Annotated in this window: 111 protein-coding genes and 1 riboswitch (1 of these 112 only partly in view); of the genes, 57 read left to right on the forward strand and 54 right to left on the reverse strand. The window is 68.0% G+C overall.

Features of this window, described 5'->3' with window-relative positions; genetic code table 11:
- Positions 1 to 119: 119 nt before the first annotated feature.
- Entirely contained in the window at positions 120 to 632 is a 513-nt protein-coding gene (locus tag ACFQQC_RS17210) for an EF-hand domain-containing protein (protein WP_376863773.1), read from the reverse strand.
- A 125-nt stretch (positions 633 to 757) separates the two neighbouring features.
- Between ACFQQC_RS17210 and ACFQQC_RS17215 the strand changes: the two genes are divergently transcribed.
- The 6 genes from ACFQQC_RS17215 to ACFQQC_RS17240 are packed head-to-tail and all read left to right on the forward strand — an operon-like array spanning position 758 to position 7,334.
- Positions 758 to 1,720, forward strand: a complete 963-nt coding sequence (locus tag ACFQQC_RS17215; protein ID WP_376863774.1) for an ArsR/SmtB family transcription factor — start codon at positions 758 to 760, stop codon at positions 1,718 to 1,720.
- On the forward strand, positions 1,717 to 2,664 hold the full coding sequence (metF, locus tag ACFQQC_RS17220; protein ID WP_376863775.1) for a methylenetetrahydrofolate reductase [NAD(P)H]: 948 nt from the start codon (positions 1,717 to 1,719) through the stop codon (positions 2,662 to 2,664). The genes ACFQQC_RS17215 and metF overlap by 4 nt, the downstream gene beginning before the upstream one ends.
- Positions 2,661 to 3,740, forward strand: coding sequence for a homocysteine S-methyltransferase family protein (locus tag ACFQQC_RS17225; protein WP_376863776.1), 1,080 nt, complete (start codon positions 2,661 to 2,663; stop codon positions 3,738 to 3,740). The genes metF and ACFQQC_RS17225 overlap by 4 nt, the downstream gene beginning before the upstream one ends.
- Entirely contained in the window at positions 3,740 to 4,096 is a 357-nt protein-coding gene (locus ACFQQC_RS17230; protein WP_376863961.1) for a DUF6508 domain-containing protein, read from the forward strand. The genes ACFQQC_RS17225 and ACFQQC_RS17230 overlap by 1 nt, the downstream gene beginning before the upstream one ends.
- The gene (metH, locus tag ACFQQC_RS17235) at positions 4,096 to 6,762 is read left to right on the forward strand and encodes a methionine synthase (protein WP_376863777.1); all 2,667 of its coding nucleotides are present in this window, start codon (positions 4,096 to 4,098) and stop codon (positions 6,760 to 6,762) included. The genes ACFQQC_RS17230 and metH overlap by 1 nt, the downstream gene beginning before the upstream one ends.
- Complete coding sequence (locus ACFQQC_RS17240; RefSeq protein ID WP_376863778.1) at positions 6,759 to 7,334, forward strand: hypothetical protein; 576 nt, start codon at positions 6,759 to 6,761, stop codon at positions 7,332 to 7,334. Before metH ends, ACFQQC_RS17240 begins: the two co-directional genes overlap by 4 nt.
- Before the next feature lie 3 nt (positions 7,335 to 7,337).
- Here the strand turns inward: ACFQQC_RS17240 and ACFQQC_RS17245 are convergent, their stop codons facing one another.
- Positions 7,338 to 7,904, reverse strand: coding sequence for a hypothetical protein (locus ACFQQC_RS17245; protein ID WP_376863779.1), 567 nt, complete (start codon positions 7,902 to 7,904; stop codon positions 7,338 to 7,340).
- Positions 7,905 to 8,059: 155 nt separating this feature from the next.
- Positions 8,060 to 11,056 (reverse strand): TonB-dependent receptor plug domain-containing protein, encoded by a 2,997-nt coding sequence (locus ACFQQC_RS17250; protein ID WP_376863780.1) that lies wholly within the window; start codon positions 11,054 to 11,056, stop codon positions 8,060 to 8,062.
- Between the two features lie 288 nt (positions 11,057 to 11,344).
- Between ACFQQC_RS17250 and ACFQQC_RS17255 the strand changes: the two genes are divergently transcribed.
- Together ACFQQC_RS17255 and ACFQQC_RS17260 are read left to right on the forward strand one after the other, a co-directional pair.
- Positions 11,345 to 11,881: a hypothetical protein gene (locus ACFQQC_RS17255; RefSeq protein WP_376863781.1), complete on the forward strand. Its 537-nt coding sequence runs from the start codon at positions 11,345 to 11,347 to the stop codon at positions 11,879 to 11,881.
- Positions 11,882 to 11,883: 2 nt separating this feature from the next.
- On the forward strand, positions 11,884 to 12,276 hold the full coding sequence (locus ACFQQC_RS17260) for a TIGR01244 family sulfur transferase (RefSeq protein ID WP_376863782.1): 393 nt from the start codon (positions 11,884 to 11,886) through the stop codon (positions 12,274 to 12,276).
- On the opposite strand, the gene ACFQQC_RS17265 is transcribed toward ACFQQC_RS17260, so the two are convergent.
- Entirely contained in the window at positions 12,273 to 12,419 is a 147-nt protein-coding gene (locus ACFQQC_RS17265) for a hypothetical protein (protein ID WP_376863783.1), read from the reverse strand. The two genes, ACFQQC_RS17260 and ACFQQC_RS17265, sit on opposite strands and share 4 nt — an antisense overlap.
- A 65-nt stretch (positions 12,420 to 12,484) precedes the next feature.
- Here ACFQQC_RS17265 and ACFQQC_RS17270 point away from each other — a divergent pair, with 65 nt between their 5' ends.
- Entirely contained in the window at positions 12,485 to 13,390 is a 906-nt protein-coding gene (locus ACFQQC_RS17270) for an MBL fold metallo-hydrolase (protein WP_376863784.1), read from the forward strand.
- Here ACFQQC_RS17270 and ACFQQC_RS17275 read toward each other — a convergent pair.
- The 4 genes from ACFQQC_RS17275 to ACFQQC_RS17290 form a co-directional block, all read right to left on the reverse strand.
- Positions 13,292 to 14,443, reverse strand: coding sequence for a M48 family metallopeptidase (locus ACFQQC_RS17275; RefSeq protein ID WP_376863785.1), 1,152 nt, complete (start codon positions 14,441 to 14,443; stop codon positions 13,292 to 13,294). The genes ACFQQC_RS17270 and ACFQQC_RS17275 overlap by 99 nt on opposite strands.
- Position 14,444: 1 nt before the next feature.
- On the reverse strand, positions 14,445 to 15,563 hold the full coding sequence (locus ACFQQC_RS17280) for a YjgN family protein (protein ID WP_376863786.1): 1,119 nt from the start codon (positions 15,561 to 15,563) through the stop codon (positions 14,445 to 14,447).
- Positions 15,564 to 15,683: 120 nt separating this feature from the next.
- Positions 15,684 to 16,373, reverse strand: a complete 690-nt coding sequence (locus ACFQQC_RS17285) for a hypothetical protein (protein ID WP_376863787.1) — start codon at positions 16,371 to 16,373, stop codon at positions 15,684 to 15,686.
- Positions 16,374 to 16,377: 4 nt separating this feature from the next.
- The gene (locus tag ACFQQC_RS17290) at positions 16,378 to 18,012 is read right to left on the reverse strand and encodes a long-chain-fatty-acid--CoA ligase (protein ID WP_376863788.1); all 1,635 of its coding nucleotides are present in this window, start codon (positions 18,010 to 18,012) and stop codon (positions 16,378 to 16,380) included.
- Positions 18,013 to 18,183: 171 nt separating this feature from the next.
- Between ACFQQC_RS17290 and udk the strand changes: the two genes are divergently transcribed.
- On the forward strand, positions 18,184 to 18,840 hold the full coding sequence (gene udk / locus ACFQQC_RS17295; RefSeq protein ID WP_376863789.1) for a uridine kinase: 657 nt from the start codon (positions 18,184 to 18,186) through the stop codon (positions 18,838 to 18,840).
- A gap of 75 nt (positions 18,841 to 18,915) precedes the next feature.
- On the forward strand, positions 18,916 to 19,539 hold the full coding sequence (locus ACFQQC_RS17300) for a TetR/AcrR family transcriptional regulator C-terminal domain-containing protein (RefSeq protein ID WP_376863790.1): 624 nt from the start codon (positions 18,916 to 18,918) through the stop codon (positions 19,537 to 19,539).
- Positions 19,540 to 19,545: 6 nt separating this feature from the next.
- Here ACFQQC_RS17300 and pdxH read toward each other — a convergent pair whose 3' ends face one another.
- A complete protein-coding gene (gene pdxH, locus ACFQQC_RS17305; protein WP_376863791.1) occupies positions 19,546 to 20,220 on the reverse strand; it encodes a pyridoxamine 5'-phosphate oxidase in 675 nt (224 codons plus the stop codon).
- 86 nt (positions 20,221 to 20,306) lie between these two features.
- Between pdxH and ACFQQC_RS17310 the strand changes: the two genes are divergently transcribed.
- The 3 genes from ACFQQC_RS17310 to ACFQQC_RS17320 are packed head-to-tail and all read left to right on the forward strand — an operon-like array spanning position 20,307 to position 22,496.
- Positions 20,307 to 21,032, forward strand: a complete 726-nt coding sequence (locus ACFQQC_RS17310; RefSeq protein WP_376863792.1) for a DnaJ C-terminal domain-containing protein — start codon at positions 20,307 to 20,309, stop codon at positions 21,030 to 21,032.
- Between the two features lie 10 nt (positions 21,033 to 21,042).
- Positions 21,043 to 22,128: a chorismate synthase gene (aroC, locus tag ACFQQC_RS17315; RefSeq protein ID WP_376863793.1), complete on the forward strand. Its 1,086-nt coding sequence runs from the start codon at positions 21,043 to 21,045 to the stop codon at positions 22,126 to 22,128.
- Positions 22,129 to 22,136: 8 nt separating this feature from the next.
- The gene (locus ACFQQC_RS17320) at positions 22,137 to 22,496 is read left to right on the forward strand and encodes a hypothetical protein (RefSeq protein WP_376863794.1); all 360 of its coding nucleotides are present in this window, start codon (positions 22,137 to 22,139) and stop codon (positions 22,494 to 22,496) included.
- Positions 22,497 to 22,618: 122 nt separating this feature from the next.
- On the opposite strand, the gene lon is transcribed toward ACFQQC_RS17320, so the two are convergent.
- Positions 22,619 to 25,015, reverse strand: a complete 2,397-nt coding sequence (lon, locus tag ACFQQC_RS17325) for an endopeptidase La (protein WP_376863795.1) — start codon at positions 25,013 to 25,015, stop codon at positions 22,619 to 22,621.
- Positions 25,016 to 25,374: 359 nt separating this feature from the next.
- On the opposite strand from lon, the gene ACFQQC_RS17330 reads away from it, so the two are divergent.
- Positions 25,375 to 25,710 (forward strand): hypothetical protein, encoded by a 336-nt coding sequence (locus tag ACFQQC_RS17330; protein WP_376863796.1) that lies wholly within the window; start codon positions 25,375 to 25,377, stop codon positions 25,708 to 25,710.
- A 72-nt stretch (positions 25,711 to 25,782) separates the two neighbouring features.
- On the opposite strand, the gene clpX is transcribed toward ACFQQC_RS17330, so the two are convergent.
- On the reverse strand, positions 25,783 to 27,066 hold the full coding sequence (gene clpX / locus ACFQQC_RS17335; RefSeq protein WP_376863797.1) for an ATP-dependent Clp protease ATP-binding subunit ClpX: 1,284 nt from the start codon (positions 27,064 to 27,066) through the stop codon (positions 25,783 to 25,785).
- 189 nt (positions 27,067 to 27,255) lie between these two features.
- Between clpX and ACFQQC_RS17340 the strand changes: the two genes are divergently transcribed.
- Positions 27,256 to 27,915, forward strand: coding sequence for an HAD-IB family hydrolase (locus ACFQQC_RS17340; protein WP_376863798.1), 660 nt, complete (start codon positions 27,256 to 27,258; stop codon positions 27,913 to 27,915).
- Between the two features lie 6 nt (positions 27,916 to 27,921).
- Here the strand turns inward: ACFQQC_RS17340 and ACFQQC_RS17345 are convergent, their stop codons facing one another.
- From ACFQQC_RS17345 to tig, 5 genes are all read right to left on the reverse strand, one after another.
- The gene (locus ACFQQC_RS17345) at positions 27,922 to 28,239 is read right to left on the reverse strand and encodes a hypothetical protein (protein ID WP_376863799.1); all 318 of its coding nucleotides are present in this window, start codon (positions 28,237 to 28,239) and stop codon (positions 27,922 to 27,924) included.
- A 25-nt stretch (positions 28,240 to 28,264) separates the two neighbouring features.
- Positions 28,265 to 28,807: a cytochrome b gene (locus tag ACFQQC_RS17350; protein ID WP_376863800.1), complete on the reverse strand. Its 543-nt coding sequence runs from the start codon at positions 28,805 to 28,807 to the stop codon at positions 28,265 to 28,267.
- Between the two features lie 109 nt (positions 28,808 to 28,916).
- The gene (locus tag ACFQQC_RS17355) at positions 28,917 to 29,564 is read right to left on the reverse strand and encodes an ATP-dependent Clp protease proteolytic subunit (RefSeq protein ID WP_376863801.1); all 648 of its coding nucleotides are present in this window, start codon (positions 29,562 to 29,564) and stop codon (positions 28,917 to 28,919) included.
- A gap of 160 nt (positions 29,565 to 29,724) precedes the next feature.
- The gene (locus tag ACFQQC_RS17360) at positions 29,725 to 30,639 is read right to left on the reverse strand and encodes a hypothetical protein (RefSeq protein WP_376863802.1); all 915 of its coding nucleotides are present in this window, start codon (positions 30,637 to 30,639) and stop codon (positions 29,725 to 29,727) included.
- 164 nt (positions 30,640 to 30,803) lie between these two features.
- The gene (gene tig, locus ACFQQC_RS17365) at positions 30,804 to 32,147 is read right to left on the reverse strand and encodes a trigger factor (protein WP_376863803.1); all 1,344 of its coding nucleotides are present in this window, start codon (positions 32,145 to 32,147) and stop codon (positions 30,804 to 30,806) included.
- A 186-nt stretch (positions 32,148 to 32,333) separates the two neighbouring features.
- Here tig and ACFQQC_RS17370 point away from each other — a divergent pair, with 186 nt between their 5' ends.
- The gene (locus ACFQQC_RS17370; protein ID WP_376863804.1) at positions 32,334 to 33,035 is read left to right on the forward strand and encodes an MBL fold metallo-hydrolase; all 702 of its coding nucleotides are present in this window, start codon (positions 32,334 to 32,336) and stop codon (positions 33,033 to 33,035) included.
- Here ACFQQC_RS17370 and ACFQQC_RS17375 read toward each other — a convergent pair.
- Complete coding sequence (locus ACFQQC_RS17375; protein ID WP_376863805.1) at positions 33,032 to 33,322, reverse strand: hypothetical protein; 291 nt, start codon at positions 33,320 to 33,322, stop codon at positions 33,032 to 33,034. The genes ACFQQC_RS17370 and ACFQQC_RS17375 overlap by 4 nt on opposite strands.
- A gap of 508 nt (positions 33,323 to 33,830) precedes the next feature.
- Between ACFQQC_RS17375 and ACFQQC_RS17380 the strand changes: the two genes are divergently transcribed.
- The gene (locus ACFQQC_RS17380) at positions 33,831 to 34,052 is read left to right on the forward strand and encodes a general stress protein (protein ID WP_376863806.1); all 222 of its coding nucleotides are present in this window, start codon (positions 33,831 to 33,833) and stop codon (positions 34,050 to 34,052) included.
- A 69-nt stretch (positions 34,053 to 34,121) separates the two neighbouring features.
- Here ACFQQC_RS17380 and egtB read toward each other — a convergent pair whose 3' ends face one another.
- The 5 genes from egtB to ACFQQC_RS17405 form a co-directional block, all read right to left on the reverse strand.
- A complete protein-coding gene (egtB, locus tag ACFQQC_RS17385; RefSeq protein ID WP_376863807.1) occupies positions 34,122 to 36,278 on the reverse strand; it encodes an ergothioneine biosynthesis protein EgtB in 2,157 nt (718 codons plus the stop codon).
- A 113-nt stretch (positions 36,279 to 36,391) separates the two neighbouring features.
- The gene (locus ACFQQC_RS17390) at positions 36,392 to 37,405 is read right to left on the reverse strand and encodes a threonine aldolase family protein (protein ID WP_376863808.1); all 1,014 of its coding nucleotides are present in this window, start codon (positions 37,403 to 37,405) and stop codon (positions 36,392 to 36,394) included.
- 2 nt (positions 37,406 to 37,407) lie between these two features.
- Positions 37,408 to 38,361: a mechanosensitive ion channel family protein gene (locus tag ACFQQC_RS17395; RefSeq protein WP_376863809.1), complete on the reverse strand. Its 954-nt coding sequence runs from the start codon at positions 38,359 to 38,361 to the stop codon at positions 37,408 to 37,410.
- Positions 38,362 to 38,442: 81 nt separating this feature from the next.
- Positions 38,443 to 40,263: an ATP-binding protein gene (locus tag ACFQQC_RS17400; RefSeq protein WP_376863810.1), complete on the reverse strand. Its 1,821-nt coding sequence runs from the start codon at positions 40,261 to 40,263 to the stop codon at positions 38,443 to 38,445.
- Between the two features lie 114 nt (positions 40,264 to 40,377).
- Entirely contained in the window at positions 40,378 to 40,671 is a 294-nt protein-coding gene (locus tag ACFQQC_RS17405; RefSeq protein WP_376863811.1) for a BolA family protein, read from the reverse strand.
- Positions 40,672 to 40,716: 45 nt separating this feature from the next.
- Here ACFQQC_RS17405 and ACFQQC_RS17410 point away from each other — a divergent pair, with 45 nt between their 5' ends.
- The gene (locus ACFQQC_RS17410; RefSeq protein ID WP_376863812.1) at positions 40,717 to 41,391 is read left to right on the forward strand and encodes a J domain-containing protein; all 675 of its coding nucleotides are present in this window, start codon (positions 40,717 to 40,719) and stop codon (positions 41,389 to 41,391) included.
- Here the strand turns inward: ACFQQC_RS17410 and ACFQQC_RS17415 are convergent.
- Together ACFQQC_RS17415 and ACFQQC_RS17420 are read right to left on the reverse strand one after the other, a co-directional pair.
- Positions 41,388 to 42,473, reverse strand: coding sequence for a serine hydrolase domain-containing protein (locus tag ACFQQC_RS17415; RefSeq protein WP_376863813.1), 1,086 nt, complete (start codon positions 42,471 to 42,473; stop codon positions 41,388 to 41,390). The genes ACFQQC_RS17410 and ACFQQC_RS17415 overlap by 4 nt on opposite strands.
- 74 nt (positions 42,474 to 42,547) lie before the next feature.
- Positions 42,548 to 43,012, reverse strand: a complete 465-nt coding sequence (locus ACFQQC_RS17420) for a MarR family winged helix-turn-helix transcriptional regulator (protein ID WP_376863814.1) — start codon at positions 43,010 to 43,012, stop codon at positions 42,548 to 42,550.
- Between the two features lie 128 nt (positions 43,013 to 43,140).
- On the opposite strand from ACFQQC_RS17420, the gene ACFQQC_RS17425 reads away from it, so the two are divergent.
- The 3 genes from ACFQQC_RS17425 (at position 43,141) to ACFQQC_RS17435 (ending at position 46,486) form a co-directional block, all read left to right on the forward strand.
- A complete protein-coding gene (locus ACFQQC_RS17425) occupies positions 43,141 to 43,569 on the forward strand; it encodes an organic hydroperoxide resistance protein (RefSeq protein ID WP_376863815.1) in 429 nt (142 codons plus the stop codon).
- 81 nt (positions 43,570 to 43,650) lie between these two features.
- Positions 43,651 to 44,655, forward strand: a complete 1,005-nt coding sequence (gene cobS, locus ACFQQC_RS17430; protein WP_376863816.1) for a cobaltochelatase subunit CobS — start codon at positions 43,651 to 43,653, stop codon at positions 44,653 to 44,655.
- Between the two features lie 88 nt (positions 44,656 to 44,743).
- On the forward strand, positions 44,744 to 46,486 hold the full coding sequence (locus ACFQQC_RS17435) for a response regulator (RefSeq protein ID WP_376863817.1): 1,743 nt from the start codon (positions 44,744 to 44,746) through the stop codon (positions 46,484 to 46,486).
- A gap of 4 nt (positions 46,487 to 46,490) precedes the next feature.
- Here the strand turns inward: ACFQQC_RS17435 and ACFQQC_RS17440 are convergent, their stop codons facing one another.
- Entirely contained in the window at positions 46,491 to 47,078 is a 588-nt protein-coding gene (locus ACFQQC_RS17440) for a DUF2239 family protein (RefSeq protein ID WP_376863818.1), read from the reverse strand.
- 189 nt (positions 47,079 to 47,267) lie between these two features.
- Here ACFQQC_RS17440 and ACFQQC_RS17445 point away from each other — a divergent pair, with 189 nt between their 5' ends.
- A complete protein-coding gene (locus tag ACFQQC_RS17445) occupies positions 47,268 to 47,576 on the forward strand; it encodes a CsbD family protein (protein WP_376863820.1) in 309 nt (102 codons plus the stop codon).
- Between the two features lie 35 nt (positions 47,577 to 47,611).
- Here the strand turns inward: ACFQQC_RS17445 and ACFQQC_RS17450 are convergent, their stop codons facing one another.
- From ACFQQC_RS17450 to clpS, 5 genes are all read right to left on the reverse strand, one after another.
- Complete coding sequence (locus ACFQQC_RS17450; protein WP_376863821.1) at positions 47,612 to 48,352, reverse strand: hypothetical protein; 741 nt, start codon at positions 48,350 to 48,352, stop codon at positions 47,612 to 47,614.
- A 66-nt stretch (positions 48,353 to 48,418) separates the two neighbouring features.
- Positions 48,419 to 49,000, reverse strand: coding sequence for a DUF4287 domain-containing protein (locus ACFQQC_RS17455; RefSeq protein ID WP_376863822.1), 582 nt, complete (start codon positions 48,998 to 49,000; stop codon positions 48,419 to 48,421).
- A gap of 1 nt (position 49,001) precedes the next feature.
- A complete protein-coding gene (locus ACFQQC_RS17460) occupies positions 49,002 to 49,838 on the reverse strand; it encodes a hypothetical protein (RefSeq protein WP_376863823.1) in 837 nt (278 codons plus the stop codon).
- 187 nt (positions 49,839 to 50,025) lie between these two features.
- A complete protein-coding gene (gene clpA, locus ACFQQC_RS17465; protein WP_376863824.1) occupies positions 50,026 to 52,338 on the reverse strand; it encodes an ATP-dependent Clp protease ATP-binding subunit ClpA in 2,313 nt (770 codons plus the stop codon).
- 13 nt (positions 52,339 to 52,351) lie between these two features.
- Complete coding sequence (clpS, locus tag ACFQQC_RS17470) at positions 52,352 to 52,684, reverse strand: ATP-dependent Clp protease adapter ClpS (protein ID WP_291840144.1); 333 nt, start codon at positions 52,682 to 52,684, stop codon at positions 52,352 to 52,354.
- 635 nt (positions 52,685 to 53,319) lie between these two features.
- Between clpS and ACFQQC_RS17475 the strand changes: the two genes are divergently transcribed.
- Positions 53,320 to 53,808: a nuclear transport factor 2 family protein gene (locus ACFQQC_RS17475; RefSeq protein ID WP_376863825.1), complete on the forward strand. Its 489-nt coding sequence runs from the start codon at positions 53,320 to 53,322 to the stop codon at positions 53,806 to 53,808.
- Between the two features lie 93 nt (positions 53,809 to 53,901).
- On the opposite strand, the gene ACFQQC_RS17480 is transcribed toward ACFQQC_RS17475, so the two are convergent.
- Complete coding sequence (locus ACFQQC_RS17480) at positions 53,902 to 54,381, reverse strand: phasin family protein (RefSeq protein ID WP_376863826.1); 480 nt, start codon at positions 54,379 to 54,381, stop codon at positions 53,902 to 53,904.
- 314 nt (positions 54,382 to 54,695) lie between these two features.
- Between ACFQQC_RS17480 and ACFQQC_RS17485 the strand changes: the two genes are divergently transcribed.
- The 11 genes from ACFQQC_RS17485 (at position 54,696) to ACFQQC_RS17535 (ending at position 65,567) form a co-directional block, all read left to right on the forward strand.
- A complete protein-coding gene (locus ACFQQC_RS17485; protein ID WP_376863827.1) occupies positions 54,696 to 55,988 on the forward strand; it encodes a D-alanyl-D-alanine carboxypeptidase in 1,293 nt (430 codons plus the stop codon).
- Between the two features lie 219 nt (positions 55,989 to 56,207).
- Positions 56,208 to 56,591 (forward strand): 30S ribosomal protein S6, encoded by a 384-nt coding sequence (gene rpsF, locus ACFQQC_RS17490; protein ID WP_376863828.1) that lies wholly within the window; start codon positions 56,208 to 56,210, stop codon positions 56,589 to 56,591.
- Positions 56,592 to 56,603: 12 nt separating this feature from the next.
- A complete protein-coding gene (rpsR, locus tag ACFQQC_RS17495; protein ID WP_092311918.1) occupies positions 56,604 to 56,879 on the forward strand; it encodes a 30S ribosomal protein S18 in 276 nt (91 codons plus the stop codon).
- Position 56,880: 1 nt separating this feature from the next.
- Complete coding sequence (gene rplI, locus ACFQQC_RS17500) at positions 56,881 to 57,465, forward strand: 50S ribosomal protein L9 (protein WP_376863829.1); 585 nt, start codon at positions 56,881 to 56,883, stop codon at positions 57,463 to 57,465.
- A 109-nt stretch (positions 57,466 to 57,574) separates the two neighbouring features.
- Positions 57,575 to 57,685, forward strand: a riboswitch (SAM riboswitch).
- Positions 57,686 to 57,980: 295 nt separating this feature from the next.
- Positions 57,981 to 60,395 (forward strand): TonB-dependent receptor plug domain-containing protein, encoded by a 2,415-nt coding sequence (locus tag ACFQQC_RS17505; protein WP_376863830.1) that lies wholly within the window; start codon positions 57,981 to 57,983, stop codon positions 60,393 to 60,395.
- A 4-nt stretch (positions 60,396 to 60,399) separates the two neighbouring features.
- The gene (locus tag ACFQQC_RS17510) at positions 60,400 to 61,002 is read left to right on the forward strand and encodes a DOPA 4,5-dioxygenase family protein (RefSeq protein ID WP_376863831.1); all 603 of its coding nucleotides are present in this window, start codon (positions 60,400 to 60,402) and stop codon (positions 61,000 to 61,002) included.
- Between the two features lie 115 nt (positions 61,003 to 61,117).
- Positions 61,118 to 61,813, forward strand: coding sequence for a hypothetical protein (locus ACFQQC_RS17515; protein ID WP_376863832.1), 696 nt, complete (start codon positions 61,118 to 61,120; stop codon positions 61,811 to 61,813).
- A 151-nt stretch (positions 61,814 to 61,964) separates the two neighbouring features.
- The gene (locus ACFQQC_RS17520; protein WP_376863833.1) at positions 61,965 to 62,342 is read left to right on the forward strand and encodes a hypothetical protein; all 378 of its coding nucleotides are present in this window, start codon (positions 61,965 to 61,967) and stop codon (positions 62,340 to 62,342) included.
- A 117-nt stretch (positions 62,343 to 62,459) separates the two neighbouring features.
- A complete protein-coding gene (locus ACFQQC_RS17525) occupies positions 62,460 to 63,941 on the forward strand; it encodes a replicative DNA helicase (protein ID WP_376863962.1) in 1,482 nt (493 codons plus the stop codon).
- Positions 63,942 to 64,023: 82 nt separating this feature from the next.
- Positions 64,024 to 65,151: a hypothetical protein gene (locus tag ACFQQC_RS17530; RefSeq protein WP_376863834.1), complete on the forward strand. Its 1,128-nt coding sequence runs from the start codon at positions 64,024 to 64,026 to the stop codon at positions 65,149 to 65,151.
- Positions 65,148 to 65,567 (forward strand): hypothetical protein, encoded by a 420-nt coding sequence (locus tag ACFQQC_RS17535; protein ID WP_376863835.1) that lies wholly within the window; start codon positions 65,148 to 65,150, stop codon positions 65,565 to 65,567. The genes ACFQQC_RS17530 and ACFQQC_RS17535 overlap by 4 nt, the downstream gene beginning before the upstream one ends.
- Positions 65,568 to 65,623: 56 nt before the next feature.
- Here ACFQQC_RS17535 and ACFQQC_RS17540 read toward each other — a convergent pair whose 3' ends face one another.
- The 9 genes from ACFQQC_RS17540 to ACFQQC_RS17580 form a co-directional block, all read right to left on the reverse strand.
- On the reverse strand, positions 65,624 to 67,075 hold the full coding sequence (locus ACFQQC_RS17540) for a hypothetical protein (protein WP_376863836.1): 1,452 nt from the start codon (positions 67,073 to 67,075) through the stop codon (positions 65,624 to 65,626).
- Positions 67,076 to 67,156: 81 nt separating this feature from the next.
- Positions 67,157 to 70,369, reverse strand: coding sequence for a discoidin domain-containing protein (locus ACFQQC_RS17545; RefSeq protein ID WP_376863837.1), 3,213 nt, complete (start codon positions 70,367 to 70,369; stop codon positions 67,157 to 67,159).
- A 153-nt stretch (positions 70,370 to 70,522) separates the two neighbouring features.
- Positions 70,523 to 71,338, reverse strand: a complete 816-nt coding sequence (locus tag ACFQQC_RS17550) for a carbohydrate ABC transporter permease (protein WP_376863838.1) — start codon at positions 71,336 to 71,338, stop codon at positions 70,523 to 70,525.
- On the reverse strand, positions 71,335 to 72,240 hold the full coding sequence (locus tag ACFQQC_RS17555) for a carbohydrate ABC transporter permease (protein WP_376863839.1): 906 nt from the start codon (positions 72,238 to 72,240) through the stop codon (positions 71,335 to 71,337). Before ACFQQC_RS17555 ends, ACFQQC_RS17550 begins: the two co-directional genes overlap by 4 nt.
- Complete coding sequence (locus ACFQQC_RS17560; RefSeq protein WP_376863840.1) at positions 72,237 to 73,511, reverse strand: sugar ABC transporter substrate-binding protein; 1,275 nt, start codon at positions 73,509 to 73,511, stop codon at positions 72,237 to 72,239. Before ACFQQC_RS17560 ends, ACFQQC_RS17555 begins: the two co-directional genes overlap by 4 nt.
- On the reverse strand, positions 73,508 to 74,950 hold the full coding sequence (locus tag ACFQQC_RS17565) for a glucoamylase family protein (protein ID WP_376863841.1): 1,443 nt from the start codon (positions 74,948 to 74,950) through the stop codon (positions 73,508 to 73,510). Before ACFQQC_RS17565 ends, ACFQQC_RS17560 begins: the two co-directional genes overlap by 4 nt.
- 141 nt (positions 74,951 to 75,091) lie before the next feature.
- Positions 75,092 to 78,115, reverse strand: coding sequence for a TonB-dependent receptor domain-containing protein (locus ACFQQC_RS17570; RefSeq protein WP_376863842.1), 3,024 nt, complete (start codon positions 78,113 to 78,115; stop codon positions 75,092 to 75,094).
- Positions 78,115 to 79,185, reverse strand: coding sequence for a LacI family DNA-binding transcriptional regulator (locus tag ACFQQC_RS17575; RefSeq protein WP_376863843.1), 1,071 nt, complete (start codon positions 79,183 to 79,185; stop codon positions 78,115 to 78,117). The genes ACFQQC_RS17570 and ACFQQC_RS17575 overlap by 1 nt, the downstream gene beginning before the upstream one ends.
- A 223-nt stretch (positions 79,186 to 79,408) precedes the next feature.
- The gene (locus ACFQQC_RS17580) at positions 79,409 to 80,944 is read right to left on the reverse strand and encodes a carboxylesterase/lipase family protein (protein ID WP_376863844.1); all 1,536 of its coding nucleotides are present in this window, start codon (positions 80,942 to 80,944) and stop codon (positions 79,409 to 79,411) included.
- Between the two features lie 120 nt (positions 80,945 to 81,064).
- Between ACFQQC_RS17580 and ACFQQC_RS17585 the strand changes: the two genes are divergently transcribed.
- Together ACFQQC_RS17585 and ACFQQC_RS17590 are read left to right on the forward strand one after the other, a co-directional pair.
- Positions 81,065 to 82,573, forward strand: coding sequence for a sensor histidine kinase (locus ACFQQC_RS17585; protein WP_376863845.1), 1,509 nt, complete (start codon positions 81,065 to 81,067; stop codon positions 82,571 to 82,573).
- The gene (locus tag ACFQQC_RS17590; RefSeq protein ID WP_376863846.1) at positions 82,566 to 82,943 is read left to right on the forward strand and encodes a response regulator; all 378 of its coding nucleotides are present in this window, start codon (positions 82,566 to 82,568) and stop codon (positions 82,941 to 82,943) included. Before ACFQQC_RS17585 ends, ACFQQC_RS17590 begins: the two co-directional genes overlap by 8 nt.
- Positions 82,944 to 82,970: 27 nt before the next feature.
- Here ACFQQC_RS17590 and ACFQQC_RS17595 read toward each other — a convergent pair whose 3' ends face one another.
- A complete protein-coding gene (locus ACFQQC_RS17595; RefSeq protein WP_376863847.1) occupies positions 82,971 to 84,572 on the reverse strand; it encodes a phytoene desaturase family protein in 1,602 nt (533 codons plus the stop codon).
- Between the two features lie 137 nt (positions 84,573 to 84,709).
- Here ACFQQC_RS17595 and ACFQQC_RS17600 point away from each other — a divergent pair, with 137 nt between their 5' ends.
- On the forward strand, positions 84,710 to 86,383 hold the full coding sequence (locus ACFQQC_RS17600; protein WP_376863848.1) for an MHYT domain-containing protein: 1,674 nt from the start codon (positions 84,710 to 84,712) through the stop codon (positions 86,381 to 86,383).
- A gap of 10 nt (positions 86,384 to 86,393) precedes the next feature.
- Here ACFQQC_RS17600 and ACFQQC_RS17605 read toward each other — a convergent pair whose 3' ends face one another.
- Positions 86,394 to 87,290 (reverse strand): AraC family transcriptional regulator N-terminal domain-containing protein, encoded by an 897-nt coding sequence (locus tag ACFQQC_RS17605; protein WP_376863849.1) that lies wholly within the window; start codon positions 87,288 to 87,290, stop codon positions 86,394 to 86,396.
- 143 nt (positions 87,291 to 87,433) lie between these two features.
- Between ACFQQC_RS17605 and ACFQQC_RS17610 the strand changes: the two genes are divergently transcribed.
- A complete protein-coding gene (locus ACFQQC_RS17610) occupies positions 87,434 to 88,318 on the forward strand; it encodes an oxidoreductase (RefSeq protein WP_376863850.1) in 885 nt (294 codons plus the stop codon).
- A gap of 36 nt (positions 88,319 to 88,354) precedes the next feature.
- Here the strand turns inward: ACFQQC_RS17610 and ACFQQC_RS17615 are convergent, their stop codons facing one another.
- From ACFQQC_RS17615 to ACFQQC_RS17625, 3 genes are all read right to left on the reverse strand, one after another.
- Positions 88,355 to 89,221, reverse strand: coding sequence for a DUF817 domain-containing protein (locus ACFQQC_RS17615; RefSeq protein WP_376863852.1), 867 nt, complete (start codon positions 89,219 to 89,221; stop codon positions 88,355 to 88,357).
- A gap of 65 nt (positions 89,222 to 89,286) precedes the next feature.
- On the reverse strand, positions 89,287 to 89,748 hold the full coding sequence (gene queF / locus ACFQQC_RS17620) for a preQ(1) synthase (RefSeq protein ID WP_376863853.1): 462 nt from the start codon (positions 89,746 to 89,748) through the stop codon (positions 89,287 to 89,289).
- 31 nt (positions 89,749 to 89,779) lie between these two features.
- On the reverse strand, positions 89,780 to 90,931 hold the full coding sequence (locus ACFQQC_RS17625) for a M24 family metallopeptidase (protein ID WP_376863854.1): 1,152 nt from the start codon (positions 90,929 to 90,931) through the stop codon (positions 89,780 to 89,782).
- A 123-nt stretch (positions 90,932 to 91,054) separates the two neighbouring features.
- Here ACFQQC_RS17625 and ACFQQC_RS17630 point away from each other — a divergent pair, with 123 nt between their 5' ends.
- The 9 genes from ACFQQC_RS17630 (at position 91,055) to ACFQQC_RS17670 (ending at position 96,231) form a co-directional block, all read left to right on the forward strand.
- Complete coding sequence (locus ACFQQC_RS17630; RefSeq protein ID WP_376863855.1) at positions 91,055 to 91,813, forward strand: hypothetical protein; 759 nt, start codon at positions 91,055 to 91,057, stop codon at positions 91,811 to 91,813.
- Between the two features lie 65 nt (positions 91,814 to 91,878).
- Complete coding sequence (locus tag ACFQQC_RS17635) at positions 91,879 to 92,352, forward strand: hypothetical protein (RefSeq protein ID WP_376863856.1); 474 nt, start codon at positions 91,879 to 91,881, stop codon at positions 92,350 to 92,352.
- 78 nt (positions 92,353 to 92,430) lie between these two features.
- On the forward strand, positions 92,431 to 93,363 hold the full coding sequence (locus ACFQQC_RS17640; protein ID WP_376863857.1) for an NAD(P)H-dependent flavin oxidoreductase: 933 nt from the start codon (positions 92,431 to 92,433) through the stop codon (positions 93,361 to 93,363).
- A gap of 159 nt (positions 93,364 to 93,522) precedes the next feature.
- Positions 93,523 to 94,209: a TorF family putative porin gene (locus ACFQQC_RS17645; protein ID WP_376863858.1), complete on the forward strand. Its 687-nt coding sequence runs from the start codon at positions 93,523 to 93,525 to the stop codon at positions 94,207 to 94,209.
- Between the two features lie 31 nt (positions 94,210 to 94,240).
- Positions 94,241 to 94,453 (forward strand): hypothetical protein, encoded by a 213-nt coding sequence (locus ACFQQC_RS17650; RefSeq protein ID WP_376863859.1) that lies wholly within the window; start codon positions 94,241 to 94,243, stop codon positions 94,451 to 94,453.
- A gap of 162 nt (positions 94,454 to 94,615) precedes the next feature.
- On the forward strand, positions 94,616 to 94,828 hold the full coding sequence (locus ACFQQC_RS17655; protein ID WP_141626345.1) for a cold-shock protein: 213 nt from the start codon (positions 94,616 to 94,618) through the stop codon (positions 94,826 to 94,828).
- A gap of 251 nt (positions 94,829 to 95,079) precedes the next feature.
- Positions 95,080 to 95,292, forward strand: a complete 213-nt coding sequence (locus ACFQQC_RS17660) for a cold-shock protein (protein ID WP_376863860.1) — start codon at positions 95,080 to 95,082, stop codon at positions 95,290 to 95,292.
- Between the two features lie 73 nt (positions 95,293 to 95,365).
- The gene (locus ACFQQC_RS17665) at positions 95,366 to 95,626 is read left to right on the forward strand and encodes a hypothetical protein (protein WP_376863861.1); all 261 of its coding nucleotides are present in this window, start codon (positions 95,366 to 95,368) and stop codon (positions 95,624 to 95,626) included.
- A gap of 80 nt (positions 95,627 to 95,706) precedes the next feature.
- Positions 95,707 to 96,231, forward strand: a complete 525-nt coding sequence (locus ACFQQC_RS17670) for a hypothetical protein (protein WP_376863862.1) — start codon at positions 95,707 to 95,709, stop codon at positions 96,229 to 96,231.
- Positions 96,232 to 96,235: 4 nt separating this feature from the next.
- On the opposite strand, the gene ACFQQC_RS17675 is transcribed toward ACFQQC_RS17670, so the two are convergent.
- Positions 96,236 to 97,399, reverse strand: a complete 1,164-nt coding sequence (locus tag ACFQQC_RS17675) for a cystathionine gamma-synthase (RefSeq protein WP_376863863.1) — start codon at positions 97,397 to 97,399, stop codon at positions 96,236 to 96,238.
- Positions 97,400 to 97,403: 4 nt separating this feature from the next.
- A complete protein-coding gene (locus ACFQQC_RS17680; RefSeq protein ID WP_376863864.1) occupies positions 97,404 to 98,807 on the reverse strand; it encodes a pyridoxal-phosphate dependent enzyme in 1,404 nt (467 codons plus the stop codon).
- A gap of 226 nt (positions 98,808 to 99,033) precedes the next feature.
- On the opposite strand from ACFQQC_RS17680, the gene ACFQQC_RS17685 reads away from it, so the two are divergent.
- The 6 genes from ACFQQC_RS17685 to ACFQQC_RS17710 all read left to right on the forward strand — a co-directional run bounded on the left by ACFQQC_RS17685 (position 99,034) and on the right by ACFQQC_RS17710 (position 103,684).
- Positions 99,034 to 99,297 (forward strand): type II toxin-antitoxin system Phd/YefM family antitoxin, encoded by a 264-nt coding sequence (locus ACFQQC_RS17685; protein ID WP_376863865.1) that lies wholly within the window; start codon positions 99,034 to 99,036, stop codon positions 99,295 to 99,297.
- A complete protein-coding gene (locus ACFQQC_RS17690) occupies positions 99,294 to 99,749 on the forward strand; it encodes a type II toxin-antitoxin system VapC family toxin (protein ID WP_376863866.1) in 456 nt (151 codons plus the stop codon). The genes ACFQQC_RS17685 and ACFQQC_RS17690 overlap by 4 nt, the downstream gene beginning before the upstream one ends.
- Positions 99,750 to 102,062: a ribonuclease R gene (gene rnr / locus ACFQQC_RS17695; RefSeq protein WP_376863867.1), complete on the forward strand. Its 2,313-nt coding sequence runs from the start codon at positions 99,750 to 99,752 to the stop codon at positions 102,060 to 102,062.
- Positions 102,059 to 102,766, forward strand: coding sequence for an NUDIX domain-containing protein (locus ACFQQC_RS17700; protein WP_376863868.1), 708 nt, complete (start codon positions 102,059 to 102,061; stop codon positions 102,764 to 102,766). The genes rnr and ACFQQC_RS17700 overlap by 4 nt, the downstream gene beginning before the upstream one ends.
- A gap of 76 nt (positions 102,767 to 102,842) precedes the next feature.
- Positions 102,843 to 103,274 (forward strand): hypothetical protein, encoded by a 432-nt coding sequence (locus tag ACFQQC_RS17705; RefSeq protein WP_376863869.1) that lies wholly within the window; start codon positions 102,843 to 102,845, stop codon positions 103,272 to 103,274.
- The gene (locus tag ACFQQC_RS17710) at positions 103,274 to 103,684 is read left to right on the forward strand and encodes a DUF5990 family protein (protein ID WP_376863870.1); all 411 of its coding nucleotides are present in this window, start codon (positions 103,274 to 103,276) and stop codon (positions 103,682 to 103,684) included. Before ACFQQC_RS17705 ends, ACFQQC_RS17710 begins: the two co-directional genes overlap by 1 nt.
- Here the strand turns inward: ACFQQC_RS17710 and ACFQQC_RS17715 are convergent.
- Entirely contained in the window at positions 103,681 to 104,247 is a 567-nt protein-coding gene (locus ACFQQC_RS17715) for a hypothetical protein (RefSeq protein ID WP_376863871.1), read from the reverse strand. The two genes, ACFQQC_RS17710 and ACFQQC_RS17715, sit on opposite strands and share 4 nt — an antisense overlap.
- Before the next feature lie 130 nt (positions 104,248 to 104,377).
- Here ACFQQC_RS17715 and rpmG point away from each other — a divergent pair, with 130 nt between their 5' ends.
- The gene (rpmG, locus tag ACFQQC_RS17720; RefSeq protein ID WP_029417689.1) at positions 104,378 to 104,545 is read left to right on the forward strand and encodes a 50S ribosomal protein L33; all 168 of its coding nucleotides are present in this window, start codon (positions 104,378 to 104,380) and stop codon (positions 104,543 to 104,545) included.
- An 89-nt stretch (positions 104,546 to 104,634) separates the two neighbouring features.
- Positions 104,635 to 104,820, forward strand: a complete 186-nt coding sequence (locus ACFQQC_RS17725) for a hypothetical protein (protein ID WP_376863872.1) — start codon at positions 104,635 to 104,637, stop codon at positions 104,818 to 104,820.
- Between the two features lie 4 nt (positions 104,821 to 104,824).
- Here ACFQQC_RS17725 and ACFQQC_RS17730 read toward each other — a convergent pair whose 3' ends face one another.
- From ACFQQC_RS17730 to ACFQQC_RS17750, 5 genes are all read right to left on the reverse strand, one after another.
- On the reverse strand, positions 104,825 to 105,109 hold the full coding sequence (locus ACFQQC_RS17730) for a hypothetical protein (RefSeq protein WP_376863873.1): 285 nt from the start codon (positions 105,107 to 105,109) through the stop codon (positions 104,825 to 104,827).
- 138 nt (positions 105,110 to 105,247) lie between these two features.
- Positions 105,248 to 105,595 (reverse strand): hypothetical protein, encoded by a 348-nt coding sequence (locus ACFQQC_RS17735; protein ID WP_376863874.1) that lies wholly within the window; start codon positions 105,593 to 105,595, stop codon positions 105,248 to 105,250.
- The gene (locus tag ACFQQC_RS17740; RefSeq protein ID WP_376863875.1) at positions 105,592 to 105,861 is read right to left on the reverse strand and encodes a hypothetical protein; all 270 of its coding nucleotides are present in this window, start codon (positions 105,859 to 105,861) and stop codon (positions 105,592 to 105,594) included. The genes ACFQQC_RS17735 and ACFQQC_RS17740 overlap by 4 nt, the downstream gene beginning before the upstream one ends.
- 201 nt (positions 105,862 to 106,062) lie before the next feature.
- Positions 106,063 to 107,427, reverse strand: coding sequence for a PleD family two-component system response regulator (locus ACFQQC_RS17745; protein WP_376863876.1), 1,365 nt, complete (start codon positions 107,425 to 107,427; stop codon positions 106,063 to 106,065).
- A 7-nt stretch (positions 107,428 to 107,434) separates the two neighbouring features.
- The gene (locus ACFQQC_RS17750; RefSeq protein ID WP_141626327.1) at positions 107,435 to 107,800 is read right to left on the reverse strand and encodes a response regulator; all 366 of its coding nucleotides are present in this window, start codon (positions 107,798 to 107,800) and stop codon (positions 107,435 to 107,437) included.
- Positions 107,801 to 107,987: 187 nt separating this feature from the next.
- Here ACFQQC_RS17750 and ACFQQC_RS17755 point away from each other — a divergent pair, with 187 nt between their 5' ends.
- Positions 107,988 to 109,232, forward strand: coding sequence for a DNA polymerase IV (locus ACFQQC_RS17755; RefSeq protein ID WP_376863877.1), 1,245 nt, complete (start codon positions 107,988 to 107,990; stop codon positions 109,230 to 109,232).
- A 100-nt stretch (positions 109,233 to 109,332) separates the two neighbouring features.
- On the opposite strand, the gene ACFQQC_RS17760 is transcribed toward ACFQQC_RS17755, so the two are convergent.
- Positions 109,333 to 110,067 carry the 3' portion of a cytochrome c4 gene (locus ACFQQC_RS17760; RefSeq protein WP_376863878.1) on the reverse strand. 105 nt of this gene lie beyond the right edge of the window, so only the last 735 of its 840 coding nucleotides appear in the window; its start codon lies off the right edge, out of view; the stop codon is at positions 109,333 to 109,335.

Here is a 110,067-nt window from a genome sequence, read left to right on the forward strand (position 1 = left end):
CCACCGCTCCCAGATCGGCAAGGCCACCGACCACGACGTCTGGAACTGAGCCGGGGCCAGAAACGACAAGGCCGCCGCCGGGAAACCGACGGCGGCTTTTTCAGGCGCGGAACAAAGGGTCAGCCGCCGGCGCCGTCGGGCGGCGGCATGGTCATCGGCATCGGGTTGGGCGCGGTCGGCATCGGTACGGCGATCGGACCACTGGGCGCGGGCGCGCGCGGCAGTTCATCGTCCGACAGCTGGCCGTCGCCGTTCGCATCCATGCGATCAAAGGCGCGCAGGGCGCCGGCGCGGAACTCGTCCGGGGTGACCCGCGCGTCCCGGTTCGCGTCCGACTGGGACACCATCGCGCGCAGGCGACCTCCGCCCATCGAGGCGATGGGGCCGGAGCTCAGCACCGCCAGCTCGTCCCCGGTGATGGCGCCGTCGCTGTTGGCGTCCAGACGGGCGAACGCCCGGTCGGCCCAGGCCTCGACCTCGCCGCGTGTGCGGGGCAAGGCCATGCCCATGCTCCCCTGACGCACGACCGTCGGCTGCTGCGATCCCGGCGGCGGGGCCTGGGCGGAGACGGCCGACGCGGCGCTGCACAGGGCCAGCGCGGAGACGGCGAACAGGATCGGACGAGGACGCATGGCGGACTTCCGGAAAGCAACGATCAGACAGCCGAGAGTGTGCCTGTCCCGAGCGTCTGGCCAGCGCTTTTTCGCGCCCCGCTTTTTACTTGCCAAATCATATAAGGATATCCTTATATAAGGACATGTCATTGAGCGCTGATCAGACTGTCGAAGCCCTGCGCGCCGCGGGGGAGCCGACCCGGCTGCGGGTCCTGTCCCTGCTGGCCGGCGAGGAGCTGTCGGTGATGGAGCTGTCGCGCATCCTCGAACAGAGCCAGCCGCGCGTGTCCCGGCACCTGAAGCTGATGGCCGACGCCGGGCTGATCGAGCGCTTCCCGGACGGGGCGCGGGTCTTCTACCGCCTGTCGTCGGACCCGCTGGCGCACCGGCTGATCGATACGGTGCTGGATCTGCTGGAGGACAGCGCCGGCGCCGCCGACGACCGCCGTCTGGAAGAGGTGCGCCGCGACCGCGAGGCCGCCGCCAGCGCCTATTTCGAGCGGGTCGCGCCCCAGTGGGACCGCATCCGCTCCCTCTATGTCTGCGAGAGCGACGTCGAGGCCGCCATCCTGAAGGCCGCCGGCGACGGGCCGTTCGAGCGGGTCGTGGACCTGGGCACCGGTTCGGGCCGGATGCTGACCCTGCTGGGCAAGAACGCCCGCATGTCGGTGGGCCTCGACCTCAGCCACAACATGCTGAACATCGCCCGCGCCAATGTGGCCCGGGCCGGACTGGACAAGGTCGAGCTGCGCCACGGCGACATCTTCGCCACCCGCCTGCCGGAACAGAGCGCCGATCTGGTGCTGGTGCATCAGGTGCTGCACTACCTCGCCGACCCCGCCGCCGCCGTGACCGAGGCGGCGCGTCTGACAGCGCCGGGCGGGCGGTTGATCATCGTCGACTTCGCCCCGCACCAGCTGGAGCAGCTGCGCGAGGAGCATCAGCACCGCCGGCTGGGCTTCGCCGACGACGAGATGCGCCGCTGGCTGAAGGGCGCCGGCCTGAACGCCGGGGCCGCGACCACCCTGCCCCCGGACACCGACGGACTGACGGTGTCGATCTGGACCGCCGAACGTCCCGCCGGAACGAAGGCGAAAGCCGCATGAGACCCGCCATCAGCCTGTCCGAAGCCCGCGCCCTGCTGCTGTCGCCGCTGGGCCCTGTCGCCCGCGCGGGCCAGGACGCCTCGCGCCCCCGCGTCTCGTTCGAATTCTTCCCGCCCAAGACCGACGAGTCCGAGGCCAACCTGTGGAAGGCGATCCAGCGGCTGGCCCCGCTGAAGCCGGACTTCGTCTCGGTCACCTACGGCGCCGGGGGGTCGACCCGCGAACGGACCCACCGCACGGTCGAGCGCATCCTCAACGAGACGGACCTGCAGCCCGCCGCCCACCTGACCTGCGTCGAGGCCAGCCGGGACGAGGTCGATGGGGTGATCGAGGCCTACAAGGCCTCGGGCGTGAAGCACATCGTGGCCCTGCGCGGCGATCCCCCCGGCGGCAGCGGCATCGGCGGCGTCTATCAGCCGCGCGCGGACGGCTACGCCAACGCCACCGAACTGACCGCCGCCATCAGCCGGGTCGGCGGCTTTGACATCACCGTGGGCGCCTATCCGGAGAAGCATCCGGAAAGCCCGTCCATCGACCACGACATCGACGTGCTGAAGGCCAAGGTCGATGCGGGGGCGACCCGTGCGGTCAGCCAGTTCTTCTTCGACATGGACGCCTTCCTGCGCTTCCGTGACCGGGTGCGGGCGGCGGGCGTGACCATCCCCCTGATCCCCGGCATCATGCCGGTGTCCAATTTCGCCGGGCTGACGCGCATGTGCGGCGCCTGCGGGACCGCCATTCCCGACTGGCTGAAGGCCCATTTCGACGGGCTGGACGGCGATCCGGAGACCCGCAAGCTGCTGGCCGCCTCGGTCGCCGCCGAGACCTGCGCCCGGCTGCAGGAAGAGGGCTTCCGCGACTTCCACTTCTACACCCTGAACCGCGCCGATCTGGTCTACGCCATCTGCCGGGTGCTGGGCGTTCGCGAACAGGCGTCCGCATGACCTCCCCCCTGACCCGCCCCGAACGCATCGCCGCCCTGCACGCCGCCGCGAAGGACCGCATCCTCGTGCTCGACGGCAGCTGGGGCGTGATGATCCAGCGCCGCGGGTTGGACGAGGCCGACTTCCTCGGCGAGCGCTTCATCGGCCACCCGGGCCAGATGAAGGGCAACAACGACATCCTGTGCATCACCCGCCCGGACGTTATCGCCGACCTGCACGACCAGTATTTCGCGGCGGGCGCGGATATCTCCGAGACCAACACCTTCTCGGCCACGACCATCGCCCAGGAGGACTATCACCTCGACGCCCAGGCGGTGTGGGACATCAATCTGGAAGGCGCGAAACTGGCTCGCGCCTCGGCGGATCGCTGGACAGCGAAGGAGCCGCACAAGCCCCGTTTCGCCGCCGGCTCCATCGGGCCGCTGAACAAGATGCTGTCGATGTCGTCGGACGTGAACGACCCCGGCGCCCGCAGCGTGACCTTCGATCAGGTCTATGAGGCCTATCGCCATCAGGTGAAGGCGCTGAACGAGGGCGGGGTCGACCTGTATCTGATCGAGACCATCACCGACACGCTGAACTGCAAGGCCTGCATCAAGGCGATCAAGGACCTTGAGGACGAGGGCCTGCCGCCCCTGCCGATCTGGATTTCGGGCACCATCACCGACCGTTCGGGCCGCACCCTGTCGGGCCAGACGGCCGAGGGCTTCTGGAACAGCGTCCGCCACGCCAAGCCCTTCGCCATCGGCTTCAACTGCGCCCTGGGCGGCGAGCTGATGCGTCCGTTCATCGCCGAGCTGAGCCGCGTGGCCGACACCCTAGTCGCCGCCTACCCCAACGCCGGCCTGCCCAACGCCATGGGCCAGTACGACGAGCAGCCGCACGAGACCGCCCACTTCATCGAGGAATGGGCGCGCTCCGGGCTGGTCAACATCGTCGGCGGCTGCTGCGGCACGACGCCGGATCACATCAAGCACGTGGCCGAGGAGGTCGCAGACGTGACCCCGCGTGCGATCCCGGAACGACCGGTGGCGATGCGGCTGAGCGGACTGGAACCGTTTGAGCTCGCGTCGTGATGTCGTCGAGCGAACTGACCACGCTGGCCGCGGCCCTGGACGCCACGCCGTCCGACACCTTCATGCGCTGGGACGGGTCCCTTCCGGTCTATGCGCCGATCCTTGATCAGTGGACGTCCGCCCTGTCCGAGCGTGGCTACGGCGGGGCGTCGCCCTTCTATGACCGCCTGCTGTCCCGGGACGCGCCGCCGCTGAACCCCGAGAACATCGCGACCGCCGATGCTGATGCTCTTGTCGGCTATGCGACCTTCATCCTGCGGGGCGAGCGTTTCTGTTACGGCCACATCGGCGGCTGTCATGCGCAGGGCCTGCTGGCCGCGGTGGCCCGCCGCTTCGCAGAGATTGAGTCCGCCTGATGCGTCCCACCTTCATCAACGTCGGCGAACGGACCAACGTCACCGGCTCGGCCAAATTCCGGAAGCTGATCGTCGAGGGCGACTACACCGCCGCGCTGGACGTCGCGCGCCAGCAGGTCGAGGCGGGCGCCGCCATCATCGACATCAATATGGACGAGGGCCTGCTGGACGGCGCCGTCGCCATGCGGACCTTCCTCAACCTGATCGCGGCCGAACCCGACATCGCCCGCGTGCCGGTGATGATCGACAGCTCCAAATGGGAGGTGATCGAGGCGGGCCTGAAGTGCGTGCAGGGCAAGCCCATCGTGAACTCCATCTCGATGAAGGAAGGCGAGGCCATCTTCCGCGAGCACGCGGTGAAATGCCTGCGCTACGGCGCCGCCGTGGTGGTCATGGCCTTTGACGAAGTGGGTCAGGCCGACACCGCCGCGCGCAAGATCGAGATCTGCACCCGCGCCTACAACATCCTGGTCAACGAGGTCGGCTTCCCGCCCGAGGACATCATCTTCGACCCCAACATCTTCGCCGTGGCGACGGGGATCGAGGAGCACGACAACTACGCCGTCGACTTCATCGAGGCCACGAAGGTCATCAAGGCCACCCTGCCCTACGCCCGCGTGTCGGGCGGGGTGTCGAACGTCTCGTTCAGCTTCCGCGGCAACGAGCCGGTGCGCCGGGCGATCCACTCGGTCTTCCTGTACCACGCCATCAATGCGGGCATGGACATGGGCATCGTCAACGCCGGCGATCTGCCGGTCTATGACGATATCGACGCCAAGCTGCGTGAGGCGGTCGAGGACGTGATCCTGAACCGGCCGCAGCGGACGAACGTGTCCAACACCGAGCGACTGGTGGACATGGCGCCCGCCTACAAGGGCGAGAAGGGCGCGGCGCGCGTCGTGGACCTGAGCTGGCGCGAGGCGCCGGTTTCCAAGCGCATTGAACACGCCCTGGTCCACGGCATCACCGAGTTCATCGAGGCCGACACCGAGGAAGCGCGGCTGGGCGTCGAACGCCCGCTGCATGTCATCGAAGGGCCGCTGATGGACGGGATGAACGTGGTCGGCGACCTGTTCGGCTCGGGCAAGATGTTCCTGCCGCAGGTGGTGAAGTCCGCCCGCGTGATGAAACAGGCCGTGGCCTGGCTGGAGCCCTTCATGGAGGCCGAAAAGGAAGGTCAGGCGCGCTCTTCCAACGGCCGCATCCTGATGGCCACGGTGAAGGGCGACGTCCACGATATCGGCAAGAACATCGTCGGCGTCGTGCTGCAGTGTAACAACTACGAGGTCTTCGATCTGGGGGTCATGGTCCCGGCCGATCGCATCCTCGACGAGGCGATCGCCAACGACTGCGACATCATCGGCCTGTCCGGCCTGATCACCCCGTCGCTGGACGAGATGGTCTTTGTGGCGTCCGAGATGGAGCGGCGCGGGCTGGATATGCCCCTGCTGATCGGCGGGGCGACGACCAGCCGGACCCATACGGCGGTTAAGATCGAACCGGCCTATCGCCGGGGCTCGACCACCTATGTCATCGACGCCAGCCGCGCCGTCGGCGTGGTCGCGGGCCTGCTGTCCCCGACCGAGAAGGCGAAGAACGAGGCCGCCACCCGCGACGAATACATCCGCATCCGGGAGCAGTTCGCCCGCGGCCAGGAGGTCAAGGCGCGCGCCGCCCTGCCCGTCGCCCGCGCCAACCGCTTCAAACCCGACCCCGAAAAGCCCCTGCCCGCCAAGCCGTCCTTCCTCGGCGTGCGCGCTTTCGACAGCTGGGATCTGCAGGATCTGGCCGACCACATCGACTGGACGCCCTTCTTCGCCAGCTGGGAGCTGATCGGCCGCTATCCGCTGATCCTCGAGGACGAGATCGTCGGCGAGGCGGCGAAGGACCTGTTCCGCGACGCGCAGGCGATGCTGAAGCGGATCATCGACGAGCGCTGGTTCACCGCCAAGGGCGTGGTCGGCTTCTGGCCCGCGAATGCGCGCGGCGACGACATCGTGGTCTGGACCGACGAAAGCCGCACGGTCGAGGCCGCCCGCTTCCATGGCCTGCGCCAGCAGATCGCCAAGTCGAACGGCAAGCCGAACCTGTGCCTGTCGGACTTCGTGGCCGAGGACGGCGAGGACTACCTCGGCGCCTTCGCCGTCACCGCCGGCCATGGCGAGCTGGAGAAGGCCGCCGCGTTCAAGGCGCAGGGCGACGACTACTCCGCCATCATGGCGACGGCCCTGGCCGACCGTCTGGCCGAGGCCTTCGCCGAGCGGCTGCACAAGGAGGTGCGGACGCAGCTGTGGGGGTATGTCCCGGACGAGCAGACTTCTGTGCAGGACCTGATCGAGGAGAAATACCTCGGCATCCGCCCGGCTCCCGGCTACCCGGCCCAGCCCGATCACACCGAAAAGGCCACGCTGTTCAAGCTGTTGAACGCCGGAGCCAATGCGGGAATGGAACTGACCGAAAGCTACGCCATGACCCCGCCGGCGTCGGTGTCCGGCCTCTACTTCGGTCATGCGGACAGCCACTATTTCGGCGTCGGCAAGATCGACCGCGACCAGATCGAGGATTATGCGGCCCGGAAGAGCTGGGACGTGGCGACGGCGGAGCGCTGGCTGGCCCCGATCCTCAACTATGATCCGGCGAGCGTCGGGCGGACGCAGGCGGCGTGAGCGGCTGGCCCGGATGGCTCGCCGGGCCGGCGGCCGCCCTCACCTTCTTCGCCGTCATGGGCGTTATGGCCTGGGTCGGCGCCCGGGTCGCCGGTCGCATCGTTCCGCCTCGCCCCCGGGCGACCGTCCGGAGCACCGGCGCACAGGTGACGCTCGGCTGCATCCTGATCGCCGTGGCGGTCGTCTTTCTCGGGCTCGGCATCCTTTCAAAAGCGCCGGCGCGGCCCGGTCAGCTGTGGCCGCTGGTCGGACTGGTCGTCTTCTTCTCGGGCTCCGGTCTTCTGATGTGCATGGCCGGTTTCCGGGGAGCCGTGCGCTGGGACCGGAAGGGGCTGACGCAAACCCGGCTGATGCGCCGCCCCCGCACCTTCGCCTGGGCCGAAATCACCGCCTTCGAGGCGCGGGGGAGCAGGATCGCCTTGTGGCGAGACGGCCGCCGGACAGACCTGTGCGCGATCGACGCCGAAGGTATCGGCGGCCTGTTGCAGGCCGCCGAACGTGAGGGCGTAGCGGGTGTCGTCAAGCTGGGACGAAGCCTGCCCCGCGATCGCGGGAACAGGCCCCGTTCCTGAGCCCTACTCCAGCCCGACCTGTTGAGGCGTCGCCGGCGGGGTGGTGATGTTCTCGCGGATACGGCGCGCGGCATGCTCGCAACGGCCCGGCAACCCGAAGAACAGGCCGAAGGCCTGGCTGCGGGTAGCCTGATCCTGCCCCTGCAGCGGGGTCCATTTGGCGGTCGCCTCGGCGGCGGCGGCGGTGGCGGCGCTCAGGGTCGCGGCGTTCTGGCGCCCGCGGGCGCCCGCCAGCGCGGCCCGGAAATCGGACGCCTCCAGACGGCCCAGACGAATGATGTCGTTGTCCAGATCGTCGCGGTTCTCAAGCGTCTCGCCCAGCGCCACATGGCCATTCACCAGCGCCTCGCACCAGGCGACCAGCGGATAGTCGGCCTCCGGCGCGCCGCGCGGCATGGGGTTGGCGTAGGCCACGGCTTCACGCAGGCGCAGGGACTCGCCCGTCTCCGCGACATTGGCCGTCGCGATGGGGCCCTCGTCCTGATCGGCCCGCGGCGCGGTGGCGACGGGACCATCCTGCGCGACGGGGGCGGCGGACAGCAGAAGGACGGCGGCGAGGCTGGCGAACATGAAGGCTCCGGAACGGTGGGCGCGCGGCCCGACTGGACGCAGCAACGCTTGAATCGGCGAATGGTTTTTATGCGGCGGTCGAAAAACTCCGGCCAGCAAAAAGGGCGGCGGTCCCGAAGAACCGCCGCCCCAGTTTGTCTCTCTGGTTTCGAACCTTAGAAGTTCGCCGTCACGCCGAAGAAGACGTAGCGACCCAGGGCGTCATACAGCTGCGGGTAGGTGTTGTTGTTACCCGTGGTGCCGACGCTGTAGGACAGCGGCGGATCGCTATCCAGGACGTTGTTCACGCCGGCGCGGAACGTGACGTTGTCACGCAGCTGCCAGGTGCCGGCCAGGTCGAGGTAGTTCTGCGAGTCCAGAACCTTGTCCAGGCGAGCCGCGCTGTTGTTCAGGCTGCCGTCGGCGCCGAGGACGGCGATTTCCGCCTCCCCGTAGTGACGCCAGGTGGCCGAGACGTTCAGATCCCACGGCGACACCCAGGTCACGCGAGCGCGGTGACGCCATTCCGGGTTCGGAACGCCGCACTGGTTCGCGTAGAAGCCGGCGCAGTCATAGACGCTGTTGGCGAAGCCCAGACCGGTGTCGGTCTCGAGCGACTCCAGCCAGGTCCCGACGAACGAGAAGGCCAGCGAGCCGTAGGACGGCGCACCCCAGTCTTCCAGATCAACGTTGTAGTTCGCGTTGATGTCGACGCCGGAGGTCTTCATGCCACCGATGTTGGTGTTCAGGTCGACGACCGAACCACCGTCAGACCACAGGGCGCCGGTGCCGGGATCCCGGATGACCAGCGAACAGGCCTGGGCGTTGCCGGCGTTGTAGCAGGCGTCCAGGACGTTCAGGGCGCCGATGGAGCCGATCAGGTTCTCGACCTTGATGTTGTAGTAGTCGACCGAGAGGTTGAAGCGCGGCAGGAAGCTCGGCGTGACAACGAAACCGAAGGTGTAGGTGTCGGCTTCTTCCGGCGCCAGGTCAGGGTTGCCGCCTTGCAGGAAGTTATACTGACCGGCCTGGCTGGTCAGGATGCCGCCGTCGCGTTGCTCGGGCGTGACCTGCCAGGGGTTGGTGCCGACGCAGGAGGCCGGAACCGGGCCGTCCGCCGTCGGGCGCTCGGTCGAGTCGCAGGGATCGTAGTCCATGTCGAACAGGTTCAGGCCTTGGGCGGTGAACAGTTCGATGACGTTCGGAGCCCGCACGGCGCGCGAGTAGCTGGCGCGGAAGCGGACGTCCTCGACCGGGGCGTAGTCCAGGCCGACCTTGTAGGTGTCGGCGCCGAAGCTTTCGTACTCCGAACGACGGTAGGCGGCGTCGATCGAGGCCGAGTAGGCCCACGGCTGGTCGTCGGCCAGCGGGATCTGGATTTCGCCGAAGATTTCAGCGACGTCCGTATCACCGGTGAAGCCAATCGTCGGGCCGCCCTGACCAGCGCCGTCGCCGGTGGCGAAGGCGTTGTCGGTGACCGAACCCAGGTAGTCACGGCGATACTCGGCGCCGATGGCCAGCTGGACGGTGCGGGTGGTCGTCGGCAGGGCGAAGCCGGTGTCGCCGGTGACCGAGGCGGTCACGATCTGCTGGGTGGTTTCACCGGTCTGGATCAGCGGGATCTGGAGGTAGTCCAGGGCCGCCTGGGTCACGCCGCCCGGCGAGAAGATGTCGTAGGGCACGCAGCTCGGATCAGTGCCGTCCACCACCGATTGACAGGTCGGGGTGCCGCCAACGTCAACGACGTCCAGAGCCCGGCCGAGGCGGGTGTTCGAGAAGTCGTTCAGATAGGTGCGGGCGAGGCGAACGCGCGAGAACTGCGCGGCCACATCGTAGTTCCAGCTGTCGTTAAGCGCGCCGCGGATGCCGACGACGCCACGGTAGGACTCATAGTTGATCGAGTCCTGGCGACCGCCGCCTTCAGCGTTACGACGACCGATCAGCAGGTTGGCCGTATCACCCGGACCGGCACAGCCGATCGCGCCGCGTTGCTGGGCCGAGAGCAGCGGGTTGTCGCAGCTGATCTCGCGGATCGGGCCGAGGAAGGCGCCCGACGGCGCGATCTGGGCGACCGAGCTGTAGTCCGAGAACATCAGCTGGGCGAAGGCTTCGATCTTGTCGTTGACCTGGTACGACCCGAAGGCGCCCATGGTGTAACGCTCATCCGGGCGCTGGTAGTAGTTCAGCGGGCCGAAGTTGTAGGCGCCGGCGGCGGCGCTGTACGCGGTGAAGGTGCCGTTGCCGACGCCGCTGGCGCCACCGATGGTGAAGCCGGGGGTGCCGGCGACGTCCAGGGCGATGAACTGCCCCGGGAAGGCCGTGCCCGAACCACCGCAGGTGAACTCGGTGCCGGCGCCGTTCATGCCGCCCAGCGAGCAGGACGAGTAGTCACGACCGCCACCCAGAACCGGGTTGTTGTTCCGGTAGCCGGCGTAGGCCATCAGGTTGCCGCGACCGTCCGGCGACGACACACCCATGATGATGTTGACCGACTTGGACTCGCCGTCGATCACATCGTCGTCCGGCAGCTGGAACTGCGACGGGTTGGTGGCGGCGCGACCGGCGATGACGCTGCGCAGGTTGCCCGGGCCGTCATAGTCGTTGTGGTGCTGGTAGAAGCCGTACTGGGCATCGATCTGAATGCCCTCGAAATTCTTCTTCATGATGAAGTTCACGACGCCTGCGACGGCGTCCGAACCGTAGATGGCGGACGCGCCGCCGGTCAGGACTTCAACACGCTCGACCAGTTGTTCCGGGATCTGGTTCAGGTCGGCCGCGTCGTCGTTCGGCGAGCCGTAACCCATCCGGCGACCGTCGATCAGGACCAGGGTCCGCGAGGCGCCCAGGTTACGCAGCGACACGGTCGCGGTGCCCGAGGCGCCGTTCGACACGGTGGAGTTCTGCGCCGCGAAGGCTTGCGGGAGCTGGTTCACCAGGTCTTCGACGCGGGTCACGCCCGCGATGTCGATGTCCTCGCCGGTCACCTGGGTGACGGGGCTGGTGGTGGTGAGGTTGGCCTGCGGAATGCGCGAGCCGGTGACGACGACGTCGTCCAGCTGGCTTTCCTGCGGCGCCGCATCCTGGGCCATCGCCGGCGCGGCGAACGCGAGGGCGGCGAAACCGCCGATCATCGTCGTCGTCAGCAAGCGATTGCGGGTTTTCTGGTTTCTCAAAGGTCGTCTCCTGATGTTGACGCTGACTTTCGAACAGCGTCCGGCCTTGGATGGATAATAGTCCCTTCCCCCGCGGCCAGAATCCCGACCGCAGTTACAGGAGGGTAGGCGCCGCGCGAGAGGTTTCGCCAGCGTAATTACAAGGCTGTAATCAGGAGTAAGCGGGACTGTCGTATTTAGGCCACGATAGCGTCACACCGACCGTTGCATTCACACAGTTGACCCGGCGGACGTCCTGCGGGACTGAATGTGGCGGTCACCGCTCTCCGCCCAGCCAAAGGTTCAACAATGTCCGTGGTTTCAGCCCTAGCGGCGCTTTCTGTCGTGCTTCAGCCGACGCCCCAGGCAGCGGCCCAGGCCGCGCCGTCGCTGCAACAGCGCCCGGAAATGCTGGAGCGGCTGGCCGCGTGCCGCGCGGTCGCCGACAACACCGCCCGACTGGCCTGCTACGACGGCGCCGCCGCCGCGCTGGACACAGCGCAGCGGCAGGGCGAGCTGGTCATCATCGACCGCGCCGCGGTGAATGAGACCCGGCGGGAGCTGTTCGGCTTCAACATGCCCGCCCTGCCCCAGCTGTTCGGAAACGGCGGCGGCGAGGCGGCGGACCTGGATGCGATCGAAACCACCCTGCAACGCGCGTCGCGCAACAGCGAGGGACGCTGGGTGTTCACGCTCGCCAATGGCGCGACCTGGCGTCAGATCGACAGCGAAACCCTGCGCTTCAACAATCGTCCCGGAGAGGCTGTTCGCGTGCGCAAGGCCAGCCTGGGCAGCTTCATGATGACCATCGGCGACAGCCGCGCGGTCCGGGTCCGGAGGCAATAGTCATGCGCGCTCTTTCAGAGACCGTCTGGACCTCGCCCCAGCTGTCGCCGGAATCCCTCGCCGGGCTGGCGGCGGCGGGCATCGGGCGGGTGATCAACAACCGCCCCGACCAGGAAGAGCCCGGCCAGCCTTCGGCCGCGGACATGGAGGCGGCCGCACTGGCCGCGGGGCTGGATTATCTGTGGATCCCGATCTCCGGCATGCCCTCCCCCGCCCAGGCGGAGGCCGTCGGCGCGGCTCTGGAGGATGGAAAGCCCACGGTGCTGTTCTGTCGGTCAGGCATGCGCTCGTCGGCGGCCTGGGCCATGGCCGAGGCCGCGCGCGGCGCGGACGCCGATGCGGTCAGAGCCGCGGCGGCGGCGGCTGGTTACGACCTGAGCCGTCTTCCGCTCTAGCGGATGATCGGCACGCGCGCGGCGTAGGGAGCCGGTTCGGGGGTGCAGGACGCCACGACCAGTTGCGCCGCCATGAGACACAGGAAGGCTCCGGCGATCGGCAGGAACCGATTTGAGACAGCCAGGGCGATGGAAACGGCCATATCAGGCACTCCGGAGAAGGTTTACAAAACCCTAACGCAAAGACCGGGCCGCCCGGGAGAGACAGTTGATCCCCTTCGTTCGTGAGTTTGATTTCGAGTACGGCCGCAGCGACCGGGTCTCGCCGCTGATCCGGCGGGTGATCGCCAACAACCCCGGCCCGTTCACCTTCACCGGCACGGGCACCTACATCATCGGGCGCGACGCCCCAGGAGCGGGTGTGGCGGTGATTGATCCCGGCCCGCTCGACGAGGCCCATCTGGCGGCCCTGCTGGAGGCGGTGAAGGGTCAGACGGTCAGCCATGTGCTGGTCACCCACACCCACCGCGACCACGCCCCCCTCGCCCGCCCCTTCGCCGAAGCCGTCGGCGGCGCGCCGATCCTCGCCGCCCGCCCGCCGCTGCAGACCATCCACGCCTCGGGCGGACTGGACGAGGATGAGGACGAGGCCTTCGCTCCCGATGTCATCCTGACCGGCGGCGAGCGGATCGCGGGCGATGGCTGGACGGTCGAGGCGCTGGCCACGCCGGGCCATGCCTCCAACCACATGGCCTTCGTCCTGACCGATGAGAACGCCCTGTTCTGCGGCGATCACGTCATGGGCTGGGCCACCACGGTCGTCGCGCCGCCGGACGGCGACATGGCCGACTATATGGCCAGTCTCGACGCGGTGATCGCGCGGGACTTCGCCACCCTGTGGCCCACGCACGGCGCGCCGGTGACGGACCCCGCCCCCTTCCTGGCCGCCTATCGCGCCCATCGGCTGGAGCGCGAGGCGCAGGTGATGGCGCGACTGAAGGCGGGCGACCGGACCATCGCCGAGATGGTGCCGGTGCTCTATGCGGCAGTGGACAACCGGCTGTGGCCGGCGGCCTCACTGTCCGTCTGGGCGCACCTCAGGGCTCTTGTTCGGGCGGGCCTCGTTGTCGCCGAGCCCGAAGCGACGCCGCAGGCGCTCTACCGGGTTCTCTGAGTCCTCGACAGCGCAGGTCTGCCTGACCGTGCGCCACTCCTCGGCGGTCAGGGCGCTGCGACCGGGGCGGGCCGCCGCCCGCGCCACCCGCGCCCGACGGGCGGAATCGGGGTGGGAGTTCATGAACTCGGTGGCCTCGTCCACCCCGCTGCGCTCGCCCTTGCCGGCCAGCCGCTCGAAGAAGGGCGCCATGCCCTCGGAGGACAGGCCGCCGGCGTGGAGCAGCGCCTGCCCGCGCGCGTCGGCTTCCGTTTCGGCGGAGCGGCTGTAGCTGAGCTCGGACGCCTGTCCGGCGAGGATGACCGCCTGCTGGCCCGCGCCGGTCCCGCCGCCGACCACCAGATCCAGCAGCATGCCGATGCCGAAATTGCGCCAGACGGCCTGCATCACGTGACGCTGCTCGACGTGGGCGATTTCGTGGGCGATCACCGCCGCGAGCTCATCCGGAGACTCGGCCTCCTGGATCAGTTCGCCGGTGATCATGATCCGTCCGCCCGGCGTGGCGAAGGCGTTGACCATGGGCGCGTCCACGGCCCGGACGCGGATGTCGAAGGGCGTGTCCGCCCGCGCGGCGATGCGGTCGCCGAGTTGGTCCAGAATCCGTTGTCCCGCCGGGTTCTTGCAGGCCGGGAAGAGGGTGGACATCTGGGCGTTGATGTTGTCGCCCATCCGCTCCTCCATCGACACGGGCGTCGCCCGGGCCACGGGACCGGACAGGGCCGGGACGCCGACGGTGATGAACAGGACCACGCCCACAGCGGTGGCGGTCAGGCCGCCGATCAGCCACCACTCGCGGTGACGCCGCGCCTTGACCCTCTCGTTCAGCTGATCGCCGACCAGCGGCGTCCAGTCCCCGATCGGCAGGACCAGACGGGCGTCCGGCTGGCGCCGGTTGGAGACGCGGGCCTGATCGGCCTCGACCTCGACCGAGACGTCCTTGAGTGACCACAGAAATTCGCGCTCGTCGGCGACGATCCGCAGGGTCTCCCCGTCCACCTCGGCTTCCGCCGGATGGGAGCGGGCCGTGACGCCATCGTAGAAGCGGGCGTCCACCTCAGATCGCCGAGAAGCCGAAGGCGTCCGCCAGACCCTCGCCCGTGCCCGGACCGCGCTCGGCCTGCTGGGCCAGATTCAGGCGGGCCGTGCCTTCGGACTTGAGGCGGGTGATCAGGTAGCGGGCGGTGCGCGCCTGCACCCAAGGCATCAGGAAGCCGAGGGTGATCAGCAGCATGAACAGGTTGCTGATCATCAGCCACCACAGCGACAGGGCGCGAACCTCCAGCCGGAAGCTGGCGCCGTCCACGCTGACGCCCGCCGCGATCGAGCGCAGCAGGGCCGCGTGGTAGGGGGCCCAGATCAGAAGGGCGAACGGCGAAAGCAGCAGCATGACGCCGTAGATCACCACCATGGCGGCGACATCGGATTCCGGCGTGGACAGGCTGTTGGGGTCGCTGAAGTCACCGGTCGCCGCCACGATCGCGATGAAGATGAAGGTGACCAGCAGGAAGCCGACGCCGGTGCCGACCCAGCCGATCGCGAACGGACCATAGATGCCCTCGCGCTGCGAACGCGCCATGCGGAAGCGCAGGCGGCGATCGCCGAAGCGGACCTCGTCCCAGATGCGCTCGGCCAGCATCCGCTCGCCGGCGGGCCGGAACCAGCCCATGGTGATGCCGTCCAGGATGCCGATGCCGAGGAACAGCCAGCCGTAGTTCACGGCCGAGCCTTTCAGACTGAAGCGGATGCCGCGCCAGGTCGTGCGACTGGCCATGTAGCGGAAGGCGGTGAAGACCCCGAAGCCCCACAGCCACGGCAGGGCGATGTACATCGGGAGCAGGAACAGAATCATCCACTCGGCGCCGAACTGCACCGCGAACACAACCACGAGGAAGGGGACGCCCAGCACCACCGAGGCCAGCAGGAAGCCGATGAACAGTTCGACCCCGCGGCCGGTGTATTCAAAGGCCTCGCCGTTCAGGCGCACGCCCTTCCAGACCCGGTGACGAACCTCGGTCTTGCCCCAGAAGCGGTAGAGGGTCAGCGTGATCAGATTGAGCAGGCCATTCTTCAGGCTGAGGCCCAGGAAACCGGACGGACGCAGGGTCGTCGTGAAGGTCAGCGCCTCACCCTCGGCCGGAACTTCCGGCGTGGTTTCCGCAAAGATATCCGTCACGTCAGTCCCCCTCTGTACGCCTGACTACTGGCGTAGCCAGCAGCGCTTCCGGTGGCAACGGGGTTCCACAAGCTTGGGCGGAAAAGTGGCGCCGCGGCCACGAAATCCCGCAGGAGGCGATCAGGCGCCGGGTTGCAGCAGGGCGCTGATCTCGGTGACCAGACGGCAGGCCTCGCCGCCGTGCGGACGGCCCTCGCGGGCGGCGACGCGGATGTCGGTGCGACCCGGGCGAATGCGGATGACGACATCGTAGCGGAAGCCGAACCATGTCGACTGCCGACTGCCGTCCGCCCGCCCCACGCCGGCGCGTCCCGCTTCGAACCCGGCTTCCTGCAGGGCCCAGACGGCGTTCTCGGGCGCGACCTGGGTCGGGACCGGCACGGCGCCCGGACAGGCCTCGACGCCGACCGCCGGCTGCAGCCCGCTCATGCGGTCAGGCCGCGACTGGCCGAACCCGGGAACCTCGGTCAGGTCGGTGCTGACATTCTCGACCGGACCCGCCTCGAGCTGGCGCTTCTGCCAGACGAAGCCGCCGACCACCGCGAGCCCGACCACCGCGCCCAGCAGGCCGGGCAGCCACAGGCGGCGCAGGTCTCGCAGCGACAGGATGAGGCCGATCACGCCGGCGAAGGCGCCGACGAAGGAGAGGCGCCACAGCAGGTCCAGCGTCAGCAGATCATAGCCGACCTCGACCGACAGCAGACCGCTGCGCACGCCGACCACCGCCAGCAGAAGACCGACGGGCGCCACGAGGGTGAAGCTCGCCAGAGCCGTGACCAGGCCCCTGCCCTTCACCCCGTCCTTCGCCATGGTTTCAGCCTCCAGCCGTCGGCAGACGATAGTCCTTCATCTGCTCGCGCACGACCTTCTTGTCGATCTTGCCCGTGGGGCCAAGCGGAATGTCGGCCACGAAGACCACGTCGTCGGGCATCCACCATTTGGCGATCTTGCCCTGCAGGAAGTCGAGATGCTCCTGCTTGTCCTCGGCCTCGCCGGGCTTGAGCTTGATGACCAGCACCGGGCGCTCGTCCCACTTCGGGTGGGCCGCGCCGATGACGGCGGCCAGTTCGACCTTCGGATGGCCGACGGCGATGTTCTCGATCTCGATGGAGCTGATCCACTCGCCGCCGGACTTGATCACGTCCTTGGCGCGGTCGGTGATCTGCATGAAGCCGTGTTCGTCGATGGTCGAGACGTCGCCGGTGTCGAAGAAGCCCTCATTGTCCAGGATCTCTCCGCCCTCGCCCTTGAAGTAGGCGCCGGCGATGGTCGGTCCCTTGATCATCAGGCGGCCGTAGGTGTGCCCGTCGTGGGGCATGTCCTGACCGGCGTAGTTCTTCAGCTTCAGCTCGACGCCCAGCGGCGGCTGGCCCTGCTTCACCCGCCACTTCATCTGCTCGTCGTACGGCAGGGCGGCCAGTTCGGGCGTCATGTTCGACAGGGTGCCGATGGGCGAGGTCTCGGTCATGCCCCAGCCCTGCAGCACCTCGATCTGGAACTCGTCATGGAAGGCCCGGATCAGGCTTTCCGGCACGGCAGAGCCGCCGATCAGCACCTTCTTGACCGTCGGGATCTTCAGATTGTTCTCGCGCAGATGGGTCAGCAGCCCCTGCCAGACCGTCGGCACGGCGGCCGAGAAGGTCACGCCCTCGCTCTCGATCAGCTCATAGATGGCCGCGCCGTCCATGCGCGCGCCCGGCATCACCAGCTTGGTGCCGCCCGCCGGACCGGCGAAGGCGATGCCCCAAGCATTGGCGTGGAACATCGGCACCACCGGCAGGATCACCTCGCTCGGCGAGGCGCCCAGCACGGTCGACTGCATGCCCAGCAGCGTATGGATGAAGTTCGAGCGGTGCGAATACAGGACGCCCTTGGGGTTCCCGGTCGTGCCCGAGGTGTAGCAGAGGCCGCAGGCGGTCTGTTCCTCGAACCCGCCCCAGACGACATTCTCGGACGCCCCGGCCAGCAGGGCCTCATAGCATTCCGCGCCCGGCAGCTTGGTCGCCGGCATGGTCATCTCGTCGGTCAGCACCACCACCCGCTCGACCGTCGGGCAGTGCGGCAGGATGGCTTCCAGCAACGGGATGAAGGTCAGGTCGACGAAGATGACCTTATCTTCGGCGTGGTTGATGATGTAGGCCAGCTGCTCCGGGAACAGGCGTGGGTTCAGGGTGTGGCAGACCGCCCCCATGCCCATGATGCCGTACCAGACCTCCATGTGGCGGCCGGTGTTCCAGGCCAGGGTGGCGATCCGTTCGCCGACCTGGATGCCCCAGTCCTGCAGCACATGGGTCACGCGGCGGGCGCGCGAATGGATTTCGGCGTAGCTGGCCCGGACAATCGGCCCCTCGACCGATCGCGTCACGACCTCGCGCTGGCCATGCCAGTTCTTCGCGTGGTCCAGAATCTTGTCGACCGTCAGCGGCCAGTCCTGCATCAACCCAAGCATTACGATCCCTCGATTTGCATCCGCTGAACGGGACACTTGCCGTCACGCTATCCACGTGATCAGCGATAAGCAATCTGCCGCAAGGTCAACGTATGCGCGTAAATCACGCGCCTGCGGCATCCTGTCCCCAACAGACTGGCGGCGGGCGGCGGCTGTCCGTAGAAGGCGCGCATGACCATTCTGATCGCGATCACCGGCGGCTCGGGCTCGGGCAAGAGCACCCTGGCGGAGGCCCTCGTCAGCGCCCTGCCCACCGGCGCCGCCGTGCTGCTGCGCGAGGACTCCTACTATCTGGACGCCGCCGGGATGCCGGACTTCGACGCGGCGACCTTCGATTTCGACGATGTCGCCGCGCGGGATCACGACCTGCTGATCCGCGACCTGACAGAGCTCAAGGCCGGCCGGGCCATCACCGCGCCGATCTATTCGTTCCTGCACCACGGGCGCGAGGCGGGCGGCGAGGCCGTGGCGGCGTCCCAGGTGGTCATCGTCGAGGGCACCCACGTCCTGTGCACTCCGGCGCTGGTGGAGCTGTTCGACATCCGCGTTTTCGTCGACACCCCGGCGGACATCCGCTTCATCCGCCGCCTGCTGCGCGACCAGGCCGAGCGGGGCCGGACGGCGGAGTCGGTCATCGCCCAGTATCTCGGCACCGTGCGCCCGGGACATGAGCGCTGGACCGAGCCCTCGCGCCTGAACGCGGACTTCATCGTCGCCGACGCCACCGCCGCCGTACGGCTGGAGGACGCCCAGGCCGTGGTGCGTCTGGCCGCGCCCGTGCTGGCCCACCCGCTGCTGGCGCCGCTCGCCCATCCCGGCCAGGTCTGACGATCCCTGACAGGCGGCTTGCTGTTCGGGGACAGGTGCGTCAACCTGACGCCTACAAGATCAATGAATTTCAAGATGCCCGGCACACTCGGCGACCCCAGCTCCCTCGACGCCAAGCGACAGATCATTCTGCGGTACGCGCGCGCGGCCTTCATCTCCGAGGGCTACGCCGGCGCCCGGATCGAGCCGATCGCCCGTGAGGCCGGGGTCTCGACCGCCACCCTCTACGCCCTGTTCGCCGGCAAGTCGGAGCTGTTCACCGCCGTCATCGACGACGCCGCCGACCAGTTCTCCCGCCAGATGGCCAGCGTCCGCGCCCAGGAGGGCGACGCCCGCACCCAGCTGACCAGCTTCTCGGAAGCCTATGCCGGCTTCATGGGCGACGGCTTCGTGCGCTCCGTCTTCCGGCTGGTCATGGCCGAGCGCCCGCGCTTCGAGGCCACCGCCCGCCGCTTCTTCGAAAAGGGCCGCACCGAGTTCGGCGCCACCCTGATCGGTATCCTGAAAGACCATCTGGCCCGTGGCGGGCTGAAGGATGTCGAAAAGCCGTCCTGGGCCGCGGGCGAGCTGATGGGGATGATCGAACACCCGGTCTTCTTCGTGCCGCTGGTGACCGGGGACGAGGTCCGCGCCGGACGCACCAACGCCCAGGTCGTCGCCCACGTGGTCGACACCTTCATGGCCCGCTACGGCGCCTGAGCGGCGTCAGGGCTGCAGGCGGCCCGTGGTCCAGCCTTCGCCGTCGCGCGTGAACAGCAGCCGATCATGCAGCCGGAACGGCCGGTCGCGCCAGAACTCCACCTGATCCGGAACCACCCGCCAGCCGGTCCAGCGCTCGGGCCGGGGCACGTCCTGTCCATCAAACCGGGCGGTCTCGCGGGCGATGGCGTCCTCCAGCACGGCGCGGGCCTCCATGGGCCGCGACTGATCAGAGGCCCAGGCGCCGATCTGGCTCTCCCGCGCCCGGCTGGCGAAATAGGCGTCGGCCTCGGCGCTGCTGACCGGCTCGACCCGGCCCCGCACCCGCACCTGACGACGCAGGGACTTCCAGTGGAAGGCCAGGGCCGCCGCCGGATGCGCGGTCAGCGCCTGCCCCTTGGCGCTCTCGCGGTTGGAATAGAAGGTGAAGCCGCGACCATCGACATCCTTCAGCAGGACAATCCGGCAGTCCGGAACCCCATCCCCCGTCACGGTCGCCAGCGACATGGCGTTGGCGTCGTTCGGCTCGTACCGCTTGGCGTCCTCCAGCCACTCGACGAACAGACCGAAGGGCTCGGTGCGGTCGAAAATGGTCTCGTCCCCGTTGGCGGCCAGGGCGGCGGCGTACTGCTCCGCATATTCTTCACGGGTCGGGCTGGGCGGGATCACGGGCGCGGTCATGGGCTCCAGATAAACCCTCGCGGTTCCGAACGGGAGAGGGATCACGGTTAAGCCAGTCTTCACCACGTTGGGCATTTTGTATCAGGATGCGCGCGCGCCCCTCATCCGAAGTCTCCTCGCTCGGCGAAGCCTGGACCCTGCTTGGCCTCAGCGGCCCTGCCGAGGGCGAAGCTTTGACGGCGGCTTTCCGCGCGGCGGTGAAGGCCGCGCGGCCGGATCAGAACGGCGGCGACGAGACCCGATTCCGCAAGGTGATCGCGGCCTGGCGGCTGGTGCAGGCCAGCCCGGTGGCCGCCGCGCTTGAGGCGCCTGCCGCCTCCCCTGCCCCTCAAACCGTCGTCACGATCAGCCCGCGCGACGCCATCGAGGGTGGCTCCGTGATGGTCGAGGTCGGCGGCCGGATGCTGAAGGTCCACGCCCCCGCCGGACTGCGCTCGGGCGAACACCTGCGCCTCAAGGGCGGCGCGGCGGACGGGGCGGACCTGTATCTGCCGGTGCTGATCCGCGCGGCGGACGGCCTCGGCATCATCGGCGACGACGTCTACATGGACTGGCCGGTGCCGCCTCGCGTCATCGAGGACGGCGGCCGGCTCGAGATCGAGACCCATGCCGGAATGCGCTCCGCCTGGATCGTCGCCGGTCAGGAGCCGCTGCGCCTGCGCCTGCGCGGACTGGGCCTGCCGGCGCGCGGATCCCGGCCGCAGGGGCATCTGTTCGTGACCCTGATCCCGTCCGAAGACGCGCCCTCGGCGGCGGAGGATCTGCTGGTTCGCTTCACCCGCGTCTGGACGCCGGACCGCATGGCGGCCTAAGCCTAGCCGCATGTCGCACAACACCTTCGGCCATCTGTTTCGCGTGACCACCTGGGGCGAGAGCCACGGGCCGGCGATCGGCTGCGTGGTGGACGGCTGCCCGCCCAACATCCCGCTGACCGAGGCCGACCTCCAGCCCTGGCTGGACCGTCGCAAGCCCGGCGGCAGCCGCTTCGTCACCCAGCGGCAGGAGAGCGACACCGCCCGCATCCTGTCCGGTGTCTTCGATGACGGCGAAGGCCCGGTCACCACCGGCACGCCGATCTCGATCCTGATCGAGAACGAGGACCAGCGGTCCAAGGACTATGGCGAGATCGCCCGCGCCTACCGCCCCGGCCACGCCGACTACACCTATCAGGCCAAATACGGCGTGCGCGACCATCGCGGCGGCGGGCGCTCCTCGGCGCGGGAGACCGCCATGCGCGTCGCCGCCGGGGCCGTGGCCCGCAAGGTGCTGGGTGAAAGCATCCGCATCCGCGCCGGCGTGGTCCAGCTGGGGCCGCACCGGATCGCACCGGAGGCCGTCGATTTCGACGCCGTCCATGACAACGCCCTGTTCGCCGCCTCGGCCAACGTCGTGCCCGAGTGGGAGGCCTATCTGGACGGCGTCCGCAAGGCGGGCTCGTCCATCGGCGCCGTGGTGGCGCTGGAGGTCACAGGGGTTCCGGCGGGCTGGGGCGCGCCCCTCCATGGCAAGCTGGACGCCGAACTGGCCGCGGCCATGATGTCGATCAACGCCGTGAAGGGCGTCGAGATCGGCGCGGGCTTCGACGCCGCGGCCCTGTCGGGCGAGGACAACGCCGACCAGATGCGTCTGGGCGAGGACGGCCAGCCGGTCTTCCTGTCCAACCACGCGGGCGGGGTTCTGGGCGGCATTTCGACCGGCCAGCCGGTGACCGCTCGCATCGCCTTCAAGCCCACCTCCTCCATCCTGACCCTGCGCCAGACCGTCACCCGCGACGGCGCCGAGACCGAGCTGCGCACAAAGGGCCGCCACGACCCCTGCGTCGCCCTGCGCGGCGTGCCTGTGGTCGAGGCTATGGCCGCCTGCGTGCTGGCGGATGCGATGCTGAGGCACCGGGCGCAGGTGGGCTAGGCGCTTCGGTGGACCCGCTGTTCAGGACGCCGCGAAAACCCTGGAGCCAAAAGCTTCCGCTTCTGGTCGGCGCCGGTTTCGCGGTGCTTATCGTCTTGCTCACCACCGCAACAGGTCCAGCACAGCCGGTGGACGGCGAGGTCAGCGGGTTCACCGTCGGCAACCGCAAGGGCGGCGCTCCGCGCGTGATGCTGGTACGCGTCGATGGGCGGGATATCCGTGTGACGGGCCCCATCATTCTCAGATGCGGGGAAGGCGACCGGGTCCGGATGATGCGTCGGTCGCATTTGTGGGGAACGGGCTATCGGATCAGTGATGAAGCCTATCCCTGCAAAGCTTCAGAAGGGCGCAGTTCAACAGGCTCGTGATGGCGGCGTATCATCGTCCTCGCGGACGACCGCATCAACCAAAGTCGGAACGACTGAGCCACCAGCAAAAACCCCGCCCGGATCGCTCCGGGCGGGGTTCTCGTTTCAGGCTTTGACCGGCCTTAGTGAGCCGCGCTCACAGTGGCGCCGTCGGTCGGCGGGGCGGCGGCGGGGAGCGGTTCGGCTTCCTCGTCCCACTCTACCGGGGTCAGGGCGCCGGTCAGGGCCCATTTCAGGGCCTCGTCGGCGGTCTTGATCGGAACGATCTCCAGCGCGCCCTTCACATTGTCGGGCACGTCGGCGAGGTCCTTCTCGTTCTCTTCCGGGATCAGCACCGTCTTGATGCCCGAGCGGAGGGCCGCCAGCAGCTTCTCCTTCAGGCCGCCGATGGCGGTGACCCGGCCGCGCAGGGTGATCTCGCCGGTCATGGCGATGTCCTTGCGGATCGGGATGCCGGTCAGGACCGAGACCATGGCCACGGTCATGGCCACACCAGCCGAGGGGCCGTCCTTGGGCGTCGCGCCGTCCGGCACGTGCACGTGGATGTCGGTCTTCTCGAACACCGGCGGCTTCACGCCGAAGCTGAGCGCCCGCGAGCGGACGTAGGACGCGGCGGCGGAGATCGACTCCTTCATCACGTCCTTCAGGTTGCCGGTCACGGTCATGCGGCCGCGGCCCGGCATCTTGAGCGCCTCGATGGTCAGGATGTCGCCGCCGAACTCGGTCCAGGCCAGACCGGTGACGATGCCGACCTGATCCTCCTCGTCCGTCTCGCCGTGGCGGAACTTCTTCACGCCCGCGTATTCGGCCAGCTTGGCCTCATCCACGGTGATCGAGGTCGCGCCGGTCTTGGCCATCTCGCGAACCGCCTTGCGGGCCAGTCCGCCGAACGCCCGCTCCAGCGACCGCACGCCGGCTTCCCGGGTGTAGTAGCGGATCAGGTCGCGGATGATGTCGTCCGGCACCACGAATTCCGCCGGCTTCAGACCGTTGTCGGTCGTGACCTTGGGCAGGACGTGACGCTTGGCGATCTCGACCTTCTCGTCCTCGGTGTAGCCGCTGACCCGGATGATCTCCATCCGGTCCATCAGGGGCTGGGGCATGTTCAGGCTGTTCGCCGTGGTGACGAACATGATGTTGGACAGGTCATAGTCGACCTCGAGGTAGTGGTCCCCGAAGGTCGAGTTCTGGGCCGGATCCAGCACCTCCAGCAGCGCCGACGAGGGGTCGCCGCGCCAGTCGGCGCCCAGCTTGTCGATCTCGTCCAGCAGGATGAAGGCGTTGGTGGTCTTCGCCTTCTTCATCGACTGGATGATCTTGCCCGGCATGGAGCCGATGTAGGTCCGGCGGTGACCGCGGATCTCGGCCTCGTCGCGCACGCCGCCCAGCGACATACGGACGTATTCACGCCCGGTCGCCTTGGCGATGGACTTGGCCAGCGAGGTCTTGCCGACGCCGGGAGGGCCGACGAGGCACAGGATCGGGCCTTTCAGCGAACCGGTGCGCGCCTGAACGGCCAGATACTCGATGATCCGTTCCTTGACCTTCTCCAGGCCGTAGTGATCCTCCTCGAGGATGTCCTCGGCCTTCTGCAGGTCGATCGGCTTCTGCTTGGCCTTGCCCCACGGGATCGACAGCAGCCAGTCGAGGTAATTCCGCACCACCGTGGACTCGGCCGACATCGGGCTCATGTTGCGCAGTTTCTTGACCTCGGCCTCGGCCTTGGTCCGCGCTTCCTTGGACAGGCGGGTCTTGCGGATCCGCTTCTCCAGTTCGAGGATTTCGTCGCGCTGGTCGTCGGTCTCGCCCAGCTCGCGCTGGATCGCCTTCATCTGCTCGTTCAGATAATATTCGCGCTGGGTCTTCTCCATCTGGCGCTTCACGCGCGAGCGGATCTTCTTCTCGACCTGCAGGACGGAAATCTCGCCCTCCATCAGGCCGTAAACCTTCTCCAGACGCGACGGCACAGCGACGGTTTCAAGCAGGGCCTGCTTGTCGCCGATCTTCACCGACAGGTGCGCGGCCACCGAGTCCGCCAGCTTGGACGGGTCGGTGATCTGGGGGATGGAGCTGAGGGCCTCGGGCGGGACCTTCTTGTTCAGCTTCACATAGTTTTCGAACTGCTCGATCACCGCGCGCAGCAGGGCCTCGGACTGGGAGGGTTCGCCCTCCTCATCCGCGATCTCCTCGGCCTCGGCCTCGAAATACTCGGTGCGGTCGGTGAATTTCAGCAGGCGCGCGCGGCCCTTGCCCTCGACCAGCACCTTCACGGTGCCGTCGGGCAGCTTCAGCAGCTGCAGGACATTGGCCAGCACGCCGATGGGATAGATGGCGTCAGCGGACGGATCGTCGTCGACGCTGTTCTTCTGGGTGGCGAGCAGGATCTGCTTCTCGCCCTTCATGATCTCGTCCAGCGCCCGCACGGATTTCTCGCGGCCCACGAAGAGGGGCACGACCATGTGCGGGAACACCACGATGTCTCGCAGCGGCAGGACGGGAAGTGTCTTGGTCTCGGTCATAGATGCTACTCCGGGGCCCTTGTTGATCGTGGACCCGCCGCGTCGGCGGCCGGAACGCTATGTTCGGTCGTATCGACTCGGCCCGCCGTTCCGGCGGCCTTCATACGAGTATGTGGTTTTGCAGTCGCGCCATTCAAGCGTGACTGGCAAAGGCGGCTGGGGACCGTTGGAGAAAGGTGAAGCTGCATCGTTCGTGCAGCGGTTCCGGGAAGCCGCCCTGACACCATGCGCCCTGCCCTCCCGGACCGGCAAAACTCACCGGAACGCCCTGTGGCCCTGCCGCCACCCTCGCTTCCAAACGCAACGAAACGGCCAGCGCTGCCGTTCAGCAGGCGGACATATAAGGGAGGAAACCGTCCATGAGAGCTCTTCTGCTGTGCGCCGCCGGCGCCCTGACCTTCGGTCTGGCCGCCTGCCAGCAACCCGAGGAACCTGCGCCGCCGCCCGCCGACATGAGCGGCGCCACGGAGGCGGAAAGCGCCGCCGGCCCCGCCTTGACAGGCACTGCGTCCGGCGCCGGAGCCCGCGCCCCGGCCTCGTCCGCTGCCAGCGGCTCCGGCGCGACGGGCGGCTCGACTGACGCCACGGCCGCGCCGTCCCCCGGCGAAGGCATGATGAGCGGCCCCAGCCCGGCGGTGCGGGACAACGCCAAGACGAAGGCCGAGGAGACCAACCTGCATCCCCGCACCCCCTGAGGCGGGGACGCCGGACAGCAAAAAGGCCGCCCCGTGAAGGGCGGCCTTTTCAGTTTCAGCGGAGCGATCCGGTCAGGCGGCGCTGTCAGGCGTCGCGGCGGCGCTCTTCTTGCCCTTGGTCTCGGCATAGATCAGCAGGGGCTGGGCCTTGCCTTCGATGACTTCGGCGTTGACCACCACTTCTTCGACACCCTCGAAGGTCGGCAGCTCGAACATGGTCTCGAGCAGGATGCCTTCCAGGATCGAGCGCAGGCCGCGCGCGCCGGTCTTGCGGGTGATGGCCTTCTTGGCGACGGCGTTGAGCGCGTCGTCGGTGAAGGTCAGGTCGACATTCTCCATCTCGAACAGGCGCTTGTACTGTTTGACCAGGGCGTTCTTCGGCTCGGTCAGGATGGTGACCAGCGCCTTCTCGTCCAGATCCTCCAGCGTCGCCAGAACGGGCAGACGGCCGATGAACTCGGGGATCAGGCCGAAACGCATCAGATCGTCCGGCTCGACACCCTTGAGGATGTCGCCGGTGCGGCGCTCGTCGATTTCCTTCACACGAGCGCCGAAGCCGATCGAGGCCCCTTCGCCGCGCGCCGAGATCACCTTCTCCAGGCCGGCGAAGGCGCCGCCGACGATGAACAGGATGTTGGCGGTGTCGACCTGCAGGAACTCCTGCTGCGGATGCTTGCGACCGCCCTGCGGGGGCACGGAGGCGACGGTGCCTTCCATGATCTTCAGCAGGGCCTGCTGCACGCCCTCGCCCGAGACGTCGCGGGTGATCGAGGGGTTGTCCGACTTGCGCGAAATCTTGTCGATTTCGTCGATGTAGACGATGCCGCGCTGGGCCCGCTCGACGTTGTAGTCCGAGGCCTGGAGCAGCTTCAGGATGATGTTCTCGACGTCTTCACCAACGTAACCGGCTTCGGTCAGGGTGGTGGCGTCGGCCATGGTGAAGGGCACGTCGATGATACGCGCCAGCGTCTGGGCCAGCAGCGTCTTGCCGGAGCCCGTCGGGCCGATCAGCATGATGTTCGACTTGGCCAGCTCGACGTCGTTGTTCTTCGTCGCGTGGTTCAGGCGCTTGTAGTGGTTGTGGACCGCGACCGAGAGGACCTTCTTCGCGTGACCCTGACCGATGACATAGTCATCCAGGACTTCGCGGATTTCCTTCGGGCTGGGGACGCCGTCCTTAGCCTTGGAGAAGGAGATTTTGTGCTCTTCACGGATGATGTCCATGCACAGCTCGACGCATTCATCACAGATGAACACGGTCGGTCCGGCGATGAGCTTGCGCACCTCGTGCTGGCTCTTGCCGCAGAACGAGCAGTAGAGCGTACTTTTGGCGTCGGTGCCGGCTGCCTTGGTCATAGACCCTTCTCACTCCCGCGGTTCACCCCGATATGAGGCGGAACGCGCTTCCTCCGCGTTGATTCCCGAACATTGGGCGCAAAGGTCTTCAAAAATTGACAATCACCCATCCCAGCGTCCGCCACAAGCCCGCCGAAGCGTGGCCGATGAGGGTTTCGGGACGTTCACTGTTGATGGGGATCACGGCGAATGTCTGACATGGGAAACGTTAAGGACTTTCGCCAGACTCCCGAACCGGGCGTTGCAAGCGGCGTGCCGGTCGTCGCCTTCGACTTCGACGGCACCCTGACCATCCGCGACAGCTTCACCAGCTTCCTGCGCTGGCGCGCCGGGCCCGGCGGCTGGGCCCTGGGCCTTGTGAAGATGGCTCCCGCCGTGGCGGCCTATGCCCGCGACCGGGACCGCGGCCGCATCAAGGCCGCCTCGGTGAAGGAGTTTTTGAAGGGCGTCAGCCGGGCCGAACTGGAGGCCGGGGCCGAGCGCTTCGCCGATCAGATCTGGTCCAGGTTCATGCGCCCGGACGCGCTGGAGGTCTGGAATGACTGGGGAAAACGCGGCGCCCATCGCGTAATCGTGACCGCCAGCCCGGCGCTGACCGTCGCGCCCTTCGCCCGTCGGCTGGGGGCGGAGAACTTGATCGGGACCGGACTGTCGTTTGATTCCGACGACCGGATCACCGGCGGATTCGACACGCCCAACTGCCGGGGCGAGGAAAAGATGCGACGTCTGCGCGCAGTCTATGGCCCGGACATCCGCCTCACCGCCGCCTACGGCGACACCTCGGGCGATACGGAGATGATCGCGGCGGCGGACGAGAAGGGCTTCCGGGTGTTCACCGGTCGGCCCTGAGTCCCCTCATCGGCCCTGTTCGTCCACGTCGAAGCTGACGGCCTTGCCGCGCGAGGTCGGCTCCCAGCCGGCCTCGATGATCGCCGTCACCGCGTTGCGGACGTGGTCGGTGTTGACGAACTGCTTCTCGGTGTCGGGCCGTCCGTTTGGGCGCAGCGGCGGCGGGAACTGCACGATGGCCTCCCGCTTGAAGTCCGCATGGCGCAGGGTGACGGCGATGCCTTCCCACTGGCCGCCGTGCGTCGGGCGCGGCTGGCGGCGCAGTTCCCAATGATAAACGTCGCCGTCGACCTCGACGGTCCCGCTGGAGTCACGTGTTTGCATGGCCGCCTGATAGCACAATCGGGCCTCAGCCCATCATCCGCCCGACAGCATTGTCCTTCCACACATAGCGGTGGACCAGAACCATGCCGATGTGGCCGACGATGGCGGCCAGCAGGACCCAGGCCAGCAGGCCGTGCAGGGCGTCGCCCGGCGCCGTCATCCACGCGATCTCGGGATAGCCGCCCGGCATCAGCGTCAGGCCGAACACCTCCAGCGGACGGCCCGATCCATACTGGCGCAGCAGGGCGAGGAAGGGCACGACCAGCATCAACCCGTACAGCAGCAGATGCCCGCCCAGCGCCGCCATCCCCAAGAGGCCGCCCCCGTGCGACGGGCGCTGACGCAGGTTGTAGAGCCCCCACAGGGCGCGGCTGACGATCAGCACCATCAGCAGGGTTCCGATCGGCTTGTGGCTGCCGACCATGAAGGCGGTCAGCTCGGACCGCCCCACGATCAGCTTCACCGCCATGCCGAGAAACTGCCAGGCCAGCAGGCCCGCGACACTCCAGTGAAGGGCGCGGGTGATCGCGCCGTACTTGAAGCCGTCGTCGCGCCAGCGGATCGCCATGGGTCAGTCCTGTTCCGGTGAAGGTCGCCTGTCGTCTAACGCGATGCGGGGCGGAGACCGTCGGATCTCCGCCCCGCAAATTGTCGCAGTCTGACGGGCGGTGAGCCGATCAGGATCCCGGCGTCTTCACGCCGTCGGCGTCCGCCTGTTCGCGGCGGTCGTAGACGTGGTCCACGATGCCCCAGGCCTTGGCTTCTTCCGCCGACATGAAGTGGTCGCGGTCGAGGGTCTTTTCGACTTCCTCATAGGTGCGGCCGGTGTGCTGGACGTAGATCTCGTTCAGGCGCTTCTTGGTGTAGCGGATGTCGGCGGCGTGCAGTTCGATGTCCGAGGCCTGACCGCGGAAGCCGCCCGAGGGCTGGTGCACCATGACGCGGGCGTTCGGCAGGGCCACGCGCTGACCGGCGGCGCCGGCCGTCAGGATCAGCGAGCCGGCCGAGGCGGCCATGCCCATGACCACGGTCGACACCGGCGAGCGGATGTACTGCATGGTGTCGTAGATCGCGAGCGCCGAGGACACCTGTCCGCCGGGGCTGTTGATGTACATGCTGATTTCCTTCTTCGGGTTTTCCGACTCAAGGAACAGCAGCTGGGCGCAGATCAGCGACGCCATGCCGTCCTCGAACGGGCCGGTCAGGAAGATGATGCGTTCGCGCAGCAGGCGCGAGAAGATGTCGAAGGAGCGCTCGCCCCGGCTGGATTGCTCGACCACCATCGGGACGAGGTTCATGTTCATCAGTTCGATCGGATCGCGCATTCAGGCCTTCTCGGGGATGCCCACCTAAGGGAGTGTCTGGGGCCGCGACTCAGCGGTCGCTGGCCCTGTTGGACAGGATATCGTCTTGAGGAAGGGTTGACGCAAGGCGCGTCGGCGATTGCGCCGCGCATCCGGTCCGAGCGTCGGGCGTCCGGTGGTCCTAGCCGCCGCTTCTCAGGGACCGGGCCATCCGGCGCGCCAGCTCCGTCTCCTGATGCCAGCCGTTCGCCACGTCAGGCCGCGAGGCATAAAGCGACACCAGGAAGTTGGCGTCCCATTCCGTCAGCCTGTCCGGCGCCGTCGAGGACGTGGAGAACAGGTTCATGATCGTATCCGCCTCGCTCACCTCCGCCGTCGGATCGATCTGTGCCAGCGCCAGCAGGGCGACATAGTCCGTCAGGGCGCCGAAGGACGCCGCGCCGGCCTTGTCCACGTCGATGACGATCACCACCCGCGCCAGATCGTGGCGAATGCTGGAGCCGATCCGTGACGATCGGCTGATATTCACTTGGGGCGCCCCGTCGGGCCACAGTGCGATCGCGACCTCTCCGGTTTCGTTCACCACCGGAAGGGCCACGTGCCACCACCGGACCGGGGCGTCCGAGTCGCGGAACCGCTGCAGCGCCGCACCGCCGAGGTCGGTCCCGCCGGTCGACGGACGGAAGGCGTTGATGTTTCGCGTGGCGTCCAGGACCAGGGCGTCGGCGTCGGCGGTATGGGCGGCGACCACCATCACGTTCGGGCGGCATCCCGGCTCCCCCGACCGCACGCCCAGCACGTTGCCGACCACGGCCACCCGGTCAATCAGCACCTGCGCGGCGTCGGCGCGCATGTTGGCCACGCCCACGCACAGCGGACCGTTCCAGCGCGCCAGCGGACGTCGGCCCGGGGCGCGGCTGATCTCGTCGACGAAACGGCGGGTGCGCTCGACCAGCATGCCTTCGACGACAACGTCCGAGAGGGTCGTTTCCGGCATGGCCTGCTGCGGCGCCGGGGGCGTGTCCTGCGCGGTTGCGGGCGAGACGGCCATGAGAAGCGCGGCGACCGCCACGGCGGGCGAAATCAGTCTGGTCATGTTCGCGGCCCTCCCCGGCCACCCTTGGAGCGAACAACGATACCGCGAAATCCCGATCCGGATAAGACCCAAGCGAGCGCAGGGACAAACCGCCGGGTCGCGCAGGAAAAAGGCCCGTCAGGATATCCCGACGGGCCTCGTTCCGTATCGCAGCGTCAAACGACTTAGATGTCGTCTTCTTCCTTCAGCAGCTCTTCCTTGGTGATCGCCTTGTCGGTGACGTCGGCGGTCGAGAAGATCAGGTCGCAGACCTTCTCCTCATAAATCGGGGCGCGCATCTGGGCGGCGGCGTTCGGGTTCTGGCGATAGAAGTCCAGCACCTGACGCTCCTGACCCGGATAGTTGCGGGCCTCGTTCATGATGGCGTTGTTCAGTTCCTGGTCCGACACCGTGACGTTGGCGGCGCGGCCGATCTCGGCGAGAACCAGGCCCAGGCGCACGCGGCGCTCGGCGATCTTCTTGTACTCGGCCTTCAGCTCGTCGTCCGACTTCTTGGCGTCGTCTTCCGGCAGGCGACCGGCGGCCTTGTCAGCCTCGACCTGCTGCCAGATGCCGTCGAACTCGGCTTCCACCATCTTCGGCGGCAGCGGGAAGTCGTGGGCCTTGTCCAGTTGGTCCAGCAGGGCGCGCTTCAGCTTGAAGCGGGCGGCGCCGGCGTATTGCTGGTTCAGGTTGGCCGACAGCAGTTCCTTCAGCTTGTCCAGCGACTCCAGACCGATGCGCTTGGCGAACTCGTCGTCCACCTTGGCTTCGGCCTCGGCCTTGATGGCCTTCACGGTGATGTCGAAGGTGGCCAGCTTGCCGGCCAGGTTGGCGGCCTGATAGTCGGCGGGGAAGGTGACCTCGATGGTCTTCTCTTCACCGACCTTGGCGCCGGTCAGTTGCTCTTCGAAGCCCGGGATGAAGCGGCCCGAACCGATGACCAGTTCGGCGTCCTCGGCCGAACCGCCTTCGAACACTTCACCGTCCAGCTTGCCGACGAAGTCGATGATCAGCTGGTCGCCTTCGGCGGCCTTCACGGTCTTGCCCTTCTTGTCCTCATAGGACTTGGCCTGACCGGCCAGTTCCGTCAGGGCCTCGTCCAGATCGGCGTCCGACGCTTCATAGGTCGGGCGATCCAGCTTCAGGGTCTTGATGTCGACCGGGGTGAACTCCGGCATGACTTCCAGCGACATTTCGTACGTCAGGTCTTCCTGACCGGCGATGACCTTGTCCATGTCCGAGATCAGCTTCATCTCGGCCGGAGCGGCCGGACGGACCTTGGCCTCGTCCAGGGCGGCCTGGCTGGAGGTGTTCAGCGAGTCGTTGATGATCTCGCCCATGAAATCACGGCCGAAGGTCTTCTTGACGTGGGCGGCCGGCACCTTGCCCGGACGGAAGCCCTTGAGCTTCATCTGCGGCGCGACTTCCTTCAGGCGCGCGTCCAGCTTTTCGTTCAGCTCGGCGACGGGGATGGTCACCGCGATCACGCGGCTCAGGCCTTCGGAGGACTTTTCGACGACTTGCATGGTCGGGATATCTGACGCTCTGGGGCGGCGCCAGAAAGGCCGGCGCGCGCGGTGTGGGAAAAGCAATAAGGGCCGCCCCTTCGGAGGGCGGCGCCTTTGAGCCCGCCCTTATGTCGATGACCGCCCGAAAGGTCAACGCAAGCCGTGGTGGTTTCGATTGCGCGTGACCGCCGCTATCTGTGGGGGATGACCGAGTCACCCTCCCCGATCGGCGTCGGCGTCGTTCCCGTCACCCCGCTGCAGCAGAACTGCACCATCGTCTGGTGCCAGAAGACGAAGAAGGCCGCGATCATCGATCCGGGCGGTTCCGTCGATGGTCTGCTGGCCACCGTGAAGCAGAACGGGCTGACGCTGGAGGCGATCTGGATCACCCACGGCCACCTCGATCACGCCGGCGGCGCCGCCGAGATGCAGGAGAAGACCGGGCTGGATATCATCGGCCCGCACGAGGCCGATCGGTTCTGGATCGACCAGATCCCGGAGAACGGCCTGCGCTACGGCATGCCCGGCTGCCGCAGCTTCACCCCGACCCGCTGGCTGGACGACGGCGACACCGTGACCCTGGGCGAGACGACCTGGGAGGTCTTCCACTGCCCCGGCCACACGCCCGGCCACGTCATCTTCTTCAACCGCGAGGCCCGCTTCGCCCAGGTCGGCGACGTGCTGTTCCAGGGCTCGATCGGACGCACCGACTTTCCGCGCAGCGACCATGCCGCCCTGCTGGACGCCATCGTCACCAAGCTGTGGCCGCTGGGCGACGACGTGACCTTCATTCCGGGACACGGCGGCCATTCGACCTTCGGGGCCGAGCGGCGCACCAACCCGTTCGTCTCGGATGAGGCCCTGCGCCGCGCGCCGATCGCGCGCCCGGCGACCGGCCCCTCCTAGCGGGCGGCCAGCAGGCCGATCAGCACGCCGAGGCCCAGCGCATAGAGCGAATAGCGCACTGGCTCTTCCTCGACCGTGTGGCGCAGGGCGCCGGCGCGATTGCGGCCCCAGCTTCCGACGGCGCGGGCGTCCTCGCGGATCGCCCGGCGCAGCGGCCTGACCCCCAGCGAGCGCATCTCGTCGCGCTGCAGGATGGCGTCGGCCTCGCGATCCAGCCGGCTGGCGGGGCTGTCAAACTCATCGGTGATGTCGTCGGCGATGGTCTGGCCGGTATAGGTCTCGGTCATGGGGAGGCTCCCTGGGCTCTGGAGAAATGTCGGTCCCTTCAATCCGTTGGGCGCGAGGGCGGTTCCCCTTGCGCGCCGTGGTCCATCCAAAGCCCCCATCGTGATGAAACGGCGCCGCGACGCCCCGCGTTGGCTTCCCTGAAGGAGCCCGCCATGACCCACACTGATCCCGGCAGTGACCCTGAAATCCCGCCACCGAACACGCCGGGTCCGGACATTGACCCCGGAGGCGCGCCCCCTGAGGCGCCGGGTCGCACCCCCGGTCGCGAACCGGGCATCCTGCCGCCCGATCTTCCGGGTCCGGACATCGACCCCGGCTCCACCCCTGAAGAGGCTCCGCAGCAGGACCCTGGGGGCGCCGTCCCCGACGATTCGCGCCCCTACGGGTAATTCCGGTTTCCGGAAACCCTGTGATTCGTTCGCATTTCCGTGACCGGATGACCGGAACCGGACTTGACCGAGGGGGTTCATTTCGCAACCGCCACCGTCGCCACGAAAGGACCCACCGATGGCTCAAGGTCAGCCCACCCGCGCCTCCGGGGTCTCCAAACGGGGCTTTGCCTCGATGGACCCGGAACGTCAGCGCGAGATCGCCCGCAAGGGCGGCGCAAGCGTACCCAGCGAGAAACGCAGCTTCTCGCAGGACCGCAGCCTCGCCGCACAGGCCGGGCGCAAGGGCGGCGAAGCCTCCCACGGTTCGCGCAACCAGAAAGACCAGCCGGTCGAATAGACCCGCCGACACTTCTGAAAGTCCTGAAAGGGCGACGCCGAACGCGTCGCCCTTTTGCGTTTCCGGGCCTCAGCCTTCCAGCAGGGCCAAGGCCACGGACGGCGCGGCCCCCTCGCGGAACTCGGCCACCCGCCACCCGGCGCTTTCCGCCAGGGCGCGCACGGACGCCTCGGTGAATTTGCGCGAGTTCTCGGTGTGGAGGGTCTCACCGCGGGCGAAGGCGAAGGTCTGTCCAGCCACGTTGACCGTCATCGGCCGGGTCGCCTGCAGGTGCATCTCCATGCGCGCCGACGCCGCATCCCACACCGCCAGATGGGCGAAGGCCTCGACATCGAAATCGGCGCCCAGCTCTCGGTTGGCCCGGACCAGCAGGTTGCGATTGAACGCCGCCGTCACGCCGCTGGCGTCGTCATAGGCGGCGATGAGGGTCGCCGGATCCTTCACCAGATCGACCCCCAGCACGAACAGGGCGTCATCGCCCAGCAGGCGACGCGCGCCGCTCAGGAAGGCCACGGCTTCATCGGGCGTCAGATTGCCGATGGTCGAGCCCGGGAAGAAGCCGACCTTGCGCCCGCGCCCCAGCCCTTCGGGCAGCTCGCCCAGCGCCAGGAAGTCCCCGACCACGGGAACAACCTCCAGACCCGGGTAGGCGTCGCGTATCCGCTGCGCCGCCGCGTCGAGCGCGTCGGGGCTGATATCGACCGGCACATAGGCCGCCAGCTCTGGCGCGGTGTCCAGCACGATGCGGGTCTTCTCGCTGGCCCCCGAGCCGAACTCGACCAGCACCGCGCCGGGTCCGAACAACGGCGCCCAGTCCGGCGCCGTGGCGCGCAGCAAGGCCGCCTCCTGCCGGGTCGGATAATATTCCGGCAGGCGGGTGATATCCTCGAACAGGTCCGAGCCCGCCGCGTCATAGAACCATTTCGGCGAGGTCGACTTCGGCGAACGCGACAGCCCCGCGATCAGGTCGTCACGGAAGGCGGTGTTGTCGTCGTCAGTCACGCTTGCACTTTCACCGGGACGATCCGCCGCCAGCCTCAGCCCCGTGAAGGCCCAGCGCTGGTGCGGATAGAAGAAGTTGCGATAGCTGGCCCGCCCGTGCCCCTCGGGCGTCGCGAAGCTGGAGCCGCGCAGGACGGCCTGGTTGACCATGAATTTGCCGTTGTACTCCGAGGCCGTGCCTTCGGTCGGCCGGAAGCCGGGGTAAGGCGCATAGGCCGAGGCGGTCCATTGCCAGAGCTCGCCGAACACGTTCGACAGCGCATCAGGTCGCATCTGCGCCGCATGCTCCCACTCCGCCTCGGTCGGCAGGCGCCTGCCGGCCCAGCGGGCATAGGCGTCGGCTTCATACAGGCTGATGTGGCGCACCGGCGCCGCCGGATCGACCGGTCGACGTCCCGCCAGCGTCATCACCGTCCAGCCCTCGCCCTCCTGGCGCCAGTACAGGGGCGCGTTCCAGCCCTCGGCCTTGACCGTCGCCCAGCCGTCCGACAGCCACAGCTCGGGCCGGGCGTAGCCGTCATCGGCGATGAAGTTCAGCCAGTCGCCGTTGCTGACCAGATCATTCGACAGGGCGAACGGCTCCAGCCAGACCCTGTGGCGCGGCCCCTCATTGTCGAAGGCGAAGCCCTCGCCGTCGTGCCCGATCTCGACCAGGCCGCCCACGAAAACGGTCTCCCCGCCCCGCCCGGGTTCCGCCGCGGCGGCGCGCGGCTCCTTCGCCCAGGCCGCCGGGTCCAGTGGCGAGCGGGACATCAGGTTCAGCATATCCATGAGGAACAGCTCCTGATGTTGCTGGTCATGGTTCAGGCCGAGGGTGAACAGGTAGCGGGCGCGGGCATCCATGTCGCCCTGCCCCAGCCAGCGGATCATCCGCCGGTCGATCTCGCGACGATAGGCCAGCACCTCATCCAGCGACGGGCGGGTCATCAGCCCGCGCTCGGGCCGGTCCACGCGGGCGCCCAGCGCCTCGTAATAGCTGTTGAACAACACCTGCCAGCGCGGATCGACGGGCCGGTAGTCCGGCTCGGCGGACAGGATCATCGCCTCGAAGAACCAGCTCGTATGGGCCAGATGCCATTTGCCCGGGCTGCAGTCCGGCATGGACTGGGCCGCCAGATCCTCCGCCGACAGGCCCTGCGCGAGCGCGGGCATGGCCGCCCGCACCTGACGGTACAGGTCGATATCCTCGTCAGCGCTCGAGCGGACAGGCGAATGGACGTTCATGCGGACAGGCTCCCCACCACGCCCCGTCAACATGGGGCAGCGTGAACCTAACTGCCACCCGTCGGTCCCGTTCCTGTCAGCAGTCTGGCGCCAGCCCCGATATCGGTCCGACGTCAGAGGCCGCGCATGGCCTCCAGCACCGCGTCCACCGTCTCTTCCCGGGTCGCCCAGGAGCAGACGAAGCGGACCGAGCCGTCATCGAAGCGGTAGCAGGCCCAGCCCAGCTCATTGAGCCGCTGGTGCGCCTCGGGGGGCATCCGTACGAAGACGGCGTTGGCCTCGACCGGGTGGGCCAGGACGAACGGCGTGTGCTGCATGATCCCGGCGGCCAGTCGCTGGGCCATCAGGTTGGCGTGGGCGGCGCCGCTCTCCCAGTCGCCGCTTTCCAGCAGACCCAGGAAGGGCGCGGCCAGATAGCGGCCCTTGGACGCCACCTGCCCCGCCTGCTTCAGCCGATTGTCGATCCGCCGGGCCAGCGACTTGTCGAACATGACGATGGCTTCGGTGCAGTTGGCCCCGGCCTTGGCCCCGCCGAAGACCAGGATGTCGACGCCCAGCCGCGCGATCTGGGTCAGGTCGAAGCCCGCCGCCGCCGCATTGGCCAGTCGGGCCCCGTCCATGTGCACCCCATACCCCGCCGCCTTCACCGGCTCGATCAGGTGGCGCAGCTCTTCCTCGGAATAGACGGTGCCGTATTCGGTGGACTGGGTCAGGCTCAGGGCTGCGGGCGGCTGGCGATGGCCGACCTCCGGCTCCTCCAGCGCGGCCTGAAGGGCGGTCAGCTCGATCTTGCCCGAAAAGCCCGGCAGGCCGATCAGGCCAACGCCCTGGCCGAAGAAGCCCGGCGCGCCCGTCTCGTCGGTGCAGATATGGGCCGCATGGTGGGCCAGCACCGCCTCATGCGGCCAGGCCAGCATCGACAGGGCGATCGAATTGGCCGCCGTGCCGGAGAAGACAAACCGCACCTCGGCGTCGGCGTCCAGCCGCTGGCGGATCTGGTCGGCGGCGCGCGCGGTGACGTCGTCCGCCCCATAGGCCCGGGCATAGCCCTCATTGGCCGCGATCAACCCCTGCAGCGCCGAGGGCGCCATGCCGGCGGTGTTGTCGGACCCGAAATCGTAACGCACGGCTATCCTTCCCCGTCGTTCTTCCCGGCCGCCGGTTCCGGCGGCCCGACCGGCTTCACCAACACCGGAACAACCTCTTCATCGCCATAAGGCACAGCCACCTGATGCGGGAACGGAATCTCGATGCCCGCGGCGTCCAGCGCCTCCTTGCCGCCCTGCATCAGGTCGGCCTGGGTCTGCCACCAGTCCTCGACCTTGACCCAGGCGTGCAGGGTCACCTGCACCGAACTGTCCAGCAGGGCCGTCACCCCCGTCCACGGATGCGGGTCCGGCAGCACCTGCGCATGCGCCACGGCCATGTCGGCCAGGACGCAGCGCGCCTTGTTCAGGTCGTCGCCATAGCCGACGCCGAAATGGATCTCGACGCGTCGGGTCTGCTGGCCGGTCAGATTGGTCAGCGGGTCGCTCAGCACCTTGGAGTTGGGGATGACGATCTTGTGGTTGTTGGCGTTCGACAGCTGGGTGGTGAACAGGTCCAGCCGCTGCACGGTGCCGGACATCCCGCCGACATCGACCACATCCCCGACCCGGTAGGGGCGCAGGATCAGCAGCATGATGCCCGAGGCGACGTTCGACAGCGTCCCCTGCAGGGCCAGACCGACCGCCAGCGAGGCGGCGCCCAGCACGGCGATGATCGACGTGGTCTGCACGCCGAGGCGCTGCAGCACGGCGATCATGCCGATGATGATGACGATGACCCGCACCACCTGGGTGGCGAAGCTGAGCACGGTCGGGTCGTGGCGGAAGCCGCGCATGCGCGACAGACCGTTCCGCGCCGCCCTCGCCGCCCATTTCGACGCAAACAGCGTCACGGCGAAGATCAGGATGGCGACGGTCAGGTTGATCGCGAAGTCGCCGGCCATATCGGTCAGCTTGGCGATCATGGCGGCGTCGATCGCGGCGGCCTTCTGGCCCGCGGCGACCGCCTCGTTCAGGGGAGCAACGAAGATGGACATGGGGCGGGTCTAACGCACGAGTCCCGGAATGGAACCCCGAAGACCGGAATCGAGGGACTTTTCAGGCGAAACGCCGGTCGCTTACGCCGCCGCGCGCGACTGGGCTTCCTGCTGGGCCGAAAGGGCCTGGATGCCGGCCCGGCCGCCGTTGACCCGGTTCATCACCATGGCCAGGGCCGCGAAGTCGATCGGCTTGTTCAGATAGGCGTCGGCGCCCGCGTCCAGACCGGCCTGATGATCCTCGGTCCGGGCCGAGGCTGACAGCACCACCACCGGGGTTTCACAGTTCGGACCGTCCCCGGCGCGGATGGCGCGGGTGGCGGTCAGGCCGTCCATCACCGGCATGTTCACGTCCATGATGATCAGGTCGAAGCGCTGCTCGCCCGCCGCGTCGATGGCGATCTGCCCGTTCTCGGCGGTGGCCGACGTATGGCCCGCCGACGACATCCAGGCTTCCAGGATCATGCGGTTGACCGGATGGTCCTCGACCACCAACACGTTCAGCGAATGGCCGCCCTCGACCTCCGCAACGATGGCTTCGGCCTCCTGCTCCTGCGCCCAGCAGACCACATCGGCCTCGACGCTGAAGGTGAAGGTCGAGCCCTCGCCCACCGTCGATTCCACCGTGATGTCGCCGCCCATGATGTTGGCCATCCGGCGCGAGATGGTCAGGCCCAGCCCCGTGCCGCCGAACCGGCGCGTCGAGGAGGCGTCGACCTGGGTGAAGGGCTGGAACAGGCGCTCCAGATCCTCCGGCGAGATGCCGGAGCCCGAGTCGCGGATCATGAAGTCGAACTTCACCCGGTCGTCGGCCAGACGCCCGGCGCGGACGGTGTAGGTGATCTGGCCTTCGTCGGTGAACTTCACCGCATTGGACAGCAGGTTGTGAATGACCTGGCAGACGCGCAGCGGGTCGCCGCGCACGATGGCGGGCACCTCGCCCTCGCGGACCGCGACGAAATCGAGGCCCTTGGCCTCGGCCTGGGCCTGGAACGGACCGGTGACGCGCTTGTCCAGATCCTCGACGTTCACATCGACGACCTCGAAGGTCATCTTGCCCGCCTCGATCTTGGTCATGTCGAGGATGTCGTTCAGCAGGCTGAGCAGGTTGTCGCCCGAGTTGCGGATGATCGACAGATATTCGCGCTGGGTCGGCTCAAGACGCGTGGCGCTCAGCAGCTGGGCCGCGCCCAGCACGCCGTTCATCGGGGTGCGAAGCTCGTGCGAGATCACGCCGAGGAAGTTCGACTTGGCGTCATTGGCCGCATTCGCCTTGTCGCGAGCCGATTCCAGCTCCTCGATCAGATGGGCCTGATGCTCCTGGAAGGCGCGGATGCGCTCCTCGCGCAGCATGGTCATGGTCACCAGCACGAACAGACCGGCGGCGGTGAACGGCACCACGGCCAGGAACTGCCAGAACTCGGGCGTGCCCCACAGGCTGGCGGCGATAATCAGGGCGGCCACGCCGTAGGGGGACGAAATCATCACCGCCTGACGCGGCGAGCTGCGAAGCTGGGCGAAGACCAGCACATAGCCGGCCACGAGGAAGGCCAGCCCCAGCGACGGGCCGAAGGTCGCGCCGGAGAACCACGCCAGCAGCGGGGCGACGGCCCAGGCGGCGGTGGTGGCGGTGGCGACGGCCGGGAACACCAGGCCCCAGCCCGTGCCGACACGCTGGCTGATGCGCTTCTCGACCGCGCCGCGGATCGTCCCGGCGGCCAGGGTGCCGATGAACCACAGGGTGGCGGCGGTCCAGCCGACGGTGGCCAGCAGGCCGATGGCCCAGCTGGAGATGATCAGATAGCGCAGATACTGGGTCTGCAGGATGGCGCGCAGGGCCTGGGCGGCCTCGCCGGCTTCGGGTTCTCCCGCGGGCTTGCCGATGCCGTCCGATTCAACCATGCCCTGCCCCGCCATGCGATTGCACAACCCGGCGGGGACGCTACGTGGAACCCCCTAAGACGAAGTGAACGCTGACGGTTATATGACAAACCCGGTTCGTCGAATTCAGGCCGCTTACGCCTCGGAAGGCGTCAGGGCCTTGATGGACAGGGCGTGCACCGGTCCGGCCAGTTCATCGCGCAGCAGACCGTTGATCGCCCGCTGTCGCTGGACGCGCCCCTGCCCCTCGAACGCCGTCGAGACGACCACCAGATTGAAATGCGACTCGCCACCCGGTTTCGCATCCATGCCGCCTTCATGGTGATGACCCGCGTGACGCCAGCTGTCGTCCTCGATCTCCAGACGCTCCGGCGCCAGCCCCGCGGTCAGTTTCTCGCGGATAATCGTCGCGATCGGGCCCTCGGGCATCGTCAAGTCCTTGTTGCGGTCTAATTCGGCCCTACACTTCGTGTGATGTCGTCCGCCTTTCAATACACGCCGCGCTTCAAGGACATGCGCATCAAGCCGCCCAAGCCCGAAGAAGAGGCTGCGGAGGCTGATGTCCTGCATCTCAAACCGGGCGAGAAGCCCTGTGACTGGCCCGATTGCCGCCAGGCCGCCACGGCCCGGGCGCCCAAGTCGCGCGAGCGGCTGAACGACTTCTATAATTTCTGCCAACGCCACGCGGGCGAGTACAACAAGGGCTGGAATTTCTACGCCGGAATGAGCGAGGGCGAGGTCCGCGCGGCGCAGGAAAACGAGGCCATGACCGGCGGTCGTCCGACCTGGGAGATGCAGGCCGGCAAGTTCACGCGCGAAGCCGCCGCCTTCGCCGCCAAGATGGGCACGTCCAACAACCAGGGCGCCGGCTCATGGCGCGACAGCTTCGGCCTGTTCGGCCGTCGCACCGCGGAACAGGCCGCCCCCGCGGGACAGGACGACCTGCGCATCGGCAAGCTGGAACGGGCGGCCCTGTCCGATCTGGACCTCGACGCCCGCACCGACAAGGCGGCGGTCAAGGCGCGCTATCACGAGCTGCTGAAACGCTTCCACCCGGACCTGAACCAGGGCGATCGCGGCGCCGAGGCCAAGCTCCAGCGCGTGATCAAGGCCTACAAGACGCTGAAGAAGGCGGGGCTGGCGGCCTAGCCATCGGCCCAATCCCCGCCCAGCAGACGCAGGGCGATCCGGTCCATCACCTGCTGCGACAGGTCGGTGTTGTTCAGCACCACCACCGTGGTCCGCTCGTCGAACAGGTGACCGACCACTGACCGGTAGCCGTCCGTGCGTCCGGTTTCCCAGCCACCATGCTTCACCTGCCCGTCGATATTCAGGGCCGCGACCCGGCCTCCAAGGGCGTAATGCTGTCCCGGGACCGTGATCCGCACCATCTCGGCGCGGGAGGCGGCGGACAACAGCGTCCCGTCGAACACTCCGTGCGCGGCGTTCAGCAGATCCATGGCCGTGCTGTAGAAGCCGCCTGCCGCGGCGGTGAATCCCGGGCGCGGCCCCATCTTCAGCACCGGCGGAGACAGGGTCGCGTACCCCTTTGCCACATCATCGGCCTCCAGGAAGGCGTCATCCGCGATCCCCGTGTCGCGCAGGCGTAGCGGCGTGATCACCAGCCGGTCCATCAGCGCCGGATAGGCTTCGCCGGTCGCCGCCTCCATGATGGCGATGACCAGAATCCAGTTGGTCACGACATAGTCGAACCGCGCTCCAGGCTCGAAGATCGGATCGCCCGAGCAGAAACGCGTCACCGCTTCGGCCGCGCTCATCGTCGAGCGTTTCAGCGACGGGTCCGCCGCCACGGCGTCGTTCAGCCGGTTCGGAATGCCGCTGGTATTGTTCAGCAGATGGCGCAGGGTCACCCGGTCACCGCTGTCCGCGCGATAGTCCGGCAGCCAGGTCCGGATCGGCGCGTCCAGCGCCAGCCGGCCCTGATCGACCAGCTGCAGGATCGCCGTCACGGTCAGCCATTTCGAGACCGAGGCGATGGCGTAGCGGTCGCCAACCGCCGCGGCTCGTCCGGTGGCGACATCCGCCATTCCGTAGGCCTTGCGGAAGGTCGGACGCCCGTCACACCCCAGCAGGATCACGCCGTTGAGCCCGAACTCGGCGGCAATGGCGTCCACCCGCGCCTCTTCATCATGCGCCCTTGCGGCGAAGGCGGGTGCGAGGACCGAAGCTCCGGCGCCCAGCATCAGGGCGCGGCGGACGGGATCAATCATGGATGCGGCTCCGGGAGGACTTTCAACACCCTCGCCGCGCGCTGCCCTGCGTCCCAGTGAATTCGCCGTAAGGCTCAGTCGTTCGCCGCCGCCGCGATCCGCGCCCCGAAGTCCTGCACCTGCGCCTTGAAGGCCTTCAGCTCCGGGACGGACATGCCCGCCTTGCCCAGCAGCGCCTCGGCCAGACAGGGGGTACGGGCGATGATGTCGTTTCCGGCTTCGGTCAGGGACACCTCGACCTGCCGCTCGTCCTTCAGCCCGCGCTTGCGCTGAACCAGCCCGGCGGCTTCCAGCCGCTTGACCAGAGGCGTGATGGTGCTCGGCTCCAGCGCCAGTCTCGCCGCCAGACCGCCGACGGTCAGCGTCCCCTCGTCGTTCAGCGCCGTCAGCACAAGGAACTGCGGATAGGTGATGCCCATTTCATCCAGCAGCGGCTTGTACAGCCGCCCAACCGCCATCGAGGCGGAATAGAGGGCGAAGCACAGCTGGTCGTCGAGCGTCAGCGGCGGGATCAAAGCAGGGGAAGCGGAACGGGCCATGCGGATTGATTATCACAATAATGACTTTCGCGCCAACTTTCCGCTGGACAGTCGCGACCGCCGCGCCTAGATATTCGTTATCGCGATAAACAACTCGCCGACGCGACGGCGCTCAAGGAGAGTTTCTCATGCAGGTTCTCTACACCGCCCACGCCACCTCCACCGGCGGCGGCCGCGACGAAGGCCGTTCGACCACCGACGACGGCAAGATCGACGTTCTGCTGTCCCTCCCCGCCGAAATGGGCGGCAAGGGCGGCGCCGGGACCAATCCGGAACAGCTTTTCGCCGCCGGCTACGCCGCCTGCTACATGGGCGCCCTGCGTCTGGTCTCGGGCAAGGCGGGCACCCCGGTCGGCCCGGACACCAAGATCAGCACCAGCGTCGGCATCGGCCCGAACACGCGCGGCGAAGGCTTCAACCTGGACATCGCCATCACCGTCTCGGACACCGGTCTGGAGCAGTCGGTCATCGACGACCTGATCCAGAAGGCCCATCAGGTGTGCCCCTACTCCAACGCCACCCGCGGCAACGTCGACGTGGCCCTGAAGGCGGTCTGATCGACCGCTTTTCGAAGCCCCGCCGTCACAACGGCGGCGGGGGTCTCGACCACCCCGTGAGGGTGCGGTAATCGCACTGGCATGACCTCCCTCCTCGACTCGACGCCCGATCCCCTGCTGACGCTGGAGCCGCACCGCAACGCCACCGTGCGTGAGCTGTTCGGCATCGACAGCGACATGACCGTGCCGGTCTTCGCCGAGCGCGACAGCCATGTGCCCGAGATCGACGAGGCCTACCGTTTCGACCCGCAGACGACGCTGGCCATCTGCGCCGGCTTCAGCTTCGACCGCCGGGTGATGGTTCAGGGCTATCACGGCACCGGCAAGTCGACCCACATCGAGCAGGTCGCCGCCCGCCTGAACTGGCCGCTGGTCCGCCTGAACCTCGACAGCCACGTCAGCCGCATCGATCTGGTCGGCAAGGACGCCATCGTCCTGAAGGACGGCAAGCAGATCACCGAGTTCCGCGAGGGCATGCTGCCCTGGGCGCTGCAACGCCCGATCGCGCTGGTCTTCGATGAATACGACGCCGGCCGCCCGGACGTGATGTTCGTCATCCAGCGCGTGCTGGAGGCGCAGGGCCGGCTGACCCTGCTGGACCAGAACCGCGTCATCCGCCCGAACAAGTGGTTCCGCCTGTTCTCGACCACCAACACCATCGGCCTGGGCGACACCTCGGGCCTGTATCACGGCACCCAGCAGATCAATCAGGGCCAGATGGACCGCTGGAACATCGTGACCACGCTCAACTACCTCGACCACGACGTCGAGACGGGCATCGTGGTCGCCAAGGCGCCGGAGTATGACACCGCCGACGGTCGCCGCACCGTGGCCGCCATGGTCCGCGTCGCCGACATGACCCGCAACGCCTTCATGAACGGCGACATCTCCACCGTCATGAGCCCCCGCACCGTCATCACCTGGGCCCAGAACGCCCAGATCTTCGGCGGCGACATCGGCCTGGCCTTCCGCCTGACCTTCCTGAACAAGTGCGATGAGCTGGAACGCCCGACCATCGCGGAGTTCTATCAGCGGGCCTTCGGCGAAGACCTGCCGGAAGCGGCGACGCGGGTGAAGGTGGGGTAGCAAACCGCCCGGCCGGAAACTCCTGCCGTTTTCCCCTCCTTAAGCTGCACCGTTTAAACCCCACCACTGCAAGGTGGGGCGCGTATCAGTGACCAAGAGTATCGAGCATGTGCGGGCCTATGCGACCCGCTACCGGGACCTGTTCCTGATCCGGCTGCTGTCGGTGCTCGGCATCTTCGGGATCACCCTGTGGCTGGCGCCCTGGCCGTGGGCCATCAGCTTCGCCATCATCCAGTCCGTGCTCTATGTCCTGCTGTGGCGGGTGGTGGAGCGGGCGCGGCTGCATCCGGAGGATCCGGGCGCCTGGGGCCGGCTGAAGGTCTCGACCGAGAGCCTGACCTTCGCCCTGGCCATGCACGCGGCCCTGTTCGTGCTGGCGGCCTGGAAACTGGAGCCGGAACTGCTGCCGCAGTCGATCATGCTGATCATCGGCAATCTGATGGTCGGCGCCCTGCAGGTCCACGTCAGCCGCCTCAGCTTCGCCGCCGCCGTCGTCCCGCCCTCCATCACCATGGGGATCATCACCTGGGGCGAGTACGGCGCCGACGCCCCCATGCTGCTCAGCGTCCTGCTGTTCATCCTCGGCGTCATCGGCGCCGCCTGGCGTCAGGCCACCAGCGACCGCGATACGGTCGAGCTCTATGTCGACCTGACCCAGCGCTCGGGCGAGCTGCGCGCCGCCCTCGATGACGCCCGCGCCGGACGCGAGGCCGCCGAACGCGCCAACCGCGCCAAGTCCCGCTTCCTCGCCATGATCAGCCACGAGGTCCGCACCCCGCTGAACGTCATCCTCGGCATCGTCGAGGTGCTGCGCCGCAAGAAGCGAGGCAAGGAGGAGGCCGGGCTGGTCGAGGACATGGGCGACGCCGGCGGCATGCTGCTGCGCCTGCTGAATGGCGCGCTGGACCTGTCCAAGATCGAGAGCGGCCAGAGCGAGCCCGAGCTGGCGCCCGTCGATGTCCGCGCCCTGCTGGCCGCCATCGCCCGCGTCTGGCGCCTGCGCAGCGAGGAGCTGGGCCTGACGCTGGAGGTCGAGTGTCATGGCGCGCCCGAGGACTTCATTATCGCCACCGACGCCGGGCGGATCGAGCAGGTGGTCATCAACCTGCTGTCCAACGCCCTGAAGCTGACCCCTTCGGGCGTCATCCGCATCCGCGCCATGGCCCTGCCCCGCGACGGCGACAGCGTGGCCCTGCGCATCGAGGTCGAGGACCAAGGCCCCGGCGTGCCCCCGGCCCAGCGCGACCGCATCTTCCAGCCCTTCGAGCAGCTGGACGCCGGGCGGGCCGCGGGCGGCGCCGGACTGGGGCTGGCCATCTGCCGCGCCAATGTCGAGGGACTGGGCGGGCGCATCGGGGTGACCGACGGCCTGACCGGCGGCGCCCTGTTCCATGTCGACCTGCCGGCATCGCGCGCCCGGATCGCCGAGGCCGCCGCGCCCGCCGCCGAGGTCCGCCCCCTGTCGGTGCTGGCCGCCGAGGATCACGAGGCCAACCGGCGCCTGCTGACGCTTCTGCTGGAGCAGTTCGGCGCCAAGGTGACGCTGGTCGAGAACGGCGCCGAGGCGGTCGCGGCCGCGCGGGCGGACGGCTTCGACCTGATCCTGATGGACGTGATGATGCCGGTGATGGACGGGGTCCAGGCCCTGACCGCGATCCGCGCCGAGGAGGCCGAGACCGGCCGCCCTCGCCTGCCCATCCACATGCTGACCGCCAACGTCTTCGACGAGGACGTGGCCCGCTATCGCGCCGCCGGGGCCGACGGGGTGCTGCGCAAGCCGATCGAGATCGAGGCCCTGCACGGCGCGCTGGCGGCGGTGGCCGCAGGCTGAAGGCTCAGCGCCCCTTGCCGTTGCGCCAGCTGCTCTCGGCCATCTCCGTCACCGCCTGCCGGATGTCGGCCGGCCAGGCCTCGATCGCCGCGTCGAAGGCCGTCCAGTCGCCGGCGAACAGCATCCGCGTCGCCTCCTCATAGCCGGGCCGGTCGCCCGCGACGGCGGTCATGAAGGCGTAGGTCGCGTCCCGGGCGCGACGCGCCTGCGTCGGGCCCTCCGTCTCCCTGAGCGCGGCCTCGACCAGCTTGCGCAGCGCGACCGATGCCCCGCCCGGCTGGCTCGACAGCCAGTCCCAGTGGCGCGGCAGAAGGGTCACCTCGCGTGGGGTCACGCCCAGCTTCGGCCGTCCCGGACCGCGCTTCTCCGGCTCACCCTCCGGCTTGTTCCCCGATAGGGGCGCCAGCCGGGCCAGCGCCTCGTCGGCCGTTCCGCGCAGGTCCAGATCAATGACCTTGCCCGTGGCCGCGTCGAAGACCAGCACGCCCAGCCCGCCTCGCGCGGCGGCGTGAACCACCGGCAGGGCCTCGCCCAGCGGGCCATGGGCCAACAGCAGATCGCCCGCGAAGGCATAGACAGGACGGGCGGGCATGGCGGGCCTCGAGCGACAGGTGGCGGCAGATGTCGCGGGATTTACCCGGGTAAAATATAGCCGTCAATATTACCCGGACATAATTCGCGGGACTGCGACGAAGAAGCCTTCGCCGGGACGGAACTCCGGTCCCGCTTCCGCGCTGTTCCGGTACGCCTCCCCGGCTCCCCATCATCACGAGAGATTCCCATGACCGACCAGCGCATCGAAGGCATCGCCACCCAGGTTGAGGGCAAGGCCCAGTCCGGCCTCGGCAAGCTGACCGGCGACGCCAAGCTGCAGTTCGACGGCAAGTTCAACGAGGTGAAGGGCAAGGCCCTGGACGCCTATGGCCGCGTCATCGACGGGCTGGACGGCCTCGTCGAGAAGGCCCCCGCCCAGTATCAGGACAAGGCCCGCCAGGGTCTCGACTTCGCCCGCCGCAAGCCGCTGCTGACCACCGGCATCGTCGCCGGCGCGCTGGTGGTGCTGGGCAGCCTGGGCGGCCGTCGCCGCTAGTCCGGTCGGGCGCGGGGAGACCCGCGCCCGACTTCTCAGTGTTCGTGATCCCCCTCTGCGAAACGAGCATCCGGCAAGGCTCCGGAAGAGATGTCTTGGGCGGCGATCTTCTGTCGGGTCAGGGCGATGCGTTCGGCGGCCTGACCTTCCTCGGGAAACTCTCCGGTCAGACTGTCCAGCCGCGCGACGGCGCCGGCGAAGTCACCGGACTGACGCTGCACGTTGGCCGTGGCGATCTGGAAAAACCACCAATCGGTCGGCTCGGCTTCCAACAAGGCTGGAAGGGCCGCATCCATGGCCGTCACCGTTTCGGCGGCGTAACGGCGGTAGCGTTCCGGATCGGTTTCGCGCACCTGCCAGGTCGACTGCAGCAGCAGCCATGCGCTCTGCAAGGGATCGAGGGGCTCGGCTCCGCCCAGCTTCTCCTGAACAAAGCGCAGAAGGTAGTATGACGCCTCGTCCTTCATCGCCAGATACTCCGGCGTGAGCACCAGAGCGCGGATGGCCGCCTTCTCCTCATCGGTGAAGGCTTCCTTGTAAACCGGGAACCGGCTCTCCGGGCACTGCGGGATCGTCATCGGGAAGGTCCACGACCCGATGGGCTTGGCGTCGAGTTCGGCGCCCCAGGTCGAGTAGGACGCTGTCGTCGTCCAGGTGAACTTGGCGTCGTCCACCGGGCAGGTCGACTGGACCCGCATCGGAATGCCAGCCGCCGCCGGAACCGAAGCCCCGGTCATCACGCCGAAGACCAAAGCCGCCATTAATACCCTGCGCATCTCTACCTCCCTGTGTGCTGAACACAGGTTGTCGAGCGGCGATGGCGCAACAATGGCAAGGCTTGCTCATCCATTGTCGGCCGCCTGCGCGAACAGGCGGCCGATGTCGTCTGTGACCGCGCCCGGGCCGTCCAGTTCGACCACGGCGACCAGCCGCTCGGACCAGCTTTCAGTGCGCGTCGGGGCGGACAGGCGGGCGGACACCGACGGATCGAGCTTGAGCCCCAGCAGGGCCTTGCCGCCCTTGAGCGGACGGATGGCGGCGAACTGCACGGCGCGGGAGAAGCTGGTGTAGCCCTTGCGCTGACCGGAGATGACGCCCTCGACGCCCGCCGTCCGACGCTCCAGAGCCTCAAGGATGGCCAGCGAGCGCGGCTCGGCCCAGAGAGCGGCGCGCAGGGCCTCGGCGTCGTCCCAGCTCAGCTGATCCGCCGGACGGGCGGCGTTCAGGATGTGGGCGGCGTGGTTGGCGCCGATGCCGTAGGAGGCCTTCAGCCAGGCGGCCTGGGCCTTGGGCCGGGTCTCGGGACAGCCCTTCTTCAGGATATCGACCCAGACCGCCAGCGGGCGTCCGGTCTGGGCCTCGAAATTGGCCTCGACCGTGGCGAACCATTTCTTCTGACGCTCGGTCAGTCCTGCATCGCCCATCTCAGCCTCCTGAAAGCCAGCCGGCGAGGTTGGTCATATACTGGCGCGTCTGGCGCACGCCCTCGGGGTCGCGGACCATGCCGTCGCCGGGCGCCTCGCTGACGAAGGTCGGGCAGCCCAGCCGGGGATCCCAGTTGTAGTCAGCGAAATGGTGGAAGGTGCTCTGGGCCAGTCCCCTGCCCTTGCCCTCCTCCTCGAAGGCGACGGCGATGTTGAAGGGGCGGTCCGAGACCTTGCTGGTCCCCGTGGCGATGACGCGGGCCTGAGCGCCCGGCGGCACGCCGATGCCGCCCTCGTGCGGATGGGCGGGCAGCCGGTCCAGCGTCCCTGCCCCGTCGCGCAGAAGCGGATGGATGTCGCCGTCGGCCCGGACGACCTGCCAGTCGCCATTGGCGCCGGAGTGGTAGTTGGGGAAGTCGATGTAGCCGGTCGCTACGTCGTCGCGGGCGTTGCGGGCCGGGTCCGGGTCCGGGCTGCTGGAGTGGAAATAGTGGGCGGCGCCGACGTCGCCGAGCGAGCAGACGCAGGAACCGAGGTCCATGTGGTCGCGGGTGACCATCAGGCCGCCGCCGCGATCGCGAAAGGCGGTGATGGCGGCGCACTCCTCGGCGTTCAACCCGTCGCCGACGTCGACGGCGAACAGCCAGAGCTGGTCGAAGTCGCTGTCGGCCAATCCGGCGAGGACCGGATCGGTCTGGCCGGCGGGGACGGCCCGGTCGCGCGCGACGACCTGAACCCCGTCCAGCCCGGCCAGATGGGCCTGCAGCTGCGAGAAGCGGCCGATGTGCCAGTCGTCCTCCGTGAAGGGGATGGTGGTCTGCAGCAGGATCTTCGGCATGGCGGGCCTCCCCCCAAGGGTCGAGCGAACGCTTACTGGGTAGCGACGACTTCACCCCTCCACCATGCTTCGCCTTGCGGCTCGCATGGTCCCCCTCCCCAGCTGCGCTGGAGAGGTGAGACTGCGATTCACCTCTCCACGCAGTGGGGAGGTGGCTCGCCGGCGATCAGCTGGCGAGCCGGAGGGGTCAGTCCGCCGCCTCGTCTTCCTTGACCTTGGCGGCCGAGCCGGTCGCCGGGGTGACGTCGAAGTCGATCTTGCCGTCCTTGAGCTGGACCTTGACGTGTCCGCCGCGAGTCAGGCGACCGAACAGGATGTCGTCGGCCAAGGGCTTCTTGATGTGCTCCTGGATGGTCCGGGCCAGCGGGCGGGCGCCGTACAGCTCGTCGAAGCCGTTCTTGGCCAGCCAGTCGGCGGCTTCGTCGGTCAGCTCGATGGTGATGTTGCGGTCGCCCAGCTGGGCTTCCAGCTGCATGACGAACTTGGACACCACCGACTTGATCGTTTCGGAGTCCAGCGCCTTGAACGCCACGATGGCGTCCAGACGATTGCGGAACTCCGGCGCGAACAGGCGCTGGATGGCCTTGTCGTCCTCGCCCTCGACCTTGCCGCGACCGAAGCCGATGGCCGCGCGGGCGTTGTCGGCGGCCCCGGCGTTGGTGGTCATGATCAGGATGACATTGCGGAAGTCGACCTTCTTGCCGACCGCATCCGTCAGCATCCCGTTGTCCATGACCTGGAGCAGGATGTTGTAGATGTCCGGGTGCGCCTTCTCGATCTCGTCCAGCAGGACGACGGCGTGCGGGTGCTGGTCGACGGCGTCTGTCAGCAGACCGCCCTGGTCGTGACCGACATAGCCCGGAGGGGCGCCGATCAGACGCGAGACGGTGTGCCGCTCCATGTACTCGGACATGTCGAAGCGCAGCATCTCGATGCCCAGGGTGGACGACAGCTGCTTGGCGACCTCGGTCTTGCCGACCCCGGTCGGGCCGGAGAACAGGAAGGCGCCGATCGGCTTGTTCGGATCGCGCAGACCCGCGCGTGCCAGCTTCATCGCCGCCGAGACCTGGTCGATGGCCGATTCCTGACCGAAGACGACGCGGTTCAGATCGGTCTGAAGCTCACGCAGGCTCTCGGTGTCGGACTTGGAGACCGACTTGGTCGGGATACGGGCCATCTTGGCGATGACGGCCTCGACCTCCTTCTGGCCGATGACCTTCTTCCGCTTCGACTCGGGCAGCAGCATCTGCGACGCCCCCGCCTCGTCGATCACGTCGATGGCTTTGTCCGGCAGCTTGCGGTCGGTCATGTAGCGGGCCGACAGCTCCACCGCCGTACGAATGGCGGCGTCGGTGTAGCGCAGCTTGTGGTGCCCTTCGTAGCTGGTCTTCAGCCCCTTCAGGATCTTGACCGTGTCCTCGATGGTCGGCTCGTTGACGTCGATCTTCTGGAAGCGACGGACCAGAGCGCGATCCTTCTCGAAATGCTGGCGGTACTCCTTGTAGGTGGTGGAGCCCATGCAGCGCAGCGAGCCCGACGCCAGGGCCGGCTTCAGCAGGTTGGAGGCGTCCATCGCCCCGCCGCTGGTCGCGCCGGCGCCGATGACGGTGTGGATCTCGTCGATGAAGAGGACCGCGTTCTCGTGGTTCTCCAGCTCCTTGACCACCTGTTTCAGGCGTTCCTCGAAGTCGCCGCGGTAGCGGGTGCCGGCCAGCAGCGCGCCCATGTCGAGCGAGTAGATGGTGGCGCCTTCCAGCACCTCCGGCACTTCGTGGTTGACGATCTTGCGGGCCAGACCTTCGGCGATGGCGGTCTTGCCGACGCCCGGATCGCCGACCAGCAGCGGGTTGTTCTTGGTCCGGCGGCACAGGATCTGGATCGAGCGCTCGACCTCGGCGTGGCGGCCGATGAGCGGATCGATCTTGCCGTTGCGGGCCTTCTCGTTGAGGTCGACACAATAGGCTTCGAGCGCCTCGCCGCCGGTCTTGGCGGCGGCGGCGTCCTCGGCGTCCTCGGGACCGACGCCGGCGGCCTTGGCCGGGCGGGTCTCGCCGGCGCCCGCCTTCTTGGCGATGCCGTGGGCGATGAAGTTGACCGCGTCATACCGCGTCATGTCCTGCTCCTGCAGGAAGTAGGCGGCGTGGCTTTCGCGCTCGGAGAAGATGGCGACCAGCACATTGGCGCCCGAGACTTCCTCGCGGCCCGACGACTGGACGTGGATCACCGCGCGCTGGATCACGCGCTGGAAGCCGGCGGTCGGCTTGGCGTCGTCGCCGTCCGAGGTCGCCAGGGCGGCCAGGTCGGTATCGACGTAAAGGGTCAGGGCTGTCTTGAGCGCGGTCAGGTCGACGTTGCACGCCGTCATGACATTGGCGGCGTCGGGGTCGTCGATCAGCGCCAGCAGCAGATGCTCAAGCGTCGCGTACTCGTGGCGGCGCTCGTTCGCATAGTGCACCGCGCGGTGCAGGGTTTCTTCGAGAGGACGGGAAAATGAAGGCATAGGGAGGCTCCTCTCAGTCCTTTTCCATCGTGCATTGCAGCGGGTGCTGGTGACGGCGCGCCGTCTCGATCACCTGGGCGACCTTGGTTTCGGCCACTTCATAGGTGAAGACGCCGCACACCCCGACGCCATGCTGATGCACGTGCAGCATGATGCGGGTGGCGTCCTCGCGGCTCTTCTGGAAGAACCGCTCCAGCACATAGATGACGAACTCCATCGGCGTGTAGTCGTCGTTCAGGATCAGCACCCGATACAGCGAGGGCTTCTGAAGCTTCGGCCTGGTTTCGGTGATCGTGGCGGAGCCGGAGCCCTCGCCCTGATCGCCGATCTTGCGTGACGGCGGCATACTTTATCCGAGTTGGGAGAGTCGGATGGACAGATGGGAACTGTCCGATGGTTTTCCAGATGCGGCAAGTCACACATTAGAGGGGGCCGCGGACCGTCGGCCCCTTCGGGGACCTCCCGACCCGACGCGGGTCATTCTTGCTTGGCCGCGGTCAGAAGGCTCCGCCTTCTCGACCCGACGCGGCCTGGCGCTTCGCGCCGGCTCACCCCGTTGCGGTGGCGAAAAGCGAACACTGCTCCGTCACGCGGAAAAATGTGCACTCGAGAAAAAATGGAGTGCACATAGTGCACATTTTCGCGTGAGGCGGGGTCTCCTGGGCGGCTCAACCGGGATGTCAAAGACCTGAGCGCAGTGTGGCATGCCGATGCGTCAAATTTGGACGTGCGCGCTTCCCTCTCCCATCGGGAGAGGGCGGGGCCCGCCGACGAAGTCGGTGGGAGGGTGTGGGGGTGAGTGGTTGGAGGTTGGGACTGAGTCAGGTGCGGCCAGCCGTTTAACCCCACTCCCTCCCACGCCTGCGGCGTGGGCCGCTCCCTCTCCCTGAGAGAGAGGGCGATGATCGCCCGAATGACCGAAGATTCACGGGACATCGGACGCCGCGCGGGTCAGCGTCAGGCGGACGATGGAGCCACCCGATGCTGTTCCCTGCCCTGCTCGCCGCCCTTGCCTTGCAGATCGCGCCGACGATCCCGGAGCAGCCCGCGTTGACCGAGACCCTGCGGGCGCGCGATGCCACCCTGTTCCGCGTGATGTTCGATGAGTGCGATCCGGCAGCCCTGTCGGACCTCGTGACCGGAGACCTCGAATTCTACCACGACAAGGGCGGCGCCATGCTGGGGCGCGAAGCCTTCGTGGAGGACTACCGCCGGAGCTGCGAAGCGAAGCGGGCGCCGGACGCGTACCGCTCGCGGCGGGTGCTGGTTCCGGAGACTTTCAGGGTGCAGGCCATTCCCGGCTACGGCGCCGTCGCGGAAGGAGAGCATCTGTTTTACGAGCGTCAGGGCGAAGGGCCGCAGAGCCTCGTCGGTCGCGCGCGCTTCGTGGTCCTGTGGAAGCTAGAGGCGGACGGGCAATGGCGGATGGCGCGGACGTTCAGCCTGGACCACGCGGCGGCGAGTGAGTGACGTTTCCTTCTCCCCTCGACACAGCCCGCAAAGCAAAAGGCCCCGGTGTTTCCACCGGGGCCTTCGCAACACTTGAACTGTAGTCAGAGCGCCTTAGCGGGCGGCCTGGAACTTCTCGACCGAGGCGGTGACGCGCTCGTTGATCGGCTGGAAGCTGTCCTTCACCGAAGCGGTGAAGACGTCGGTCATCTTCGACACTTCCGACAGATAGGTTTCGGCGGCCGACTTTGCCCACGAGGTCTGCAGCTCGATGAGCTCCTGGACCGAACGGGCGGCGCTCAGCGACTGGGCGGCGGCGACGCCGTCTTCCCAGCTCTTCTTGCCATAGGCCAGCGAGGCGGCCGACAGGGTTTCGGCGCCCTTCTGGGCGGCGGCGGCCGAGGCGACCAGGGCCTCGACGTTCTTCTTGCCCTCGGCGTTCAGCTCGGCGAAGCCGGCGACGGACTTGTCGACGCCCTCACGGAAGGCCTTGGCGGCGCCGGCCTGGAATTTCTCGGCCTGGGCGGTGGTCTTGTCGACGGTCGCCTTGGCGGTGTCGGCGGTTTTCTTCACGGTTTCGGCGCTGTCGGCCATGGCAGTCACTCCTGAACCTAGTGCGGCGGGGGCCGCGGATGAAATCTGATGCGACAGGTGAGTCCGTCGCGACGTGGCTCATATGGTGCAAGTGCGAAAAGCGGTCAAGGGTTCATTGTGCAGTGCACAAAAGTTTCATGAACCGGCGTTCCAGCTACGCTTCACAAAGTCGTTGACGGCTCGTTTACCCTCATGAAACCCCCGGCGCGTGATGGTAGCCTTTCTGTTCAGCGTCACGCCGGGGGGCCGTCGTCGCGCTAGAGATCGAGGCTCGCTTGCGTCTGACCGAACTGCTCCGCCGCGGATGGCTTTCGATGGTTCTGGTCGCCGTGATGGTGGCGACGCCGGTCAGCGCGCCGGTCATGACCGCCCAGGCCCAGGTGAACCCGACCTACGCCTCCATCGTCGTGGACGCCGAGACCGGCGAGGTGCTGTTCGCCCGCTATGCCGACAGCCGCCGCTATCCGGCCTCCGTCACCAAGGTGATGACCCTGTACCTGGCGTTCGAGGCCCTGGCCGAAGGCCGGGCGCGGCTGGATGACCGGCTGACCATCTCGCCGCGCGCCGCCAGCCAGCCGCCGTCCAAGCTGGGCCTCGCCGCCGGCCAGACCATCTCGCTGGAAGACGCGATGAAGGCGACGGCGGTGCGCAGCGCCAACGACATGGCCGTGGCCATCGCTGAACACATCGGCGGCTCGGAAGCGCGCTTCACCGCCCAGATGACCCTGAAGGCGCAGGAGCTGGGCATGACCCACACGCGCTATGTGAACGCCAACGGCCTGCCCGACGCGCGCCAGCTGACCACCGCCCGCGACCTGGCGGTGCTGGGCCGGGCGGCGATGCGCGACTATCCGCAGTACTACCGCTTCTTCGGCCTGCACGACTGGAGCTACAACGGCCGCAACTACCAGAACACCAACGGCCTGCTGCGCACCAACTCCGGCTATGACGGGCTGAAGACCGGCCTGACCAACGCCTCGGGCTCGAACATCATGGCCTCGGCCGTGCGCGACGGGAAACGCATCATCACCGTGGTGCTGGGCGGCCAGTCCTCGGCCAGCCGCAACGCCCATGTCGCGGCCCTGACCGACACCGGCTTCGAGGTGGTGCGCCTGCGCCGGCAGGGCGAGCGCATCCAGGTGGCCCAGACCTTCTTCGAGCAGCGCGGCTTCGGCAATACGCCCAGCAGCGGTCCCCTGCCCCCCGGCGCCGGTCCGGTCCAGTACGCCCAGATGAACGACGACAACGAAGACGCCAGCATCACCGCCATCCTCAACGCCCGCACCACGACCGCCCCGCCGGCCGCCGCGCCGCCGGCTCGGACACCGCCGCGCGCGGCCCCGGCTCCGGCCCGCCCCGCGCGTGAACCGGCCGGCCGCTGGACCGTGCAGGTCGGCGCCTTCCGCGACGAGACGGTGGCCCGCAACTGGCTGACCGAGGTCGGCCGCCGCTACTCGCGCCAGTTCGCCAACGCCGAACGGACGGTGCAGACCGCCTCCGGCTGGTATCGCTCGCGCTTCACCGGCATGACCGAGGCGGGCGCCCGCGCCGCCTGCGAGGCCCTGACCGAGCGTCGCTGGGACTGCACGGTGATCGGGCCGAACTAGAACAGGCTTTGATCGGGGGGCTGAGCCTTGCTCGCCAGCCTTGCTCGCCATCCTTGCTCTTGGCGCGCTTTTCCCCTATACGCGCCCGCTTTCCAGGGCCTCGGTCCCGGTGCGGAGCTCCAAAGGGTTCGGGAAGTCATCCCGGCCGCCGCCTCGGGAACCATCGTGGAACGGACTACCCGGTCCGCCCGCGCCGGCGCCCACAAGGGAGAATACCGCATGGCTCTTTACGAGCACACGGTCATGACGCGCCAGGATATCTCGGCGCAGCAGGCCGAAGCGCTGAACGACACCATCAAGGGCTTGATCGAGGAAGCCGGCGGCTCCGTCGCCAAGATCGAGTACTGGGGTCTGCGCAACCTGACCTACCGCGTGAAGAAGAACCGCAAGGCTCACTATTCGCTGCTCGCCGTCGACGCCCCTCCGGCCGCCATGGCCGAAGTCGAGCGTCAGCTGTCGATCAACGAAGACGTGCTGCGCTGGCTGACCGTCCGCGTCGAGGAACTCGACCTGGAACTGTCGCCGCTGCTGGCCCGCCGTGAACGCGAGCGCGAGCGCGAGCGTGAACGCGGTCCCCGCGAAGACGCTGCTGTCGAAGCCTAAGGAACCCGGAACATGACCGATACCACCGCCCCGACCCCGGGCGCGCCGGCCGGCTCCGGCCCGGCCCGTCGCCCGTTCTTCCGCCGCCGCAAGGTGTGCCCGTTCTCCGGCCCGAACGCGCCGAAGATCGACTACAAGGACGTCAAGCTGCTGCAACGCTACATCAGCGAGCGCGGCAAGATCGTCCCGTCGCGCATCACGGCTGTCTCCCAGAAGAAGCAACGCGAGCTGGCCAAGGCCATCAAGCGCGCGCGCTACCTGGCCCTCCTGCCCTACGTGGTGAAGTAAGATGAAGGTCGTTCTGCTGGAACGCGTCGATAACCTCGGCGCCATCGGCGACGTCGTCACTGTCAAGGACGGCTTCGCTCGCAACTTCCTTCTGCCGCGCGACAAGGCCCGCCGGGCCACCGCCGCCAACCTGAAGGCGTTCGAACTCGACCGCGCCGCCATCGAGCAGCGCAACGAGAAGAACAAGGCTGACGCTCAGAAGGTCGCCGACAAGATCGACGGCCAGACCTACGTCATGATCCGTCAGGCCGGTGAAACCGGTCAGCTGTACGGTTCGGTCGCCGGTCGCGACGTCGCTGAAGCCGTCCAGGCTGAAGGCGGCAAGGTCGAGCGTTCGCAAGTCGTGCTCAACACGGCGATCAAGACGCTGGGCGTCCACGAAGTGCTGGTCCGCCTGCACGCCGAGGTCTCGGCCACCGTCAAGATCAACATCGCCCGTTCGGCCGACGAAGCCGAGCGTCAAGCCAAGGGCGAGGACGTGATCAAGTCGGCCTACGAGGAAGACCGTGAAGCCGCCGCCGAACAGGCCGCGGACATGGTCGCCGGCGGCGCCGGCCAACAGGACGGTCTGGGCAGCGAAGCCTAACACCGTTACTGGTGCCTGAAAGACACGGCGGCGCGGGGGCGACCCTGCGCCGCCGTACTTTTTTCCGGCCTGCGCTTGACGCATTTATGACGCATCGCAATATCGCATCTGCTCATCGAGACCGGCTGAGGGATAGGCCCTTTGACGTCGGGGCAACCTGCGGACCTCCGTAAGGTGCCAACTCCTTCGGGACCCCTCCCCGGGTCGCGGCAGATGAGAGCCCGGTCGAAGCCGGACTCCCCCCATCTGTCACCGCTGGCGTTCCTGATGATGCAGGAGACGACGATGCGTGCTGACAAGACCAACGCCCTGACCGTTCTCACCGCCGAGGCCCGTGCGCCGCGTACGCTTATGTGCCGCGGCCTTTCGATGCGATGTCGCCGTTCGCTGTAATCGGCTGACCCGCCGGGCGCACCGCCCGAACTGACCAAAGACATCGCCAGCCCGGATCCCCGGCGATCGCTGCGTGCGACGCCGACCGGAGAGCTGCGCCTCATCGAGAACGAGACATCCCCATGACCGCGACCACCCGCTTCCGCTTCACCCTGTTCGCCGCCGCCTCGGCCACCGCCCTGCTGGCCGGCGCCGCGAACGCCCAAACGACCCCGCAATCCGCCGAACCCGAAGCCACCGAGATCGGCGAGATCGTCGTCACCGGCACCCGCGTCCCCAACCGCTCGCGTCTGGACACCCTGGCCCCGGTTGACGTGGTGACCCAGGAAGACCTGCAGAACCGGGGCACGACCGAGCTGGCGGCCGCCCTGGCCCAGTCCGTGCCGTCGCTGACCTTCCCGCGCCCGGCGGTGGTGGACGGCACCGACTCGATCCGCCCGGCCACCCTGCGCGGCCTGTCGCCCGACCAGACGCTGGTGCTGGTCAACGGGACGCGCCGCCACGCCTCGGCGCTGGTCAACGTCAACGGTTCGGTCGGCCGCGGCTCGGCCGCCGTGGACCTGAACACCATTCCGTCCGGCGCGCTGGATCGCGTCGAGGTGCTGCGTGACGGCGCCTCGGCCCAGTACGGCTCGGACGCCATCGCCGGGGTCGTCAACCTTCGCCTCCGACAGGCCCGCGAAGGGGGCGGCGCGACCGTCACCTTCGGACAGTACAACACGACCATCGACACGCCCCGCGCCGGGAGCCGGGATGAGCAGGACGGCGGCACCGTCACCGCCTCGGCCTGGCAGGGCTTCGGCCTGGGCCAGGACGGCTATCTGACCCTGAGCGCCGAATACCTGCAGCGCGACCCGACCAATCGTTCCGATCTGGACCCGCGCGTGACCCCAAACGCCATCACGGCCCGCTTCGGTGACCCGCAGGTCGAGCAATGGACCGTCTTCGCCAACGCCGGCGCCCCGCTGGGCAATGGCTGGGAGGCCTATGGCTGGGCCGGCTTCCAGGATCGCGACAGCGAAAGCGCCGCCTTCCCGCGTCTGGCCTCCAATGTGAACAATGTCGCCGCCCTCTATCCCGACGGCTTCCTGCCCAAGATCGCCGTCAACTCGCAGGACCTGTCCGCAGCCGGGGGCCTGCGTGGCTCGATCGGCGGCTGGGACGCCGATGTGAACCTGGTCTACGGCCGCAACGCGCTGGATTTCCGCACCGAGAACTCGCTGAACGCCACCTATGGCGCGGCGTCGCCGACCAGTTTCGATTCCGGCTCGCTGATCTATGACCAGCTGGTGCTGGGCGCCGACCTCGCCCGCCAGTTCGAGATCGGCCTGTATGCGCCGCTGAACGTGGCCGTGGGTCTGGAGGCCCGCCGCGAGACCTATGATATCCAGGCCGGACAGCCGGAATCCTGGAATCGCGGCCCGCTGGGCTCGAACACGGCGCTAGCCGGCGGCGCCCAGGGCTTCCCGGGCTTCCAGCCGTCCAACGAGGTGGACGAGGACCGCACCGCTGTCGGCGTCTTTATCGATGTGGAGGCCCCGATCACCGAACAGTTCACCGTCGCGGGCGCCGTTCGCTACGAGGACTATTCCGACTTCGGCACCTCGACGACTGGCAAGATCTCGGCCCGCTACGACTTCGCGCCGTCGTTCGCCCTGCGCGGCTCGGTCTCGACCGGCTTCCGGGCGCCGTCGCTGCAGCAGTCCTTCTTCACCTCGACCAGCTCCGTGATCCAGAACGGCGCCGTGGTCGAGACCGGCACCTTCCCCGCCACCAGCGCGGTCGCCAGCCTGCTGGGCGCGCAGCCGCTCGATGCCGAGACCTCGGTCAACTACACGGTCGGGGCGGTCTACCGGCTGGGTGACTTCAACCTGACGATCGACGCCTACAAGATCGACATCGAGGACCAGATCGTCCTGTCGGAGCTGATCAACCGCAGCTTCAGCCCGCAGGTCGCCAGCCTGCTGGACCCGCTGGGCGTCCAGGCCGCGCGCTTCTTCCTGAACGGGGTCGACACCACCACCAAGGGGATCGACATCGTCGGCCGCTATCGCCTGGGCACGGAGCGTTTTGGCGACTGGGACTTCACCGTGGCCGCCAACTTCAACGATGTGGAGGTGAAGCGCCTGCCGACCTCGTCGTCCGTGCTGAACCCGGTGCCGCCGCTGTTCGCCCGCAGCCGTATCCTGACCATCGAGAACGGCACGCCGGACACCAAGATCTCGGGAACGGCGGACTGGAGCTATGGCCGTTGGGGCGTGACCGCGCGGGCCACCCACTACGCCAGCGTGCTGCAGCCCGGTTCGACCGCCGCGGCTGACTACGCGACCGGCGACAAGGTGGTGGCCGACTTCGAGGCGCGCTTCCAGGCCAGCGAGCGGGTCGCCCTGTCGCTGGGCGTGGACAATGCGTTCGACGAATACCCGGACGCCGTGCCGGTCTCGCTGAACAGCAACGGCGTGCTGGGCTTCCCCTTCTACTCGCCGTTCGGCTTCAACGGCCGCTACGTCTACGCCCGCGTGGCCCTGAGCTGGTGATCCGATGAGCGTCAGTCCCACGAAGCGCGCGCTGCTTCTGGGCGGCGGGGTGGCGGTCGCGGCGGCTTCGGTCGCCGCGACCGCGCCCGAGGCCGCGGCCCAGGTCGGTGACGAAAGCCCCCTCAGTCCCTGGGGCGCGCATCCCAAGCCGCCGCCCGACCCCCTGCCCCGCGGCGTCGAGCTTCCGGCGTCGCCGCGGCCTTGGACCGAGATCAGCAGCTACCACGCCCACATCTATTTCGATGAGGACACGGCCTATCGCGCGGCCCGGCTGCGCGACTGGGTCATCCACCGGTTCCGGGTGGAGCTGGGCGAGTGGAACGAGGGACCGCGCGGCTCGCACACCACCCCGTCCTTCTATTTCGGCTTCAGTTCGGATCAGGTCCCGACCGTGATCCCCTGGTTGATGCTGAACCACCTCGGACTGAAGATCCTGATCCACCCGAACACCGACGACCCTTACGCCGACCATCTGATCAACGCCCTGTGGATCGGCGACACCCAACCGGTGAACGCCTTCCGGATGCCGAGGTCTGCGACGGCGGCGGGCGGAGACATCGAACGGATTTACCCGAACACCCGACCGACCCTGCCGCTGGAGACCTGACCTGGAGATCGCCATCTGACGACGCGAAAGCCCCACGCAACGTATGGTGGTTCTTGCACGTCCTGAATAGGATGCAGGGCGGAGGGGGCGAGCCCCTCATTTTGGAGAGGGTGGGATGCGTCTGTCTGTTCTCGGTCTTGGCCTCGCCTGCGTTGGCGCAGCGGGATGTGCGACCACGCCGCCGCCAGCCACATCCCACGTCGCCGTGATCCTGTGGCCGCGCTCCGACGCCGGCTGCGATTTCGAGAATCCGGATCGGGGAATCGCACTGGCGATCAACACCGACAGGACCGACGCGTCGGTCGTTGATCACCGGTCAGACGAACAGGCCAGCGCCACCTACAGGGTCCGGAGCGCCCAGATCCTGTACCGCCCCGTTGCGGGGGACCGCTTCTGTCTGACCGTCCTGCGCGGCCCGACCCTGGGCCACAAGGACGCGGTGTCCGGGTTTGATGTCCGGTTCGTCGAGAGCTCCCGGGCGGAGATCGCTCCCGCCTATGCCCGACTGGACCGACCGTTGTTCAGACAGCGCGGGTCCGGCGAGGTGAAGGTCGGCATCGCCTTAGTCGCGGGCCGCCAGTCGGCAGGCGGACGGCAAACCTTCGGACACGTAAGCTTCGATCTGGGCCCCGTGGGGCGTGGCGCAAACCAACGCTCCGGCGCGCCCCTGATCCTCGACCTGCCCGAGCCCGGCCCGCGGGAAACAGTGACGCTGGGCGCCGTCATCCGGGAGGCAGGCGAGGATCAGTCGCCGGTCATCCCCGCCGATCTTATCGACCGGGCGCTGACAGATCGCGCCGGGTGGGATTGAGCGACGGCGCTTGCGGCCCTGCCCTGACCCACGAAAAGCCGCCCTTCGTGGCGCCCGCTGGAGACCTCAAGTCATCAGCCGTTGAAAACTTCTGGGCGAAGCGTTGCCATGGGTAGGTCGAGACCCTAACTGGACCGTCGGAGACCTCCCCATGCTTCGTCTTGTATCAGCCCTCGGGCTCGCGTTTCTCCTGTCGCTGTTCGCCACGACCGCCGCCGAGGCCATGACCGTGCGCGAGTTCCTGTCCATCGCTGACCGCCTGCCGCAGAACGCCACGGCGGCCCTGCGCCCGGACGGTCGCCGCCTGATCAACGAGGTCTCGACGTCGGTCCATGCGGTCAAGAACGCCCAGTTCGCGGACGAACGGGCCGGTCGGCAGCCCGACTACTGCATCCCCGCGCGCGGCACCGGGATCACGCCGGAAGCCCTGATCGCGCGCTTCCGGGCCCTGCCCCAGAACCGCCGCGACATCACGGTGCAACAGGCCATCCGCGAATGGATGATCGAGCGCTGGCCCTGCGGCGGCTGACCGTTAACTGATCCGTCTGCGGAATTCGGGACTGCCCACAGTCCCCGCGATTTGTCCCCGGCAACCGGTACGACCAGGAATGACGCAAGGCGCGTGTAAGGGCATGACATCATGACCATGAACGCCTTCGCTCCTTCCGCCTTCAACGACGCACCGACCATCGCGTCCCTGCCCCACAACCTCGAGGCCGAGCAGGCGCTGCTGGGCTCGTTGATGTTCGACAATGCGGTGTTCGAGCGGCTGAGCGACCGGCTGCGCGGCAGCCATTTCTACGAGCCCTTCCACCAGCGCCTGTACGATGCGGTCGAGGATCACATCCGTCAGGGCATGCTGGCCGAGCCGACCATCCTGATGGAGCGGTTCAAGCAGGACCCGGCGTTCCAGGAGTTCGGCGGCCTGCGCTACCTCGCGGACCTCGTCGACCGCGCCCCGCCCGCGGCCAATGCGCCCGACTATGCCCGGGTGGTCTATGATCTGGCCCTGCGCCGCGACCTGATCCGCATCGGCGGCGAGATCATCAAGGACGCGCCCGACCCCGAACGCCCGGCGGAAGACCAGATCGAGCAGGCCGAACAGACCCTGTATTCGCTGGCCGAGACGGGCAAGCCGTCGTCGGGCTTCGTCAGCTTCTCCCACGCCCTGTCGGGCGCCGTGCAGATGGCGGCGGAAGCCTATCAGCGCGACGGCAAGCTGGCCGGTCTGGCGACCCAGCTGGATGATCTGGACCAGAAGCTGGGCGGGCTGCACCCGTCCGACCTGCTGATCCTCGCGGGCCGCCCGTCGATGGGCAAGACGGCGCTGGCCACCAACATCGCCTTCAACGTGGCGCGCAGCTATCGCTGGGAGCCGACGCCGGAGGGCCGCAAGACGGTCTCGGGCGGGGTGGTCGCCTTCTACTCGCTGGAAATGAGCGCCGAACAGCTGGCCATGCGTATGCTGGCCGACGCCTCGGGCGTGTCGTCGGACAAGCTGCGCAAGGGCGAGATCGACGCCTCCGACTTCGGCAAGATCCGCGACGCGGCGGTGGAGATCGGCGAAAGCCCCCTCTACATCGACGCCACCGGTGGTCTGTCGATCTCCAAGCTGGCCGCGCGCGCGCGGCGCCTGAAGCGGATGGACCACGGGCTGGACCTGATCATCGTCGACTACCTGCAGCTGGTGACCACCGGCGAGAACAGCCAGAAGAACCGGGTGCAGGAAGTGTCCGAGATCACCGGCGGCCTGAAGGCGCTGGCCAAGGAACTGTCGGTGCCGATCATCGCCCTGTCGCAGCTGTCGCGTCAGGTGGAACAGCGCGAGGACAAGCGGCCCCAACTGTCCGATCTGCGGGAATCCGGCTCGATCGAGCAGGACGCCGACTGCGTGATGTTCGTGTACCGCGAAAGCTATTACCTCGGTCGCGCCGAGCCCAAGGAAGGCACCGAGGAACACCTGCAGTGGCAGCAGGACATGGACCGGCTGGAGCACCAAGCGGAAGTGGTCATCGGCAAGCAGCGTCACGGCCCCATTGGCATCGTGAAGCTGGCGTTCGACGCCAACACCACCCGCTTCGGCAACCTGGCCCATGGGCAGGGCGGCTACAACAGCGACTACGAGTGACACACACCGGCGATTGACGCCGCGAAAACACCCGGCCTAAAGGTGAACCCTGTTGCCCGAGTTGGGCAAGTTGGGGGAATCTATGAGAATTCTGGTCTGCGCGCTGGCCGCGCTGTCTGTTGCCGCGTGCGCGACGGTCGAGCCGTCGCCGAATGCGCGTCCGCTGAACGCACAGCATATCGAAACGCTGGGCGCGACGCCCGTAGTGGTGACCGAGAACAACAATGGCGTGATGAAGAGCTGGTTCCGGCAGGACTCCTCGGCCGCCGCGGCCTCGCAGGGCCTGCTGGGCGTGCTGGTCGGCGCCGCCATCGACGGCATCATGAACTACACCCCGTCGCGCCGCGCCCGCAGCGCCGCCGACGAACTGGCGGAAGTCATGCCCGCCGAGGCGCTGAATGAATCGCTGGTGCGCAATTTCGCGCGCGAGATCGAACAGGGCCAGCCCGGCGGCGTGAGCCTGGAAACCGTGCGCACCGCCCAGAAGCTGACCGCGCCGGGCGTTGTGGATGACGCGCTGGAGGTGACCACCTCCTATCTGCTGTCCGAGGACGCGACGACGCTGCAGGTGTCGGTGACCCTGACCTATGAGAACGCCGCGATCCCGTATGTGACGCCCTACACCTTCGAGAAGACGCCGGAGGCCGAACTGACCGGCCCGCTGTACCGGAACACCTTCACCTACAGCTCGCGCCAGCTGCCGGTGCCGACCCTGACGCCCGAACTGCGCGAGCGCCTGATCGCCTCGATCCGCGAGAACGCGCTGGACGAACAGGGCAATCCGCCGGCCGAGGGCAGCGACGCCTTCAAGGCGATGAACAAGGAGCTGGAGGAAGCCGCCAACGACCGTCTGACGAAGGCCGAAATCTCGATCTTCCTCGCCCGCGAGTGGACCCGCGACAACGGCGCCCTGCTGCGCGGCGAGATCGAGAACGCCCACGCCTTCATCGCCCGCTACGCCGTGCTGGACATGAACCGCACCGCGATCCACAGCCTGACCGGCGTGGACGAGCTGGTCGAGACCCTGCCGGACGGCCGCACCGTTCGTCGCGTCGGTCCGGGCGCCGGAGCCGGTTCCTACGTCTCCCTGCCCGGCGAGGTGTCGGACTTCGTGACCTATGGCAACGCCGCGGCGATCGCCCAGGTCAACGAGACCCGCATCCGCAACCTGCAGGAGCAGGCGCGCGCCGAACGCGCCGGCGCCCGGTGAAGGCCCTGCGCCTCGCCACGGCGGCCCTGGGCCTGACGCTGCTTTCGGGCTGCGTCACGGACCCGGGGTACAGCCCGATGGATGCGTCGAAGAACAAATTCTACGGCTACACCGACGCCCTGAACGGCGCCGGCGGCTACACCATCCGGGTCGCCTTGCCGGAGGGGGTCCAGGACCCCCGCTCGGCCTTCGCCCACTGGGAACGGCGGGCGGCGGAGCTTTGCGGCCCTGCCGGCTATCGCAAGCAGGTCCACACGGCCCGCCGCAACATGCTAATGATGCCCGGCTATTCGCCGACGGGTTTCAGCTATGAGGTCATCGGCGACGCCTATTGCACCGATCCCTCGGTGCTCCGCACCGAACCGGCCGCGCCCGTTGAAGCGCCGGTCGAGGCCGCAGCTCCGGCGGCGAACTAGGCGCCACGGCCGCCCGGCGGGACTGCAGCGCGGTCCCGCCGACGCCGTGAAGCGGCCTAGACAGGCTGACTTGCCAGAACAGCGTCTGCCGCCCGACGACCGATGACGAGCTGGATCGCTACCCAATTCCGAGAGCTGCCCAACTCAGCGTCGTCAAGCCGGCGAACCGCGCGGGCGAAGAGGTCATCGAGACGATCGTCATCCCCGGCGATGGCGGCCAGCATCATGAGCTCTTCCGTCCCGGCTGCGTCCAGAACCGCCGGATCCGCCAGCAGGTGATCGAGCAGGGCGCGGGCGTCCGCGACGGCGCGGCGCTCCAGTAGCTCGGGAACCAGCAGCTTCAGCTGGAAGTCGATCTGGTGACCGGTCAGCCAGCTGGGATCAGGTCGGCGACCTGCGCGAAGCTCAAGGCGGTAGCGATCCCGCCCCGCCAGATAGCCGTTGGACAGGGCTTCCTCCGTAGCGCCCAGCCGATAGAGCTGTTGAACGGGCTCCGTTCCGAAGCCGTTCGCCATCTCGGCGGCGATGGCGGGCGACAAGGCTCCCGCGTCCTGACGATGCTGCAGCCGCTCCGTCACGGCGAGCGGGGTCAACCGCGCCCCCTCCCGCGCCGCCTCCAGTGCAGCCTCCTGATCGCCCGCGACGACCAGAAGCATGGACGCCGCGGCCAGATCGTCGGTCCGGGCCTCGATTTCCCGTTGCGGGTCCCGCCCCTTCGCCAGCAGCGCCTCGGCGGCCCGCTTCGCCTCGCCGGACGCTCCGGCGGCGGCCAGGGCTGCGACCTCGTCCTCAAGCCACAGCGAAACCTCGTCGTCCGCGGTGATGCCGTTGGCGAGGGCGGTCGCCGCTCCGGCCTCGTATCCGGCGAGCAAACGCGCGCGACTGATTTCCCGGCGGATGCCCGGGACGTGATAGCCGCGGGCCCTGTCGCCGCCCGACGCCAGCCACGCATCCGCCGCGTCTGCGTGACCTGACCGGGCAAGCTGGCTGGCGAACGACGCTCTCTGGTCCGCCGTCCAGCGGCGCTCCATCGGGGCCTCGGAGATCAGCCGGCGAACATCCTCATCCCGCCCGCTCCGCGATGCGGTCGCGATCAGGCTCTGGCGACGCTCCAGTAACGAGATCGGAGCGCTCAGGGCGATAGGCCAAAGCCAGTCAGCGCGCGCATCCCCCGGCAAGCCGCTGTCGTAGAACTCAACCTCGCCGAACAGATCCAGCACGGCCTGCGCCTGCGTGGGCGACAGGGCGGGGCGTTCTCCGCGACTGATCCTCGCGGCCAGGCTCACGACATCCCGGTCGCTGCGGGGAGCCGCTTCGGCAGCGGCCTCGACCGCGCCGGCAGCGATCCGGTCAAGCAGATCGATAGACCGGTTCTGGTTACCTGCCATCGCCACCTCAGCGACGCACCTGTTCGGATCGGGCGTCCCGAGACAGGCGCCGTACCGCTGGTCGACGGACGATTGGCTCGCCATCATCGACAGGCTCGCAAAGGCCGCAGTCCAGATCATTGCATCCCCCGGCAACTACCCGGGCAAGCTGCCATGCGGCGCGAAGGCTCGTAAAGCCGAGCTTTGCGGATCAGTCGTTGCTCACCGCATCTCCACCCGCCGCGCGTCCGCCGGGATCGACAGCTCACCATTCACGAACTGCGCCGCGCGGCCGTCGATGCGGACGGTCGTTGGCGCCGTTTCGCCCGTGGGCCATTGCACGACGAAGCCGCCGGGGGGCGTGACGCCAGGCGCGATCGTCAGGACATGGCCGCGACGGTCGGCGCGGAAGCTGTAGGTCAGGGGGCCGTAGGCTGTGCGGACGGCGCGAATGCCGACCCCCTCCCCGGCCAGCCAGCGCGTCGGAACGCCAGCGGCCAGAACCAGCGCGTGGTCGCGATCGCGCTCATAGACCAGCATGTCCATGACCGAGCGGATGTAGTCCGAGCTGATCCACGCATGGGGCATGTCGCCGATGAAGCGGGGCTCGCGTTCCTCGCGGCCCACGACCTCGGCCCAGCCGTTCCAGGCGCGGGGGCGCAGGTCGGCGAAGTAGAAGTCCAGCGCCCGGATCGCCTCCTCGCGCCGCCCCAGCCGGACCATGGCCCCGACATTGCGCAGTTCGTAGGGGGTGTAGTCCTTCCACGCCTGACGGTTCTCCTGCCGGGCGGTGAAGTTGTCCCACCACTTGTCGAAGGTGCCCTGCAGCAGCTCCGGCGGCAGGTCGTCGATCAGGCCGCCGGGCGACAGGCCAATGGTGGTCGAGGTGGCGTCGAAGTCGCCCCGGTCGGCGGCGCCGGCGATCCAGTCGATGCCGTGGACGCTGGCCGTGGCGCTGATCGAGGCCATCACGTCGGCCTTGAACTGGGCCTCCGAGGCGCGGAAACGGGCGGCGGCGTCCGCGTCCCCCAGGGTCTCGGCGATGAAGACGGCGTCGGCGTAACCGCGCAGGCCCCAGAAGTCGTCCCAGTAGCTGTAGGCCGGACGGTCCGAATAGCCTTCGTGGCTGATGGTCGGGGGCAGCAGGCCGAAGAGGTGGCGCTTGTCGGCCGCCTCGAACTCGGCCGTGCGGGTCGAGGCGCGCAGCTCGTCCATGTAGCGGATGGCGCCCTGCACCTGCGGCCAGGTGGCGCGCAGGGCCTCCAGATCGCCGGTGTAGCGATAGGTCTCGGCGGCGAGGAAGACGAACTCGCCGTGGCTGTCGTTCTCGGGCACCGGATCGGCGCCGCGGGCGTCGACGCAGCAGGGCACCTTGCCGTTGTCGAAGACGTAGGGGGCGAACCAGCGCAGATAGTCGGCCGACAGCTCCGCATGGCCCAGCCGGTTCAGTCCCTCGGCCATCATGGCGCCGTCGCGGATCCAGCTGCGGTTATAGCTGCGCGTGCCCGGCTGCAGGATCGGTCCCTGACGCGACATCAGCATATGGGCCAGCGAGGACTTCATCACCGCCTCGACCGGCCCGGCCTCGGGCGGCAGGGTGACGTCGAACCGGTCCAGCTTCTCGCGCCAATGGGCGGCCGTCTCGGCCTGACGGGCGGTGAAGAAGGCGGCCGGGTCGTCCGACCCTTGCGTGTCGTAGACATACAGATGGTCGCGCGTCAGCGGCGACATGAAGCCGAAGGTGCGGGTCTCGCCCGGCGCCAGCGTCACCTCATAGACGAAGGCGCCCGAGGCCAGACCGGTCGGATCGACCACGGTGCGCCCGCTGGTGCGACCGGAGGCGAGCAGGCTCTGCGGGTCGGACCCGGCGGCGAAGGTGGAGGCGACGTAGCGGTCGGGCGTCACGATGGGCCGAACCGTGGCTCCGCCCGGCAGCGGCAGCACTCCGTGGTCCTGCCAGGTCATGCCCTCCAGCGGCGCCACGCCGCCGGGGGTGGTCAGGAACTGGCGCGGTCCGTTGACCTGGAAGGGCCGCGCGGCCAGCGCCAGCGTCAGGGTCCGGGGCCGGTCCGAGGTGTTGCTGAGATCGTAGCGGCCATAGATGGAGGGCGGACGCCGCCCGCCTTCGGTGAAGGCCGTCGTCTTCAGGGTCCAGCCGTCGCCGGTCCAGAGCACCGATGGAATGGGCAGGTCGCCGTCCGCCTGCGACTGGGTGATGTTGACGTCGGCCCAGGTGATCAGCCGCCCGTTCTCGAGGATGAAGGGCTCGACGGTCTGGCCGCCGCGACGCAGCTCGATGGCGCCGTCCTCGCTGATCAGCCCGCTCTCGCCGCCACCATCGAGACCGACCAGCGTCCAGTAGGGCTGTTCGCCGTGGAAGCCGCGCGGATAGAGGCCGCGACGGCTCTCGGCCGCCACCGCCATCATGAAGGTGGTGGGCGTCTCGCCGAAGGATAGGGGCTCGATCTCAAGCCCCGTGAGGGCGTAGGCGTTGGCCGCCGCCTGCCCCAGCCGCTGGCCCGCGCCCGCCTGACCGACGACGCCGCTCTCGTCGAGCGGAGCCAGCAGGTCCAGCCGCAGCCAGCGGGCCGAGGCTTCCGGCGTACGCAGCCAGTCGGCCCCGCCGTTGCCGTCGGTCACCGCCGCCAGCTCGCGCCAGTCGCGACCGTCGGACGAGGCCATCAGGCGATAGGCGGACGCCGCCATCCGGTCGGCCCAGCGCAGGGTCAGGCCGCCGAACTCGCGCTCATAGCCGAGGTCCAGCGTCAGGCTCTGCTCGCCGGCCGCAGTCGTACGCCAGAAGGTCAGGGGGTCGTCGTCCACCGCGCGGGCGGCGAGGTTCAGCCCGTCCTCGCTGGTAGCGCTGGCGACGGGGCGCGGCGGGACCGAGGGCTCGGGCGGCAGCTCGCGCAGCTCCAGCTGGTCGACCTCCAGCCAGCCCTGCCCGCCCTGCCCCGCCGTGACCACGAACTCGATCCGGGCGGCGCCGCGGAAGGTGCGGTCCGGCTCCGGTCCCCACGCCCAGATGATCTGGCGCTTCTTGATGACGTAGCGGGTCCACTCGCCCTGCGCCTCGAAGCGCTGGATCTGGCGCCAGTGGACGTTCTCGCCCGAAGCGTCGGTGAATTTGATCTCGAGCGTATTGGGCAGCATCTCGCCGCGCGCCCAGAAGCTGATCTCGTAGTTCTCGGGCACGCGCAGATCGAGGTCGCGGGCAGCGAAGGCGTAGCCCGAGCGACCGTTGAAATCATAGGTCAGCCGCATGGCCTTGCCGTCATGGCCGGGCGCCTCGGAGACCGCCGAGGAGACGTCGGTGGAGGCGTCGGCGGCCCACGGGGTCAGGGTCTCGAAGGCGTCGAGGGAGCGGACGGTCTGGGCCTGCGCTGCAGTCGCCAGAGCGAGGGCGGCGGTGGTGGCCAGAAGGAAGGTGCGCATATCGATACTCCGCTCATCCCGGCGAAAGCCGGGACCCAGTTCTGTCCAGCGTAACGCCGGCGTTGGGGGATCAGCCTCGGTGCGACCCCGGTCCCGCTCCATCACCCAAAGCACTGGGTCCCGGCTTTCGCCGGGATGAGCGGTTCGTTTGGTTCAGCCCTTCACGCTGCCCGCGAGCATGCCGCGGATGTAGTAGCGTTGCAGGGCGAGGAAGAGGGCCAGCACGGGGGCGACGGTGATGACGGCGCCGGCCATCATCATCTCGGCGTCCTGCACATGCTCGCGGGACAGGGCCGCCAGCGCCACCGGCAGGGTGTAGTTGGACTGGTCGGTCAGGATGATCAGCGGCCACAGGAAGTCGTTCCAGCTGCCCAGGAAGACGAACAGGGCCAGGGTCACGATGATCGGCTGCATGGTCGGCAGAACCACCTTGCGGAAGATCTGGCTCTCGGAGGCGCCGTCCACGCGGGCGGCCTCCAGCATCTCGTCGGGGATGCTGAGCGCATACTGGCGCACCAGGAACAGGCCGAAGATGGACGCCAGCCAGGGCACCAGCGCCCCGGCGTAGGTGTTCACCAGACCCACGGACTTCAGCATCAGAAATAGCGGCAGGGTGCCGATCTGGGCGGGGACGACCAGCGCCGCGACCAGCAGCTGGAACATCCGCTCGCGGCCCTTGAAGCGCAGCTTGGCGAAGGCGTAGCCGGCGGGGACGGTGAAGCCCAGCGCCAGCACTGTCGCCAGCGTCGCCAGGGCGAAGCTGTTCCACATGTAGCGGCCCATGCCCTGGGTCACGAACAGGTCGCGGTAGTGCTCCAGCGTCCAGGTCTTCGGCCACAGCGGCGGCGGGAAGGCGGCGGCCTCTCCGGTCGACATGAAGCTGACTGAGACCATCCAGGCCAGCGGGAACAGGACCGCCAGCGCGATCAGGGCGACGGCGAGGTTGAGGGCGATCGCGCGCGGCTTCATTCGTAGGCCCCCACCTTCTTCGCGACGGCCAGCTGCACCAGGGTGACCGCGAGGATGCAGATGAACAGGACGAAGGCCACGGCGCTGGCGGAGCCGAGGTTCCACCATTTGAAGCCCTCTTCGTACATGAAGTAGAGTACTGTCACGGTCGACTGGGCGGGGCCGCCCTGGGTCATCACATAGGGCTCGGCGAACAGCTGGAAGAAGCCGGCGACCGAGATGATCGAGACCAGCAGCAGGGTCGGCGCGATGGCCGGCAGGGTCACATGGCGGAACTGCTTGAGCGGTCCGGCGCCGTCGATGCGGGCGGCCTCGTAGAGGTCATCCGGCACGGTCTGCAGCACCGCCAGGAAGATCAGCATGTTGTAGCCGAAGGTCTTCCACACCACGAACATCAGGATGGCCGGGATGGAGGTCGAGGGATCGCCCAGCCAGTCCACCGGCGGAATGCCGAAGGCGCCCAGCGCCCAGTTGATGACGCCATAGCGGGTGTGGAGCATGTAGTTCCACAGCACCGCCGTCGCGACCAGGGTGGTGACGAAGGGGGCGAAGAACATCACCCGCCACAACGGCCGCCACTTGATCACACGGGCGTTCAGGATGACGGCGGCGGCCAGCGAAGCGCCGATGGACAGGGGCACGCCCAGGACGGCGAACAGGCCGGTGTTCTTCATCGCCCCCCAAAACAGGGGATTGGCGAACAGCCGCTCATAGTTCTGCAGGCCGACGAAGCGCATGTTGCCGATGTCGGCCAGCGCATAGATGTCGAAATCGGTCAGGCTGAGCAGCAGGGCCGCGAAGACCGGGATGGCGAAGAAGACGCCGATGGCGACCAGCGCCGGGGCGACAAAGCCCCAGGCGGCGCGCTCGCGCTTGCGCAGGGATGAGGTGATGGCCGTCATTGCGCCCTCCCCTGTTCGATCATCCAGCGGCGCTTCTCCAGCAGGCGGTCGACGCGGCGGTCGATCTCGGCGGCGGCGGCGGCGGGGGTGAACTCGCCCCGGACCATGCGTTCGGCGACGATCTGCATCTCGGTCACGATCCGCTCCCACTCGGGCGCCTTGGGCACGGCTTTCGCCCGGGCCAGCTGTCCCTTGAACGCGGCGATATAGGGGTCGTTCGCCACCGTCGGCGCGGCCCAGGCGCTTTCGCGCGCGGGCAGATTGCCGGTGACGCCGTTGAAGACGGCCTGGATGCGGGGCTCGGACAGGTAGCGGACCAGCTTCCAGGCCGCCTCCTGATGCCGCGACGAGCTGTAGACGACCAGCGACGAACCGCCGGGCGCCGAAGCGCCGGGACCGGTCGGACCGGGCACGCCCGCCGTCATCCACTGCACGCCCGGCGACAGGCGATCCCTGAAGTCGCCGATGGTCCACGGGCCGGAGAAATAGAAGCTGAACCAGCCGCGCTCGAACTCGGTCCAGACGTTCGAGATCTGGGTCGAGGAAGCGACGGGAGCCAGCCCCTCATCGAACAGGCTCTTGTAGAACTCCAGCGCGGCGATGAAGGACGGGCTGGCGAAATTGCCCCGCGTGTCCTGATCCTTCAGCAGCGGCTGATCGCCCTGCAGGCCGAAGGTGAGCAGTTGCTCGAACTCGTTCAGCGGCAGCAGGACGGCGTATTTGTCCGGGCCGACCACGCGCTTGACCGCATGCATCGCCCGTTTCCACTCGACCCAGTCGCCCGGCATGGCCTCATAGCCCGCCTGCTTCAGCAGGTCGGTGCGGTAGAAGATCAGCCGAGTGTCGACGTACCAGGGCGTGGCCATGGCCCGGCCATTGATCCGGTTGGTGTCGAGCACCGCCGGGAACTGGTCGGTCAGCAGGTCGTCGGCCTGGGGCGGCAAAGGGCTGATGGCGCCGATGGCGGTCATCTCGGACACCCAGGTATTGCCCACCTGGCTGACGTCCGGCAGCGAGGCGCCGGCGTAGGCGGTCAGCAGCTTCTGGTGGGCGGCGGTCCACGGCAGGGCCTGGACCTCGACCCGGATGTCCGGGTTCAGCCGCTCGAACTCCGGCAGGATCTGGCCGACGTTGGTGGCCTCGGAGCCCATGGCCCAGAAGCGCAGGCGGGTGCGGCCGTCATCGCGCCCGCCACAGGCCGACAGGCCGGTCGCCGCCGCCCCGGCCATCAGGCCGAGCGCCGTCCGTCGATCCGGCCGAAACAGGCTCATGCGTTATCCAGCCAACCGCCGGTGAAGCCGGCGCGCTTCAGGCCGCGGATCAGGTTCGGCTCGCCGTGCATGGCCTTCCAGACGATCTCCGAGCGATGGTTCTCGATCTGGATGACGATGGGGCCCTGATCGATGCCCAGATAGTCGTCGGCGACCCAGCCGATGCCCGGCAGGATCTTGCCGTGCTGGAGCGGGCCGTCGCGCTCGGTCAGGGTCGGGTTGAAGGCGTCCAGGAAGCCGTAGCGGGTATAGACGCCGGCGCCGTAGCGGGCCTTGACCGTGTTCAGCCAGGTCAGGACGTGATCCGGAGCGAACGGCAGCGAAGCCAGGGCGGCGGTCGGGGCGATGGTGCCGTCGTCGCGGTCGCCGGGGCCGCGCGCCGAATAGCTGAAGAACTCGCGCTCGCGACCGTCGATCACCTGACGGAAGTCGCCCGGGCCGTCGCAGGCGGTCAGGCCCCAGACGTCCTGCGAATAGCCGGCCCAGCCCATCGGATTGTCGACGGCGTACTTCCGCTGCGCCTCGACCGCGCGGACGCTGTTCTGGAAGTAGTCGAAGCCGGGCATCTCGGCCTGCTGGTCGCGCATCCACTGGTCGTGGATGCCGCGGAAGTCGATGTACATGTGGCTGAACTCGTGCCCGAACAGGGGCGCGAAATGCAGGTGCTTCGGCCCCCAGCGGTCGGTCCAGCTGTGGTCATAGACGCTGCACCACTCGTCCCAGACCGTGGTCGGGGCCGGATGGGTGGGGCTGCCGATGGCCAGCAGCAGCACGACCATGCCCTCGTTGTAGACGTTCCAGTCGGCCGGGATGAAGCCGGTCTCCGGGTGCCAGCCCATGGTGATGCGGTTCGGACGGACGACGGCCCAGTCCCACTCGACCCGCTCATAGACGGCCTGCGCCCGCTCGCGGATCTCGCGCTCGGCGGGGTGGTCGCCGTCGAACCAGCGGGCGGCGAACAGCATGCCCGCGATCAGCAGGGCGGTGTCGACGGTGGACAGCTCGGTCGTGCCGAAGCGGTGGCCCGTCTCCATGTTGATGAAGTGGTAGAAGAAGCCCTTGTAGCCGCCGTTGCCGGTCGGCTCGGGGCCCTGCGGCAGCTCATGGAAGAAGCGGATGGTGGTCAGGGTGCGCTCGCGCGCCTCCTCGCGGCTCATCCAGCCGCGTTCGACCCCGATGGGCCAGCAGGTCAGGGCGAAGCCGACGGCGGCGACGGACGAGAAGGACTCGGTCGGCCAGCGGTCGGGCGTCAGGCCGTTGCGGCGGTTGGTGACATGGACGAACCAGTCAAAGGTCTTGCGCTGCAGATCCTCGAAGCCGGGGTACAGCGTCCGGCCGACGGGCGCGGCGATGCTGGTCGTGGGCATGGTGGCGCACCCCGCCGCGGCCAGCGCCGCTCCGGCAAGGGTTGATCCCATCAGGAAACGTCTGCGGTTCATCGGGATCACCTCATACTCGGAATACACGGATCATAAAAAATCGGCCGCCCCCGAGGCTGGGCTTGGGGGCGGCCGCTCAGGCTCAGAAGATTGTAATGCCCCTCGGGCGGCCCGGAAGCCGCCCGAGGGTCGCACCCCGGCTTACCAGGAGTAGCGCAGGCCGACCTGGAAGCTGCGGGTCGGCAGGAACTGGGCGTTCCGACGTCCGAAGTTCGGGCTGTTAAAGTCGCCCTCGAAGCCCGAGTAGTTCTCGAAGCCGAACACGTTGATGGCGTCGAAGATCAGTTCGACACGGTCGCCGAACGGCACGTCAAACGCCTTGGTCAGGCGCAGGTCAACCTGACGGAAGGCCCAGGCGTTCGGGATGATGAAGTCGTGCTTCTCGGGACGACCGCCATTCCAGCAGATGTTCGGATTGGTCTGGCTCGGGCAGTTGAAGACGTTGAACGGCAGGCCCGACCCAAGGGTCAGGATGCCCGACAGACGGAAGTCCATCGGCAGGCCGACGATGCCAGTGGCGACGATGCGGTGACGCTCGTCCTGGGCGGTCGGGAAGGTCTGCGACAGTCCGGGGCGGTTGTAGTCGAAGTCGAAGCCGGCGATGCCGCCGTCACGGCTGCCGTTACGCTCGGCCTCGGACAGGGTGTAGGCGAAGGTCATGCCCCAGTTGCTGGCGGTGTCGAACGGCTTGTCGACCGTCAGATACATGGCCTTGAACGTCTGGTGGGCGTCGTTGTTCGCGTAGAAGATCAGGTCGCGGAACTCGGGGTGACCCACGTCCACCGGGCTCGGACCGTCGAAGCGGCCACCGGTCTCGGTCAGGGCGTTGGCGATGTACCAGGCGAACAGGTTCTCGGTGCGGCCGTAAGCGAAGGTCACCGATGTCTGGAAATCGCCGAACTTCTGACGGACGCCCAGGTTGAACTGATCGGTGCGCGGCGGCTCCATGTCGTTCTTGAGCAGGAAGATTTCGCCCGAGCCCGCCACGGAATCCAGCAGCGGCTCGAGGCCTTCCGGCGTCAGGTAGATCGGGTTCCAGGCGACGGTGTTCTGACCACCACGTGGACCGCCAGCTTCCGAGAAATAGATCGTCTTATTGGCTTGGAACGGCTTGAAGCGCTCGTCGAACGAGAAGTTGAAGCCGATCCGGTCATAGTAGCGACCGGCGCCGCCGAAGACGACGGTCTGCTCGTCGCCGAAGACGTCATACGAGAAGCCGAAACGCGGCTGCCAGGCACCGGTGAAGGCGTCGCGACCATCGGTGATGTAGTCTTCCGGATTGAAGTAGGACGGGAAGTCATAGCCCGGCAGCGCCTGGATCGCCCGCAGCGTCTCGCGGATCGAGGCCGGGGTCGAGTAGTCGTTGTTCATGGCATTGTCTTCGTAATCCCAACGAAGACCGAGGTTCAGTTCCAGCTTGTCAGTGATCTGCCAGTCGTCCTGGACGTACAGGCCGAAGACGTTGTTATCGACGTCCGCCGGCGGAACATAGACGCCCAGATCGACCTGGACCGGGATGGCGCGGCTGCCGTTGATTTCCGGACGCGCGTCGACGTCGTAGGTGAACTGCGGGTTACGGCCCAGTTCCTTCTCGACAAACATGTTCTGCGCCGAGAACTTCACGCCCATTTTCAGCGTGTGCGACCCCATCCACTCAAGGTCGGTGAAGGTCAGGTCGTTTCGGAAGGTCCAATTGCGCTGGCGGATGTTCTGGTTGTTGGTGCCGCCGCCGAGCGAGAAGACGGTCGTATCGCGGTTGCCGGAGTTGAACTGGAAACCGGCCGGCGTCGGGCAGGCTGCGGTCGGCGCCTGATCATCCGGGCAGTTGTCCCGATAGATCACATAGTTCTGGCCGTAATCGTCGAAGTTCAGCGAGGTCGGGTTGTAGGTGTACTCGAAGAAGTCAATCGACGCCTCGTTCAGGAAGGTATCACCCTGATACTGGTGGCGAATGTTCAGCGACTTGGTTTCGGCATTGATCTCGTCAGCGCGCGAGAAGGCCTGGGTGCCGCCGCCGAAACGGATATCGGACTCGGTGCGGTAGGTGGCGCTGACATCCAGACGCTGGCGGTCATCGATCGACCACGACAGCTTGCCGAAGAACAGGTCTTCCTCGAACGGGGTCGAGAAGGCCCCAAACTGGTCGGCGAACAGGGGCGCGTACTCGGTGCGATTGATCGAAACGTTGCTCGCGCGGGTCTCGTCCTTGCGTTCGTAGGTGACGAAGTAGTGCAGACGATCTTCGATGATCGGACCGCCGAGCGAGATGCCGTATTGCAGTCGCTCCAGCTCCGGCTTCGCAAAGCCGCGCTCTTCCGAGATCACGTCCTGCTGGATCCAGTCCTGGTTCTGGTAGCTGACGAAGACGTCGCCGGTGAACTCGTTGGTGCCCGACCGGGTGATTGAGGTGATGATCGAGGACGAGGCCTGCTCGTACTCGGCCTTGAAGTTCTGCGAGATGACCCGGAACTCCTGCACCGCCGCCTGCGGGAAGGGGTTGCCGCGGCTGTCGTCCTGACCGGCCACGCCGCCATCGATGATGGTCGACTTCTGGTTCTGACCGTCAATGAAGACGTTGATCGCCGCCGCGCCCTGACCGCCGGCCGAGATGGTCCGCTCGGTCTCGCCTTCCGTCACCCGCACGCCCGGGGCCAAGGCGGCGAAGCTGAGGAAGTTGCGATTGATCTGGGGCAGGTTGTTGATCTGCGCCTGGCTGACGTTGGTCGCCACTTCGGGGGTGCGGACCTCGAACACGCGACGACCGGTCACGACGACCTCGCCCAGTTCGGTCGCGCCGTCGGTGGCTTCAGCGGTGGCGACGGGGGCGACATCCAGATCGAGAGTCGCCACCTGGCCCAGAGCCAGGGTGACGGTGTCGGTCGTGGTCTGGCCGTCAGCGGTGGTCACGGCGATGCGGTAGGTGCCCGGACGCAGACCGGTGAACACATAGGCGCCGTCCGCAGCGATACGGCCGCGCGTGACGTAGCCGGTGGCCGTCTCGGTCGCCAGGATGGTGCCGCCGGCCTCGGGCGCGGCGCCTTCATAGACGGTGCCCCGCAGGGTGGAGCCAGCCACCTGCGCGTTGGCGGCGCCCGCGGCGCCCAGCGCGATGGCGACGGCGAGAGCGGAGGCCGCTCCCATGTACGCCCGGTTCTTGATGCTCATCACAGTTTCTCCCCTTCAAGAGACGGTGTTTGTTTGTTGTCGGATGCCACGCCGGCGGCGCCGGTCGCGATTGGGAAAGCGATACTGGAGCCCCGCACCACCAGCTCCGGGTGCACCACCTCGCAGGCGGTGTCGGCGCTGTCGGTCGCGGGACCGATAAGACGCACCAGCCGTTCCAGGGCGTTGCGGCCCGTCTCGGCGATGTTGATCTTCAGGGTCGTCAGGGCCGGACGGACCAGCCCGGCCAGCGGGATATCGTCGAAGCCGACCATGGCGACGTCTTCGGGGACGCGCAGACCGGCGTCCTGGAAGGCCAGAAGCGCGCCGACGGCCATGTTGTCGTTGGCGGCGAAGACGGCGTCGGGGCGGTCCGCGCGACGCACCAGCGCCTCGCCGGCTTCCTGGCCCGAGGCCTTGGTGAAGCTGCCGTCCACCACCATCGTCGGCAGGCCGGCGGCGGCCATGGCTTCAAGATAGCCGGCCAGCCGGGCCTCGGCCTCGAGGTTGCCCGCCGGTCCGGCGATATGGGCGATGCGCTGGCGACCGCTGGCGATCAGATGCTCGACGGCCGCGACGGCGCCGCCGTGATTGTCCACCACGACGGAGGGACGCCCGTCCGTCGCCGCGCCGCCGTTCATCAGCAGCACCGGGGTCCGCCCGGCCAGACCCGAGGCCAGGTTGGCGGCGCCGAGATGGGGCGACAGGACGATCAGGCCATCGACGCGACCACGCATGGAGCGCAGGGCGGCCGACGCCTCGTCCGCATCATCGTGCGAGGAGGAGACGATCAGGTGATAGCCCAGGGCGCGGGCCGCGACGTCCATGCCGCGGATCAGCTCGGAGAAGAACTCGCCGTACAGGTCCGGCAGGATGACGCCGACCGCATTGGTCTTGCTGGTCGACAGGCTGCGGGCGCCGGAATGGGGGACGTACTGCAGGGCCTCGACCGCGGCCAGCACGCGCTGGCGGGTCGCCTCGGTGACCGGCCCGGCGCCGTTCAGGACACGCGACACCGACGCGACGGACACGTCCGCGCGTTGAGCGACGTCACGGATGGTCGCGGGCTTCACGCCTGACCGTCCGCGCCCGAGGGCTGCGTGGTGGAACCGAGCAAGAAAATAGTCTCCCTGAACGGCTGCTCGATCCCGGCCCGCTTCGCGCGAGTCCGTCCGTTGCTCCGTGTAACCGATTACATGACATATGAGTCACGTGCCTCGCAAGGGCCGGATTTTCGCCACAAGCGTTTCAGGGCTGCAAAATGCAGGAATTTCAGTCGACTGGAGCGCCCGGGCGCTATCGGATGCGACGATAATACGCCTCGATCAGGTCCAGCCGGTCGCTGAACGGGGTCGGTTTCGCCACCGGTCCGTCATTGGTGAACTCCAGCAGGGAATCACCCTCCCCTCCGGCCCTTGGCCACTCCGGGTGCGCCGCGCCGTTGGGCGTCCCGGTGCGGGCGAAGGTCGTCCAGTAGTCGGCCATGGCCGTCGCCTGCCGCTGGTCCATCTCCTCGGTCGGCCAAGACGAGGCCGACATGTTGTCGAAGACATAGGGGCGTTCGGAAGCATGGGTCGCCCCGGCATGGGGCTCCGGCATGGCGGCCGACACGACGTCGAAGCGATAGACATAGGCCGGATGGCCGTTGGCGGCGTGCAGCCGCGCCAGATGGCGGGCGGGCTCGTTGAACACCAGATCGCTGACGACATGGGCGCTGTAGCCGTCCTCGCCGCCGTAGGCCGCCAGGAAGGCCGCCTGCTCGTCCGGCGTCATGGCGTCGTCGATGGCGCCGTAGGGGCTGATTTCCGTGGGGCGGATCCACCAGAACTCGGCGCTGTTGGTGCCGATGATCAGCGGAACGGGCGCCTCGCGCCCCGCGGCGAAGGCGGTCTCGACGTCCTCGGAGATCAGGCCCCCGTCCTTCACCAGCACATCGCCGCCGTAGAAGCTCGGCGCCGGCGCCAGGAACCGTTCGGCCGGAATGGCGCGCAGGTCGGCGGCGGTGGCGTTCGTCAGCCCCTGCCCCGCCGCGAAGGCCACGCCCCGGTCCTGCATCGACGGATCGCCGTTGGGACGCAGTTCGGCCAGCGGCGTGCCCTGGTCCCGGCCCAGGCCGGACTGGACCACCGCCTTGTGGAACAGGCCGCGCGCGCGGGGCGAGATCATCAGCCGGGTGACCAGCGCCCCGCCGGCGGACTCGCCGAAGACGGTGACATTGGTGGAATCCCCGCCGAAGGCCGAGGCGTTGTCGCGCACCCACTCCAGCGCCGCGACCACATCCATGAAGCCGTAGTTGGCGGCGTCCTCGCCCGGCGCGCGCTCGGCCGCCAGGGCGGGGTGGTCGAAGAAGCCCAGCCGGCCCAGACGGTAGTTGATCGTCACCAGCATGACGCCCCGCCGCGCCAGATTGGCGCCGTCGTACAGCGGCGCCGTGCCCGAGCCATTGTTCAGTCCGCCGCCATGGATCCAGACCATGACCGGCAGGGGCGCGCCCGAGTGCTCGGCCGGAATCCAGACGTCCAGGTTCAGGCAGTCCTCGCTGGCCGGCAGGGGACCGACGCCCGGGTCGCCGTTCGACGGCGGCTGGATGCAGATGGCGCCCGGCGTCCCCGCGTCGCGCTCATCGGCCCATCCGGTCGCCGGAACCGGCGGGCGCCAGCGTCCCGCACCCGTCGGCGGCGCCGCATAGGGAATCCCCCGGAAGCTGTCGATGCCGTCCACCTGTCGCCCGACCAGCGTCCCCTGGGCCACCGTCACGCGAGGCTGGAGGCCGGGATCCGGGGTTTGCAGGGGAGCAGACATCAGGGCCGCCGCGAACAGTGAAGCTATCATGGCCGCCAACCTAGCCTCCCCGCCCCGCCCGGCTCAAATGACGAAGAGTTTTCCGATTAACGGTCGCGGAACCCTCGCAGGGTCAAAGCGTTACCGTATCGGAGAGTGTGGGGTTCCGGCTTGCGGGAATTGGTGAAGACAGACGGCGCGGGCGTCGATCTGGCGAGTGCGTTCGACGCCTCGCCCAATCCGTACATGTTGCTGACCCCGGACCTGCGGTTCGCGGGCATGAACCGCGCCTACCTTTCCGTCACCCAGCGCACCCGCGAGGAGCTGATGGGCGCGCCGGTGATGACGGTGTTCGACGCGGGCGGAGACGAGGCGAACGCCGCGCAACTGCTGGCCTCCTTCGAACGGGTGCGCGACACCGGTCTGCCGGACCGCATACCGGTCCTGCATTACGCCATCCCCCTGCCCGGCGTAGGCTATGTCGATCGCTACTGGAGCTGCGAGCACAGCCCGGTGTTCGATGACGCGGGCAGGCTGGCCTACATCCTTCAGCACACCAGCGACATCACCGAGCTGGAAGCCCTGAGGCGCGACGCGGCTGGCAAGGCGAACCGGCGCGGGGGCGCGGCGCTGGACGCTTTCCTGGGCGGGCAGGTCCTGCGTCGGGCCGAGGACGTACAGGCCGACAACCAGCGACTGGCGACCGAGCGCAACCAGCTGGTCGACATGTTCATGCAGGCCCCCGGCTTCGTCGCGGTGCTGGCCGGGCCGGAGCATGTCTTCCAGATGCACAATCCGGCCTACGCCCAGCTGATCGGGCATCGGGCCATCACCGGCAAGACCATCCGCGACGCCCTGCCCGAACTGGCGGGACAGGGATATTACGAGTTTCTGGACAACGTCTTCGCCACCGGAGAGCCGCATGAGGGCCGGGCCAGCCGGGTGCAGTTGCGGCATACGCCCGACGCGCCGCTGGAGACGGTCTATCTGAACTTCATCTACCAGCCGATCCGTGACAGCGCGGGCAAGGTGGCGGGCATCTTCGTGCAGGGACACGACGTCACCGACACCATCCTGGCCGCCGACCGTCAGAAGCTGATGATCGACGAACTGAACCACCGGGTGAAGAACACCCTGGCCACGGTCCAGTCGATCGCCATGCAGACGGCGCGCTCGCACACCGACCCTGCCTCCTTCGCCGCGAGTTTCCAGGCGCGGCTGATGGCCCTGTCGCACACCCACGACCTGCTGACCCGCAGCCACTGGGAAGGCGCCGACCTGCGCGCCATTCTGGAGCACGAGACCGAGGCGCACGGCGCCCATCGCATCAGCCTGAACGGTCCGGCGGTGGCGCTGGGACCGGCGACGGCCCTGTCGCTGGGCATGATCTTCCACGAACTGGCGACCAACGCCGCCAAATACGGCGCCCTGTCCGGGCCGGACGGGCGGGTGCTGGTCGACTGGTCCCTCGCCGACCTGAACGCGCCGAAACTGCATCTGATGTGGCGCGAGCTGGACGGGCCGCCCGTCAGCGCGCCCACGCGCCGGGGCTTCGGCAGCCGGCTGATCGAACGCAACGTCCGCCATGATCTGGCAGGCGAGGTGAAACTTGACTACGCCGCCGCGGGCTTTACCGCGGAATTCATGGTTCCGCTGGACCGGGAGAACACGAATGACTGACGCCCTCTCGGGACGCCGGGTGCTGATCGTCGAGGACGAGTCCCTGGTCGCCATGCTGCTGGAGACCATTCTCGAGGACATGGGCTGCCTACCCGTGGGCCCGGCCTCCAACATCGACGAGGGCCTGGCCCTGGCGACCGGCGACGACACGCTCGACGCCGCCCTCCTGGACGTCAATGTGGCGGGCCGTCAGGTCTTCCCGGTGGCGCAGGCGCTCAAGGACCGGGGCGTGCCCTTCGTCTTCTCGACCGGCTATGGCGAGGGCGGCCTGCCCGACGAATGGCGCGGCCAGCGCACGATCCAGAAACCCTTCACCGAAGCCGCCGTGCTTGAGGCGCTGATGGCGGCGATGGGGGTAGAAAGGGGCTAGGCGCGAGGTTTCGGGTTCCAGGTGAAATCACCCTGAAACCTGGAACCTGGAACCCAGAACCTTCAGAACGGCCCGCGCCGCATTATGCCCCGGCGCGCCCGTCACCCCACCGCCGGGATGGGCGCCGGAGCCGCACAGGTAGAGGCCCGGGACCGGCATCCGGTAGGCGGCGTGGCCCAGCACCGGGCGGGCGCTGAACAGCTGGTCCAGCGTCAGGCGGCCGTGGAAGATGTCGCCGCCGACCAGACCGAAGCGCCGCTCCAGATCGCGCGGCCCCAGCGCCAGCCGCCCAATCACCGAGGCCTTGAAGCCGGGGGCGTGCCTGTCGACCGTATCGATCATCAAATCCGCCACCGTGTCGCGGTGGTCGTCCGCCAGATCGGGCGAAACGTGCTGGCAGAACAGGCTGGCGACATGCTGTCCGGGCGGGGCCAGGCTGTCGTCCAGCGTCGAGGGGATCAGCATCTCGACGATGGGCTCGCGCGACCAGCCGTCCAGCCGGGCGCTGGCGTGGGCGCGGTCCATATAGGCCAGCGACGGCGCGATGATGATGCCCGCCGTCAGGTGATCGCCCCGCCCCGGCAGGCTGGTGAAGTTCGGTAGCGCCGAGAGGTGCACATTCATGCGGAAGGTGCCCGAGCCGGACTGGTAGCCGCCGATCCGGGCGCGGAAATCGGCGGGGACCACGGCGTCATCCACCAGCCGCTCGAACAGCAGGCGCGGATGCAGGTTGGAGACCACGGCGCGGGCGCGGACGATGTCGCCGCCTTCCGTCACCGCCCCGACCGCCCGGCCCTTCTCGGTCAGCACCTCGGTCACCGGTGTGTCGAGCCGGATTTCGACGCCCAGTTCGGCGCAGGCCTTCGCCATGGCCTGGGTGATCGCCCCCATGCCCCCGACGGCGTGGCCCCAGGCGCCCTTCTTGCCGTTCACCTCGCCGAAGACGTGGTGCAGCAGCACATAGGCCGACCCCGGCGTATAGGGGCTGCCATAGGCGCCGACGATGCTGTCGAAGCCGAACAGGGCCTTGATCGGGTCGCTCTCGAACCAGCCGTCCAGCCAGTCGCCCGCCGATTTGGTGAACAGGTCCAGCAGGTCACGGCGCCCCTCGACGTCCAGCGCCAGCCCCTGCCGCGCCAGAGCCGTCGCACTGGCCAGTTCAGGCAACTGGGCCAGCCAGCCGCCCTCGGTCAGGTTCGGCGGGGCCTTCAGGATCCAGTCGCGCAGGATGGCGGCCACGACCTCCAGCCGCCGCTCGTATTCCGGCAGGCGCTCGGCGTCGCGCGTCGAGAATTTCGCCACCTGCGCTTGCGTCCGCCCCTCCCCGGCCAGCAGGTAGCGGCCGTCGTCGAAGGGCAGGAAGTTGGACGCCCGACGCTCGACCACCCGCAGGCCGTGACGCGGCAAGTCCATGTCGGCGATGACCTTCGGATTCAGCAGGCTGACGGTGTAGCTGGCGGTCGAGTTGCGGAAGCCGGGATGGAATTCCTCGGTCACCGCCGCCCCGCCGACCACATGCCGCCGCTCCAGCACCGTCACCTTCAGCCCGGCCTTCGCCAGATAGAAGGCGCAGACGAGGCCGTTATGCCCGCCGCCCAGAATGACGACATCCGTGGTCGTGGTGGTCATGCGCCGTTTCTCTCCCCGCGCAGACGATGGCATGCCCGGCTGACAGGCTCCAGCGCCGTAAACCTCCATGCAACCAGAGATATGGCAGAATGCCGCAGGTTCGGACTACAGTCCGGGTCCAAGGTCCGGGGCGCCTCGTGCATCACGATCATCATCTGATCTATCCGCTGCTGTCGGCTGTCGTCGCGATCTGCGGCTCGTGGACGGCCCTCGACCTGTTCCGGCGCGCCCGCACCCACGACGGCCAGACGCGGTTCCAGTGGATCGGCCTGTCGGCCATCGCCATGGGCGTCAGCATCTGGTCGATGCATTTCGTGGCCATGCTGGGCTTCAATCCCGGGGCGCCTGTCTCCTACGATCCCGCGCGCACCCTCGGCTCCCTCGCGCTCGCGGTGGCCGGCACCGCCTTCGCCTTCGCCTTCAGCGGCGGCCCGACCGCGCGGCTGGGCCGTCAGCTGGGCGGCGGCGCCCTGATGGGAGTCAGCGTCGGCGGGATGCACTACCTCGGCATGTCGGCGATCCGCAGCACGGTGCAGATCCACTACGATCCGGTCTGGGTGGCGGCTTCGGTTGTCGTGGCCTTCCTCGCCTCCTTCGCCGCCCTCGTCGCCGTGCGCCGGAACTCGCGCGCCATATGGCAGGCGGGCGCCGCGGTGCTGCTGGGCGCGGGCGTGGTGGCCATGCACTACACCGCCATGGGCGCGGTTGGCCTGACCCACGACGGCAGCCATCACATGACGCCCGGCATGCCGCCGCTCTATCTGGCCTTCGCCGTCGCCGGCCTGACCCTGCTGCTGCTCTTCCTCGCCCTCGGCGCCAGCCTGATGGACCAGCGCCAGGTGCTGTCCATGGCCCTGCGGGCCGGTCGGCTGGGCTATTGGGAGATGGACATTCCGCGCCGTCGGCTGTCGCTCAGCGAGCAAGCGCGCGGCCTGATGGGCTTTGAACCGAGCGAGCCCTTCGAGCAGTCGATGGTGCCTGCCCGGCTGACCATCGAGAGCGCCGCGCGTCGGCAGGCGGCGCTGGAGCGATCGATCAGGGACGGCGCCGACTATGAGGTCGACTATGAGCTGCTGGACGGTCGCTGGCTGGAGGTGCGCGGCCTGATGACCCTGGACGGCGCGGGCCACCCCCTGCGGCTGGTCGGCACCATCCAGGACGTGACCTCGCACCGGATCGCCTTCCAGGCGCTGGCCCGCAGCGAGGCCCGCCAGCGAATCCTGATCAATGAACTGAACCACCGGGTGAAGAACACCCTGGCCACGGTGCTGTCGATCGCCACCCTGACCGCGCGCCGCTCGGACGACGTGCAGGCCTTCGCTAAGGCCTTCCAGGCGCGGCTGCTGTCGTTGTCGGCGACCCACAATCTGCTGACCGCCGAGGGCTGGCAGCAGGCCCGGCTGAGCGATGTCTTCCGCGCCGAGTTCGGCCACTACAACGACGATCAGGTCGTGCTGGAGGGGCAGGAGATCCTGCTGGGGTCGGAGAACGTCCTGACGCTGGGTCTGATCGCCCACGAACTGGCCACCAACGCCGCCAAATACGGCGCCCTGAGCCGTCCGGAGGGCCGGGTCAAGGTGCGCTGGCGCGTCGCCGGCGACACCCTTTCGATAGAGTGGCGCGAGCACGGCGGCCCGCCGGTGCGCCCGCCCGAACGCAAGGGCTTCGGCTCGCGCCTGATCGCCTCCAGCGCCACCGGTTCGGAGTTCCGCTATCCGGAGACCGGCTTCGAGGCCGACATCACGATGCGGCTGTTCGAACGTCGAACCGACATCCCGGAGTTGCCGGTTCCGGCGCTGGCGGGATTCTAGGCCTGACGCCTCAGACCGCCAGCGCCAGCGCCGGGTCAGCCCGCATCCGCTCCAGATCGCGGCCCGGCGGATGGCCGTAGAGGCGGGCGTATTCGCGGCTGAACTGGGAGGGGCTGTCGTAGCCGACGGCGAAGCCCACGCCCGCCACGTCACGTCCCTGCGCCAGCAGACGATGCCGGGCCTCCTGCAGGCGGATCTGCTTCTGGTACTGCAGCGGGCTCATGGCCGTGACGGCCTTGAAGTGGCGGTGCAGCGAGGTCTCGCTCATCCCCGCCACCTCGGCCAGACGGTCGATCCGCATCGGCTCGGCGTAGTGGTGACGCAGCCAGCGGATGGCCCGCTTCACCTGCGCCTGCCGCCCGTCCATCGCCGCCAGCTGGCGCATCATCCCGGCCCGCTCGCCGCGCAGCAGCCGCCAGACCAGCTCGCGGTGGATCATGGGCGCCATGACCCGCGCCTCCTCCGGTCGTTCCAGCAGGCGGACCAGACGGATCACCACGTCGATCAGGTCCTCGTCCATGTCGCTGACCGCCAGCCCCCGCACCGGGGCGGCCACGGGGATCGCCCCTTCGCTCTCCAGAAGCAGTTCGGTGATGGTGGCCGGGTCCAGCGGCACGCCGATGGCCAGATAAGGCGCTGCGATCACCCGCCCGCTGACCGGCAGGTCGTCCGTCACCACCAGAAACTGCCCGGCGCGATAGGGATAGCTTTCCGATCCCAGCGTCGTCGTCTTGGCCCCGTCGAGGATCAGGCAGACCATGGCCTCATAGACCACCTGCTGGGCCTCGGTGACCGTGGTGCTGGCGATCAGATGGACGCCCGCGCCGGTCATGGGGCCGACGCCCTCGGGCGACTCCTCTCCCATATGGGTGCGGACAAGACTGGCGAGTTCGGGCAAGCGGCTCATGGGAACATTCAAGCCCTGTCTGGACGCACCCGCAAGCACGACCACAGCCGACTGGGAGGATTGTGCAAGAGACTGGTGCGATCCGTCTACGGCTCCGGCGGGGCGGCGGCGCATACCGGGGCTCCCAACCAAGGAGACTTCCCATGACCTCCACTTCTTCTCGCGTCTGGTTCGTCACCGGCGCCTCGCGCGGCCTCGGCGCCGCCATCGTCCGCACCCTGCTGAAGGCCGGCGAGCGCGTCGCCGCCACCGCCCGCAAGCGCGACGCCCTGACCGCCGCCTTCGGCGCCGACAGCGACGCCCTGCTCAGCCTGTCGCTGGATGTGACCGACCCGGCCGCCGTCCAGACCGCGGTCGCCTCCGCCGAGGAGTATTTCGGCCGCATCGACGTGCTGGTGAACAACGCCGGCTACGGCGACCTGTCCCTGTTCGAGGAATCGACCGCCGAGGACGTCCGCGCCCAGTACGAGACCAATGTCTTCGGCCTGATGCATGTGACCCGCGCGGTCCTGCCGGGCATGCGCGCCCAGCGCTCGGGCCGCATCTTCAACGTCTCGTCGGTCGGCGGCATCGTCGGCGGCGCCAGCGGGACGCTGTACTGCGCCTCCAAGTTCGCGGTGGAGGGCTTCAGCGAGTCCCTGTCGCAGGAAGTCGCCCCGTTCGGCATCCACGCCACCATCGTCGAGCCGGGCTTCTTCCGCACCGACTTCCTTGAGGCGACCTCGGTCAAGCACGGCTCCAACCCCATCGCCGACTACGCCGAGACCTCGGCGGCGCTGAAGGCCTTCTACGACAGCCGCAGCCAGAACCAGGCAGGCGATCCGGCCAAGCTGGCCCGGGCCCTGATCACCCTGGCCGACGCCGAAAACCCGCCGGTCCGCTGGTGCGCGGGGACGGACGCTCTGGGCATGGTCCAGTCCAAGATCGACAGCCTGCAGGCCGAGCTGGACGCCTGGCGCGACCTGTCCGCCGGCACCAACGGCGACTTCGAGTTCCGCGAGGAAACCGGCTCGAGCAACTGGGGCTGATCCGGAGGTCCGGGCGGCGGGCGACAGTCCGCCGCCTCAGGGCCGGTCACGCGGCTCCACCTCCGGCCAGCGGACGATGGACACCAGAACGATCGAGATGATCATCAGCAGGAACCAGCTGCCCAGCTTCTCCAGCCCGACCATCTCCCAGCCCGCCTGCTGTCCCGGATAGGTCCAGGCCTGCGCCAGCGTCCCGAGGTTCTCGGCGAACCAGATGAACAGGGCGACCAGCAGATAGCCGAGCAGCAACGGCATCCGGCGTCGTCTCCGGTCGGTGGTGAACCAGAACCAGCCGCGCCCGAAGATCAGGACCGTGGCCGCAAACAGCGCGAGCCGCACATCCGGCAGCCAGTGGTGCGCGAAGAAGTTGATGTAGATCGCCGCCGCCAGCACCGCCGTCAGCCAGAACGGCGGATAGCCGCGCACCCGGATGTGAAACACCCGCTGGACGCGCGCGATATAGCTGCCCACGGCCGCATACATGAAGCCCGAGAACAGGGGCACGGCGCCGATCCGCAGTACCGAGTCCTCGGGATAGATCCACGAGCCGTGGGCGGTCTTGAACAGCTCCATCACCGTCCCGGCGATGTGAAACATCAGGATGACGACGGCCTCGTCCCGCCCCTCCAGCTTCAGGGCCAGCATGCCGATCTGGATGGCCACCGCGCCCACGACCAGAAAGTCATAGCGCGAGATGGGCGCGGTCTCGGGCCACAGCAGGAAGGTGCCCACGATGAGCACCAGCATCAGCCCGCCGAACAGGCAGGCCCAGCCCTGCTTCAGCCCGAACCACAGGAACTCATAGGTGGCCCCGCGCCAGGGCGAGCGGTCGGCCCACGCCTCCGCCCGCGTCAGCCATCGACGGCCGAGGGCTTCGAGCGGAAGAGACGGGGGCGAGGTCATGCCCGCAGGCTAGACGGCCTCAGCGGCGGTCGCCCGTGGAGATTTGGTGCACGAAACGTGCAGCCTCACCCCCGCCCGCGATAGGTCGGCACGCCCTGATCGGGCAGCCACAGGCCGTCCGGGGCCGGGCCGGTTTGCCAGAAGACGTCAATCGGGATGCCGCCGCGCGGATACCAGTAGCCGCCGATGCGCAGCCATTTCGGCTGCAGCAGGTCGGCCAGACGCTTGCCGATGGCCACGGTGCAGTCCTCGTGGAAGGCGCCGTGGTTGCGGAAGCTGGTCAGGTAAAGCTTCAGGCTCTTGCTCTCGACCAGCCAGTCGCCCGGCGCATAGTCGATGACGATGTGGGCGAAGTCCGGCTGGCCGGTGACGGGGCACAGGCTGGTGAACTCCGGCGCCGTGAAGCGCGCGAGGTAAAGGGTGTCCGCATGCGGGTTGGGCACCCGCTCCAGCACGGCGGTTTCCGGGCTGGTCGGTGCGGCGATCTGCTGGCCCAGCTGGTGCAGGCCCGAGGTGTCGGTGGTCATGGCTTGGCTCTAGCGATTTCGGCGGCGTCCGTCACGCCGCCAGCGGGGCGACGCCCCGGAAGGGGTCATCAAGGCTGGGCTGCGGCTGGGTGAACCACTTCGTCCCCTCGGCGGTCATGTGGAAATGGTCCTCCAGCCGGATGCCGAACTTGCCGGGCACCACGATCATCGGCTCGTTGGAGAAGCACATGCCGATGTCCAGCAGGGTCTGATCCCCGCGCACCAGATTGGGCGCCTCATGGATGTCCAGACCGATGCCGTGGCCGGTCCGGTGGGGCGTGCCGGGCACCTGATAGTCGGGGCCCAGTCCGCTGGACTTCAGGAACACCCGGACGGCGGCGTCCACCGCCTCGCAGGGTTCGCCCAACCGGGCCGCATCGAACGCCGCCGCCTGCGCCGCATGCTCCAGCTCCCAGATGCGCCGCACCTCGGGCGTGGGCTCGCCGAAGACATAGGTCCGGGTGATGTCGGCGTTGTAGCCGTCCAGCGCGCAGCCGGTGTCGATCAGGACGACATCGCCCTCCTTCAGCTCGGGATCGCCTTCCCCGCCGTGTGGCAGTGAGGTGTCTACGCCGAAGGAGGCGATGCAGAAGGTGTTGCCGCCGTCGGCGCCCAGCGCCCGGTGTTGCTGGTCGAGGAAGGCCGCGATGTCCGATCCGCGCATTCCGGCCTGCAGGTTGGCGTGGGTCCGCCGGTGCGCCTCCAGCGTCAGGGCCTTGGCGCGGGTCATCAGGGCGATCTCGGTCGCGGACTTGCGCGCCCGCAGCGGGGTGATCAGCGCATTGGCGCCGCGCAGCCGCTCGACCCCCAGCGCCTCGGCCAGTCCCAGCCAGGCGAAGACCGGCGCCTGCTCGTCGACCGCCAGCACCCCGGTCGGCACGGCGTCGGCGACCAGCGCATAGGGGCTCTCATGCTCCTCCCAGGTCAGGAACTCCCCCGGCACGCCGATGGAGCCGCCCACCTTGTCCAGCTCGAAGGCCGGGCAGATCCAGGTCAGCGGCTTTCCGGGCCGGACCAGCGCCGCGATCATCCGCTCGGACCGTCCCCAGATCAGGCCGGTGAAATAGCGCAGGCTGGTGGTCGCATCGATCAGCACCGCCGCCACCCCCTGCGCCTCCATCGCGGCCTCCAGCCGGGCCAGCCGCTGACGGCGTTCCTGCAGGGTGATCGGCGGCGGGTTCATGGGGCGGTCTCACGGGGAACGGAACGGCTTGCCTGTCGCCGCCACGCCGGGGCATGAGGGGCGCAGGAATCTGTCGGGGGACATAGAGACATGGGTCGGGGTTTTCAAAGGCGGGGACTGACCTTGGCCGCGGGGCTGGTCGCTGTGCTGGTCGCCGGAGCGGCGCAGGCGCAGGCGAGAGGCGGCCAGGCCTGGTACATGATCGAGCCGAATGGGCAGCGCTATGTGGTCAACCCGAATTGGGGCGAAACCCTGAGCCTCGACTTCCCGGCTACCGCCCTCGAGGCCGGCGTCAGCCGCGGGCGTGCCGCCATCGACTGCGCCATTCGCCCCGACGGAGGTTTGACCGACTGCCGCGTGACCGAGGAAACCCCGGGCGACCTCGGGCTGGGACGCCTGACCCTTGATGCTGCATCGCGAGCGCGGGTGAACAACCTGGACCCTGAAGGGCCCGGGGATCTTCGCGTCAAATTCGCCGCCAATTTCGTCGCCCCGCCCCCTGCCGTCCGCTTCGAGAACGCCGGCGCGCCACCGGTCATCACCGCCTCGCCCCCGCAACCGGTGGGCATCCCTCAGCCCCGCTTGACCCTTGTCACCATGCCCGCCTGGGCGCGCATGCCGCGTGGAGTCCTGCCGGAGCAGGCGGCGGCCCGCGGACTGACCGACGCCTTCGCCGGTCTCAGATGTCGTCTGGAGCCGAACGGCGCCCTGTCCGAGTGCGTCGTCCTGAGCGAGAGCACGCCCGGCCTCGGTTTGGGTGACGCGGCCCTGGCCGCAGCCCGTGTCGCCCGAGCCTCGCCCCGGACTGTGGACGGCGCCGCGCGCCGCGCCGAAGTCCTCGTCTGGGTGCCGATCGACCGCGCACCGGCAGCCGGCAAATGATCTCCGTGCTTCTGCCGGGCTTCCTCGATCCACGCCGCCCGGAAGCGGACGGGGAGAACAGAACCATGCATCGCTCCCTTCAGGCCGTGATCACCGCCGCGCTTCTGCTCGCGGCGCCCCCCGCCTTCGCCCAGAACGCTCTCGACAAGCCGTTTGACCACCGACTGGAAGCGCCCGCCGCACTGCCCCCAAGCTCGCCGCCGCCGGTCGTCACCGATCCGGAATGGGACACGCCCCCGACGCCCGATGCGCCCTCGGAGTACGAGACCCGGCGCGATCGGGTAGTGTTCAACTGCGGCTTCCTCCCGGATGGCCAGCTGTCCGACTGCCAGACGGTCACCCCGCACCCCTTCAATGCGGATATGGCCCGGATCATCACTGGCCGACGCCGCCTGTCCGCGCGAACGGTCGCAGCGGCCCATCCCGATGCGCGTGTTGTGTTCGAAGCCACGGCCGCCGAACTTTACATGCCGCCTGTGATCACCAGCCCTCCGGTAATGACCCGCCCCAACATCCCGCCGGTGATCACCGTGCCCTAGGGCCACTGAGCGTTTTCCGGTTTGCCTTCCCCGGGGACAGCCCGCTATCCGTAGCGAAAGACAACCCGGGGAAACGTCATGGCCATTCCGGCTTCGCTTCAAAAAGGTCTCAAGCTGCCGGTCATCGCGGCGCCGATGTTCCTGGTCTCCGGACCGGATCTGGTGGTCGAGACCTGCAACGCGGGGGCCATCGGCACCTTCCCGTCGCTGAACCAGCGCACCACCGAGGGCTATCGGGAGTGGCTGCATGAGATCAAGGGCCGGCTGAACCCCGACGCCGCCGCCTTCGGCGTGAACCACATCGTCCACCCGACCAATCCGCGCCTGATGGCCGACATGATGGTCTCGGTGGAGGAGAAGGTGCCGCTGATCATCACCTCGCTGGGCGCGGTGCGTGACGTGGTCGATGCGGTGCACGGCTACGGCGGTCTGGTCTTTCACGACATCGCCAACGTCCGCCACGCCCGCAAGGCGGCGGAAGCGGGCGTGGACGGCCTGATCCTGGTCGCCAACGGCGCCGGCGGCCACGCGGGCATCGTCAATCCGTTCGCGCTGGTGGAAGAGGTGCGCGGCTTCTTCGACGGGACCATCATCCTGTCGGGCTGCCTGTCCACCGGCTCGGACGTCGCCGCCGCCCTGATGATGGGCGCCGACTTCGCCTACATGGGCACCCGCTTCATCAACACGACCGAGAGCACCGCCCAGGCCCAGTACAAGGACATGATCATCGACTCGGGCTCGGCGGACATCGTCCACACCCCGGCGGTGTCGGGGATCCCGGCCAACTTCATGGTCAAGTCGCTGGTCGAGAACGGCATCGATCCGAAGACCCTGCCCGAGCACAAGCTGGACATGGCCGACGAGGCCAAGGCGTGGAAGACCGTCTGGTCCGCCGGTCAGGGCGCGGGCGCGATCCACGACATCCTGCCCGCCGGCCAGCTGGTCGGCCGCCTCCGCGACGAATTCGCTCAGGCCACGGAACGGTTCGCCAAAAAGACCGCGTTCGTCTAGGAACTCCGCGCGCCCGGGACCTGATCGGTTAAGGAGGAATCGCTTCGCGATTCCGCCGATGCCGTGAATCAGGTCCCAATCTTCAGCTGGGACGAAATCTAAGCCGCACTGGACGTTGTCCAGTGCAACCGATTTCGTCCTCGCGCGTCTGGAGCTTCCATGATCCGTACCGCCACGCTCGCCGCTCTCGCCGCCGCCGCCCTCGCCACCCCCGCCGCGGCGCAGGACGCCGGAAACTGGACCGTGTCCTTCGGCGCGGCCACCGACAACCGCTCCAAGGACGCCTCCAAGTCCCAGGGCGACGGCTACGCCTGGGGCGGGGTGGAGTGGGAAAGCGCCTCGGGCGCCTTCTACGCCGGACCGGGCTTCGAGACGATCAAGAGCTCGACGGGCTCGGAGCTGGAACTGGAGATCGGCGGCGGCTGGCGGCCCCAGGTCATGGGTTTCGACCTCGACCTGAACGCCACGTACAAGCACCAGCTGGACGCCGATCCGGGCGCCGATGACGACGCCTGGGAGTTCACCGCCGACGTCAAGCGCTCGATCGGCCCGGCCAGCGGCCGCATCCGCCTGCAGCACTCGCCCGACGGCACCGGCTCGACCGAGGCCTGGACCTGGGTCGCGGCGCGCGCCGGCTGGGACTTCACCAACAAGTTGACCGCCACCGCCGAGATTGGCCGTCGTGAACAGGACAACAGCATCGACTACACCGGCTGGAACGCCGGTTTCAGCTATGCCCTGACCCGCAATATCGAGGCCGATATCCGCTATCACGACACCGATGCGGACGCCGGCAATCCGCAGTACGCGGACGCCCTCGTCGCCGGACTAAGCTTCGCCTTCTAGGAATTCCGGGCCCGCCCCCCTATATCGGGGCATGACTTCCCACCGACCGACGACCCTGGAACGCGCCTATCAACTGGCGCGCGAGGGCCGCTGTCGCACCGTCAGCGACATCAAGCAGGCCCTCGCCTCGGAAGGCTACGACCGGATCCAGGATTCGCTCTACGGCCCGACGCTTGGCGCGGACCTTCGGCGTCTGTGCCGCGAGAACTATGTGGCGCCGGCGGGCGAGGCGGCGGCCGGCTGACGCCGCGCCTTGCTTTCGCCGCCCGAACGATCCACAAGGGCTGACGTCGATCTCTTTGCGAAACGCCACCCCTCTGCTTTCGCCCGAGGTCCAGCCGCTCCTTTCAGACCCGACAGGCTTCAGGCGCTCTTGCCTGCGGCCAATGCCAGAAGGAGGTCTCAAATGGCTACCGGCACCGTTAAGTGGTTCAACTCGACCAAGGGCTACGGCTTCATCCAGCCGGACGACGGCGGCAAGGACGTCTTCGTCCACATCTCGGCCGTGGAAGCGGCCGGCCTGCGCGGCCTGGATGAAAACCAGAAGGTTTCCTACGAACTCGAGCGCGACCGTCGCTCGGGCAAGGAATCGGCTGGTCAACTGAAGACCGAAGGCTGAGGTCACGCGTCGGTTCTGATCGACGCCTGATTTTGAACGGCGGCGGGGCCTCGGGCTTCGCCGCCGTTTTTCGTTTTATGGTTGAGCGCTTGCTATTGCTCCCGAAAGGGCCCACCTGAAGCCCGTCGATCTCTCTGCGAAACGCTGCTGCCCTTTGCATCGCGCACCGAGGTCCAAAGCCGATCCCATTCAGAACCGACAGGCCGTCCGGGACATCCTTCCCGCGGCCAATGCTTGCGGAGGTCCTGAAAATGGCTACCGGCACTGTGAAATGGTACAATCCCACCAAGGGCTACGGCTTCATCGCTCCCGATGATGGCGGCAAGGACGTCTTCGTCCACGCCTCGGCCGTCGAAACCTCGGATCTGGGCATCATCAGCGAGAACCAGAAAATCTCCTACGAGATCGAACGCGACGCGCGTTCGGGCAAGGAATCCGCCGGCCGCCTGAAGGCCGCCGAATAGGTTTCGAACCTCGAAGGGCCGGTCGCGACGCGATCGGCCCTTTTGCCTTCCCGAGCAATTATGGAGTGTCCAGATGACCCCGCTCGCCGACATGATCCCCACCATGAGCGATGCCGACCTCAAGGCCCTTCGCGCCAATGCCGAACGCCTGTCCACCAGCGGTTCGCCGGTTCAGGCCGCAACCGCCACGGACCTGCTGCCCCTGATTGACGCCGAGACGGCCCGTCGCGCGGCCCTGCCCTCAACCACGGTCAAGAAGACCCGCGCACCCGCCAAGAAGAAGGCGCTGCCGGCGTCGGGCCACCAGACCGCCCTGCCCTCAAAGGCCGCCTGAGCCCTCGACACCCTCCGGCGTTGTGAGAAGATGCCCCGCCGGACGGATCCGGCGGGCGACATCGCAAGGACCGGCCCCTCATGCTTCTCATGGCCCTACTGGCGCTCGCCGCCGCCCCCCAGGACGCCGGTCCGCTGGAGCCCGGACGCTCCGGCCGGATGCAGTGCTACGGCCCGGACGTCGCCGCGAAGACTTGCACCGCCATCGGCGCCTATCGCTTCGATGCTGACGGAACGATCTGGAACGACGCCCGCAACATGATCAGCGGTTCGCCCGCCATCGTGCTGGTGGCCACGGGCAAGGTCTATGTGAGGGACGGCGCCGAATGCGCCAACCCGGACAACCGGGCCGAAGAGATCACCGGCGTCGAGGTCAACGGCCGTCCGCTGGAGGGCGCGCAGTTCGAGACGGTCCGGGCCCAGATCGCCGCCAACATGGACGCGGTGCTGGGCGAAGGCGAACTCTGCAGCACCTACGTCCCGAACCCCGACGGAACACTGAAGGCCGCCGTCACGATCGGTGGCGTCGCCCGCCCCGAGTTCGAGAGCGTGGTGCTGTGGATCGAGCCCGACGCCGGCTGGACCCTGGCCCTGCCGGAGAACTGAGGGATCAGGCCAGCGCCTGATCCAGATCGGCGATCAGGTCGTCCAGGTCCTCGACCCCGACCGACAGGCGGATCAGGTTGTCGGTCACCCCGCCCGCCTCGCGCACCTCCTTGGGCACGCTGGCGTGGGTCATGATGGCCGGGTGGTTCACGAGGCTTTCGACCCCGCCCAGCGACTCCGCCAGGGTGAAGACCTGAACCCGCTCCAGCACCTGCCGGGTCCGCGCCAGATCGCCGTCGATGATCGCCGTGACCATGCCGCCGTAGCGGCCGTTCATCTGGGTGGCGGCGAGGCTGTGCTGCGGATGGCTGATCAGCCCCGGATAGATGACCTTGGCGATCCCCTTGCGGGTCTCCAGCCAGCGAGCGACGGCCAGCGCATTCTCATTGTGCGCCTTCATGCGCAGGCCCAGCGTCTTCAGACCCCGGTTGGCCAGGAAGGCGTCGAACGGCCCCATCACCCCGCCGACCGAGTTCTGGAGGAATTTGATCTCCTTCGCGAGGTCGGCGTTTCCGGTCACCAGCGCCCCACCGATGATGTCGGAGTGGCCGTTCAGGTACTTCGTCGCCGAGTGCATGACCACGTCCGCGCCCAGCTTCAGCGGCTGCTGGCTGAAAGGGGTGGCGAAGGTGTTGTCGACCACCAGCAGCAGGCCGTGCGCCTTGGCGATCTTCGACAGGCCGGCGATGTCGGCCAGCTTCATCAGCGGATTGGTGGGCGTCTCGGCCCAGATCATCTTCGTCTTCGGCGTGATGGCCGCCTCGACGGCGTTCAGGTCGCTGAAGTCGACATAACTGAAGTCCAGCCCCATCGACCGCCGGCGAACCCGCTCGAACAGCCGCCACGAGCCGCCGTACAGGTCATCGCCGGTGACGATGTGCGATCCGGCGTCCAGCAGCTCCAGCGCCGTCGAGGTCGCCGCCATGCCGCTGGCGAAGCCGAAGCCGTGCGTGCCGCCCTCAAGGTCCGCCAGACAGGCCTCGAAGGCCTCACGGGTCGGGTTCTTGCCGCGGGCGTACTCATAGCCCTTGTTCACGCCCGGGCTTTCCTGGGCATAGGTCGAGGTGGCGTAGATCGGCGTCATCACCGCCCCGGTCGTCGGGTCCGGCTTCTGGCCCGCATGGATGGCGCGGGTCGAAAAGCCCTGCTCGTTCTTCAACTGGCTCATGGACTTAACGGTTCAGGCTGAGGTGGTTGATCAGGTCGGTGCGGGTGATCAGGCCGACGAAGGTCTCGCCGTCCAGCACGATGGCCACCCGGTCGCGGTCGAACAGCGGGATCAGGGCGTCCAGCGGCTCGGAGACCTGCACCGTGTCCAGATCGCGGGTCATCGCCGAGGAGACCGGCTTGGCGAACCGCTCCTTGCGGGTGATCTCGTCGGTGTTCATCACATGGACCAGATCGCTCTCGTCCAGGATGCCGACCAGACGACCGTCGCTGATCACCGGCAACTGCGACACGTCCGAGCCCTTCATCCGCTTGAAGGCGGTGTCCAGGGTGTCCTCCGGGCCGATCACGACCACATCGCCCTTCGTGTATTTGCGGGTGATCAGGTCCGACAGGTCACCGTGCAGCTCGCGCTCGCCCAGTCCCTGATCCGCCAACCAGGCGTCGTTATAGACCTTGGACAGGTATTTGGCGCCGGTGTCGCAGACGAAGGTCACCGCCGTCTTCGGCTCGGTCTGCTCGCGGCACCAGCGCAGGGCGGCGGCGATCAGGGTGCCCGAGGAGGAACCGGCCAGGATGCCTTCCTTCAGCAGCAGTTCGCGCACGGTCGCGATCGCCTCCGCATCCGGGATCGAATAGGCCTTGTCGATCAGGGTGATGTCGGCGGTGTCGGGGACGAAATTCTGGCCGATGCCCTCGACGGTGTAGCTGCCTTCCGGCGACGGCACGCCCTCGTTGACGATGCCCGCCAGCGTCGAGCCGACCGGGTCCGCCAGAATGATCTGCGCGTCCGAGCCGACGCTCTTCAGATAGCGGGCCGTGCCGGTGATGGTGCCGCCCGAGCCGATGCCCGCGACCATGGCGTCCACCTTACCGCCCAGCTGCTCCCAGATCTCCGGCCCCGTGGTGACGAAATGGGCCTCGGAGTTGGCGTCATTGGCGAACTGGTTGACGTAGAAGCCGCCCGGAATCTGCTGCGCCAGGCGCTCGGCCATGTCGGTGTAGTATTCGGGGTGGCCGTGCGGAACGTCCGACCGGGTCAGGCGCACATCGGCGCCCATGGCCCGCAGATGCTGGATTTTTTCCTTGGACATCTTGTCCGGGATGACCAGCAGCACCTTATATCCCTTGGCCTGACCGACCAGCGTCAGCGCCAGACCGGTGTTCCCGGCCGTCGCCTCGACGATGGTGCCGCCGGGCTTCAGGAAGCCTTCGCGCTCCGCCGCATCGATCATCGACAGCGCGATGCGATCCTTGATCGACCCGCCCGGGTTCTGGGCTTCCAGCTTCAGGAACAGCCGGCAGGGCCCGGTGTCGATCTTCTTCACCTCCACAATCGGCGTCTTTCCGATCAGATCCAGCGTCGAACCGACAGGACCGGACAGAACCGGTTGGGGGGCGAGAGACATCAGAAACTCCGTAGGGGCTTGGGTGCGGAAGCTAGCCCATTTTCGCTTCATGTCGGAACGACATGAATCCAGAAAATGGGCCAGCATCGATTCAAGGGCGAAATCTGGGTTCAGATGCGCGGCTTCTGAACCGATTTCGCCCGGGCGCGGCGCCCCGCCGGAACAACCCGACTGGCGAGAGAAAGGATTTATGGCTATATTTCTGGCCAGAATTGGAGACTGACCGATGGCGAACTACGGCGTCGCGGAAGCCAAGAACAAGTTCACCCACCTGCTCGAGCGGGTCGAGGATGGCGAACGGGTTGTGATTACCCGGCATGGCAAGCCCGTCGCCGAGCTCCGCCCCGTGCCGTCTCCCAGACCCAGGCTGACCGAGGCTGAACGGCAGGCCTGGTACGACGAATTCATCAAGCGACGCGATGCCCGGCCAGCCGCATCAATCCCCGCCGTCGAGCTTGTCCGGGCGATGCGTGACGGCGATCCGGAGTGATCCTGTACGCCGACGCCAGCGTCATCGTGGCCCTGATTGCAAGGCAGGGCGCCAGCCCTCTTGTTGATCCACTGCTGCGTCACAGCGACGGGCAGATCCTGGTCAGCGACTTCGCATTGGCCGAATGTTCGTCAGCCTTGGCGCGGTTGGGGCGTGTGGATCGTTGGTCTGACGCGCTTCAACTGACCGCCTTCGACGAACTGGACACCTGGATCGACTCGATGGGCGAGCGCGCCCAGATCGCACCGGAGGATGTTGCGTTGGCGACCGCCTTCATCCGCCTTCCCGGCGTCACGCTCCGCGCGCCTGACGCCATTCACATCGCCGCCGCCCACCGGCTCGGCGCAACCCTTTTGACGCTGGATCACGGCATGGCCCGCGCGGCCGCCGAAATCGGCGTACCCTGTATCAATCCCGCCGAGGCCGACGCGCCCGGCGACCTGAAAGACTAGATGAAAAACACCCCCAAGAGGCCGCCTGCCGGCCTCCCCGACAAACAAACCCTCCTCGCCTTCCTGCGTGAAGCAGGTTCGGCCGAGAAGACCGATATCGCCCGCCACTTCGGCCTGAAGGGCGGCGACCGCCGCGCCCTGCGCGAGATGATCCGCGAGCTCGAAGCCGACGGCGAACTGGGCAAGCGCGGCAGAAAGGGCTTCAGCCCCTCCGGCGCCCTGCCCCCCGTCGGCGTGGCCGATGTGGTCGAGCGCGACGTGGACGGCGAACTGTACGTCCGCCTCGTCGAGGCTTCGGAAGACGCCCCGCGCGCCATCCTGATGCCCGACAACTCGGGCCGCACCGGCCCTGCCCCCGGCATGGGCGACCGCCTGCTGGTCAAGTTCAGCCGCGGCGGCGAAGGCTGGGAAGCCCGGCTGGTCAAGAAGCTGGACAGCGAGCGCACCCGCGTTCTCGGCGTGATCCGCAAGTCCAACCGCGAGGTCCGGGTCGAGCCCGTCGACCGCCGCTCCAAGGACGTGCTGCTGGTCCCCCACGCCCAGTCCGAAGGACTGAAGGACGGCGATCTGGTGCTGGCCGCCATCGAAAAGGGCGCCCAGCGCTATGGCCCCAAGCGCGGCAAGATCCTGGAGACCATCGGCCGCGAGGACGACGCCCGCGCCGCCTCCCTCATCGCCATCCACTCGCACGGCGTCCCCACCGGCTTCTCCGAGGCCGTGGAGCAGGAGGCCGGGGATCAGGAACTGCCGTCGCTGAAGGGCCGCGAGGACCTGCGCGACATCCCCCTGATCACCATCGACCCGGCGGACGCCCGTGACCACGACGACGCCGTCTACGCCCAGCGCGACGAGGATCCGAAGAACGAGGGCGGCTGGATCGTCTGGGTCGCCATCGCCGATGTCGCCGCCTACGTCCGCCCCGGCACGGCGCTGGACCGCGAGGCGCGGGACAAGGGCAACTCGACCTACTTCCCCGACCGCGTCGAGCCCATGCTGCCCGAGCGGCTGTCGAACGGCCTGTGCAGCCTGAAGGAAGGCGAGAACCGCGCGACCATGGCCGTGCGCATGGTCTTCGACAAGGACGGCAAGAAGACCGGGCACAAGTTCGTGCGCGGCCTGATGCGCTCGCACGCCAAACTCTCCTACGAGCAGGCGCAGGCGGCCATCGACGGCAATCCGGACGAGACCACCGGCCCGATCATGGAGGCCATCCTCTATCCGCTGTGGAACGCCTACCGCACCATGCTGAAGGGCCGTCTGAAGCGCAGCCCGCTGCAGATCGAGAGCGCCGAGCGCCGCATCCGCATGACCGACGGCGAGATCACCTCGATCGAACCGCGCGTCTCCCTCGAAGCCCACCGGCTGATCGAGGAGATGATGATCCAGGCCAACGTCTGCGCCGCCGAGACGCTGGAAAAGCACAAGATTCCCCTGCTCTACCGCGTCCACGACGCGCCCAGTCAGGAGAAGCTGTTCAACCTCGCCGACTTCCTCGGCACCATCGGCAAGCCGTGGACCAAGGGCGAACCGGCCACGACCAAGCGCTTCAACAAGCTGCTGGACGAAACCCGCGAGGGCGAACACGCCGAGGTCGTCAACGAGGTGGTCCTGCGCACCCAGATGCAGGCCATCTACAGCCCCGAGAACGTCGGCCACTTCGGCCTGAACCTGGACCGCTACGCCCACTTCACCTCGCCGATCCGCCGCTACTCGGACCTGATCGTCCACCGCGGCCTGATCCGCGCGCTGGGTCTCGGCAAGGACGGGCTGACGGATCGCGAGATCGCCGAACTGCCGGCCATCGCCGAGCACGTCGTCATGACCGAGCGCCGCTCCATGGCCGCCGAGCGCGACGCCATGGACCGCTACATCGCCGCCTTCCTCGAGGACCGCGTCGGCGCGACCTTCACCGGCCGCATCACCGGCGTGACCCGCTTCGGCCTGTTCATCCGGCTGGACGAGACCGGCGCCGACGGCCTCGTGCCCGTCTCCTCGCTGGGCAATGAGTATTTCACCCACGACGACCGCAGCCACGCCCTGGTCGGCGAACGCTCGGGCCTGCGCTGGACGCTGGGCCGGACCGTCGAGGTCAAGCTGCGCGAGGCCACCCCGGTCACCGGCGGCCTGCTGTTCGAAATGCTCAGCGAACCCGGCCCGCGCGACCCCAACGCCCCCTCGGCCCGTCTGGGCATGCGGGCGCGCGGTGCCAAGGACGGCGGCTATCCGAAGCGCTCGGGACCGGGAAACAAGCCCCGCAACGGCAAGAAGCCCTCGGGCGGCCTGAAGGGCGTCCGCAAGGGCAAGCGGCGGTGACCCAGCCCTTCGACGCCGCCCAGGACCTCAAGGACGCCCCGCGCACCGGTGGACGCCAGCGCCCGAAGGACGCCGCCACCCTGATCCTGACCCGCAAGGGCGCCAAGGGGCCAGAGGTGCTGATGGGCCGTCGCGCGCCGGGGCATGTCTTCATGGCCTCCAAATGGGTCTTCCCGGGCGGCAAGGTCGAGCGGTCCGACGCCTTCGCCGCCTTCGCCACCGACCTGTCGCCCGCCGACGCGGGGCGGCTGGCGCGCGAGGTGACCCGCAGCCGGGGCCGGGCGTTGGCGCTGGCCGCCGTGCGCGAGACCTTCGAGGAAACCGGCCTGCTGCTGGCCGAGCCCGCGCCGGTCGCTTCGGTGGCTGGCGGCTGGCGCGAGTTCCGCGCCCTCGGCGCCCTGCCCGATCTGGCGGCCCTGTCCTACGTCGCCCGCGCCATCACCCCGCCGGGCCGGACGCGCCGCTTCGACGCCCGCTTCTTCATGGCCGACGCCTCGGCCCTGCTGCATCCGGAGCCGACTGCGGGCTCCGGCGAACTGGACGAGATCGCCTGGCTGCCGCTGGACGAGGCCCGCGCGCAGGACCTGCCCGCCATCACCCGCTTCGTGCTGGGCGAGATCGCCGAGCGGCTGGACCATCCGAACCGCCCCCTCCCCTTCGTCCGCATGGTGCGCGGGCAGCATGTGGTCGAGCATCAGGACTGACGCCATCTGACCGGGATGCGCCGTGACTTGCCAGTCGCCGCGGACCGGGGTTCTCTCCCGGCCGGAGGACCTGTCCATGCGCCGCTTCGCCCTGATCGCCGCCGCCGTCGCGACCTGCCTGATCGCCCTGCCTGCATCGGCGCAGGACGCACCCGCCAGCATGACCCTGATCTGGAAGTCGTGGGGCAACCGGCTGACGGAATGGACCATCCCGCGTGGCGGCGAGGGTCGCTACATCAATCGCGAGGGCGAAACCGTCGCCTTCCCCGTCTCCGTTGAACAGTTCGACCGCTTCCGCGCCCTCTTCGCGCCATATGAGGGCGTCGCCTTCCGGTGCGAGCGGGTGCTCACCGACGGCGCCTACGGCAGCGTCATCTGGTCTCGCCCGGGCCAGGCCGACCAGTCCCTGAATTTTGACGCCGGCTGCACCAGCGGCGACGCCAATGATGTCTTCCAGAGACTGGAGCAGGCCGAGACCCTGCTGACCGCTCTGCGTGACGCCCGTTGATGGCCGACACGCCCATCACGCTGCGCCTGACCCTCGCCGACCCGGTCCCCGGCGTCCGCTACAGCCTGCAGTTGGACGACGCCCCGCATGAGCCGGTGACGGCGACCGGGGCGCACCTGTCCTTCGACGTGCCGATCCGGCTGGCCGACGACAACCGGATGCTGGGTCCGTTCGTCCGCCGCGAGGGCAAGGAGCGGCGCTTCGTCTACATCCGTATCGGAACCTCGGCGGGCGACCACGCCTCGGAATGGAGCCGCCGGGCCAAGATCGATATCCACGACATCCCGCCCGCCCTGCTGGACAAGGCCCGCGCGGGCGCCGTTCTGGAGGTCGTCCTGCCGGGCCGGGGCAAGGACGGCACGCCCGCCTGCGCGACGGTGCGGCCCATCAAGGGGTGGGCGGCCCTCTAGTCCGCCACCGGCTTCGTCAGATCGAACTCCACCCGGAAGAAGCGACCGCCCGGCCGGCTGAGCTCATAGGCGAACATCCGCTCCGGATGCACTTCGACGGCCCAGGTGTTGGTGGTCGAGACCTGAGCCCCGCCGGCGTTGAACTGGTTGATCGACTCCTGATCCACGGGGAACTGCTGGCGCGAGGCCGTGCCCGGCTCGGCGGTGTCGCCGCCGTACATGTGGTAGCCGTGGATCTCGCCCTGCGGGTCGCGGTGGTCGTGCTTCAGGCGCAGACCGTCGGCGGTGCGGGTGATGACCCAGCGGCGCGAGCGGTCCTCGCCGACCGCGAAGGGAATGCCCACCTCGTCCGCCGCGCAGTCGCGCACATGCATGACCAGCCGCTTGCCGCGGAAGTCGGCGTCGGCGGCGTCCGTAGACACCACCTGCCCCTCGAAGGTCTGGCCGCACAGGGCGTTCAGCCGGGCCAGGAAGGCGTCCTGCGGATTCGCGGCCTTCTGGGCGAAGGCGGGACCGGACAGGGTGACGGCGGCCGCGGCGGCGGCGAACAGCAGGGTTTTCATCCCGTCACCGTGGCCTTTGCGCGCCTCATGCTCAATGCGGCGTCACGCCCGTTGACTTCCGGCCGCGCCTGAGTATGTTCCGCGCCTCTCATTTCCGCGGCTTTCGCCGTCCGCAAAGGTAATTACTCCGATGGCCAAGCCCGCCTCGATCAAAATCCGCCTGAACTCGACCGCCGACACCGGCTTCTTCTACGTCACCAAGAAGAACGCCCGCACCATGACCGAGAAGATGGTCGTCAAGAAGTACGACCCGGTCGTGAAGAAGCACGTCGAGTTCAAGGAAGGCAAGATCAAGTAAGCGCTTGATCGCCTGACGATTTTCGAAACGCCCGGTCAGCGATGACCGGGCGTTTTTCGTTGCCCCTCCCGGGCATGGTAGACAGCCTCATGACCGACCAGCCCGACCCAGCCGCCGCGACCATTCCCGCCGACGAAACCCCGGCCCAGAAGGCGCTGCGTCTGAAGCAGGCCAAGATCGCCGCCAAGCCGCAACCGCCGCGCGGCGGAAAGTTCCAGCGCGAACAGGCGGCCCGCATCGCCGCGGGCAAGTCCAAGCCGTGGATGACGCGCTAGGCGATCAGCCCCTCAGGCGAGCCAGTTCCAGCTCACGCCTGCGCAGAGCCTGCGTCTCCAGCTCCAGTTCTGCGTCGAACGCTGTGATGACGTAGTGGTCGCGAGCCAGAACTTCGCAGCACGTATCGCCGCCACACAGCAGGTAGTGGACAAGACCGTCGCGTCCGAGCTCGGCCATCCGGTCGGGTTCCCCTGACGTCTCGATGATGTTCAGGAAATGCTGTGGCCGCCGGGTCTCTTCCGCGAAGGACCAGTAGGCGGTTTCGCTGTAGCCGCACACCGAAGCCACGTCGGCGTACCTCGTTCCCGATCACCCGAAGCGTCAGCGAGCCTTCGGCGCTGCCGTCGTTGAACAGGATGGTGGGGAAGAACAGGGCGTCGCCCGCAGTCGGGACGCCTCGCCAGACCGTGCCAGCGGAGGTGTGCATCAACCTTCCCGCCCCCGCGTCGGCGGCAGGCCGCGCCATGAGCGGCGCTTCGCCTGCACCTTGAGAAACTCGCCCAGCGGTTCATCCGCAGCCTTGGTCCAGCCGCCGACGCGTTCGATGTCGTGCTTCAGCGAGCTTTCGAGCACATCCAGCGCCGCTTCATCCAGGATCTCGACCACGCCAAGCGCCTGCACGGCTTTGCGCCGGCTGTTGCGGTTCTCCCCGGCCTTGCGGGCCGGGATCGCCTTGCGGGAGGCCTTGTCGCTCTCACCGTAGGTGTTCCGCCGGTCGTGAGCGTAGCTGAGCGCTTTGTTCTCCTGCGGTGATCTCGGCGACTTCCGGGTCATCGTGAAAGGCTAGACCACCCCCGGTCCTTGTCAAAGCTGGAGAGCCCCATCTCCCCGTTCGCGTCCGACTGGAACCCCGCCTTGCCGTCCGCGAGGATGCAGCCGCGCCAGCCGACGCTGTGCAGGTCCCCAAGCGCGCGATCCGCAATCTCGCGCCATTGGGCGTTCGACAGCAAGGCCCCCGCGCCGGGGCTGAAGTCGTCGCGGCGGAAGGTCAGGTACTTGCCTTCTGATCGAATGCCGACTGTCTCGTGGTAAAATCCCATGGGCACAGGCTGGCCGCTGTCCAGAGCCTGCTCAAGGCGTACGAAATAGGCCTGTGCCGCGCCCGGTTTCAGGGCTCCCCCGCAGAAGGGAAAGTCAGCCGCCGCCGGGGCGACTTCAGGCGTTGGATTCGGAGCCGGTGCCTCCCGGTCGCACCCACGAGCGTCAGCACGGACAGAAGCGCGACGCCGACCGCCCTCATCTTACGCCGCCCGTGCGATGACCTGATTCCGGCCCCGGCTCTTGGCCTCATAGACGCCTTCGTCGGCCCGCTTGAGCAGGGCGTCGGGGGTGTCGGTGGCGCCGGTGGAGCAGGCCACGCCGACCGAGACGGTGATGGTCAGGCTCTCGGCCCCGGACATGATCGGGAAGGGCTGGTCGGCGACGTCGCGACGGATGCGGTCGGCCACGCGGGTGGCGTCGTCCAGCGAGGCGCCGGGCATGACCACGACGAACTCCTCGCCGCCCAGACGGCACGGCAGGTCGATGGCGCGGACATTGGTGGCCAGACGGACGGCGAACTCGCGCAGGACCTCGTCGCCGGCGTCGTGGCCGAAGCCGTCATTGACCGATTTGAAGTGGTCGATGTCCATGACCAGCACGGCCACGGGGTCGCCCCCCTGCCCGGCCCGGCCCATCAGGGCCTGCAACTGGCCGGCCATGTAGCGGCGGTTATGCAGGCCGGTCAGGGCGTCGGTGACGGCCATCTCGAGGCTGTAGTCGAGCTTCTGCTTGAGGAAGTCGGCGTAGCGCTTGCGCTTGATCTGGCTGCGGGCGCGGGCGTCCAGCTCCTCGGGATCGACCGGCCGGGGCAGGATGTCATTGACGCCCAACTCCAGCGCCTTGATCAGGCGCGGCCGGTCGGCGGGCTCCACCACCGCCAGGATCGGCACCCGGCGAGAGGCCTCGGTCGAACGGGCCTGGGCGACGAAGCGCAGGCCGTCGAACCCGGCCGCCGAAACGTTGACGATCAGCAGGTCCACCGGACCGCGCGCGGCGATCAGGGCCGCGGCCGGATCAGGTTCGTGCACCGGGCGGTGCTCGTCCGACAGCTGCTCGACCATCTTGGCGGCCTGAAGCTCGCTGTCATCGACGATCAGCACCCGGCCGCCGGAGCCGCGCAGGCGACCCGCGCCGTCGGTGTCCACGCCGAAGCGGCGACCGCTCTCCTCGCGCTCGCGCAGCTCGTCCATGACGGCCTTGAGCCGCACCAGAGACTTCACGCGGGCGAACAGGATCACGTCGTCGATCGGCTTGGTGACGAAGTCGTCGGCCCCGGCCTCAAGGCCGCGGATCTTGTCCTCGCGTCCGTCCAGGGCGGTGACCAGCACCACCGGGATGTGGCGGGTGACCGGATCGGCCTTCAGCCGTCGACAGGTCTCGAACCCGTCCATGCCGGGCATCATCACATCCAGCAGGATGATGTCGGGCCGCTCCGCCGAGGCGATGTCGATCGCCGTCTGGCCGTCCATGGCGGTCAGGACCTCGTAGTATTCGAGGGTCAGCTTGGCTTTGAGCAGGCGGACGTTCGGTTCAACGTCGTCCACGACAAGGATGCGCGCCGTCATGCCGCCCCTATCCCAGATGCTTCCGGACGACCTCGAGGAAATGCATCACCGAGATCGGCTTGGAGATATAGGCCTCGCAGCCGCCCTGGCGAATCCGCTCCTCGTCGCCCTTCATGGCGAAGGCGGTCACGGCGACCACCGGGATGTGGTTCAGCTCCTCGTCGTCCTTCAGCCATTTGGTGACCTCCAGCCCCGAGATCTCGGGCAGCTGGATGTCCATCAGGATCAGATCGGGCCTGTGCTGGCGCGCCAGGGCGAGCGCCTGCAGGCCCTCGCGGGTCTGCAGGGTCTCGTACCCCTGGGAATCGAGCAGATCATGAAAAAGCTTCATGTTCAGCTCGTTATCCTCGACAATGAGGACCTTCTTCGACATCACCACCCGGCCATTTCACCCCTCTCAGGACGCGTCCGCGCCGGGGGCCTGCCTTCTTCCGCTACAGTCTCACCACGGTTCTCTTAAGTTGGGGTGAAGCGGCGGTTTTCCAGCGGTTAACGGGATCGGGTCCGAGCGCGTCATCCCGATAGCTTGCGGTCCGGTCGTCAGGCACAATCTCCGCTGTATGAAGTCCATCTGCCGCGACTGTCTGACGACCGACGAGCGCAAGCTTGATCGGTGCGGCGCGTGCGGGTCGCGGCGGGTGGTCAGCCATGACGAACTGGCCGATCTGACCATCGCCCATCTGGACTGCGACGCCTTCTACGCCTCGGTGGAGAAGCGCGACCGGCCGGAACTGCGGGATGTCCCCGTCATCGTCGGCGGCGGCAAGCGGGGCGTGGTCTCGACCTGCTGCTATGTGGCGCGGATGTACGGGGTGCATTCGGCCATGCCGATGTTCAAGGCGCTGAAGGCCTGCCCCGAGGCGGTCGTGCTGAAGCCGGATTTCCGGAAATATGTGACCGAGAGCGAGCGCATCTTCGGCGCAGTCCGGGCGCTGACGCCGCTGGTGCAGACCCTGTCGCTGGATGAGGCGTGGATCGACCTGTCAGGGACCGAACGGCTGAATGGCGGCCCGCCGGCCTTCCAGCTGATCCGGCTGCAGAAATACATCGAGGAGGAGATCGGCCTGACCGTCTCCATCGGCCTGGCCCCGAACCGCTTCCTGGCCAAGATCGCGTCCGAACTGGACAAGCCGCGCGGGTTTTCCGTGATCGGCGCCGAGTCACAGGCGCTGCTGGCGCCGAAGTCGGTGCGCATCCTGCCGGGCGTCGGGCCGGTGTTCGGCAAGACGCTGCAGAGCGACGGCTATGCGACCGTGGGCGATCTGGCGAAGGCGGACCTGCGCGATCTGGTGAAGCGATACGGCGAGACGGGCCTGCGCCTGCACGATCTGGCCCATGGTCGCGACGCGCGGGCGGTGAAGCCCGAGCATGACCGCAAGGGCATGAGCGCCGAGACCACCTTCAACGAGGACCTGACGGCGGTCGCGGACCTTGAGAACGAGCTGTGGCCCCTGTGCGAGAAGCTGGCCTCAAAGGCGCGGGCGGACGGGGTCGCCAGCCGGGTCGTGGTGCTGAAGCTGCGCAAGACTGATTTCAAGATCATCACGCGCCGGATCAGCCTGCCTGAACCGGTGCAGACGGCCCGCGCCCTGTTCGCCGCCGGGCGGGAGCTGCTGGCGCCGGAACTGGGCGTCCCCTACCGCCTGATCGGCATCGGCATGGGCGAGGTGGTGGATGCCGTCGAGGCCCCCGCCGCCCTGTTCGAAAGCCCCGAGGCCCGTACGCTGAAGACCGAAAAGGCGATTGATGCGCTGCGGCTGAAGTTCGGCAAGGCGGCCGTTGTGGCGGGGCGGGCTTTGAAGTGAGGGATTAGGGACTAGGGATTAGGGATTAGGTCGAGCCAGTCTGTGGCTCCGATCGCGCCGCGAACTCCGGCCCGCTAATCCCTAATCCCTGATCCCTCCCCTACTCCATCCGCTCCGCCCGCGCCGTCAGGTAGCCATGCAGGTCGGCGATGTCCTGATCGGTGAAGTGCGAGAAGCGGCTGCGGGCGACCTCGGTCATGAGGCCCTTCTCCTTGCCATCGGCGGCGAGGCCCGTGCGCATCAGGCGGGTGAAACCCTCCAGATCGTAGGACGCCCCCATCAGCAGATCCGGGGCGTCGCCGGGGCGGCCCTTCAGGTTGGAGCCGTGACACTCGGAGCAGGCGGTGTCGGCCAGATGGCGGCCCCGCATGAAGGCCGGACCGGCATCGAAGGATGGATTGGCGCGCGCCTCGGCGACCCATGCGGTCGTCGGCGTCGTCTCGCGTGTCAGGACACGCCAACGGCCCAGAGGCCCGAACCGGGTCGAGGGCGCATCCCGTCCTGCCGGCTTGAGGGTGCGAAGATACCCCAGCAGGTCGGCCATCTCCGCGTCGGTGACCCGCACCCAGCTTTCGGACGGCATGCCCCACATCAGGGAGCCGTCAGCCTTCACCCCCGACCGGATCGCCCGCGCCAGCTGGGCGTCCGTGTACCGGGGCATGGCCCGCGTCAGGTTGGAAGTCCAGAGACGGCCTCTCCAGACGCTGTCCTCCCATTGCTCCCCCTGCAGATTGGCCCCGTGACAGCCGGCGCAGCCGTAGAGACGGGCCAGTTGCTCGCCGCGCGCCACCGCCTCGGGACCGGTCGCGGCGCGAATCTGGACCAGAGGAACCTC

The organism is Brevundimonas sp. GCM10030266, assembly GCF_042666595.1.
Taxonomy (GTDB): Bacteria; Pseudomonadota; Alphaproteobacteria; order Caulobacterales; family Caulobacteraceae; genus Brevundimonas.

Bases quoted from the DNA above. Each gene is read 5' to 3' on its own strand.
- ACFQQC_RS17210 (WP_376863773.1), bottom strand. From the start codon at position 632: ATGCGTCCTCGTCCGATCCTGTTCGCCGTCTCCGCGCTGGCCCTGTGC.
- ACFQQC_RS17215 (WP_376863774.1), top strand. From the start codon at position 758: ATGTCATTGAGCGCTGATCAGACTGTCGAAGCCCTGCGCGCCGCGGGG.
- metF (WP_376863775.1), top strand. From the start codon at position 1,717: ATGAGACCCGCCATCAGCCTGTCCGAAGCCCGCGCCCTGCTGCTGTCG.
- ACFQQC_RS17225 (WP_376863776.1), top strand. From the start codon at position 2,661: ATGACCTCCCCCCTGACCCGCCCCGAACGCATCGCCGCCCTGCACGCC.
- ACFQQC_RS17230 (WP_376863961.1), top strand. From the start codon at position 3,740: ATGTCGTCGAGCGAACTGACCACGCTGGCCGCGGCCCTGGACGCCACG.
- metH (WP_376863777.1), top strand. From the start codon at position 4,096: ATGCGTCCCACCTTCATCAACGTCGGCGAACGGACCAACGTCACCGGC.
- ACFQQC_RS17245 (WP_376863779.1), bottom strand. From the start codon at position 7,904: ATGTTCGCCAGCCTCGCCGCCGTCCTTCTGCTGTCCGCCGCCCCCGTC.
- ACFQQC_RS17255 (WP_376863781.1), top strand. From the start codon at position 11,345: ATGTCCGTGGTTTCAGCCCTAGCGGCGCTTTCTGTCGTGCTTCAGCCG.
- ACFQQC_RS17260 (WP_376863782.1), top strand. From the start codon at position 11,884: ATGCGCGCTCTTTCAGAGACCGTCTGGACCTCGCCCCAGCTGTCGCCG.
- ACFQQC_RS17265 (WP_376863783.1), bottom strand. From the start codon at position 12,419: ATGGCCGTTTCCATCGCCCTGGCTGTCTCAAATCGGTTCCTGCCGATC.
- ACFQQC_RS17285 (WP_376863787.1), bottom strand. From the start codon at position 16,373: ATGGCGAAGGACGGGGTGAAGGGCAGGGGCCTGGTCACGGCTCTGGCG.
- ACFQQC_RS17290 (WP_376863788.1), bottom strand. From the start codon at position 18,012: ATGCTTGGGTTGATGCAGGACTGGCCGCTGACGGTCGACAAGATTCTG.
- udk (WP_376863789.1), top strand. From the start codon at position 18,184: ATGACCATTCTGATCGCGATCACCGGCGGCTCGGGCTCGGGCAAGAGC.
- ACFQQC_RS17300 (WP_376863790.1), top strand. From the start codon at position 18,916: ATGCCCGGCACACTCGGCGACCCCAGCTCCCTCGACGCCAAGCGACAG.
- pdxH (WP_376863791.1), bottom strand. From the start codon at position 20,220: ATGACCGCGCCCGTGATCCCGCCCAGCCCGACCCGTGAAGAATATGCG.
- ACFQQC_RS17310 (WP_376863792.1), top strand. From the start codon at position 20,307: ATGCGCGCGCGCCCCTCATCCGAAGTCTCCTCGCTCGGCGAAGCCTGG.
- aroC (WP_376863793.1), top strand. From the start codon at position 21,043: ATGTCGCACAACACCTTCGGCCATCTGTTTCGCGTGACCACCTGGGGC.
- lon (WP_376863795.1), bottom strand. From the start codon at position 25,015: ATGACCGAGACCAAGACACTTCCCGTCCTGCCGCTGCGAGACATCGTG.
- ACFQQC_RS17330 (WP_376863796.1), top strand. From the start codon at position 25,375: ATGAGAGCTCTTCTGCTGTGCGCCGCCGGCGCCCTGACCTTCGGTCTG.
- clpX (WP_376863797.1), bottom strand. From the start codon at position 27,066: ATGACCAAGGCAGCCGGCACCGACGCCAAAAGTACGCTCTACTGCTCG.
- ACFQQC_RS17340 (WP_376863798.1), top strand. From the start codon at position 27,256: ATGTCTGACATGGGAAACGTTAAGGACTTTCGCCAGACTCCCGAACCG.
- ACFQQC_RS17345 (WP_376863799.1), bottom strand. From the start codon at position 28,239: ATGCAAACACGTGACTCCAGCGGGACCGTCGAGGTCGACGGCGACGTT.
- ACFQQC_RS17350 (WP_376863800.1), bottom strand. From the start codon at position 28,807: ATGGCGATCCGCTGGCGCGACGACGGCTTCAAGTACGGCGCGATCACC.
- ACFQQC_RS17355 (WP_376863801.1), bottom strand. From the start codon at position 29,564: ATGCGCGATCCGATCGAACTGATGAACATGAACCTCGTCCCGATGGTG.
- ACFQQC_RS17360 (WP_376863802.1), bottom strand. From the start codon at position 30,639: ATGACCAGACTGATTTCGCCCGCCGTGGCGGTCGCCGCGCTTCTCATG.
- tig (WP_376863803.1), bottom strand. From the start codon at position 32,147: ATGCAAGTCGTCGAAAAGTCCTCCGAAGGCCTGAGCCGCGTGATCGCG.
- ACFQQC_RS17370 (WP_376863804.1), top strand. From the start codon at position 32,334: ATGACCGAGTCACCCTCCCCGATCGGCGTCGGCGTCGTTCCCGTCACC.
- ACFQQC_RS17375 (WP_376863805.1), bottom strand. From the start codon at position 33,322: ATGACCGAGACCTATACCGGCCAGACCATCGCCGACGACATCACCGAT.
- ACFQQC_RS17380 (WP_376863806.1), top strand. From the start codon at position 33,831: ATGGCTCAAGGTCAGCCCACCCGCGCCTCCGGGGTCTCCAAACGGGGC.
- egtB (WP_376863807.1), bottom strand. From the start codon at position 36,278: ATGAACGTCCATTCGCCTGTCCGCTCGAGCGCTGACGAGGATATCGAC.
- ACFQQC_RS17395 (WP_376863809.1), bottom strand. From the start codon at position 38,361: ATGTCCATCTTCGTTGCTCCCCTGAACGAGGCGGTCGCCGCGGGCCAG.
- ACFQQC_RS17400 (WP_376863810.1), bottom strand. From the start codon at position 40,263: ATGGTTGAATCGGACGGCATCGGCAAGCCCGCGGGAGAACCCGAAGCC.
- ACFQQC_RS17405 (WP_376863811.1), bottom strand. From the start codon at position 40,671: ATGCCCGAGGGCCCGATCGCGACGATTATCCGCGAGAAACTGACCGCG.
- ACFQQC_RS17410 (WP_376863812.1), top strand. From the start codon at position 40,717: ATGTCGTCCGCCTTTCAATACACGCCGCGCTTCAAGGACATGCGCATC.
- ACFQQC_RS17415 (WP_376863813.1), bottom strand. From the start codon at position 42,473: ATGATTGATCCCGTCCGCCGCGCCCTGATGCTGGGCGCCGGAGCTTCG.
- ACFQQC_RS17420 (WP_376863814.1), bottom strand. From the start codon at position 43,012: ATGGCCCGTTCCGCTTCCCCTGCTTTGATCCCGCCGCTGACGCTCGAC.
- ACFQQC_RS17425 (WP_376863815.1), top strand. From the start codon at position 43,141: ATGCAGGTTCTCTACACCGCCCACGCCACCTCCACCGGCGGCGGCCGC.
- cobS (WP_376863816.1), top strand. From the start codon at position 43,651: ATGACCTCCCTCCTCGACTCGACGCCCGATCCCCTGCTGACGCTGGAG.
- ACFQQC_RS17440 (WP_376863818.1), bottom strand. From the start codon at position 47,078: ATGCCCGCCCGTCCTGTCTATGCCTTCGCGGGCGATCTGCTGTTGGCC.
- ACFQQC_RS17445 (WP_376863820.1), top strand. From the start codon at position 47,268: ATGACCGACCAGCGCATCGAAGGCATCGCCACCCAGGTTGAGGGCAAG.
- ACFQQC_RS17450 (WP_376863821.1), bottom strand. From the start codon at position 48,352: ATGCGCAGGGTATTAATGGCGGCTTTGGTCTTCGGCGTGATGACCGGG.
- ACFQQC_RS17455 (WP_376863822.1), bottom strand. From the start codon at position 49,000: ATGGGCGATGCAGGACTGACCGAGCGTCAGAAGAAATGGTTCGCCACG.
- ACFQQC_RS17460 (WP_376863823.1), bottom strand. From the start codon at position 49,838: ATGCCGAAGATCCTGCTGCAGACCACCATCCCCTTCACGGAGGACGAC.
- clpA (WP_376863824.1), bottom strand. From the start codon at position 52,338: ATGCCTTCATTTTCCCGTCCTCTCGAAGAAACCCTGCACCGCGCGGTG.
- clpS (WP_291840144.1), bottom strand. From the start codon at position 52,684: ATGCCGCCGTCACGCAAGATCGGCGATCAGGGCGAGGGCTCCGGCTCC.
- ACFQQC_RS17475 (WP_376863825.1), top strand. From the start codon at position 53,320: ATGCTGTTCCCTGCCCTGCTCGCCGCCCTTGCCTTGCAGATCGCGCCG.
- ACFQQC_RS17480 (WP_376863826.1), bottom strand. From the start codon at position 54,381: ATGGCCGACAGCGCCGAAACCGTGAAGAAAACCGCCGACACCGCCAAG.
- ACFQQC_RS17485 (WP_376863827.1), top strand. From the start codon at position 54,696: ATGGTTCTGGTCGCCGTGATGGTGGCGACGCCGGTCAGCGCGCCGGTC.
- rpsF (WP_376863828.1), top strand. From the start codon at position 56,208: ATGGCTCTTTACGAGCACACGGTCATGACGCGCCAGGATATCTCGGCG.
- rpsR (WP_092311918.1), top strand. From the start codon at position 56,604: ATGACCGATACCACCGCCCCGACCCCGGGCGCGCCGGCCGGCTCCGGC.
- rplI (WP_376863829.1), top strand. From the start codon at position 56,881: ATGAAGGTCGTTCTGCTGGAACGCGTCGATAACCTCGGCGCCATCGGC.
- ACFQQC_RS17505 (WP_376863830.1), top strand. From the start codon at position 57,981: ATGACCGCGACCACCCGCTTCCGCTTCACCCTGTTCGCCGCCGCCTCG.
- ACFQQC_RS17510 (WP_376863831.1), top strand. From the start codon at position 60,400: ATGAGCGTCAGTCCCACGAAGCGCGCGCTGCTTCTGGGCGGCGGGGTG.
- ACFQQC_RS17515 (WP_376863832.1), top strand. From the start codon at position 61,118: ATGCGTCTGTCTGTTCTCGGTCTTGGCCTCGCCTGCGTTGGCGCAGCG.
- ACFQQC_RS17520 (WP_376863833.1), top strand. From the start codon at position 61,965: ATGCTTCGTCTTGTATCAGCCCTCGGGCTCGCGTTTCTCCTGTCGCTG.
- ACFQQC_RS17525 (WP_376863962.1), top strand. From the start codon at position 62,460: ATGAACGCCTTCGCTCCTTCCGCCTTCAACGACGCACCGACCATCGCG.
- ACFQQC_RS17530 (WP_376863834.1), top strand. From the start codon at position 64,024: ATGAGAATTCTGGTCTGCGCGCTGGCCGCGCTGTCTGTTGCCGCGTGC.
- ACFQQC_RS17540 (WP_376863836.1), bottom strand. From the start codon at position 67,075: ATGATCTGGACTGCGGCCTTTGCGAGCCTGTCGATGATGGCGAGCCAA.
- ACFQQC_RS17545 (WP_376863837.1), bottom strand. From the start codon at position 70,369: ATGCGCACCTTCCTTCTGGCCACCACCGCCGCCCTCGCTCTGGCGACT.
- ACFQQC_RS17550 (WP_376863838.1), bottom strand. From the start codon at position 71,338: ATGAAGCCGCGCGCGATCGCCCTCAACCTCGCCGTCGCCCTGATCGCG.
- ACFQQC_RS17555 (WP_376863839.1), bottom strand. From the start codon at position 72,240: ATGACGGCCATCACCTCATCCCTGCGCAAGCGCGAGCGCGCCGCCTGG.
- ACFQQC_RS17560 (WP_376863840.1), bottom strand. From the start codon at position 73,511: ATGAGCCTGTTTCGGCCGGATCGACGGACGGCGCTCGGCCTGATGGCC.
- ACFQQC_RS17565 (WP_376863841.1), bottom strand. From the start codon at position 74,950: ATGAACCGCAGACGTTTCCTGATGGGATCAACCCTTGCCGGAGCGGCG.
- ACFQQC_RS17570 (WP_376863842.1), bottom strand. From the start codon at position 78,115: ATGAGCATCAAGAACCGGGCGTACATGGGAGCGGCCTCCGCTCTCGCC.
- ACFQQC_RS17580 (WP_376863844.1), bottom strand. From the start codon at position 80,944: ATGATAGCTTCACTGTTCGCGGCGGCCCTGATGTCTGCTCCCCTGCAA.
- ACFQQC_RS17590 (WP_376863846.1), top strand. From the start codon at position 82,566: ATGACTGACGCCCTCTCGGGACGCCGGGTGCTGATCGTCGAGGACGAG.
- ACFQQC_RS17595 (WP_376863847.1), bottom strand. From the start codon at position 84,572: ATGACCACCACGACCACGGATGTCGTCATTCTGGGCGGCGGGCATAAC.
- ACFQQC_RS17605 (WP_376863849.1), bottom strand. From the start codon at position 87,290: ATGAGCCGCTTGCCCGAACTCGCCAGTCTTGTCCGCACCCATATGGGA.
- ACFQQC_RS17610 (WP_376863850.1), top strand. From the start codon at position 87,434: ATGACCTCCACTTCTTCTCGCGTCTGGTTCGTCACCGGCGCCTCGCGC.
- ACFQQC_RS17615 (WP_376863852.1), bottom strand. From the start codon at position 89,221: ATGACCTCGCCCCCGTCTCTTCCGCTCGAAGCCCTCGGCCGTCGATGG.
- queF (WP_376863853.1), bottom strand. From the start codon at position 89,748: ATGACCACCGACACCTCGGGCCTGCACCAGCTGGGCCAGCAGATCGCC.
- ACFQQC_RS17625 (WP_376863854.1), bottom strand. From the start codon at position 90,931: ATGAACCCGCCGCCGATCACCCTGCAGGAACGCCGTCAGCGGCTGGCC.
- ACFQQC_RS17635 (WP_376863856.1), top strand. From the start codon at position 91,879: ATGCATCGCTCCCTTCAGGCCGTGATCACCGCCGCGCTTCTGCTCGCG.
- ACFQQC_RS17640 (WP_376863857.1), top strand. From the start codon at position 92,431: ATGGCCATTCCGGCTTCGCTTCAAAAAGGTCTCAAGCTGCCGGTCATC.
- ACFQQC_RS17645 (WP_376863858.1), top strand. From the start codon at position 93,523: ATGATCCGTACCGCCACGCTCGCCGCTCTCGCCGCCGCCGCCCTCGCC.
- ACFQQC_RS17650 (WP_376863859.1), top strand. From the start codon at position 94,241: ATGACTTCCCACCGACCGACGACCCTGGAACGCGCCTATCAACTGGCG.
- ACFQQC_RS17655 (WP_141626345.1), top strand. From the start codon at position 94,616: ATGGCTACCGGCACCGTTAAGTGGTTCAACTCGACCAAGGGCTACGGC.
- ACFQQC_RS17660 (WP_376863860.1), top strand. From the start codon at position 95,080: ATGGCTACCGGCACTGTGAAATGGTACAATCCCACCAAGGGCTACGGC.
- ACFQQC_RS17665 (WP_376863861.1), top strand. From the start codon at position 95,366: ATGACCCCGCTCGCCGACATGATCCCCACCATGAGCGATGCCGACCTC.
- ACFQQC_RS17670 (WP_376863862.1), top strand. From the start codon at position 95,707: ATGCTTCTCATGGCCCTACTGGCGCTCGCCGCCGCCCCCCAGGACGCC.
- ACFQQC_RS17675 (WP_376863863.1), bottom strand. From the start codon at position 97,399: ATGAGCCAGTTGAAGAACGAGCAGGGCTTTTCGACCCGCGCCATCCAT.
- ACFQQC_RS17680 (WP_376863864.1), bottom strand. From the start codon at position 98,807: ATGTCTCTCGCCCCCCAACCGGTTCTGTCCGGTCCTGTCGGTTCGACG.
- ACFQQC_RS17685 (WP_376863865.1), top strand. From the start codon at position 99,034: ATGGCGAACTACGGCGTCGCGGAAGCCAAGAACAAGTTCACCCACCTG.
- rnr (WP_376863867.1), top strand. From the start codon at position 99,750: ATGAAAAACACCCCCAAGAGGCCGCCTGCCGGCCTCCCCGACAAACAA.
- ACFQQC_RS17705 (WP_376863869.1), top strand. From the start codon at position 102,843: ATGCGCCGCTTCGCCCTGATCGCCGCCGCCGTCGCGACCTGCCTGATC.
- ACFQQC_RS17710 (WP_376863870.1), top strand. From the start codon at position 103,274: ATGGCCGACACGCCCATCACGCTGCGCCTGACCCTCGCCGACCCGGTC.
- ACFQQC_RS17715 (WP_376863871.1), bottom strand. From the start codon at position 104,247: ATGAAAACCCTGCTGTTCGCCGCCGCCGCGGCCGCCGTCACCCTGTCC.
- rpmG (WP_029417689.1), top strand. From the start codon at position 104,378: ATGGCCAAGCCCGCCTCGATCAAAATCCGCCTGAACTCGACCGCCGAC.
- ACFQQC_RS17725 (WP_376863872.1), top strand. From the start codon at position 104,635: ATGACCGACCAGCCCGACCCAGCCGCCGCGACCATTCCCGCCGACGAA.
- ACFQQC_RS17735 (WP_376863874.1), bottom strand. From the start codon at position 105,595: ATGACCCGGAAGTCGCCGAGATCACCGCAGGAGAACAAAGCGCTCAGC.
- ACFQQC_RS17740 (WP_376863875.1), bottom strand. From the start codon at position 105,861: ATGGGATTTTACCACGAGACAGTCGGCATTCGATCAGAAGGCAAGTAC.
- ACFQQC_RS17745 (WP_376863876.1), bottom strand. From the start codon at position 107,427: ATGACGGCGCGCATCCTTGTCGTGGACGACGTTGAACCGAACGTCCGC.
- ACFQQC_RS17750 (WP_141626327.1), bottom strand. From the start codon at position 107,800: ATGTCGAAGAAGGTCCTCATTGTCGAGGATAACGAGCTGAACATGAAG.
- ACFQQC_RS17755 (WP_376863877.1), top strand. From the start codon at position 107,988: ATGAAGTCCATCTGCCGCGACTGTCTGACGACCGACGAGCGCAAGCTT.